The sequence below is a fragment of the Sinorhizobium meliloti genome, assembly GCF_017876815.1.
In the GTDB taxonomy this organism is placed as follows: domain Bacteria; phylum Pseudomonadota; class Alphaproteobacteria; order Rhizobiales; family Rhizobiaceae; genus Sinorhizobium; species Sinorhizobium meliloti.
The window spans coordinates 1,081,577-1,193,143 of sequence record NZ_JAGIOS010000003.1; the positions used below are offsets into that span (position 1 = coordinate 1,081,577).

The window sequence follows — 111,567 nt, forward strand, 5'->3', positions numbered from 1 at the left end:
TGTGGAGTACACGCAGGAAGACGCGATCAAGGTCATCGAGTCGGCAAAGTGAAAATCTCCCGGTGGCTGCCGCGTGGCCGTAGATGACCGCGCGGCAGTCTTGTTGAGCAGATGATGGCGAGCAGTATGGACGACGTAGCGAAGGCGATCATTGCGGTCGACGGCGCCAAAGTGAGCTTCGGCGCAGTCAAGGCGCTCGACGGCGTCACGCTTCGTGTCATGCCCGGCGAATGCGTTGGGCTCGTCGGACATAATGGGGCCGGCAAGTCCACAATCGTCAGCGTGATCAATGGCGGCCTCATGCCGCACCACGGAATCGTCACGAGTGACGGCGAGCGGCAGGAACGCTACGGCATCAATGCCGCCCGCGACCGAGGCGTGCGCTGCGTCTTTCAGGAGCTGTCCCTCTGCCCCAACCTCTCCATCGTTGAGAACACCCGTCTTGTACATCGCACTCTCGGCGGATTCGGCTGGCGTTTGCGGGCTGCGAAGATCATCGAGAAGAGCCTCGACGCGGTCTTCCCCGGCCATGGCATCGACAGCGGCCGGACCGTGGGAGATCTTTCGATCGCCGAACGGCAGATGGTCGAAATCGCTTTGGCCTTTTCCGATGCCGGCACTCCCGCGCGGCTGGTGATCCTGGACGAACCGACATCGTCGCTCGATGCAAGCCTCGCCCGTCAGATGCTCGACCATGTCCGCCGCTTCATCGCCGCGGGCGGATCCGTCATCTTCATCTCGCATATCCTGCACGAGATCCTCGAGACCGCCGACCGTATCGTCGTCATGAAGGACGGCCGCGTCGTCGCCGAACGTCCGGCGCACCGCTTCGACCATCACGGGCTCGTGGAGGCAATGGGGAGCGTAGCGAAGGCGGAAACGCGGCAGCGACCGGTGCGCGACCAATCCGCGGCACCAGTCATTCTGTCCCATCAGGCAGCGGGTATTCCATTCACGGCGCGCACCGGCGAGATCATCGGCCTCGCTGGCCTGGCTGGCCACGGACAGACCGAACTCCTCCTCGCGCTGCATGCCGCCCGGTCCGGCAACTGGCTGCCGCAGGGTAATCCGCTCGTCACCTTCGTCGCCGGCGACCGCCGCCTCAATGGGATTTTCGAACTGTGGAGCATCCTGCGTAACTTCTCCATCGCCTCGCTCGGTGACATGTCCCGCCGCGGTCTCGTCCTCGAAGCCGGCGAAAAGACGAGGGGAACGGCCTGGAAAGAACGGATCGAAATACGCACGCCCGATTTGAATAACCGCATCCTGTCGCTTTCCGGCGGCAACCAGCAGAAGGTGCTCTTCGCCCGTGCACTCGCCACGCGCGCACCAATCGTTCTGATGGACGATCCGATGCGCGGCGTGGACGTCGGGACCAAGCAGGAAGTCTATGCGATCATCCGCGAGGAGGCGGCGGCCGGCCGCACCTTCATCTGGTACTCGACGGAAATGGACGAGGTTTGCCTCTGCGACCGGGTCTATGTGTTCCGCGAGGGCCGCATCACGGCCGAACTCGGTGGCGATGCCATCGACGAAGCGAACATTATCTCCGCGTCCTTCGAGGGGACCGCATGACGTTCCGCCTGTCCTCCGACGCCATTCGCCTTGTCATTCCCGCTCTATCGCTGTCGCTGCTGCTGGCCGCGGTGTTCTGGCTGCAACCGCGCGCCATGAGCTATATCGGCCTTAACCTGCTGTTCAACCTTGCCGTGCCGATCGCGCTCGCGACGATCGCGCAGATGCTCGTGATGGCGGTGAACGATCTCGATCTCTCGATGGGCGCCTTCGTCAGCTTCGTCGCGTGCGTGACCGCGACTTTCCTGCGGGACGCGCCGGCAATCGGCATCCTGATCCTCGCCGGCGCGGTCGCAGCCTATGCGGCGATCGGCGTCGTCATCCATTTGCGCAACCTGCCGTCTATCGTCGTCACCCTCGGCATGAGCTTCGTCTGGGGCGGCCTTGCGGTGCTGTTGCTGCCGGCACCGGGCGGGCAGGCGCCCGACTGGGTGCGGTGGCTGATGACCGTCAAGCCGCCCCTGGCCCCGATGGCGATCGTCGCCAGCATCATAATCGCCGTCATTGCGCATTTCATCGTCAAGCGGTCCTCGCTCGGCGTTCTGATCCGTGGCGTCGGCGGCAACCAGCGCTCGGTGGAGCGCGCCGGCTGGTCGATCGTCGCTGCGCGCGCGACCGCCTATGCCCTCGCCGGCCTCTTTGCGGTTCTAGCCGGCATCGCCCTCGTCGGCTTGACCACTTCGGCCGATGCCAATATTGCGCTGCGCTACACGCTGCTGTCGATCGCCGGCGTCATCCTCGGGGGCGGTGAATTCACAGGCGGCCGCGTCTCTCCCATTGGCGCCGTCATCGGGGCGCTAACTCTGACGCTTGCCGGCTCGTTCCTCTCTTTCCTGCGCATCTCACCGGATTGGCAGATTGGGGCGCAGGGTGCGATTTTGATCATCGTGCTCGCGCTCCGCCTGATGCTGAACCGCCTCGAGAGGCGGGAGAAACGCCGATGAACGCACTTATTCGCCAGTTCGGCAAACCTTGGGTCTGGTCGTGGCTTGCCGCCTTTATCGTCTGGTTCCTGACGATCATGGTGACGGGCGGCGCCGGCACGCTCGGACTGTCGCAGGCAGCGCTCACCTTTGCGGCCTTCTCGGTGATCGTCGGCATCGGGCAGATGTTCGTCATCACCCTCGGCCCCGGAAACATCGACCTCTCGGTTCCCGCTACCATGACGCTCGCCGGCACGGTGGCACTGAAGCTGATGAATGTCGAAAACGGCATGGTCCTGCCCGGCCTTCTCCTTGCCGTCTTCATTGGCCTTGGCGTCGGCCTTTGCAACTATACGCTTATCAAGGCGCTGCGCATCCCGCCAATTATCGCAACGCTCTCCATGAGCTTCGTCGTCCAGTCCGGCGCGATCTGGACGAACCGCGGTCTTCGTATCAAGCCCCCGAGCGTGCTTGCGGAATTTACCACCACCAATACGCTTGGCGTCCCGAACGTGGCGATCGTCGCTGTCCTGATCTCCATCCTCGCCTGGATCCTGCTCGAGAAGACGATCTACGGCCGCTGGATCTCGGCCATCGGCCAGAGCATGCCGGCCGCGCGCATGGCAGGCATCCCGGTCGACGGCACGCGCTTCGTCACCTACCTGTTCTGTGCCGTGCTCGCTTCGATCAGCGGCTATCTGCTCGCCTGCTTCTCCGGCGGCGCGGCGCTCAACATGGGCGCGGAATATCTTCTGATGTCGATCGCCGTCGTCGTGATCGGCGGCACAGCGGTGGCCGGCGGCGATTCCAACGTGCCCGGCATCTGGGGCGCATCGCTCTTCATGTTCCTCGTGGTCTCCATGCTCAACACCTATGGGCTCGGCGCAGGCATTCGCCTCATCATGACCGGCCTCATCATCATCAGCGTCATCATGCTCGCCGGCGGTCGCCGGGGCATGCGATAAACGGAAAGACTGCCATGGCCGAGGCCTCCATCTACGAAATCCACGACCCGCGCTTCCGGCAGATGATCGTGACCAGCGCTGGGCTCGACGAGCTCTATTCCGGCTGCCGCTGGGCGGAAGGTCCCGTCTGGTTCAACGACGCGAACCAGCTCCTGTGGAGCGACATTCCCAATCAGCGCATTCTGCGATGGACGCCGGAGGGCGGCGTTTCCGTCTATCGGCAACCGTCGAATTTTACCAATGGACATACGCGCGACAGGCGGGGGCGGCTCATCTCCTGCGAGCACGGCACGCGCCGCGTCACGCGCACCGAGGTGGACGGTTCGATCACCGTGCTCGCCGATCGTTTCGAAGGCAGGCGGCTCAATTCGCCGAACGACGTGGTGGTGAAGTCGGATGGCACAATCTGGTTCACCGATCCCACCTACGGCATCATGTCCGACTACGAAGGCTATCACGCCGACCCGGAGCAGCCGACACGCAACGTGTACCGGCTCGATCCGGAGACCGGCGAGCTTTCGGCAGTCGTGACGGACTTCACCCAGCCGAACGGCCTCGCCTTCTCGCCCGACGAAAAGATCCTCTACGTGGCGGATTCATCGGCGAGCCATGACGACCGCCTCCCTCGGCACATACGCGCCTTCGACTTGACGGACGGCGGCCGGCTTGCGAACGGCCGCGTCTTCTGCGTCATCGACAAAGGAATTCCGGACGGCATCCGGACGGACGCGAACGGAAACCTCTGGTCGAGCGCCGGAGATGGCGTGCACTGTTTCGACACTGCCGGCAAGCTGATCGGCAAGATTCTCGTTCCGCAGACCGTCGCCAATCTCACATTCGGCGGTCCAAGGCGCAACCGCCTGTTCATTGCGGCAACCCGCTCGCTTTATTCAGTTTATGTCGCCGTGACGGGATCCCAGGTGCCTTAGAGCAATTCGAGGAAAAGTTTGTGACGATTTTCCTCGAAACGGCCAAAGGCCGTCAATCGTCTGACCGGAGGGTCGACCTCCTTTCAGCGATAGATTTCCGGCGGAGATAGTGAAGTTCGTCGTCGAGCACGTCTTCTGCAATCTCGATCACCAGGATTTCGGCCGGCCATCGGTGCCGCCCGCAGCGGACCTTCGAACGGTCCTTCATGTCGAAGGAGCTGTTTCCCCGCGAAAATGCGAACCGGTAATGCTCAACCAATCGGTTGACATTTTTCCGTTTCGGCAATACTAAACCATATGGTTGACGAAAAGCTGACTCTGACATTCGCTGCCCTTGCGGATCCCACCCGGAGGGGAATGCTTGCCGCTCTGACATCTGGTGAGAAGCCTATCAGCGAACTCGCCAGGCCCTATCAGATGACGCTCGCTGGCGCTGCAAAACATGTCGCGATCTTGGCGCGAGCCGGCCTCATCGAACGACGCAAGGTTGGCCGGCAGAATATCTGCCGGCTGAACGCCGGGAATTTGAAAGAGGCGAATGACTGGCTCGCCCAGTGGCAGCGGTTCTGGAACGTTCGCCTGGACGCGCTTGAACAGGCCCTAAAGGAGGAGCTGAATCAATGACTGCAGACAAGATCTCGCCCGACATGCTTCGCTTTGAACGAATCCTCGCGGCACCTGCCGCTACCGTTTGGCAGTACCTGGTTGATCCCGAGCTCCGCGCGCGCTGGTTCATGTCGGGTCCAACGGACCTGCAGGTTGGCGGCGCCTTCGGGCTGACCATGGATCACGACCGTCTCTCGGACGAGGTCGTTCCCACGCCGGACCGGTACAAACCGTATGTTGGCCATCGCTGGCACGAACGCATTACTCGCTATGAACCACCTCATCTCCTGGCCTTCACATGGGAAGACGGCAAGGCGGGGGAAGTCACGTTTGCGCTGACCGAGATAGACAGCGGAACAACACGCTTAGTCCTGACCCACACGGGTCTTCGTGGCTCTGAGGATGCGCTCAACTTCGGTGGTGGCTGGCACGCACATCTTGCGGTCCTTGAGAAACGGATCGCTGGAATAAGCATTCCTGACTTTTGGGCCCTTCATGCCGTGGCTGAGCGTGAAATGGAAATCGCGCTAGCTTCTGAGGCGTGACGAACTCCGGCTCCCGCTGAATACCACCGAAAGGAACCGGGCGATGAGGAACGTTTCACATATTCCACCTACATCCGCTGCAGCCCCGACGTTCCTTGGCAAGCCCTCGCGATCCAGGAGGTTACCAGGCAGTATTGGGCGGGCACTTGGCAAGAAAGCGATTGGTCGCGGGGCTCTCCATGGCGGCTGGTTGCTCCGGATGGGCGGCCAGCGGATTCCGGAGAGGTCATTGAGGCGGATCGACCGAATAGGCTTGTGATTTTCTGGCGCGACGAGCTTCATGAGGACCTCCGCCAGGAGGGGCATTCCGAGGTTAGCTACGTCATCGAAGATGATCGACACGTCGGTAAAGCTGACGGTCCTCCAATAATCCGAAGTGGAAAACTCCCGTTGCCATCGCTGCTATCTCGAAGGGATGGCCTCATCTCATTGCTAGCGTCAAATCTCTTCTGGAGACGGGCTACCCGTTGGAAGAAACAATGGCGGGGCGCGTAGACCTTTGATGTCGGATCACGATGTCGCGCCCGCCGCAGCTACGTAAGCTATCTCGGGTCGATGACCAGAAGGCGGCTTAGCGATCAGATAGCGAAGCAAAATTGCTCCACGTGTTTAGATGTCTGGCTCAAGCCTGCTTTTCGCCGCGCTGGCTTCGGTCGAGTGAGACTGTATCTGTGCAGCGTCGAGCGCGATCCTCACGGCGGTCAGATATGATTGCTCGTCGGCGAGCTCCGGCGTGTATTGGCGAACCGTATAAAGCCCCAAGAGCGCCAGGTAGATGGCTTTCGCAAGTTGTTCCGCCAACGGGTGCGGCGCGCCAAGAAGTTTGAACTCCTCCGTGAGGTGTTTGGTGCGCATCGCATCCACCTCCCGCACTGCGGCCCTTGGCAATGGGTCCTGTGCCGCCCACGCCCGAAGCGCGCACTCTGTTTTCGCAACGTCCAAAGCACCAGACGTCGATACGACGGCGAGTTCTGCCAACGCCTCCAAGCGTTCACGTGGTGTGTCGAAGTGACTAGTCTGTTCGATTAGATCGGCGGTGAAGTCACGCTTCCAAAACTCTATGATTGCCTCGAGAAGCTCACCTCTATTCTTGAAGCGCCAGTAGAACGGGCCTTTGCTCACGCCAAGAATCACGGCCAAACGTTCCACCCTGACCGCCTCAATGCCTCCGGCTGTCAGAGCAGTCAATCCGGCCGCGACCCAATCGGCCTTTGTTGGACCATCTTGTTTATCTGCCATTCGACCCGCCTCACGGTCCGCCCCGTCTGCCGAAGCTAGGCACTTCCAGAAAAGTGTATAACGGCTTTCCGTCCGGAAGTGCGTCGTTTCAAAGGGTTGGAGCGCCGGCTCTTTCCGCCGGACGGGCGGCCGCCCAAAATATGATGAGCCCTACCGGGCCGAAGATCGCCCATTGAATAAGGCCCCAAGGGTTTCCGAACCAGACAAAGGTGAAGAACAGGCAGATACCCGAAACCACCAGGAAATGACCTCCTATTATCCAGGCTACCGGCCAGCGCCAGTCGCTACGGAATGCCGCCACCAGCGTGGCCACGGCACCGCCCACTATCAGCGCCGCCATCTGGTACCACAAGATGTCGAGCACACCGGCCGAGGAGGGTGGCAGATTGGCCGAGTAGACGGGGTACATCACCTCGGGCGTCCCGCCAATGATGTGGTAAATGGCGGCAACGGCATTGACTGCGGATGCCACCAGAAGTGCGCTGCGGCCGGCGCTCCCATCTTGAGGGCGATTGACTAAGTCCGTTCTCATCGTGATGACCCATCCGTACTATACGGCGGCGTATACTACACCGTTGCAGATACGTCAATATACGGTAGCGTATAGAACATCGCGACAGAGACCGCCGGGCTTCCGCTCGTCCAACGCGGCTATCGGGACCGGCAAACGACCGCCCGGATATCACTGCTGGTCCCGTGACTTGGAGAAAACGAACCGCCGAAAGCCCCCGAGAAATTGGGGAGGACAATCTCCCTCCCGACTACTCGGTCATGCATGGAAAGAGGCCTGCCTGGACGCGCCAGGCTGACCCGCAGCGCCTACCAAAGTACCGAAGCGGCATTCCCGCCGCTACGGTCCTTCGGGAATTCCGCACTTAGCCGACCATGAGACAGATAGTTCTCCCCTCACCCTGAGGCGATTTGAACCGGAGCACTGAAATTACAAGACGAGATCAATAACCGCCGACGATCGGAAGAATCTCGCCGGTGATGTAGCTCGACATTTGCGGAGAGGCGAGGAAGACGTAGGCCGGAGCAATTTCCTCTGGCTGCGCTGCCCGCTTCATTGGCGTTTGGGAACCGAACTTCTCCACATCTTCAGCCTCTTTGTCCGATGGATTGAGAGGCGTCCAGACCGGGCCGGGGGCGACGGCGTTCACGCGGATACCTTTGGGCACGAGATGTCCCGAAAGTGCACGGGTGAAGGCATGAATTCCCCCCTTGGTCATGGAGTAGTCCAGAAGTTCCTTCGAGCCGGTAAGGCCCGTGACGGATCCAGTGTTGATGATTGCCGAGCCGTTCTTCAAATGCGGAATAGCGGCCTTTGCCATGTAGAAGTAGCCGTAGAGGTTCGTCTTCAGCGTTTCGTCGAAGTGCTCGTCGGTCAGGTCCTCGATGTCACGAGTGTGAACCTGGAAGGCGGCGTTGTTGATGAGGATGTCGAGGCGACCAAGCTGCATCACCGTTTTTTCCACTGCCTTTCGGCAGAAGCTCGCATCCTTGACGTCGCCTTTGATCACAAGGCACTTGCGTCCCTCCTTCTCAACAGCAGCCTTTGTGTCATCTGCGTCCTGAGATTCATCGAGATGCACGATGGCGACGTCCGCCCCTTCACGGGCAAAGAGGACTGCCACCGACCGACCGATGCCGGAGTCACCCCCCGTGATCAGCGCCACCTTGTCCTTCAGCTTGTCTGAGCCCTTGTAAAACGGTGCATCATACATTGGCGCGACGGGGAGATCAGCCTCTGAGCCTGGCTTGTCCTGATGCACCTTTGGGAATGGCGGCTCTGGATAACGTCGAGCGCCCGCCTGCATGGCTCCTGAGGTCTTCGGCTTTTCCTTCTTGTCGGCCCTTTCAACCTGTTTCTGGATATCGCGCTGCTTCTGCCCGGTTTCGGATTTCATTGGTACCTCCTTCGATTAAGGAGGTAGAACGTTGGCGAGGCCAAAAGGTTTGGGCGAGACCGGCTCAATCCATGCAATCCGCCGACTCCGATGAGGGCACTACCCGCTCCTCTCTCCCTGCCATCCTAAATCATCGTGGTCTAATGAGGGGCCAATGTGCTCTCGTCGATGTGTGCGGTGGCATATACCCGCCGGGCGACGATCGCGAGAAGAAGGAGCGTCACCGTTGCAACGACGCAACAGATGGCAAAGCCAAGTGAGAAGCCGCTTTTCGCTGTCTCCAGCCAGACAGCGGAAGTTGAACCTGGCATCGACCGAGCTGTCTCGACTGCGCCGGCAAGAGTCGCAGAAACGGCCTCGGCTTGCACGGGATTGAGGCTGCTCAGGTCGGCGCGGTTCATCGCCATACGATAGATCAGGGTCGCCAAACTGCCGAGCACCGCGATGCCCAATGCGCCTCCAAATTCAGCGCTCGTCTCCGATATGGCCGAAGCCGAGCCTGCCCGTTCGGGCGGTGCAGTCCCGACGATCAGGCCGGTCGTGGTAAGGACGACCGGAACGAAGCCGAAGCCGATAATCATGCTGGAGCCAAGGATCCCGATCAAGCTCTCGGCGTAGGCGGCGATAGCCATGGCGGCAGCTCCCGCTGCATTGATCAAAAGCCCGCCGAGCACTGTTCTGACGGGTCCGAAGCGGTTGGTGAAGCGGTAGGCCTGGAAAGACATGACAGCGAAGACTAGGGCCGATGGCGCAGACCAAAGAGCAGCTTCCAATGGTGACAGACCAAGCACAAGCTGCAGGAAGAGGTTCTGAAACAGAAAGACGCCGAAGACGAAGAAGACACCGGCGAGGTTTACCATCAGAGAGGCCGTGAACGCTGGTACCCGAAAGAGCGCGAGGTCGACCAACGGATCGCTGAGGCGCCGCTGGCGCCTCACAAACAGGAGGGCGACCAGAAGCCCCAGGCCGATGTAGACGATTTGGGCAAGCTGGAAGCCGTCGGCAGCCATATGCTTGAAACCGTAGATGATCGGCAGAACGGTGGCGAGCGAAAGCACGACACTCAATAAATCCAGTCGGCCGGCATCATTGTTCTTGTATTCCGGCAGCAGAAACGGGGCGACCGCCAGAAGCAGGAGCATGACTGGTATGTTGATCAGGAACACCGATCCCCAGTGGAAATACTGTAGCAGAATTCCGCCGATGAGGGGGCCAACGAGGCCGCCCAGCGCAAAGGCCGTGCCCCAGATGCTGATCGCCCTGTTCCGCTCCGCCTCATTTTTGAAGAGATTGACGATGAGCGACAGAGTGGAGGGAGCGATCGTCGCACCGGCGATGCCAAGCAGGGCCCGTGCCAGAATGAGTTGCCCCGGGGTATTTGAGAAAGCCGCGAAGGCGGATGCGACGCCGAAAGCAAAAGCGCCCATCAGCAACACCCGCCGGCGACCGATCCGGTCTCCCAGCGTTCCCATGGTCACGAGAAAGCCCGCGACCATGAAGCCATAGATGTCATTTATCCAGAGCAGTTGCGATGCGGACGGATCGAGGTCCGCAACGATCGCGGGCACCGCGAGGAACAGCACCGACAAGTCCATCGAGTAGATCAGGCATGCGATGGACAGGACCCACAGGCCAACCCACTCGCGGCGGCTTGCCTGCTCAGGCGTGTGAATGTTCTCTGCCATGGTCGTCCTCCCGGAAGCCGGCGGAGATTTCCCTGAATCGCATCAGTTGACAAGTATCAATTTCCAGGAAGACCGGCTTTGATCCCAAGGAACGCTTTCATGGATTCAAGCTCAGCCTAAACGAGACCGTCATTCCTCGTCACCGAAGTAATCACACGTGGGAATGATCATAAAGGCTGCTGACATTGATCGGAAAGCATTCGCGCTGTAGGTTCGGCACGCGAGCCAAAAGTGCGCGAGCAAGGAGGGACTATCATGCCTAAAGGTACTGTTAAATTTTTCAACGACGACAAGGGTTTTGGCTTCATCACGCCTGAGGATGGCGGAACGGACGTCTTCGTTCACGTGTCTGCCTTGCAACACGGCGGTTCGCTGAAAGAGGGTGACAAAGTCAGCTACGACGTCGGTCAAGATCGCAAGACCGGAAAATCGAAGGCGGAAAACGTATCCGTGCTTTGATCGATGGACGATCTCAATGAGCGTGCGTAAAAGCGCTTTTGAGAGCACGCCGAGTTCCTGTCGTTCAATGTGACAGATTCGACGGCAGAATTCCGGCAAGACCAGAGCGCCTCAGTGTTTCATTGAAACACTGAGGCGCTCTGTCCATGAGGCTACGCGTGTCACGGAAACCGCTACACACTTTTCCTGGAAGGGCTCTAAAGCCGGATCACTCCTTTGACCACGACGATCCCGGCCCCGGAGAGTTCCGGCAGGGGAGCAAGTCGGATACGCAGAATGCTCCGGCGGCCCATTTTGGTGCCTTGCTCGATTACCAGTTCGTTGTTCGTGAGGTTTCCCGTGGCGGCAAGATAGGCCGCCAGAGGGCCGGCTGCGGTCCCCGTTGCAGCATCCTCCCAGAGGCCGACGGAGGGATTGAAAAACCGAGCGTAAGCGGTATCCGGCGCATCAGCATCGAGGGCATAGATGTAGCAGCCCTCCGCAGGCGTCTTCTCAAGAACGGCGAGCAATTTGTCGGCGACCGGCAGCGCTCTGTCCACGGAATCCACATTCAGGACGCGCACCATAAGGTGCGTGGCTCCGGTATCGGCCGGACGTGCAGGCGGTTCGGGCAAAATGTCTCTGGGATCGAGGCCGAGGGCGTCAGCCAGAGGCGCGACGTCGTCCAGCGGATTCGACAAGCGCAAAGGCATCTGGCGCATGCGGCCGTGGATGCGACCGCCGACCGACTCGAGCTCAATCGGCAGAACATCTCTACCGATCTCCTGCTGAAAGGTTCGGGCCGCGGTCAGCGAACCGAGGTCGCCATTCTCTGCGAGCCAGAGCCACGCCCCAAGTGCATTGTGACCCGCACCGAACACCTCTGCACCGCTCGCAGTGAATGATCGCAGTTTCCAGTCCGCCCGTGTGCTCCGCATGAGGAATGTGGTTTCGGCTTGATTGAACTCGCCTGCGATCCGTCGCATCTGGTCATCCGTCAGGCCGTCCGCGTCCTGTACCACGGCCAGCGGATTCCCCGTCAGCGGCACATCCGCAAATACATCGATGAGACCTGCGATCAGTTCTACCATTTTGCACCTCGACTTTAATGAGTTAGATTTGGTGTATCGTAGCCTTCATCACTGTAGCCCATTCTTATTAAACGATAAAAATCCGAATCCTCAGCTCTAAGATGAATTGGATTCAGCATGCACCGCCCGCGTTTGCCTCCCCTGTCCGCGATTCGCGCTTTTGAAGCCGCCGCGCGCCTCGCGAGCTTCAAGGCCGCAGCCGAAGAGCTTTTGGTCACCCCCACGGCAATCAGCCATCAGATCAAACAGCTCGAAGCCTATATGAGCCTGCGCGTTCTGGACCGGACGCCCAGAGCCGTGACGCTGACGCCGCGGGGTAAGGCGCTTTACGAGGCGACGGCCGCCGGTTTTGGCGAAATCGAGCGGGTCGTCACACGACTGCTGGCTGAGACGGCGCCGACAACGGTCACCCTGACGTCAACGATAGCGTTTCTGAGTCACTGGCTGGTGCCGCGGATGGATGCGCTGCGCCAAACCATCCCGAATATCGACTTACGGTTGCACGCATCGAATAAGGTCGAGGAATTGCGCTCCAGGGGCATCGAGACCGCGATCCGTTACGGGCGTGGTCCATTCGCTGGCACAGCCAGTATTCAACTTCGCAGCGACGCGATGACGCCGGTTTGCAGCCCGAGCCTCGGTCTATCGCAACTTGGCGATCTGCGGCGCGTCACATTGATCCACATCGACGGGCGAAGCCGCCCGGCGCCGAAACCCGATTAGAATCGCTGGTGTGAACAGGCCGGCATCACCGACCTTGATACCAGTGCCGGCCCCCGATTTCCCGATAGCATGCTAGCCGTCCAGGCGGCCATTGCCGGCCAAGGCGTGGTCATCGCCAGTCGAGTGCTCGTAGCCGATGCACTTGCTGCTGGTTTGCTAGAGGCCCCATTCACGCAATCACTCGCCGGCGACGCCTATCATTTTGCCTGCGCCTTGGGGCTGGAACAGCGCACTGACATCGCAGCACTTCGGATGTGGTTTCAGAACTGCTTTTCCGCAGCTGAACCGGATCCCGCACACCGGTTACCGTGAGCCCAAGTCTCACGAGTGCAACGGCTATTTTGGCGCTGCGGCCGCAGTTTCGCCCTGAAGGCGTTTCCCGGCTCTAGCCGTGGAGCTGGGGTGGTCTCATTGGCTAAAGGTTGGGCTGCTTTACAGTTCTGACCCGCAGAAAGATCTTCAGGAGGCGGAGTGGTTCAATCAGGCCTCGCCGACAAGAACTTAAGCCCGCAGGTAACGAGGCTGGCAAATTGGCACAGTGCTTGGCTCCTGACGCTCAAGCGGGACCATGATGGCGCTATTGCGGCAATGAACAAGGCCATCGCGCCGCACCCTATAATGCCTTCACCCTCACTGATGCAGGAAGTATCTTCCTACATGCCGGTCAGCCCGAAAAGACGCTGGAGCTGACAGACAAGGCAGCTGCTCGGGACCCCGGGACTGTCTTGGTTTTTTAACTACGTGCGAGGTTTCATCTACATCGTCCTTGGCAAAAACAAAGAAGCCGTCGAGGTACTCAAGACCAGGGAATTTGCCGACGCTCCGGTGCAATTAGCCATCGCCTATATGCGTCTTGGGCGCGACGCCGAGGCCCAAGCTGCCGTGGCGAAGATGCTGAAGTCGGGTCCGATTGCGACGATCCAGTCCTGGCGGCAGGCTTGGAACTTCCGAGACAACGCTATTCTGGATTGGGCATCGGCCGACCTTGCGCGCGCCGGCCCTCCGTCTCACTAAGCAAGAGACGTGGCACATTAACAAACGATCTTCGCGGCCAAGTGACTGTTATTCCTCTCCTTGAAGGGAGCAGGACCCGCCGACCTTCAGTATGGGTGAGAGGAGTGCACCAGCCTAGGATCCGGGGGGACGATAACTAATCGACTTTGCCTTTCCAAGTGCTCCCATCGTATCCTCAACGCTGAGGAGGACAGTGGTTTCGATAGAGCTGAGCGCGCCTCCTGCGCCGATGGCAAGGGCGACAGCCGCCATCGATACGTTGTCAGGCGCCTCCCACAGATTCCAACCATCATGCTCACCAAAGGCGTACCAGAACCCATGGAGCTTTCCGCCTACGGATTCTATATACGCACGTGCCGCCTCACGGCGATCTTCGGGGTTTTCAATCATTCGCGCCCATGTCTCGGGCGTGTAGCTGAAGCGCGTGAGATACATGGCCATGGTTTGCCTCCTCTGTCACAACAACTCAGTTAACGCTCAGTCCCGAGAGAACGCGAGTCATTTCCAACGTTCGGGATCGGCCTGCGAATGGCTTCAACCTTGCCGCCTAGGATGGCCGCTTGCGTCTCATTGCGGACTGTCGCCATCGGCCAGCAATGCTGATCATGGACGGTGCCCCACATTGATCTGAACGATGATATAATGGATTACTCGCTGTCTTAGACCGTGTGGACGAAGTGGCTCAAGAATGGGCCTGCGAAACGACGACGGATTGCCCTGACTATTCATTCAAACCTTGCCATATGGCGAGACATCACCGGAATGCCGCCGTCGAGGAACGAAAAGGCACTGGTTGGGCGTGGATGGCCACATCGGGGTGAACCCATGGAACGACGCGACAAGGAACAGGAGAACCTTTCCCGGCTCGAACAGGCCGCGCAACAGACTGCTGATCCAAAAACTATGCAACAGAAGGCGAAAAGGCCCGAGGAAAAATTCCGCTTCAGTCTTCGCAAGAAAGACGTCTGGTGGACGGTTGGCTTGGCTGCCGCTGCCTTGCTGCTTTTTGGCATCCAAGTCCTGATTAATTGGCGCTTGGATTGGCTTGACGCGCCCTTGCGCCTCCGCGTGATGAACTATGTTAAGGGCGGCCTTCTCATCTTTATTATGCTTACCGTTGCGAATGTTATTGAAGTCTTTCTTATTGGCCGAATTCCCAATCGTGTCTCGCGTTTCAACCTGAAACGTATTTTTCGGTTGGTCGTCGTGGTTGCCATCGTCTTCGTGGCGATTTCGGTCTTATTTGTAAATTGGTACGCAGCGTTCGTTTCGCTCGGCCTGATTTCCCTGATTCTTGGCTTTGCGCTGCAAATGCCGATCTCCAGTTTCATCGCGTGGATCTATATCCTGGCCAGGGCGCCTTATCGCGTTGGCGATCGAATTCGCATCGGCGATGCCCATGGCGATGTCATTGACGTCAGCTATCTCGATACGACGCTGTGGGAATTCGGCGGCGAGTACCTTTGGACCGATCATCCGAGCGGACGCATCATCAAGTTTCCGAACTCAACCGTGTTTGACACGCCGGTCTTCAACTATTCCTGGCCGCTGTTTCCCTACGTCTGGAACGAAATCAAGTTCCAGCTCGCCTATGAGAGCGATCTGGAGTTTGTGGCGCGGACCATGAGAGAGGTCGTGGAAGAGCAGGTCGGCGACATCATGAGCCAGAAGGTGAAGATATATAAGCACATCCTATCGAATACGCCGGTGGACGAGCTCGAAGTGAAGGAGCATCCCGTGGTTCATTTTCGCGTCAGCGAAAACACCTGGCTCGAGGCCATCGTACGTTATCTTGTGCCGCCGAAGGAAGCGGGGCGCACCAAAACACGCTTGATCAAGGAAATGCTGGCGCGAATGAACGCAGAGCCCGATCGCGTGCTGTTTCCGAAGAGCAATTTGAGGTGAACTTCCCTACGCCAGGCTTGTAAGGGGGCCCCCCGCGTCGCGGCAGGCAAGTCCGGGATACCTCCAGCATCCTGACCCGCGATCTCCGACTAAATCCAGGCAGCGACGGCGGCTATCACGAGCGAGAGGACGCCCAGCAGCGCGCCACTGGAAAACTGCGGCAGCGGCCGTGTCGGCGGCTTCGGTCGCCTGCTGCTTGGCGCGTTCCACCGACGCCTTGTAACCTTCCTCGATCCACCGGAATATTCTGCGCCTTAGTATATCGTATGGGGCGCCTGGTTCGATATGCCTTCTGAGAAGTTTGCATCGTCGCCCAGATTGCACCAGACACCTGCCGAACACATTCTGCCCGATGGCGTCTCGCCGGATGTCTTCGCGCGTTTGTATTCGAGATGTCAGTATTTCGCAGGAACGTAAAGCTCCGGAGGCAGGACCTTCCGCTCGTAGTTGGGATTGAAAATGCGCTCCGGCAAGGTGATATCCTCGTGCGGCACATCCTCATAGGGGATTTGCTTCAAGAGATGGTCGATGCAGTTGAGCCGGGCCCGCTTCTTGTCGTTGGCCTCGACGATATGCCATGGCGCTTCGCGAATGTTGGTACGGGCGAAGGTCTCTTCCTTGGCCTTGGTGTACGCTTCCCAACGGACGCGCGATTGCAGGTCCATCGGCGAGAGCTTCCACTGTTTCAACGGGTCGTGGATGCGCGTCAGAAAGCGCAGCTGCTGTTCCTCGTCGGTGATCGAGAACCAGTACTTAACCAGCCGAACGCCGGAGCGCACCAGCATGCGTTCGAATTCCGGCACGTCGTCGAAGAACTGCTCGACCTCCTCCTCGGTCGCAAAGCCCATGACGCGTTCGACGCCGCAGCGATTGTACCAGGAGCGGTCGAAGAGGACGATTTCGCCGCCCGCCGGCAGATGTGGTACGTAACGCTGGAAATACCATTGGGTCTTTTCGCGATCGGACGGCGCCGGCAGCGCCACCGTTCTAACGATGCGCGGATTGAGTCGCTGGGTGATGCGCTTGATGACGCCGCCCTTTCCAGCCGCGTCGCGTCCCTCGAAGATCACAACGACCTTCTGCTTGTGGTAGACGACCCAGTCCTGCAGCTTGATAAGCTCCGCCTGCAAGGCCAGGAGCGCGCGGAAATAATCCATGCGGGGAAGCGCCGGAGGATGCGCTTTACGGTAAATCTCGCGGATTTTCTCGGATAAGGTCGGTTCTGAAAGCTCAAGCTCGTAATCCTCGTCGATTGTGTCAGCAAGCTCCGCTTCGAGCCAATCGATGCGTTCTACCTCGTCTTTCGAGTTACTCATGTTACGCCTCCGCAGTTCACGCCAACAATCTTGATCGCAAGATTGGCTTATTCAATGTCGGAGTGAAGGAAAATTCACATTCCTCGGGACGCATGCCGCCGGCGTAAGCAGGGTCGAGACTCACCGGCGACACAAGAGCGTTGTGATGGCAGCTCCCATTTGGGCATACTAACCGACGATCTCAATGGATCGGACGAGCGAGCGAGCATGATACTGTGAATGCCACTAAACTCCTGCTGATCTTGCCGCTATTGGCGGCTTTCGCATACATCTCGCTTGTTGGCTTGACGTATCTGTCACAGCGCGCGCTCCTTTACCCTGGGGCAAGCGCAACGCCGGCGCCCGAGCGCGCGAGCTGGGGCCAGAATGCGTCCATCCAGACACCCGATGGAGAAACACTTCATGGCCTCTATAGCCGGGGTGAGCCCGGCCAGCCTTCGGTGTTGTTCTTTCTCGGAAATGCCGACCGGGTTAGCAACTATGGCTTCTTCGCCCAGGCCCTCGCCGCACGCGGCATCGGCCTGCTCGCGCTTTCCTATCGCGGCTATCCGGGATCAAGTGGGACGCCGAACGAGCATGGCTTATTGATCGATGGCATTGCCGCCTTCGACTGGCTTGCGGCACGTTCCGGAAACGAGATCGTCGTGCTGGGCCAGTCGCTGGGAAGCGGTGTGGCGGTCGATACGGCTGGGCAACGGCCGGCAGTCGCGGTCATCCTCGTGTCTGCCTACCTGTCGGTCCTCTCGCTCGCTCAGACCTACTATCCATTCTTTCCGGTTGCCCTCCTCACCAAGGATCCCTTCCGCTCAGATCTGAAAATCGCAGGGGTGAGGCAACCGAAGCTGTTTATCCACGGCCGGCACGACACCATCATCCCATTGTCTTCGGGCGAAGCTCTGTATCAGATCGCTCCCGAGCCCAAGCAGATGCTCATCTACGATGCCGGCCACAACGATCTGTGGGATGCCCGCATGGTTGACGACATCATCCGCTTTGTGCAGTCGCAAAAAGGAGGCACCGCGATTCCACCGCCTCGAACGGACCGGAACTGACGAGCCGCTAAAGCTCAACGCGATCATGCGTTATTCCAGCACGATATGTGGCTCGATTGACCCATACCTGCCTTCCACAGTGCTGATCGGCGACTTTCGCGGCGTAGTCAGCCTCCTCCGCCTGCCCGGCGGGCAGTGATGATCCACGCGCGAGAGTCGAAAAACACGCCCTCCGGGGTCATATGCCCCTCCAGCAAATCGCGCAGCCGCTGCAGTGGTTTGTCAGGCGGTTCATTCGTGCTCGCGAGAGCGTCCTGAACAAGATAAAGGCTGGTTAGCGCATCGAACGCCGCATCGACATCTGATCCATAGAAGACCGGCTCTTGCACGTCCGCAAAGTCGATCGACGTAAAGCCTGCCGCGCTCAGAAGGTCGGTGGCAACCGGAGGGTCGCCAAGTGAAAACGGGTTGGCAGCACCTGCGGAAACCGCAATTGCCGGCGCCAGCGCTTGCCGGATAGCACGTGACCACTCGTTACGCTCCCGGCTCTGCCACACCATCCACACAAGGCGCGCGCCGGGGCGCATTGCCCGGCCGATATTGGCAAATGCCGCCGCCGGATCGGCAAAGAACATCACGCCAAACCGGCTGAGGCAAAGGTCGAAACTGCCCGTCGGGAATCCGTGAAATTGCGCGTCGCCCTGCTCGAACATCGCATTCCGCAGACCCTCGGCGGCACTCCGTCGCCTTGCCTCCTCAAGCATCTCCGCGGAAATATCCACACCGATCGCTTCCCCTTGCGGCGCGGCGCGGGCGGCCTCGCGCGTCGTTTGTCCTGCACCGCAGCCGATATCGAGCACCCGATCATCTGCGCCAAAGTCGGCAGCAACCCGTAGCTGGCGATTGTGTCGCGCCAATTCTGCGTCGTAAAAGTCGGCACGATCCGACGCCATAACACTCACCCTCTTTGTTCGAGCTGGTACGGGAGTTTGATTTTCCGTCCCCTGCACCGCGTTACTCTCGTCTTCCCGTGTAAACCGACGTCGTCATGTTTCTGGTGACGACGCCTGCGAACTCGGTTTCGGCTATTTTCTCCAGTCCGCTGAGTAACCTTTCCCGTTCGTCCGCTGGCAGTGCCGTGACATTCGAGTAGGTCGCATAGAGGCGTCGAACAGCGGGTGGGTCCAGTGTCAGAGTCCAGTCTATGAGCTCCGGCTCGTCGGCCGTGAAACCAGCCTCCGCCAACTCACCCAGTCGCGCACCGACATCGAGGCCGTATGGCGTTTTAGTCGTTCCACCACCGGATGGGCTCGTACGATGGCCTGAGAACAGGTGAGCCGTCGCCCGATGAAATGGATCAGGCCTGACACCGCCCCCGAAGACATTCCAAAAGAGAGCGACGGTGCCGCCGGCTCGCAGCAGTCGATGAATGCGCCGCAGAGCAGGAGCGGCATCAATCCAGTGGAACGCCGTCGCACTGACGACGAGATCGAAACTCTTCTCCGGAACTTTCAATTTTTCGAAGGGAGTCTCCACCACTTCGAGCTCTTCCTTGTCCAATCGACCGCGAAGAAACCTGGCTAGCCGTCTGTCGGGCTCTACTGCCAGAAGCCGGTGGGGCCGATCTTCAAGAAGGCGTTCGGTGGCCAGCCCAGTTCCGGCTCCAATCTCGAGGATGGAGATACCGCGGCGGAGTCCTGCGCGATTTCGTAACGCGTCCCAGACGAGCTCCGGATAGGCGGGCCGGGCCGTGTGGTAGTTCTGCGGGTCGAGCCCAAATGCTTCTTTGCCGAAGGAACGGGCAAGGACGTCACTGGCCATAGCCATCACCGAGTTGCTGACCGCCGAAGCTAACTGCGAAGACGAAGCGGATCAACAACGCCCGGCGGCGGGAAACCGACGCCATTCCCTCAACTGCGGTCCAACAAGGCAAGATTGGCCTCGATTGTCTCGTCCCCCGGTGATGCCGCACGAGCTTCGAGCAGCAATTTGCGGGCCTTTGCCTTCTCGCCTCGGAGATATTGCGAGTATCCCATGTTGTTGACGATGCGTGGCTGGCGCCCGGCCACCTTGAGCAATTGATTGTAGGCGCGGTCCGCCAGATCGAACCGGCCGAGGCGGTCATAGCAGGCCGCCAATCCCATCAGCGCCTCGGCGTTATCTTGCCGCAGCTCTACCGCCTTTCGAAAGTGCTTCTCGGCGAGCCCATAATTGCCGTTCATGAATTGAAGCTTGCCCTGATCGAGATCGGACTTGCTCACGTCTCCGGATGACGCGAGAGCGGATGTCGGGTCGAATTCGGCACCCGACAACACCTCCGACGTCTGACAGCTCGAAAGAATCACGGTGGCGACGATCGCCATGGCCAGTTCCGTGGGCCGGCGTCCTCCTCCCGAACGGCCCAGCACACTGCGGCCGGACGCGCCTGTTGTCATCTCCATTCGCTGATCGCCGCCCTCTTGCTACTGTGTCGTGGTGTCGTTCGGATAAGTCTCACCATTCCCCCCGTTTTGCTCCGCGTTCGGCTGCTGCGGCTTATACTGTTCCAGGTCGGCCGGCGTGGCCAAGCTGGTCTGCTTGACCCGTGGCGGCCACGGATCGACCATCTGCATCACGCTGTTTGCCGCGATTGCATCGCCTGCGGACAGAGCAATCGTTTCGCTGCGGACGAGCTCATGATTCTGGCAGCCGGAAAGCAGGATCGACGACGCAAAGAGAAGACCGGGAAAGCCTCTGGGCCTGCTGCTCCTCCGGATCATTGGAGCTCCAGAAAATGGCCGGAACTCGGTGCGCGGACGACACGCGCCTGCCTCGACGCTGACCGACCCCTGCCGTTGACCTCCACTTCATCGATATTGCCGAGAAAGAATTCAGCTTCGGTCGGGCGTTTTGTTCGATCCGACGGGCTGGCGACCTTCTTGAGCGGATCGATCGGTTTGACGAGATGAGGCGTGACGATGATCACCAGATCGGTCTCGCGGCGCTGGTAAGCCTTGGACGAAAACAACGCCCCGAGAATGGGAAGTTGCCCGAGGCCCGGCACGCGCTGGGTGATGAGATTGTTCTCGCTCTGCAGGAGGCCGGCGATCATGAAGCTCTGGCCGCTCTTGAGATCGACCGATGTCCGGGCACGGCGGACGGAGAAACCCGGGATCGCGATATTTCCCACCCGGTAGGAGGCGGTATTGTCGATCGCCGAAACTTCCGGCTCGATATCGAGGGCGATGAGGCCGTCGCTGAGCACGGTCGGCGTGAAATCCAGACCGACGCCGAACTTCTTGTAGCTGACGGTAATGGTCCCGTCCTGTTCCGAGATCGGGATGGGAAATTCGCCGCCGGCCAGAAAGCTTGAAGTCTCACCGGACCGCGCTATCAGGTTCGGTTCGGCCAGGCGCCGGGCCATGCCCCGGTCTTCGAGCGCATCGATCGCCACATCGACCGAGTAGCCCTCTCCGATGAGGCTGCCGATAAGGGAGCCGGCCGGCGTATTGGATGTCGCGCGCGGGGAGGAGTTGAACTCGACACTCCCGTTCGACCACGCATAAGCGGCACTGATCTGGGTTCCAAGCTCCTTGCCGACGTCGCGGTTGATCTCCACGAATCTGACATTCAGCTGTACCTGTTGGGACGACGTGATCTTAATGGAGTTGATGACCTCCTCGTCGCCGGCAAAGCGCGATGCGATCTGCTCAGCCTGGGTAGCTGCGACCGCGTCCGTGGCAGAGCCGGAAAGAACGATCCTTCCGTTCGCCGAGGTTACCTTTACGCTCGAGCCCGGCACCGACTGCCGGATCGTCGAGGAAAGCAATTTCGTATCGAGCGTCACCTCTATGTCGACAATGCCGACCGGATTCTTTTCCGCATCGAAAATGGTGACGCTCGTCGAGCCCAGTTCATTGCCGAGGATATAGAAGGAGCGGTCGGTCAGAGGGGTTACGGTCGCAATCTCCGGATCCCCGATGACGATCTCATCGAATCGCTGCACGGCTCTGATCGTTACCGTCTTGCCCTTCGCAACCTTGATCGATCGCGAAAAATTCGACGAGATTTCCACGGAATCGCCGTTTGCCGACGCCGGAGGACTGACGCCAATGCCGGTACACAGAGCCACAACGAAGCAGAAGAACGCAAAAAGGGAGCCTCTTGACCTTGTCATGGTTCCTGTGTTCCTCCACGACACTCGGCACAATGTCGCACTCTCGTGACGCTACGTGTTGGCCGTAACCGCTGGGAGTTTTTCGGGAACCTGCCGCGAGGTCAACCAAGAATCCCCCCAAGCCACAATAAACACCCAGGAATTTTAAATAAAACCGTCAATTTTTGGTGGCCTGCGCAGCCTGTTATTCTCAAGTACTGTATTGGGCCGGAAAGCCTCGACCCTCCGGTTTCCTATCTGAGGCGGCCGCTGCGCCGCTCACGGTTCGAGAGGTTTGCTACAAGGTCACCGAAGCGGTCTCCTTGGACCGCCACATGGCTGCGCAAACCCTCCCGCGCGCCATCCGTATTGCCGGAAAGAATGGCTTCGACGATCTCTCCATGTTCCCTGAACGAGACCTTCATGCGGTTACGAACTCTGAGCTGCAGGCGACGATAGGGGCGAAGGCGGCGATGCAAGGTCGTGCATTGCTCCTCGAGAAAGCCGCTATGGCTCGCCGTGTATATCGCACGATGGAATATCTCGTTTTCATAATAGTAGCGATCGGTCTCCTCGCTGAGGACCGCCTCCCGGCATTTCTCATGGGCAGCCAACAGAGCCGCACTGTCTTCCTCGGTATGCCGGCGAGCGGCAAGAGCACCCGCCATGCCTTCCAGTTCAGCCATCACCTCGAACATTTCGTAGACGCGCTGAGGTGCCGGGTCCACGACGACTGCGCCGCGCCGCGGTCTGATCTCGACAAGCCCGATCGCGCTCAATTGCATCAAGGCTTCGCGGATCGGGGTGCGGGATACGCCGAAGCGCATGGCGAGTTGCGTCTCGTCCAGGCGTTCACCCGGCTCGAACTCGCCCGTTACGATGCCGTTCTCGATATCGTCCCGCAGCTTGTAGAAAATGTTTTCGCTCATTCCTTATCCGACCAGTCCCGGTATGCAGCAACCATTTCTCTTGTATACAAAAATCTTGACACGGTACGCAAGATGGCTCCACTCTTATTACCAAGCCGGCGGGAGGCTGGCATGTCAGGGAGGAAGAAATGAGCAGTTTTCGACGGAAGTTGACGACTTCCGCTGTCGCGGCCATCTGCAGCTTGGTTGCTTCCACAGCGGGCGCCCAGACGGTGTTGAAGGCGTCGCACCAATTCCCGGGGGGCAAGGGCGACATTCGCGACGAGATGGTGCAACTGATCGCCCGCGAGGTCGCCGCCGCCAATGTCGGCCTCGAAATCCAGGTGTTCCCGGGGTCGTCTCTTTACAAGCCGAACGATCAGTGGAATGCGGTTACACGTGGCCTGCTCGATATGACTTCGTTCCCCTTGGACTATGCTTCCGGCCGCCACCCGGAATTCTCCGCGACGCTGATGCCCGGCCTCGTGGGAAACTTCGACCGCGCCATGCGGCTTAACGACTCCGAGTTCATGGGGGACATAAAGAAGGTCATCGAGAATGCCGGCGCCTTGGTGATCGCCGATGCGTGGCTCTCCGGTGCCTTCGGCTCCAAGAAGAATTGCATCACCTCCCCCGACACGATCAAGGGACAGGTGATCCGCGCCGCCGGGCCGGCCTTCGAGGAGATGCTCGTGGAAGCCGGCGCTTCGATCTCATCCATGCCTTCGTCGGAAATCTACACCGGCATGCAGACGGGCGTCCTGGATGCGGCGAACACCTCGTCGGCGAGTTTCGTCTCCTATCGCCTGTTCGAACAGGCCAAGTGCCTCACGGCGCCGGGAGAAAATGCCCTCTGGTTCATGTACGAACCGGTGCTGGTATCGAAGCGCGTCTTCGATGGCCTGACGGAAGAGCAGCAAAAGGCAATCCTCGCTGCCGGCGAGAAAGCGGAAGTCTATTTCAACGAAGAGGTCCGCAAGGGCGATCAGGTCATGATCGACACCTACAAGAAGGCAGGCGTCGAAGTCGTCGAGATGTCGAAGGAGGATTACGATGCCTGGCTCGAGCTCGCCAAGGCGTCGTCCTACAAGAACTTCGCCGCCAACGTTCCCGGCGGCGACAAGCTGATCGAAAAGGCGCTCGCCGTGAAGTAAGGCGGACCGGCAGAACGGCGCGCTCCGGCGCGCCATTCCCTTCCAGCGCAACTCGGGGATGATCTGATGCTCAAGGCCTATTCACGGGCTGTCGGCAATGCTTCGCGTGGCCTCGCGGCCGTTGCGACGGCCCTGCTCATTGCGGCGATGCTCGTCGTCTGCCAGATGATCATGCAGCGCTATGTATTTCGTCAGGCGACGATCTGGCAGACGGACTTCGTCGTGTTTTCCGCAACCGCAGCCATGTTTCTCGGCGCGCCCTACGTCTTGCTCAAGGGCGGCCATGTGGGCATCGACGTCGTCGAAATGGTGGTGGGCGAACGTACGCGATACGTTCTGCGCATCATTGCGGGCCTGCTCGGGCTCCTGTTCTGCGCCGTCATGCTGATTGCCACATGGATTCAGTTCCATGACGCGTGGGCGGGAAACTGGAAACACTCCAGCGTCTGGGCGCCGCCGCTTTGGGTGCCGCTCGCTGCCCTGCCCGTCAGCTTTGCCATGCTGTGCCTGCAATATGTCGCGCAGATTCTGACGCTCCTCACCGCCCCGGCAGTCCCGGCAGCCATGGGCCATGGCGCGGCCGAACCGGGTTCGGCCCCTGGCGCCGACCGTCATCCACAGGAGATCATTCAGTGAGCCCGACTGTCTCTGGACTGATGATCGTTGCGTGTCTTTTCGTGCTGCTGGCAACGGGAATGCCCATCGCCTTCGCCTTAGGTCTCGCCGCCTTCGCAGCGCTCTACATGCAAAGCGGCGCCGGCATTTTCTACGTGCTCGGCGACACGATGTTTTCCGGTATCGCCAATCTGGCCTATGTGTCGATCCCGATGTTCGTCCTCATGGGCGCGGCGGTCGCCTCTTCGCCGGCCGGATCTGATCTCTACACCTCGCTCGACCGGTGGCTGAACCGCATCCCGGGGGGGCTCATTCTGTCCAATATCGGAGCTTGCGCCATCTTTTCCGGCATGACTGGCTCTTCGCCCGCGACCTGCGCGGCGATCGGCAAAATGGGCATTCCGGAAATGATGCGGCGCGGCTATCCCGCTTCGGTCGCGAGCGGCTCCATCGCCGCCGGCGGCACGCTGGGCATTCTCATTCCCCCTTCGGTGACGCTGATCGTCTACGGAATAGCGACCGAGACCTCCATCGGGCGGTTGTTCATGGCGGGGATCCTGCCGGGTATTTTGCTGACGATCATGTTCATGACCTGGGCGGTCATCGATTGCAAACGCAAGGGCTACGAATTCGAGGCACGCCTCGTTCGCTACTCGATGAAGGAACGGCTGGCCGTCCTTCCGCGCATCCTGCCGTTCCTGCTGATCATCGCCGGCACGCTCTACGTACTCTATGGCGGTATCGCCACGCCTTCTGAAGCAGCCGGTGCGGGCGCGTTCCTGACATTGGCAGTCGTGATCGTCGCCTATCGCTTGTTCCGCTTTCGGCCCGTCGCCGGCATCTTCGGGTCGGCAATGAAGGAAAGCGTCATGATCATGATGATCATGGCTGCTGCCGAGCTCTTCGCCTTCGCGCTGTCGTCGCTGTTCATCACACAGACCGTCGCCGCAGCGATCGCGGACATGGAGGTCAACCGTTGGGTGCTGATGGCGGTCATCAACGTCTTTCTGTTGATCTGCGGCATGTTCCTGCCCCCCGTCGCCGTCATCGTGATGACCTCGCCGATGCTCTTCCCGATCGTCACCCAGGCGGGTTTCGACCCCTACTGGTTCGCGATCGTGCTGACGATCAACATGGAGGTCGGCCTGATCACGCCTCCGATCGGCCTCAACCTTTTTGTGATCAATGCCATCGCGCCGCAGATTCCGACGAAGGACATTCTCTGGGGCTCACTGCCTTACGTGCTCGTCATGTTCCTGACGATCATTCTCCTCTGCGTCTTTCCAGACGTTGCGACGTGGCTGCCGAACCAGATGCTGGGGACCGTCCAATGAACACGACGTCATTTTTCAGCGACATGCTGCAGAGCATTGCCGAGCGCGGCCGGCGATTCCTGTCGCTCGGTCCGGCCCGAAACGGCGATGTCAATCCGGTCGGCACCATGGAAGCGCTCTGCGACACGCTGCTGTCGAGCCGGGGCGAGGCGTCGGGCATGGCGCTGGCCAAGAACATTCTGGATCGCTGGCAAGGCTTCGATCAGGACAAGCGGCGCGATTTCATGTTGGCGCTGCTCTCTCGTTTCGGCCCTGATATCGAACGGCTGGAGCGGGCGATCGACGCCTATCGCGCCGATCCGACGCCGAAGGCGCTGCTCGAGATGAGCATGGCGGCAGAACCGCGCCGCCAGGAATTGATCCGCAGGCTCAACCTTGCGCCGAACGGCATCGCGACCCTCGTCCGCATGCGGGCGGACCTCCTCGAACTTAAAGCCCAAAACCCCGATCTGGAGGCGGTCGATACGGACTTCGCGCATCTCTTCGGATCCTGGTTCAATCGGGGCTTCCTCGTGCTGCGGCTGATCAGCTGGTCGACGCCGGCCGACATTCTGGAAAAGATCATTCGCTACGAGGCCGTCCATCATATCGGCGGCTGGGACGAGTTGCGCCGGCGGCTTGCGCCGGAGGACCGGCGCTGCTTCGCCTTCTTTCATCCGCAGCTGGTCGACGACCCGCTGATCTTCGTTGAAGTGGCGCTGACACGCGAAATGCCTCCCAACATCGCGGACCTGCTGAAGGAGGATCGTGCTCCGATCCGCGCTACTGACGCGACGACAGCCGTCTTCTATTCCATTTCGAACTGTCAGGAAGGCCTCAGGGGCATCTCCTTCGGCAACTTCCTGATCAAACAGGTGGTGGAGGATCTGCGGCGCGACCTCCCTCGCCTCGACACCTTCGTGACGCTGTCGCCGGTGCCGGGCTTTGCCGATTGGTTGTCGCGCGAACGCCAGACGGAAGCGTCCAACGCCCTGTCGGCCGCCGATCGCAGCAGGCTTGCGGCGCTCGACGAGCCTGATTGGGCCGATCAGCCGGAGATCGCGGCAGCCATCCAGCCAAGCCTTACGGCTGCGGCCGCCTGGTATTTCCTCAGGGCCCGCAATCTCCACGGCAAGACAGTTGATCCCGTTGCCCGGTTCCATCTCGGCAATGGCGCGCGGCTGGAACGCATCAATTTCCTAGGCGACCGGTCCGAACGGGCCATGCGCCAGGCCCACGGGCTGATGGTCAACTATCTTTACAAGCTCGACGACATCGAGACTAACCACGAGGCATTTGCAACCCGTGGCGAGGTCGTCGCCGCACCTGCGATCCGCCGGCTGATCCCGGCCGACAGAAGTTCACGTAGCCTCGTTCCGGGTCCGGACGTTTTTCCCCCGGGCGTCCGATCAGCTGACGCACCAGGAAGGAAAGGTGACAAGGAGTTCACTTCATGAGCAACCATCTGTTCGACGCCATACGCCGGGCAGCGCGCCCCGGCTCCGCCTTCATCCTGACGGCCGATGGGCGCGTCTGGACCTATGGCGACATGTTGGAGCATTCGGGACGCATCGCTTCCGTGCTCGACGCCCTGGGGGTGCGGCCGGGCGATCGGGTGGCGGTGCAGGTGGAGAAGAGCCCCGAGGCGCTGATGCTCTATCTCGCCTGTCTTCGCACGGGCGCCGTCTATCTTCCGCTCAACACGGCCTATACGCTTGCCGAGTTGGACTATTTCTTCGGCGATGCCGAGCCGCGGCTTATCGTCTGCGCCCCAGGCGCGAAGGAGGGGATTGCGAAGCATGCCGCCGATTGCGGCGCCGCGGTCGAAACGCTCGACGAGAAGGGTGGCGGCTCGCTGATCGACCTTGCCCGGGGCAAGGCGTCGGATTTCCCCGACGCCGATCGCGGTCCGGATGACCTCGCCGCCATCCTCTACACGTCCGGCACGACCGGCCGGTCCAAGGGCGCGATGCTGACGCATGACAACCTCCTGTCGAACGCCACCACGCTTCGCGAGTATTGGCGCTTCACGGCCGACGACAGGCTGATCCAAGCCCTCCCGATCTTCCACACGCATGGCCTCTTCGTTGCATCGAACGTCATTCTTCTGGCCGGCGCCTCGATGTTTTACCTGCCAAAATTCGACGCGAACGAAGTCCTGCGTCTGATGCCGCAATCAACCTCAATGATGGGCGTTCCGACCTTCTATGTGCGCCTAGTTCAGAATCCGGGGCTAACGCGCGAGGCAACCGCCGGGATGCGGCTTTTCGTGTCTGGCTCGGCTCCGCTGCTTGCCGAGACTCACAGGACTTTCGCGCAGATGACCGGACATGCCATTCTAGAGCGCTACGGCATGACCGAAACCAATATGAACACCTCGAACCCCTATGACGGCGAGCGCATCGCCGGAACCGTCGGCTTCCCCTTGCCGGGGGTTTCGCTTCGCGTCGCCGATCCGGAGAGCGGCAGGCCGCTCCCGAAAGGCGAAACGGGGATGATCGAGGTGAAGGGCCCGAACGTGTTCAAGGGCTATTGGCGCATGCCCGAAAAGACGCAGAGCGAGTTCCGCGCCGACGGTTTCTTCATAACCGGCGATCTCGGCAGGATCGACGAGCGCGGCTACGTCCATATCGTCGGGCGAGGAAAGGATCTCGTGATCTCCGGCGGTTACAACATTTATCCGAAGGAGGTCGAAACCGAGATCGATCAGATGCCGGGCGTCGTGGAAACGGCTGTGATTGGGCTGCCGCATCCGGATTTCGGCGAAGGCGTCACGGCTGTGGTCGTCCGGAAGCCCGGTGCGGCCATCGACGAACGCGCCATTCTCGATGGTCTGGAAGGTCGCCTCGCGCGCTACAAGCAACCGAAACGGGTGATCTTCGTGGACGACCTGCCGCGCAATACGATGGGCAAAGTCCAGAAGAACGTACTTCGCGAAACATATGCCCGTCTGTACGCAGGAGCCGAAGCGCGTGTGTAGGCGTCGCGCCCGTATGCCGGAGACATCGGCGCTTTATGAGATGGCTAGGATTTCGAGCTCCTGATCGCCGACACTCGCGACGTCCCCGACAGATTTGCCCATGAGAACCCTTGCCACCGGGGACACGTAGGAGATCGACCCGGCCTTTGGATCGGCTTCATCCTCTCCGACGATCCGGTATTTCTGCACCCGCCCGTCATCACGGCTGAAGGTGACGGTGCTTCCAAAGGCGACTACATCAAAAGAAGCCGGATCGGGGACAAGCTGAGCCGTTCGAACTCTTTCCGCGAAGTAGCGCAGCTCACGCAAGGGGCCGGCCGACTGCCGCCGCCGCTCGTTCACGTCCTCGATCGTGCTTGTGGCATCGAAGGCTTCGCGAGCCTGTTGGAGGTGCAATTCCAGAGCCTTCAATCCCGTTTCGGTGACAAGGTTCGGATGGGGTGAGATCGGCCGGTCAGGCAACAGTGTTTCCGAGGCCGTTTCGGCACTTTCTTCCTTGATGAAGGCAACGCTCATCGGCGAACTCCGTTTAGACGTGGCGCTCTCTTCGTACGGAGCGATCGCACGTTATTTTCTCGGAACTATATACGGCGATGATAGGAGCCGACAGTGTCGAGTTTCTGCTCATTCTCCCCCCCGACGGAATAGAAGCCTCTCCGTTCCGTTACTCCCGGGCCATTCAACGGGAGAAGCGGGATGTTAAGTTTCCTGAAGAAAGATCCGCAGGTCATTCAGTTTGTCTGCCATCCGGAAGACGATGGCGTCATCGCGCCGCCGCTACCGGCCAAATCGGTTCTGCCGGATTGGTTCCGCCGGCTGCCGGCGGTCGACAAAGGGCACCTGTCGGCAACCAACAACGGTCTGACCGTCAAACGCTGCATGCCCTTTCTCGATGCTATGACCACCGGCTGGATTCTGCCGATCGCCGCTACGGTGCGCCTTGACGTCAAGGATGACGGCCGCAGCGTCGATGCAGGCTGGGAGTTCGACCGGGTGATGGTCAGCAACCACGGCGCCCACCAGGTGGCGGGCAATCCGAAAGAGCCCTCCCCGCCCTGCAAGTTTCACAATTACTGGTCGATTCGCACGCCGCCGGGATGGAGTTGCCTGTTTCTGCCGCCGCTAAACCGCCCCGGACAGCACTTCGAATGTGTAGCGGGCATTGTCGATACGGACAGCTATAGCGCTCATATCCATTTTCCGTTCTTCGCGACGGCGCCGGATGGCCTTCACGTCGTCGAAAAGGGAACGCCGCTTGTACAGGTGATACCCTTCCGCCGTGCCGATGCGGCGGTCACGGCAGAAATCCGCGCCGAAACCCGCGCGGATGCTACCGAGCGCGAGGCAATCCATCGGAACACCCTCGCCGGAGAAGGCTGGTATCGCAAGTCGGCGCGCGCCGCGCGCTAGAGCACTTCCAGGAAGGTACGTGGCGATTTTCCGTCCACAAGTGCATAACTTCAAAGGGTTAGAGGGCTAGAGCGTTTCATGTCTCGATGAACAGGGAAACACTCTAAACGGTCCGATCAGACAAGAGAGCGGGGGCCGGAATGTCCGGCCCCCGCTCTCTTGTCGCACCTTCAACTTTTCCGCAATCTCAGCGCCCTGTGTGCCACAGCTTGCCTGGACGGTACGACCGGTCTGACCGGTTCGAGCTCGAATTGGACGAACGATTCGAGGAGGAGTTCGACGAACTGTTCGAGGATGAATTAGAGCTCGAATTCGAGGAACTGTTGGACGAAGAGTTGGAACTCGAATTGCTGGAGGAGTTGGAACTCGAATTGGATGAGCTGTTGCCGGCGACTATGATCTCGCCGTCGGTCCGGCCCGTCTGGGCGGTTTGCGTCGAAGTGCGATCCACGCCGGGAAATAAGGGGGCATATTCCCTTGCTTCGGCCGCAGAGCCCACGAATGCCGCCAGGCCGGCAGCGATTGCCTTGTTCGTCCAGTTCTTTGCCATCTCATCTACTCCTTGTGAAAACCGGACCGGTTCTTCGGTCCGCAGGAGTAACGGCCGGTGCGCGCCTCTATTCCATGATCGCAATTTTTGATGCACTTACCGTTGCGCACCTTGGAGTTCGCTGAGGGCTCTGGCCTCTTCCGCTGCCTCGAGCGGCGCCCCTGCATCGATCGCGGTCAGATAGGCGTCGAGCGTTTCCGTGGAAGATGCAGGAGCATAACCGCCGGTGGCTCCGGGTGCGATGACGGCGAACGTCACGCGCCACTCTGACCCGGCGCGGCAGGCAACCGAAACCACTGTTGAGCGATCGTCCGAGTCCAGCTCGAACTCGCGGCACAGCGCCTGCGCATTGTCACGGAATGTCGCAATCGCCCGGAAACGTTGGTCGGAACCTGGCAACCGCCGTTCCTCGCCTGCGGCGACCGTGGCGAGCGCCTCGTCAAGCGCAGGGCTGCCGATGGCGGCAACGCCCGAGCCACCCTCGATCGGCGCCTCGACACTTCCCCGCAGCCAATATCCGCCGAACCCCGCAACGACAGCCGCCAGAGAGGCGGCGACGGGAGCGAGCCATCGACTTCTGTGAGATTCGTTCGCAGCGCGGCGCGGGAAAGGCAGGATGCCCGCGCCCGATACCGAAGGTGGCGACGTCTTCTCCATCACCATTCTTTCGACCGCACGCTTGAGCTCGGAAGGTACCGGCTCATCGAGCAGCGGCTCCATAGCGGCCTTGGCCGCATGGCGCGTTTCGATGAAGAGTGCCACCCGCGCGACCAGCGCATCATCCGTTTCCATCGCTCGTTCTACTTCGGCAGCAGTCCCGGTATCGAGCTCGCCGTCGGCGAACCGCATCAGTATCTCATCCGAGAAGTCGGCTCTTGTCATTCGTTTGCGCCCTTCATTGACTGAGAACGTCCGGTCGCCTGTGTTATTCCGGCAGCCTCGGCCAAACTCCTGCGTGCCCTCGCCAGTCGGCTCATGACCGTACCGATTGGAATGCCCATCACATCGGCCGCTTCGCGATAGGATAGCTCCTCGACGCAGACCAGAAGAACCACCTCCCGCTGCTCGTCCGGCAATTCGGTGATCGCCTCCGCGACGGTCTTGAGGGTCAGCCGCGCTTCGGTTTCACGCTCGCCAGATGAACCGGCGATGTCATGACGCTCGGTGATATCGTCCTGCACGCCTGCGGTCTTCTGTCGGCGCACCTGGTCGATCCAGAGATTACGCAGGATACGGAATATCCAAGCATCAAAGCGCGTGCCCGGCTCGAAGCGCTCGGCACTGGCGAGTGCCCGCTCGCAGGCCGACTGCACGAGATCATCGGCAACATCACGCGAGCCGCAGAGCGAGATGGCGAAGCGGCGCAGATTGGGCAGGAACGCCATGAGGCGTTCGCCGACATCTTTCACCGCATTGCTCATCTCCCGAAACTCCGCAATTTGGCTAGAAGAGGGAATAGACCGACGACTCAGCCGTTCTGACACAATCTACAGGTAGCGGTCTCATCGTCCAATGAATGCGCTATCCTCCTATGAGCGTGACCTAGCCGATTGAGGTTTTCGGATGCTGACCAAGTTGAAACTGGCTCTGATCGCTCCCATTGCTGCAATCGCACTCGTATCCGGCGACATCCTGGCTCCTGGAAACATGATTGTGCGTGAAGTGATCGGAACCGGTCTCGCCTTGGCCGATGACGACGACGATGACGGTGGGAGTGGCGGCAACCGCGGATCGGGCGGTTCCGGCCGCTCCGGCTCCTACGGCGCCGGCGCCGGATGGAGTGGCGGCAAGAGCCTGTTTCCATTCCGAGAGTTCCTGCCACGTCGAAGCATCCCGCGGCGCTCTCGCGCAGCCGCACCCGCTGCGCCGATACGAGCGCCCGATGAGATCGTCGGGCTGGGTTTCAGTCCGACGGAACTCGGCGAGTTGACAGCCACGGGCTTCGAGGTCCTCGAACGAAACACGATGACGTCATTCAACGCCGAGGTGATCAAGCTTCGCATTCCCCGCGGGCTGACTCTGGAAGCCGCTCGGCAGCGGGCGCGCGCCGCGGCCCCTCAGGCGGTGATCGACTTCAACCATTATTTCCGGCCGGAGCAGCATCGCGATGCCCCGTGCGTCACGAGCGACTGCCTGGCACGGAACGTGATCGGCTGGCCCTCGGCTCAAACGGGGCCTAGCAATTGCTCGGCCGGCGTGCGGATCGGCCTTGTCGATACGGCGATCAATCCCGATCACATCGCATTCGAGGCTCGCAACTTAGAGATCGTCCGTCTCGTCGACGAAGAATTGCCGGAGTCGGGCAGACAGCACGGCACCGCTGTCGCGGCTTTGCTTGTCGGCTCAGCCAGTGGCCGTACGCCGGGCCTGATACCGGGTGGCAAGCTCATCGCCGTGGACGCATTTCATCGGGCGGGACGGCAAGACGACCGATCCGCCGCCTTCGATCTGGCGCGCGCACTCGACCTCCTTGCTGGGCGTCAGGTTCAGGTCATCAATCTCAGCCTTGCCGGGCCGCCCAATCTCCTGCTTGAACAGGCGGTCAAAAAGACGGGGGAGCGCGGGATCATCATGGTCGCCGCCGCGGGCAATGACGGTCCAAGAGCCGAGCCCGTCTATCCGGGTGCCTATGAAGAGGTCATTGCCGTCACCGCGACCGACAGGCGCAAACGGCCTTACCGGCGCGCCGGACGCGGAGAGCATATCGACTTCGCCGCCCCTGGCGTGGCGGTCTGGACAGCAGCCTCGGTCAGCGGCGCGCGTCCGAAGACGGGAACCTCTTTCGCCGCCCCTTTCGTGACCGCGGCGGTGGCGATGATGAAAGCATCTGAGCCGGAGCTCGCTGCGGAGATGCTCCGCGACAGGCTGACCGGACATGCCGAAGATCTCGGAGATCCGGGAAAGGATCCTGTCTTCGGCTGGGGCTTGTTGAACGCGCGAGCGATTTGCAAGGCGAAGTCCTGAGCTAAGCCGCTTCGTCCGGCGCAAGACGTGCATGGGAAGGGCCAAACCCACCGGCCGGCCACTCGCAACAACCGCACAATCGGCGCTGCGTGAAGACGCTGCAGCGTTGCGAGGTCGATGTGCCTAGCTTTCTTGCGGGCGCATTGAATTGTTCGTGATCCCGTGCGACTTTCGAAACGCATAATGGGAGCCTCTTCCGTGAGGTGCTCTACGCTCACTGGCGGCCGGGCGGGTGATTATCGACTGTCGGCCGCGTGCGGCCCAAAGCCGAATGTTTCCAAGCGAAAGGACCACGCGATGGCGAAGAATACGATTTGCCTATGGTACGATAAGGACGCCGAGGCTGCCGCTCGTTTCTACTGCGAGATCTTTCCTGACAGCAGGGTGAGTGCCGTGCACCGCGCACCCGGTGACTACCCCGCGGGCAAAGAGGGCGACGTGTTGACGGTCGACTTCAGCGTTGCGGGCATTCCCTGTATCGGCCTCAACGGGGGTCCCGCATTCAAGCACAACGAGGCCTTCTCGTTTCAGATCGCCACCGACGATCAGGAAGAAACCGACCGCTACTGGAACGCCATCGTCGGCAATGGCGGCAAGGAAAGCGCCTGCGGCTGGTGCAAGGACAAATGGGGGATTTCCTGGCAGATCACTCCGCGCGTGCTGACCGACGCGATGGCGGCCGGCGGCGACGAAGCAAAGCGGGCGTTCACGGCGATGATGGACATGAAAAAAATAGACGTCGCTGCAATCGAGGCGGCGCGGCGCGGTTGATGCTCCACCGAGACTGCGGCCCAGTTTGCGGCAAGAGCGTGTCCGCGTGTCCCTGTGCAGACGCTCGGACCGCCGGCTAGAAGGAGGTTCCTTGGGCCTTGTCTGTGCCAAGAAGCTGACGAAGTGAATTCTTCGACATCGGCCTGGACAAATGGAATCCCTGCAATTCGTCACAGCCCAGCTTGCGCAGGATCTCGCTCTGCTCCTCGGTTTCCACGCCTTCGGCGGTGATGCGCAGGCCTTTCGCACGTGCGATGCCGACGATGGACTGCACGACCGCCACACCACCACCGGGCCGGTCGAAGGCGTGGACGAAAGAGCGATCGATTTTGATCCGGTCGACCTCCAGGCGCTGCAACCGCCCAAATGAAGAGAATCCCGTACCGAAATCGTCAAGTGCGAACTTGACGCCGAACTCGCGTAGTGCCGTGATGTTTTTTTCGCAGACGCCGGCTTCGTCAAGGAGAGCAGTTTCGGTGATCTCGAGCTCCAGTCTCGACGGCTCGATCCCGAACTGGCGCAGCAGTGAGAGAACTTGAGCAGCATAATGGCGCTGTGCAAGCTCGACCGCCGAGACGTTGACTGCAATGTCGAGACCCGGAAATTCACGCGCGGTAGAACAGGCTTCCTTCAGCACGAACGCGCCGAGCCGATCGATGAGGCCGGCAGTCTCCGCAAGCGGAACGAAGGCATCCGGTGCTATAGGGCCTTTGCTCGGATGCCGCCAGCGAATGAGAGCTTCCAGCGAGCTTATCTCGTGCGACTGCGCAGAATATACGGGCTGATAGAAGACTTCGAGCTGATTGCCGGCGTCCAGCGCCGCACGCAGATCCTGTTCCAGGTCCCGTTTCGTTCTGATCAGGTCGTCCATATGAGGACCAAAGACTGCGTAGCGGTTCCGCCCGGCCGATTTGGCGTGGTAAAGCGCGATATCGGCCTTCCGCGTGATCTCGATGGGGTCGGCGTCATTTCCGGTCGCGACCGCCACACCTATCGAAAGCCCGATGAGAATGGGCTGTCCGTCTATCTCGAAAGGTCGGCGGATTGCAGCGATCAGCGCGTCACAGAGTTTCTCCACCTCGTCCTGGCGGGTACGCGCGACGATGATGGTAAACTCATCACCACCAATTCTGGAAATCGCGGCACCAGCAGCGGTTTCCTTAAGCCGCTTCGCGACCTCGACCATCAGCCGATCGCCAACGGGATGGCCGAGTGTGTCGTTCACTTGCTTGAAGCGGTCGAGATCGAGATACAGAAGAGCATTGGCTTGATCGATTGTCGACGTCGCGACGACCCGCGCCAGCAACCGGTTGAAAGACGCACGGTTGGCGAGCCCGGTCAACGGATCGTGACGCGCCAGATGGTCGAGCTCCGCCTGGCTTTCCTGCAGGCGTCTCGACCGCCTCCGCAGTACGACACTGAGCGCGCTCGTGAGGGCAAAAAGGAGGGCGCCGGCGACGAGAAGCACAGGCGCCGTGGCCTTCATCACATCGGCACCGGGTCTGAACGGGAGCCAGGAGAAATATCCTATCGTTTCTCGGGATGATGAAACGATCGGAGCATAGGACCGCTGTCGACCGAGTTCCGGCAAAACAGAAAAGCGCAGGTCCTCAAAGCCATAATCGTCACCGAGATGCGTCAGGAAATCGCCGTCGAGAAAACGGACCGCTAAGTGGAGATATTCCCTGCCGGGCTCCTGAACAATATCACCGGTGTCCGACACGATCGGCTTCACGCTGATAATCGCCGGGCGGCCCGCGATGCGTACGAGATCGCTCTCGCCGATGGACAGCACCTGCTCACTCGTTCCTCCCTCGTCGCCTGCTGCGAGCCGCTCTTGCAGCTTGGCGATGAGCGGCATTGCTTCGGGTCCTATGTTGCTGAAAGCTTCCTGCTCGTTGGTCTGGCCGGCAAGAAAGGCGTATAACGGCTTACGATCCGGACTGATCACGAATGCGCCGTCGTGTCGGAAATAGCTGTTCATCCAGCTACCCAGGTTAGAATCGACCCACCGCGGATCCCATTCCTGCGACACTTTTCTGACGGCGTCATCCCAAACGGTGGCACTCTCCTGATCATGGGCGATGCTACCTTGCATCTTGGAGATGACAAGCTCGACGAGGTGTTGCTGCCGCTTCACCGCCAAAGCGTCCGATTGCTGCGCCGACCAGCGGACGGCCAGGTATATGCCTCCCATCAAGGCCATTGCGATGGCCAAGGGCAGCATCCACCTGAAAACCGCGACTTTGCCAGCCACAAACCTCATCCGCACTCCTCCTGATAGGCTGCTCATCAATGAGCTGAACGTCTTAAAACGCCGTAAGTAAGCTCCGCACGTGCCGGCGTCATCTTATGATCTAGTCCGCTTTGACCGTGCTTTCCGTGTCCGTACGTTTGCTTCTCCGCATGGCGTATCCCGGTGCGATCTTTGGATGGGCGAGTTTCAAAGATCGAGGCAATTCGTCTGAAAGCGCCTCGCGGACGGCGTCGCCCATCCCGAATACCACGAAGTCTGCCTGCAGCGATTCAATAAGTTGGTCTCTTTCGGTTGTTCCCGGCCGGCCATCCTCTTTCCAAAGAACAATCCCGACGCGCGCCGCTGGCGCAATACGTTTCAGTCGACGTACGGTAAACTTGGCATGTCTCATGAAATCCTGGTCGAGAACGCTCAAGACGACCGCGTTGCGCCCCTCGAGCTGCAGTGCCTTTATGTTGCCCGCCTTGAGGACTTCGTGAGTGGCATGGGCCGCATCCGCGCCCTGAATCCAAAGGGTCTGGGCGAGCATTGATGCGGTAACGTCATCGAGATCACTGCGCCCTCCGACGCACAGGACGGACTTTCCGTCGCCGGGGGGAAGATCATATTCCTCTGCATCATCATTATCATCATCACTTTCCTGCGCTTCCGTGCTCGTTTCCTCCTCCCCTTCCTCTTCGCCGGCAATCTCCTCGAGATTGGCGATGAGGGTGTTCGCACTCTGGGCAATCTGAGCCGCCTGGGTATTCGTCAGGGCGCCCCGGGCGCGGTCCCGCTCTGCCAGGAGCAGTGCGGGGATAGCAACCGTGTCGTAGAACTCGACGAGATACTTCTCCTGCAGCATGTCTTCCGCATTGTCCGTCGCCTCATCCGGATCTCCGGCGAGCAGACGCTGATAGAGGCGCTCCTTCGGATCGAGCACGGGCTCATTGCCCAGCAGAATCTCCAGAAATTCGAACTGCGGGACGTGACGACCGAGAACGACAAGGCACACCGTCAGCGGCGTCGACAGCACCAATCCGACCGGCCCCCAGAGCCATGCCCAGAAGATCGCCGCGACGATGATCGCAAGCGGCGACAGTCCGGTGCGGGAACCGTAAAGCCAAGGCTCGACGACATTGTTGCTCAAGAGTTCAAGGACAATGAACAAGGCTGCCGTCCAAACGAGCAGACTCCATCCAGGTGCGGCGGCAAACGCGAGGAACAACGGCAGAGCCGCAGCGATCACAGGTCCGATATAGGGGACAAAGCGCAGTACGATGGCGAGCATCCCCCAGAGGACCGCATTGGGTATGCCGAGAAGCGAGAGGCCGATGGCCAGCGGAATGCCGTAGGTGATGTTCACGACCAACTGCATGAGCAGATACCGGCCGACACGAGCACCCGCGTCCTGAAGTGCCTCGGTCGTTCGATGCAGGTCACCGTAGCCGACCAGCCGAATGAAACGGTCGCGCAGCTCCTCCCTCTCGAGCAGCATGAAGATGACCACGACGATGACGAGGCCGGTCGTTGCCAACGGGCCAAGCAGAGGATTGATGATGTTCTTCAGTGTCTCGATCGGCCGCTGTGGAGAGAAAATCTCCACGAGCAGCGGCTTGGTCTCCGGCGTCGGTTCGGGTGAGGCGCGCACCTCGGGTTCGGGCCGGCTGATCTCCGTGCTGATCCTCTCTATGACGCGGCCAATGCGCTCAAGGATCTGGCTTTCCGATCCGGTCTCCTTCAGCGTCCTGACCTTCTCGACGATGTTGTACTGATAGGTCGGCAGGTTCTGAGCCACCTCGCTCACCTGCATCGCTATGACCACACCGAATGCGGACAGGAACAGAAAAGCTGTCGTCACCGTGCCGATGACGGCCACCGAACGGGGACAACCGACGCGACGCAGCCTCGAAACCAGCGGCGCGAGAGCAAAGGTGAGCAGAATGGCGATAGCCAGCGGCAGGAAGACGTCCCGGGCGAAATAGAGCACGGCAACCGCGGCGGCGGTCGCGACGAGCGTCGGTAGACGTGACGGCTGCGCCGCGGCTGCTGAGCCGCGCGCGAAGGCGATTTGCTGCAATCCGCCTGCGGTTGCAGCACGATCCTGGTCAATGCCACGCGAGAACTTCAGCACCGCACCCTCCACCACATCACCCAACGGTCGACCTGGTTGCGACCAGCAGGCAAGAAACTTGTTCGCAAGTAGGTAGGGCAGTGTTGGACGCCGCCCAGCAGATGCTCCGTTGCAAGGAACCGCAGCGGTTGCCTTTTCTCCAAGCCGCCCACCAGCATGGTAGCCGTAGCAGCGCGGGGGAACCAATCTCCGCCCGGCGTGTTTCTGGGACGGGGGATCAATCGCGGTCTTCTGAAGAGGTAACCACATGAAAAACATAATCATTGTCGCGGCAGCACTAATGAGTGCCGTGACCACGGCATCACTCGCGCAAACGACACCTTCATCGGAAGGAGAAACGCCAGCAGTAGCAACGCCCGATTCGCAGAACCCGACGGCACCGGTCGAAGGGGCAAACAGCTTCACCGAAGCGCAAGCCAAGGAACGGATCGAAGAGGCCGGATATACCGACGTCAGCGGATTGAAGCTCGATGACAAGGGAGTGTGGCAGGCAACTGCGATGAAGGAGGGCAAATCCGTTTCGGTCGCGCTCGACTACCAGGGCAACGTAACAGCGCAGTAACACCCCACAGGCTTCCTCCAAACGCAAAGGGAGAACGAATATGAGAACTGTAACAGGGCTCTTTGATGACTATGGCGATGCTCGCGAAGCCGTAAGCGATCTGGAAGCGGCAGGCGTACCTTCGGATGACATCAGCATTGTCGCGAACAACATTGGCGATCGATACTCCACCGATGGCTCGAACGCGGCGGAAGGCGCGGGTACCGGAGCCGGCCTAGGCGCTGCCGGGGGCGGCGTTGTCGGTCTTCTGACGGGGCTCGGTCTGATGGCCATCCCTGGGGTCGGCCCCGTAGTGGCTGCCGGGTGGCTTGCCTCCACTGCGGCCGGCGCTGCGGCGGGCGCAATCGCCGGTGGGGCAGCCGGAGGCCTGATCGGTGCACTGACGGAATCCGGGGTTGATGAAGAAGACGCCCATGTTTACGCCGAGGGCGTTCGCCGGGGGGGCACGTTGGTCACAGCAAGGGTCGAGGACAGTGTTGCACCACGAGCAGAAGCGATCCTGAAACAGCGGAAAATCGTGGACCCAGCGGCCCGCAGGAGCATCTATGCCCAGGAAGGATGGTCGCGATTTGACGAAAATGCCGACCCGTACACGCTCGATCAGGTCGATCGAGAGCGGGAGCGGTACCGCAGCATGATGCCGTAACGGCTGGCTTACGTCCCGCCGATGCGAGGGCGCGAGGACGGCCCGCCCTGCCGCCAGCGCTGAAGCATCGACTCAAATGGTGGCGCGCCCCATGTCCCCTTGGGGCGTGCTTATTTGATCTTCAGAAGTAGCATCTTGCCGGCCATGGTGATGCCGTGAGCCGACTCCTCTGGCGGAACATCCGTATTCAGCGCTTTCACGAGCCTGTGGTCGCGCAGCTCGTTGAGAGTTGCGGTCGTCAGGAACTTGATCTTCTGAGGCCGTTCCTTGAAGCGGTCCTGTTTTGCATAGGTGACTTGAGCATTCAGGTGCGTCCATCTCTTCCCCGCCTGAGGATGGACGTCGCCGTCCTTAGCGAGCTTCAGACCGCGGATCTGGGTTGGCGTCAATTCAATCATTACTTCGTCTTTCGTCCATCTTCAGTAAGGGAGCGGCGCAGCGACCCAGCGGCGTCGTGGAATGAAACTAGCCTCCGGCGCCGGTCGTCCCAGAGCACGAGCCTGACGCATTTGAGGCTGTCCCACAGGGTGATCCGACCGATGCCGGCAAGTTGCGGATGGTCACGCAGTACTTCCGGCAGACGGTAGTACGGAATCCGGCTGGACAGGTGGTGCACGTGATGGATGCCGATATTGCCAGTGAGCCACCGCAGCACCGGCGGAAGATCGTAATGCGAGGCGCCATGCAGCGCCGCCTGGGGAAACCGCCAATCCTCGCCCGCCGACCAGTGGGTCTCCTCGAACTGGTGCTGCACATAAAAGAGCCAAACGCCGGCTGCACCTGCGAGCAGCACGACCGGAAGATGGATCAGGAGAAACGTTCCCAAACCGACGGCCCAAACCATCAAGGCGGCCAGCGTGACGATCGCAAAATTCGTCGCCATGGTCGAAATCCATGGCAGAGCACCCGAGTTCATCATTCCGAACGGCAGGCGCTGCTTGAACAGAAAGAGCCAGGCCGGCCCGATCCCGAACATGACAAGCGGGTGCCGGTACAGCCGGTAGCCGAGGCGTTTGATCGGCGAAAGGGCACAGTATTCGGTAATCGTCAGCGTGGTGATGTCACCAACCCCGCGTTCGTCGAGATTACCTGCAGTCGCATGATGGGCGGCATGCGCACGCCTCCAATAATCGTAAGGGGTCAGGGTCAGGACCCCGAGCAGGCGGCCGGTCCAGTCATCGAGCCCACGACGGGAGAAAAACGAGCCGTGGCCGCAATCGTGCTGGATCATGAACAATCGGAGCAGAAAGGCGCTGGCAGGAAGGATTGCAATCAGCCCGGGCCAGAAGCCGTTGGCCAGCGAAAAGCAGGCCGCTGCCCAGAAGATGGCGAAAGGGACGAGAGTGACGAACAGTTCGAAGGCGCTACGCCCCAGGCGGGGCTGCCGGTATTTAGCCAGCGTCTTCAACCACGCTCCAGCATTGTCTTCAACGAGTGAAGCGGGTGGATAGACATGTGCGCTCATTATAACCGGTCCGTTTTTCGCTCGCCCCGCGATCCTCCGCCAGGGCAACAGCTGCGCCCGTGGATCGGGTGCAGGTGTTGAAGTGTTACGCCCTACGGGCCTTGCGGGCGGCGTAACGGCGATCACGCTCTGCCTTGCGGGCCGCCTCGTCCGCCACGACGCGCGAGACCCGATTGGCGATTTCTGCCTGGCGGGCTTCGGCTTCAGCCCTTTGCTCGGCCTCGGCGGCCGCGGCCGACGCAGCGGCTTCTGCCAGGATTCGCTCGTTCTCGGCGGTCTTCAGCGCTTCGCGCTCGGCACGGCGGGCATCCCTGGCACGGCTAGCCGCTTCACGAGCAGCCAGTTTTTCCCGCATTTCAGGGTCGGTCGGCTTGGGAGCGGATGCAAATTTTGTCAGGAGCTGACGCTTTGCATCTGCTGCGGCATTGCGTCGTTCGGCAAAGCCGTTGTCGCTCGGGTGTCTCAATCGTTATTCCTTCGAATCGTTTGGTCGCGTAGAATGGGAAAAGGCCAGACATTCGCCTGGCCTCTTCGAACCTCTTGCCGCGATGCCAGTACATCCGTGGTCATCAGCGGCGAAAAAGCATCAGGCAGCGCGCAGCTGGCCTGCGGACATCTTGCCCGACTTATTGTCGCGCTCGAGCTCAAAGCCGAGCTTCTGACCTTCGACAATCGAATTCATGCCGGCGCGTTCAACAGCAGAGATGTGAACGAACACATCGGCGCTGCCGTCGTCAGGCGCGATGAAACCGAAGCCCTTGGTGGAATTGAACCATTTAACTGTGCCAGTGGTCATAACGAACCCTTTCTTAGCAACATAGATCACCGCTGGGCGACGCACAGCGGGGTTTCGACTTTTGAGAGAGGGAAGTTCGTCAAGAGACGCGCAAAGCGCAGCAAAACAAATATCGGCAAACAAAGTATCGATGCCCTTTCATAGACGAGAGCGGCGGCCACGTCAACTTTTTGTTTCCAGAAAAGTCGAATACAACTAAGGATAGCAGATCCGAAGGGTTACGTTCGTTCCCTGCCGGGGCATGCGCGGTTAGAGCACTTCCAGGTGTAACGGTTTTCCGTCCGGAAATGCACAGCTTCAAAGATTAGAGCGTTCCTTGTTAGATGAACGCGGCGTGCGTACCGAAAGTCGGCAAACGAGCTGAGTATACCGCTACGCTTCGACGCTTTTTCAACTAACTAACGTCACAGTCTCCTATCCGGCGTAAAAAGGAAATTCAGGTATGTCAAAATATTCCTTGTATTTTTACCCAACGTTTTGCGCGAAGTTCGGACACTAATTTCACGTCACGCCCAGCTTCGAATAATATTTCTTGGCACCTCTATTAATCGCGCGCTGGCGATGCTATTTAGGAGTTGCAGCCGCCCTATACGCTGGCCGCAGAAAGAATCCCATGACATTCCGCCCGCTCCTCGACCGCGTCGTCATCCGACGCGCCGAAGGTAACACTCAATCCAAGGGCGGGATCATCATCCCCGACACCGCCAAGGAAAAGCCCCAAGAGGGCGAAGTGATCGCCGTCGGTCCCGGCTCCCGTGACGAAAGCGGAAAGCTTATCCCGCTCGACGTCAAGATCGGCGACACGATCCTGTTCGGTAAATGGTCCGGAACAGAGGTCAAGATCGATGGCGAAGACCTACTGATCATGAAGGAATCCGACATCATGGGCATCGTCGCGAACACCGTTCCGACCGCCGCCAATGCTGCCTGATCCGTCGGATTCCGACCCTTATCTCAAGCCCGAACTGGCCAAAAACAATGTCCGCCAAACAAATAGTCTTCTCCACTGACGCCCGCGATCGCCTGCTTCGCGGCGTGGAATTGCTCAACAATGCCGTCAAGGTGACACTCGGCCCAAAGGGCCGCAATGTCGTTATCGACAAGTCCTATGGCGCTCCACGCATTACCAAAGACGGCGTCTCTGTCGCCAAGGAAATCGAACTTGAAGACAAGTTCGAAAATATGGGTGCGCAGATGGTGCGCGCGGTAGCCTCGAAGACCAATGACCTTGCCGGCGACGGCACCACGACGGCGACCGTGCTCGCCGCGTCCATCTTTCGCGAAGGCGCCAAGCTGGTTTCGGTGGGCATGAACCCAATGGACCTAAAGCGCGGCATCGATCTTGGGGTTGCCGCTGTCCTCGCGGAAATCAAGGCGCGCGCGACGAAGGTCATCTCGTCGAGCGAGATCGCTCAGGTCGGCACGATCGCCGCCAATGGCGACGCCGGCGTCGGCGAGATGATCGCAAGGGCGATGGAGAAGGTTGGCAACGAGGGTGTCATTACCGTCGAAGAGGCCAGGACGGCCGATACCGAACTCGACGTCGTCGAGGGCATGCAGTTCGACCGCGGTTATCTCTCGCCGTATTTCGTGACCAATGCCGAGAAGATGCGCGTGGAACTGGAGGATCCCTACATCCTCATTCACGAGAAGAAGCTCGGCAGCCTGCAGGCTATGCTGCCTATCCTGGAGGCCGCGGTGCAGAGCGGGAAACCGTTGCTGATCATCTCCGAAGACGTCGAAGGCGAAGTGCTGGCGACGCTCGTCGTCAACAGGCTGCGAGGTGGCCTGAAGATCGCGGCAGTCAAGACGCCAGGTTTCGGCGACCGCCGCAAGGCCATGCTGGAAGACATTGCCGTTTTGACGGCCGGCCAGATGATCTCCGAGGATCTCGGCATCAAGCTTGAGAATGTCACGCTCGATATGCTTGGCCGCGCCAGGCGGGTGCTGATCGAGAAAGACACGACCACAATCATCGACGGCTCCGGCGACAAAGCCTCCATTCAGGCGCGCGTCAGCCAAATCAAGGCGCAGATCGAGGAGACGGCGTCCGACTACGACAAGGAAAAGCTGCAGGAGCGGTTGGCGAAACTCGCCGGCGGCGTCGCGGTCATCCGCGTCGGCGGCGCGACCGAGCTTGAAGTGAAGGAAAAGAAGGACCGCATCGACGATGCCCTGAACGCTACGCGCGCGGCGGTCGAAGAAGGCATCGTTCCCGGCGGCGGGGTGGCGCTGCTCCGAGCAAAATCGGCCCTTGTCGGTCTCACCGACGATAACGCCGACGTAACGGCAGGCATCTCGATCGTGCGCCGAGCCCTGGAAGCACCAATCCGCCAGATCGCCGACAATGCCGGTGTGGAAGGTTCGATCGTTGTCGGAAAGCTTGTCGACGGTAGGGATCACAACCAAGGGTTCGACGCACAGACGGAAACCTATGTCGATATGATCAAGGCCGGCATCGTCGATCCCGCCAAGGTCGTACGGACAGCATTGCGGGACGCTGGCTCGATCGCGTCACTTCTGATCACCGCCGAAGCCATGATCGCCGATATTCCCGAGAGAGGGTCTCCCCAAAGCACCGGAAACGGCGCCGTGGATAGTATGGGATACTGAGAGCAGCGCCTGAACCGTCCGGCCGGGTGGCCAGGCGGCGAAACTCGAACAACGACGGACGGGGAGACTTCCAGTGGCCATGCAGAACAGCAAGACGTCAATCACCCAGCAATTTGGCAGCTACAAGCCATCCAAGGCGATCCTCGTATGGGCGTGCGTCGCCACGGCAGCCGCGACGATGATCGTCGGCTTCAACTGGGGCGGGTGGGTGACCGGCGGCACGTCTCGCACAGCGGCAGCGGCCGCAGCCGACATTGCACGCGGCGAACTGGCATCCGCCATATGCGTCGAGCGGTTTAACGCCGCCCCGGACGCGGCCGCAAAACTGATCGAGTTCAAGGCAATCACTGACGGTTACAAGAAGCGTCAATTCGTGGAGGCCGGCGGTTGGGCGACGATGCCGGGCGAGACCGCACCCGACAGCCGCAGCGTTCAAGGTTGCGCCACCGCTCTCGCCATCTGAGGGCAAAGCATGAAAAGCGCTCCGGTGTTGGTTTGGAGCGCTCCCAATTATCAGATCAGGAGAACGTCAAATGATTCGTTTCGAGAGAAAGCCCGATCCGCAGCCCTCGCTGAAGGAAGCCGAAAACAAACGTACCAAGCAAATAAGCGAAGCCGCGAAGGAAGAGAACAAGAAATCGGGCACAACTGGAGCGCCGCGTCGCGCGCCTCAAGCGGCTGATGACGACCGGCTCATTTGAGAGCATATTGGACGCCTCGGCCGTTTCTCATTGGCCCGCCCCTACGGCGGGCCAGCTTCATCAAATTCAACGTCAAGAGGATCGCATCGATGGCTAAAGGACAAGTGAGAGGCAACCGCGAGGCGCGGAAGCCGAAAAAGGAAAAGGCGCCGGTGAAGGTAGAGACGAGCTTCACCAATCAGCTCAAGAATGCCGAGAAAAGCAGCCCACAGGGTGGCAAACACAAAGGCTGAGCCCAAGGGAACGGCGGTGGCGCTGGAAGACTTCGGAGCCGAGTGCAACGGCTATTTTGGCGCTGCGGCCGCGGTTTCGCCCGGTGGCAAGATCCTGAACATAAAGGTTGATACCTTTTCCCCTGGCTTAAACGGGCCCGGCACCTGATGGCTTACCGGCTTCAGGCTTTGAAGGAATGCTGCAATTGCGCCTGCGTCTTCTTTTGTGAGTTGCGCAAATGCGTGCCACGGCATGATCGGCGCCAGCATGCGGCCGTCGGGGCGCTGCCCGGTCTGAATGGCAGTCACAATCTGCTCCCTAGTCCAGCTGCCGATGCCGGTCTCCTTGTCGGGCGTGATGTTGCGACCGATGAAAACACCCTCCCCGGGAATTTCGAAGCCTACATCCGACCCGCCGAGAAAGCGTGAGCTGTCCGGCTTTCCGAAAAAATATCCCGGTGTGTGGCAGTCGTTGCAGCCGCCCATTGTGACGAGATATTCCCCTCGCGCAATTGCGGGATCGTCGGCAGCGGCCCCGAGAGGCTGTAGCCCAAAAGCAGAGGTGGCGAAACATGCGAACCCAATGCCCAACCGAAACATGCTTACCTCCCTGAGGCTCGCTGCTGAAGCAAACTGAATATCATAACGGCGTTGCCCTATATATTAGTCATTTTGAATTATCGGGAAGTCGACGAATCTTCCCTTTGGCTCATACTGACGGAGGTCGCACCAATCGGCGACCACCTCCTCGGAAAGTGTGGCCAGTAGGGCGCTCCTGAGCCAGCGCCTGCAGCGCCTTTGCGATAACAAATTACGATGTCGTAGCTAATGTTGCTGGCCAATAGGCGACAAGAGCGCCTGCTTCAATTGCTGGCGTACCTCATCAGGCTGCTCCAGCAGCGCAGTCGCGAGTGTTCTAAGCTCCCGCCTCAGCCCATAGAGCTGATCCAGCAGCGCAAGGATGATCGGCACAGCGTCATCGTTGACGTTCATGTCGCGCCGGAGTTCACAAACCAGGCGGATGCGAGCGACGTCGACGTCGTCAAATGAGGGCCCGCGCTCGCCTTGAGCCGGCACGATCCAGCCGCTGTGCACCCACTGGCGCAGCTGTTTGCGGGTTACAATGTCGAACTGTTCAAGGACTTGCCTCTCCGTCAATTTCATGTGGTCCTCCCTAGAGCCTCGCGCGGGTCATAAGCGTGGCTCCGCCGCCACGTTTCCATGAATCGCTCGAGATCGGGATCGGTCGCCGTCGGCAGAACGACCTTCAGCGTAACACGCTGATCCCCGGCGGGGCCGTGTTGCGACTTCACCCCTTTGCCCCTCAGACGCAGGATGTCGCCCGTATTTGAACCCTTAGGGATGGTCATCGATACGCGGCCGGAGATCGTCGGCACTTCGATCTTTGCACCAAGCACAGCTTCATAAAGCGTAATTGGCAGATCTATTTCGATGTCGTTGCCTTCACGGCGGAAGACCGAGTGAGAACGGACACTAATTTCGATTAAGGCATCTCCGGGTTCCCCGCCAGCAATCCCCGGCGTCCCCTTGCCCCTCAGCCGCAGCGTGCTGCCATCACGTGTCCCAGCAGGAATGGCTAAGTCGAGCGTGTTACCGTCGGGAAAGGTGATGCGGCGTCGGGCGCCGTTTACCGCGTCCAGGAACTCGAGTTCGAGGTGATAATGACGGTCCTGCCCACGCGCCTTGAAACGGCCCCCTGCCCCGCCCTGCCCGAAAAGATCCGCGAAGATGTCCGACACATCTTCGAATTCACCAGTTCCGCCCGCTGATCCATACCGCCGTGCGTGGTCTGCATCGGCGTAGTGCCTGTAAAAGTGCTGCTGCGGCCGTTCAGCCCCCGATGCATCGATCTCGCCCCGGTCGAACCGGGCCCGCTGCTCGGGATCGCTCAGCAAATGGTAGGCTGCGGAAAGCGCCTTGAATTTGGTTTCCACCTCCTTGTCGCCTGGATGGAGATCTGGGTGCAGCTCCTTTGCGCGCTTGCGGTAGGCTTTGCGGATCTCATCCGGTTTGCCGGTACGCGGAACGCCGAGTATCTGATAGGGATCATCAGTCACCGAACACCTCCACCAATTTAACGGGCACGTCGAATGCACGGCCGCGGCAAACTGCGCGTCAACATTTCTGTTTAATTTAGCCCGCAGGAAAAGGTGCGCAAGATTGAGACGACGGCAGCGTAGCGGGTCAAAGGGTTTGGCGGCCTGAGGAGTACGCCAGGCCCGAGAGCTCGCTGGTCTACTCTCCACTAAGGAGTTCGCTATACGGCCGAGCTGGTCGGCAACGACGAGCCAACCGACATCGCCGGGGATCCACTCGGCCGCGGCCCGTGACCTCGGGCATTGTCAGTGCGCTTGACCGCAGCGGCATCAACGTCGAGGGCTACGACATAGTTTATCCAAACCGACGCCTCGATCACCACGGCAATTCCGGCCGTGCACTCGTGGCGACGGATGTCCGTCTGGTGGGTAGATGCGGGATTGGTTCCCGCGGTCGACCGATACTTGCTCCCACGCTCAGGCTGCAGCGCGAGGTCTCGACGCCAAGACGCTGTGGCCGAGCCGACATGGGCGAAATCCGGCTGTGCCTGAGGAAGATCCGTTCGCTAAACTTCCTTTGAGATCTGCACGAGTACGGCTTCCAGTTCGCTGTCCAAAAACGGCTTCGTCAGCAAGGGGATGTTCGAATACCTTGTATCCAGGCCTTTGCTGCCATAGCCCGTGGCAAAAATGAAGGGCACGTTGCGCTCCGCCAAAATGTCCGCGACGGGATAACTGGGCTCCCCGTCCAGGTTGACGTCGATGATGGCGATGTCAAACTGCCCTTTCCGCGCGATATCGAGCGCCTCCTGCATCCGAGAGGCTGTAGCGGCGACCTCATGCCCGAGTTCGCATAGTGTATCTTCAATCAGCATGGCGATCATGGATTCGTCTTCGACCACGAGAACCCGAAGTCTGCGCTCTGTCATGCGTCAAGCCCGTAAAAGCATTGGACGTCATGTGAGTGGCGCTTCGATGTGAAAGCGCACGCCACTCGGTGCAAACACAAGGTCAACTTTGCCGCCCAGTTCGCGGGCCAAAGCACGTTCCAGCAGACGAGTGCCAAAACCGGTCCGCGCTGGGACCATGACAGATGGACCACCAATCTCCTCCCATTGTAAATGCAGGTGAGATACGCTCTCAAGATCGCTGACATGCCAGTTGACCTTGATCAGACCACCGTCGTTCGTGAGCGCCCCGTATTTTGCAGCGTTTGTGCAAAGCTCATGAAAAGCCATCGATAATGCCAACGCCATTTTCGGCCGCAACCGGAGCGGCGGACCAGAGGCCTGAACGCGCTGCTGGGGTTCCACGCAAATCGGATTGATCGTCGCGTGAAGAACCTCTCCAAGATCCGCACCCTGCCAGCTCTCCCGAGTAAGCACGTCGTGCGCCCTCGCCAATGCTACGAGCCGGCTTTGGAACCGGCCAAAATCTTCGCTTGCATTTACACCACGGAAGGTTTGCGCAGCCAGCGATTGAACCGTGGCGAGCGTGTTCTTCACGCGGTGGTTCAGTTCGTTGACCAGGAGCTTGCGGTGTTCTTCGCTGCGTCGCCTTTCAGTAATATCGCGCGCGATCTTCGACGCGCCGACGACGCGACCGAGGGCGTCTTTCAAAGGGGAAACCGTTAAGGAGACATCGATCAGGCTTCCGTCCTTTCGAATACGTACCGTCTCATAATGGTCGATGTGCTCGTCTCGCCGAATCCTTTCAAGGATGCCGGGTTCCTCGCCCTGGCGGTCGGGCGGAATGAGGATGTTTATAGGTTTTCCGATCACTTCCTCGGCGCTATAGCCGAACAGGCGTTCGGCACCTTTATTCCAAGTCTGGATAATGCCTTGCGTGTCCTTGCTTACGATCGCATCATCCGAGAATCTGACAATTGACGCGAGCCGTTCTGCATATTCCGCAGCTTTCTCGCGATCGGAGATGTCCACCAGCATATTGACCGCCCCAACAAGCTTGCCGGCGACATCGTGCAGCGGAGTGGGATAAGGTATGAACGGCACACGGGTACCATCCGGTCTTTCGGCCACGGCTTGTTCGCCACGGACCGGTCGATCTTCTTTGAGCGCCACGGCCATTGGACATTGGTCGTGCGGCAGGTAGGTGCCGTCCGGCCTATAGAGACGCCAGGTGACACACCATTTATCTCCGATCTGTGGGGTGCGGCCGGCCATTTCGACAGCCGCCTTATTGAAGAAGGTGATGCGACCTTCGGCATCTGTGGTGTAGACGGCGGCGGGCAGCGCCTCGAGCAAATCACGCATATGCTGTTCGCTTTCGCGGCGGCGGTCGTCCATGCGTTTGGCTTCGGTGACATCAAGCAGAACCCGCACGCCATAACGGAATCGACCGGTGCGATCGCGCACCGTCGAGCTGTAAACGTCGAGATAGATCACCGTACCGTCCGCCTTCACGGCGCGCTTGCGGATAGCATAGGTATCAGTCTCTCCGCTGACCTGCCGCGCGTAGCAACGGGCCTCCTCGTCGCGGTCATCCTCGTGCGTGTAGTCGAGGAACGTCATGTTCAGGAGTTGTTCGCGCGAGCGGCCCAGCATGGTGCAAAATGCATCATTCACCCGCAATAGGCGCCCATCCGCATCGGACTCGGCGATCCCGATCGTGGCCGCCTGATACGTGGCCGCCAAGCGTTCCTCAGTCTCGCGCCACGCGTTTTCGGTTTCGTGCAGGCTCGTTATATCGGTCGTGAAGCACCGCGTATTGACGAATTTCCCATCCTCGAAGCGACTGTTGGAGGTGATCAGCACATGCTTGATCGAGCCATCCCGTGCGCGCAAGCGGGCGGGATAGCGATCAAGCTTTTCGCCGCAGGAAAGACGGTCAAGAATATCGCCGATAACCGGTGCATCTGCGTGGAATTCAGCAATGTGCCGGCCTACATACTCGTCCGCCGGATACCCCAGGAGCTCCAGCTCTGCCTTATTTGCCCGCAGGATGATCCCCGCGGCGCTGACGATGTGCAGCCCGATGGCGCTGTTCTCGAAGAAGTCCTCCAGGTCCTTGCTCTTGCAGTTAACCTCCGCCTCGATCCGCTTTTGTTGCGAAATATCCTGAAAGCAATTGATCGCCCCTTGAATTACTCCCCGATGGTCTCTGAGCGGGCGAATGTTCACGAGCGCAAAAATGCGGGATCCGTCGGGTCTTTCGATGATCACTTCGGCGTTGCGCGTCGAGACACCGGTCTTGATCGCCTCAGCCATGGGGCATTCCTGGTGGTCCATGGGCGAGCCGTCCGAGAGGAAAAGACGCTGGGAACCACAAAATCGCTCTCGCGGTGCGCTAAGCGACGGCTGTCTACCCCAAAGTTCGGCAGCCTCCGCGTTGTAGCCCACGAGCCACCCCTCGTGATCACAGACATAAACGGCTCCCGGTATAGCATCAAGCGCAGTTGGAGCTGACGTAATCAGCGCTTCGTATTCGGTCAGTACGCGACCGGTGAGTGGAAATTCCTCGACATTCGACATGTAAACAGGGCTCTCGCGGCTCTTCAAGGGATCGATTGAATCTCAGCCGGAGTCATGGAGGGACAACTCTGCTCGACGCGCGACCCCCGGGTGCGCAATCTCGGTTAACGTGCATGAACGTACCAGACGCGGTTTTGTTCCCGCCATTTTTTGACTCGCGCATTTTCGGACCGGCAGCGTCATCCAAGGAGTACCGTTGATCGCACGCGCGCCGCAGGTTGGTCACGGCGTCCTTCTTGAAGGATATGGCGAGAAGCTGCCCAGCTCCTTCGCCGTTCGCTAATGAGGACGCGACCTAGAATCGTGAGACGCGGGATGCGGGAGGAAAATCGCACGCACTTCTCCTCATCCCGCTCTAGACCCCGGCGCTTTAGAGATCTACACTCAAGCTTCTGTGAACCTGAAATTGCATCGGGTCCAGCCCCCTCGCATCGCCCACCGCAATGAATTGCGGTTCGGGCCCGCGCTTCAGCCCTCAATATACGCAATCTCACCGTGCAAGCGGGAGGAGTATCCATGACCAATGCCCAATGCGCCTGCGGCGCTTTAAGACTGATGCTTAATGAACCGCCACAATTGACCGCGCTGTGTCACTGTTTGGCTTGCCAGCGAAGAACTGGTGCACCGTTCAGCGCTAATGCGTTCTACTCGATTGACTGTGTCGAAATATCTGGAGTGTCTACAGAATACATTCGTACGGCCGAGAGCGGTCGCAAGGTCCGAATGCATTTTTGCCCAACCTGCGGCTCGACCCTCTTTTGGAAAGCCGACGCTTCGCCGTCCTGGATCGGGGTAGCGGTAGGTTCATTTGCCGATCCGGCCTTCGCGCCACCTGCCATGTCAGTATTCGAACGGTCGAAACATAAGTGGGTGCAGCTTGAGGGAACGGTAGAGCATTTCCAAGACCTTCCAATCGGGCAATATTAGCAGCAATAGACGCGGTGAGGCAGCAGCCGGTGGGCGCGCACCGAACCTCGGCTTTTCACGCGTTGCAGACGCTGGGTGACTGCTGAATGCAGACGGCCCGCGCCGCTCGACCTGCTGCTCTCTACCCGCCGCCCGAAACGATCTGAAGACCAGCGGATGAGGTTTCTGATTCATCGGTAGTGCCAAGGTTTACGACGGTAAGCTCTGCCGAGCCGGTATCGCCTGTCGCGACGATAAATCCCCTGGAGGCGGCAATGGCGGCAATATATCCGTTGGGCGCGTCGGAAATTCTTTGCCGGCCGCTCGAGCGGTCACCGCAAGCTTGGCATAGCAGCGCGCAGCTCCAATGTCGAACGGCAATACGCGATCGCCAAACAGTTCGAGCACGCCGTCAAGCATTTCGGTCAGAGCCTTCTTGCGCCGACCGTCCGGCAGCGCACCGATGCCGAACAGCAGTTCGCTTTCTCCGAATCGCGGAAACTCTCTAACCCTTTGTTTCCGCAATCCCGGACGGAAACCCACTCCGCACTTCTCCTGGAATTGCTCTAGAGCGGGATGCATTTAGGCGGAATCGGAAAGGGGATTCCTTTTTCTGCGCAAATCAGATTCACCATTCAGGCCGGTGAAGGAGGCCGGCCTTTATGGCGAGACCTTTTTCGAATGATCTTCGGGAACGCGTTGTCGATGCGGTGACGGGCGAGGGCCTATCGTGCCGGGCAGCGGCCAAGCGCTTCGGCATCGGCATCAGCACCGCGATCGATTGGGTGCGGCGGTTTCGCGAGACGGGCAGCGCCGCACCCGGCCAGATGGGTGGGCACAAGCCCCGCAAGCTTTCCGGTCCGCACCGGGCTTGGCTGCTTTGCCGCTGCCGCGAGCGCGACTTCACGCTGCACGGACTTGTCGCCGAGTTGAGCGAGCGCGGCCTGAAGGTGGATTATCGCGCCGTCTGGACCTTCGTGCACGAAGAGGGGTTGAGTTATAAAAAAAGACGCTGGTCGCCAGCGAACGGGAGCGGCCCGACGTCGCCCGCCACCGGGCACGATGGCTGAAGCACTGCCCCGGAATTGATCCCGCCCGCCTCGTTTTCATCGATGAGACCTGGACGAAGACGAACATGGCGCCGCTGCGGGGCTGGGCGCCTCGCGGCGAACGACTGGTGGGCTACGCCCCCTTCGGCCATTGGAACACCATGACCTTTGTCGCCGCACTCAGGGCCGACCGCGTCAGCGCTCCCTTTATCCTCGATGGCCCGATCAATGGCGAACGCTTCCGCATCTATGTCCAGCAAGTTCTGGTGCCGGAACTCAAAGCCGGCGACATCGTCATCCTGGACAATCTCGGCTCCCATAAGGGTCAGGAGATCCGCGCCGCCATCCGTAAGGCCGGCGCCCGCCTGTTCTTTCTGCCGAAATATTCCCCCGATCTCAATCCGATCGAAAAGCTCTTCGCCAAAATCAAGCACTGGTTGCGTGAGGCACAGGCCAGATCACGCGATGCAATCCATGACGAACTGCGCCACATTCTCCAAGCCGTCACCCCACAGGAATGCGCAGTCTACTTCAAAGAGGCGGGATATGAACGGGCTTAAATACATACCGCTCTAGCAGGCTGTTGAAGAAGTCAGTCGCGTTCGCACACGAAACCGGAATCGTCTCCGTTATGGACGTAGATGTGTCCGACAAGGCGTCCAGCGGAGCCGAGAGCTGCCCATCCACGACCACAGACCGGGTCGCTCTCGTCTTGTCCTTCCCATGAGAACTCTGCACAGGCGGATCCATCGCGTGCGCCATAGCGAACATCGAGAAAGCCCTTGAGCGCGACAAATGCGATTTCGCCGTCCGCTGTGCCCTGGAATGTCAGATGCGCCTCTTCGACGAGATCGAGGACGTCGTTGTCCCAGTTGTCCATCTCGACGATGCGCCAACGACCGGCGAAGGCCTTGGCGAAGGGAGAAACTCTCGCCATCAGCCTGTCTCCGTCATGAGCTTCGGCAGCCGCACCAGATTATAGGCGGCGGCCGCGAAGGTGAAGGCCCATCCGACGCGGTCGCGCCCGCGGAACTTCGTCTTATCCTGCCCCGCGACGGTTTTGATCCAGCCGAACGCCTCTTCGATGCGCTTGCGGATACGCAAGCTGGCCTTATAGCCGCAATGTCGCGTCGTGCGCCCATCAATGGCCGAACGGCGACCGTTGATGTTCTGCGTCACGTGGGGTGTCACCTTTATCGATCGCAAATCTTTGACGGAGTCTTTTGTGTCATATGCTTTGTCGGCACCCAGCGTGATCGCTTGTGGCCGGTCGGAGAAGGGTTCGATCATGGCAAGCGCCGCGACACGTTCGGCATATCCGCTGGCCTCTGTAGGCAGGCATCGGCCAGTAGGCCATGGCGGTTCTCCATCAGCCCATGGCCCATAAAGCACAGCTGGCTTCCTTGCCTTTGCCTTTCTTATAAAGCTTTGCATCGGGGTCGGTCGTTGAAGCATGCGTCTCGTTGGAACGCCTTTCGCCGTGGAAGTCTGATCCCGCATTCCGACCGCCGCTATCTGATGGTGGTTCGCCATTATCGCCCCTTGGGCCGTCCTTCGGCTTGAAGCTCTTCATCGACGCCCAGGCCTCGACCAGTGTGCCATCGACAGAGAAATGGTCAGTTGACAGCAGCCGCTTTACCTTGGGCTGGGAAAGGATTGCACCCAGGAACTTCGCAGCGATGTCGCCATCAAGCAACCGGTCGCGGTTCTTCGAAAACACCGAGTGGTCCCAAGCCGGATCGTCAATGCCGAGGTCAACAAACCAGCGGAAAAGAAGGTCGTATTCCAGCCGCTCCATTAAAAGCCGTTCAGAACGGATCGAATAGAAGGCTTGCAAAAGCATGGCACGTAGAAGCTTCTCAGGCGCGATCGAAGGCCGTCCGATCGGCGAATAGAGTGCTGCAAAATCTCGTTCCAGCGAGACGAGTGCATCGTTCACGATCTGACGGATGGCACGTAGAGGATGATCTTTTCGAACACGATCCTCAAGATCGACATAGCTGAAGAGTTCGCCTGTCCTCACATCGCCGCCGCGCATCCATCAGCTCCAAATCGCAATACAGCGAGTGAATCATGACCAGAGCCCGGGCGCTAGGGCTTTTTCAACACCCTGCTAGACGGCTGGCACCAATCTCATACGATGGCCAGGCGCGATCTCGACGAGTTCGGAGGGCGGGGGCGCGGAAAAGACGTCCGGTGCGGTGCTGCCGTCAACTGCGAAGCTGCGACCGTCAGGAAGCGGCACATCGGCAAAGTGGTCTTTCGTCCCCGGGTTCAGGGCTGCATCCGGATCGGGAATGGCGGCGATGAGCCGACGCGTATAGGGATGGGCGGGCCTTTCGAAGATGTCCCGCCAGCCGCCCTCCTCCACGACCTGTCCGAAGAACATCACCAGCACCCGGTCGCTCATATGCTCCACCACGCTCAGGTCGTGGCTGATCATCAGGTAGCCGAGGCCGAGCTTTTCCTGCAGGTCCAGCAGCAGGTTGATGATCTGTGCGCGTATCGACACGTCGAGGGCGGATACCGGTTCGTCTAGCACGACGATTTCCGGTTCGAGGATGAGCGCGCGGGCAATGCCGATGCGCTGGCGTTGGCCGCCGGAGAACTCGTGCGGATAGCGGTTCGCCTGCTCGGGCGTCAGCCCCACATTGGCGAGCATGACCTCGATCCGGTCGGCGATCTCCGATGCCGCCGTGATGCCGTGCAGCCGCAGCGGCGCAGCCAGCGAGGTGCGTACCGACTGGCGCGGGTTCAGCGAGGCATAGGGGTCCTGGAAAACCATCTGCACCGCCTTGGCGCGCTGCATGCGTCCGGGCGCCCCCGGCCCGGTGAGCGGCTGACCGCGATAACGGATCGTGCCTTCGGTCGGCTCCTGAAGACCGAGAACCGAGAGCGCCGTCGTGGACTTGCCGCAACCGGATTCGCCGACGATCGACAGGCATTCGCCCTTGGAGAGCGAGAAGCCGATGCCGTTGACGGCATGCAGCATGCGCCGACCGGTTCCGAGCAGTCCTCCGCCGGAAACGGAGAAGCGGACATGCAGGTCGTCCACCTCCAGCAGGGGGTTGGTCATGGCTGGCCCCCCTCTTCCGCACCGCGCGGCGCGATGAAGCGGGTCTCGATGAGCTTCGAGCGGTCGGCAATGATGCTGTCGATGTCGACCAGCCGCTGGCGGCCGTGCAGACTGCGGCTGCCGAAGCGCGGCAGGGCGCCGAGGAGCCCGCGGGTATATTCGTGCCGGGGTGCCGCGAAGAGCGCCCGCGTCTCGTTCTCCTCGACGAGGCAGCCGGCATACATGACGCCGACCCGTTGGCAGATGCTGGCGATCACGCCGAGATCGTGGCTGATGAAGAGAACCGCCGTACCGCGCTCGGCGCAGAGTTCTTTAATCAGCCGTAAGACCTCGGCCTGCACGGTGACGTCGAGCGCCGTGGTCGGCTCGTCGGCGATCAGGAGGTCCGGATTGCAGGCGAGCGCCATGGCGATCATTACGCGCTGGCGCAAGCCCCCCGACATCTGGTGCGGATAGTTGCGCGCCCGCCGGTCGGGATTGGGCACGCGCACGCTGGCGAGCGCTTCGATTGCGAGTTTCTGCGCCTCGTCCCAGCTCTTTCCCTGATGCAGCACGAACATTTCGGCGATCTGCCGACCGATGGTCGAGAGCGGGTTCAGTGCCGTCATCGGCTCCTGAAAAATCATGGCGATGCGGTTGCCGCGCAGGCGCCGCATTTCGCGCTTCGGCAGTTCCAGCAGGTTCTGGCCCTTGAACAATATCTCGCCGCCGGAGACGGCGAGCGGCTTCTTGAGAAGGCCCATGACGGCGAGCGAAGTCACCGACTTGCCCGAGCCGGACTCGCCGACGAGGCCATAGGCCTCGCCCGGCATGATTTGGAACGAGACTCCTTTGAGGAGCGGGCGATTGACGGAGCGACCGACCGCGATGCCCAAGTGGAGATCCCTGATGTCCAGAAGCGGCTCGATCATGGGTTGCGCGTCCTCATATGCGGGTCGAGGCTGTCGCGCAGGCCGTCGCCGAGAAGGTTGAAGCCGAGCACCGAGAGGAAGATGGCAAGGCCGGGGAAGATGGCCACCCAGGGCGCGAGCTGGATGAGCTGGCGCGCATCCGTCAGCATCGAGCCCCAGCTCGGGAACGGCGGCTGGATGCCGAGGCCCAGAAAGGAGAGCGCGGCTTCCGAAAGCACCGCCGAGCCCATGCCGAGCGTCGCCATGACGAGGATCGGCCCCATCATGTTGGGCAGGATCTGCGTGAACATGATGCGAAGGTCCCCGTAGCCGAGCGTCTGCGCTGCCTGCACGTAGCCCAGCGACTTCAGGGAGAGTGTGGAAGAGCGGGCGATGCGGCAAGTCCAGCTCCAGTTGGTCAGGCCGAGCGCGATGAGCAGCGACGGCAGGCCGGGGCCTAGCACCGCCATCACGGCGAGCGCGAAGATCAGGGATGGAATGGCGAGCATGACGTTCGTGAATCCGTTCACCAGATCGTCCCACCAGCCGCCCCAATAGCCGGCCGTCATGCCGAGCGTGACGCCGATGATCGAGTTGATCACCTGCGAGACGATGCCGACCGTCAGCGATATCTGCGCGCCGTAGAGGATGCGGGTATAGACGTCCCGCCCCTGCCCGTCCGTGCCGAACCAGAAGATGGCGTCTGGCGGCAGTTCGGAGTTCATCAGGTCCGCGTCAAGCACGGGGTCAAAGGGCGCGATCCACGGCGCGAGGATACCGGCGAGGACCACCAGCGTCGTCAGCCCGGCACCGAGCCAGAAGTTGAAGCCGAGGCGCATTCCCGTCACTCCTGCTTGATGCGCGGATCGATCGCGGCATAGATCAGATCGACGGCCGTGTTGATGACGAGGAACCAGAGCACGATGACGAGGATCGTGCCCTGCACCACGGGAATGTCGCGGCTCGCGACGCTGTCCACCAGAAGCGAGCCGATACCGGGCCAGGCGAAGAGCTTCTCGATGACCACGGCCTGGCCGATCAGCGAACCGAATTGCAGGCCGACGGTCGTGACGATCAGCACCAGCGCGTTGCGCGCCACATGCCAGCGCACCACCTTGGCCTCGCTCATGCCCTTGGAATGGGCGGTGCGGATGAAGTCGGCGTTGAGGACATCGAGGACCCCGGCCCGCGTGGTGCGCGCGAGAAGCGCAAGCGGCGTGACCCCTAGCGTGACGGCGGGCAGAATCAGGTTCCGGAAGGACCCGTCGCCGTAGCCGAAGCTCGGCAACCAGTTCAGCTGCAGGGCGAAGAGATACATCATCAGGAGGCCCAGCCAGAACTGCGGCATGGAGAGGCCGGACACCGCCCCGATCATCGTCACCGTATCGAGCACCGAGCCGGGCCTCAGCGCCGCAACGAAGCCGAGCGGCACACTGATGACGAGGGCGAAGATCATGGCGGCGATCGCCAGTTGCAGCGAGGCCCACATGCGGTCGTTGATGAGGTCGATCACCGGCTGACGGGTGCGGAAACTGGTGCCGAGATCGAATTGCGCAAGGTCCGTGACATAGGTCACGAAGCGCTCCATCAACGGCTTGTTCAGCCCGAATTCCTCGTTGAGGCGGGCGATCATCTGCGGGTCGGCGGCGCGCCTGCCGTCGGCGAAGAGGCTTGCGGCGAAGGTTCCCGGTACGACGCTGAAGATGACGAATATAAGCAACGCAACGACCACGACCGTGGGTATGATCTGCAGGACGCGGCGCAGGGTGAAACGAAGCATGAGCGGTTCCGTTCTGGCCGCCCGTACGGGCGGCGACAATCGATGAGGGGCAGCCGCAGCTACCCCCTCCCCCTCAAGGTCTTACTGGCGCGATGACGGCGCCGTCTCGTCGATCCAGATTTCGTCATAGGGCTGGATCGCCAGTTCCGTCGCGTTCGGAACGAGGCCGTGGATCCACGGCTGGTAGGCCATCACCGCCTTGTTGTAGTTGAAGAACCAGACCGGAGCGTCGTCCTGCACGATGTTGTTGGCCTGGCGCAGGAGATCGTTCTGCTTGGCCGAGTCGCGTTCCTGCTGCGCCGCCTCGTAGAGCTTGTCGAATTCCGGGCTTGCATAGCTGGTGTAGTTGCAGGCCGATTGCGCCGTCTTCGAATAGTAGCAACGCAGTGCGTTCAGCGGGTCGGGGCCAGAAAGGTTCGACCAGATGAAGGCCTGGAAGTTGTTGGTCGTCACCGCCTCGCCGAGCGTGGAGCTTTCGACCGGCTTCGGCTTCACGGTGATGCCGACCTTCTTCAGCATCGGCAGGATGGCTTCGACGATCGGCACGCCCCAGCTTTCGTTCGGGCTCGCCGTCACCTCGAATTCGAAGCCGTCGGCATAGCCGGCCTCGGCGAGCAATGCCTTTGCCTTCTCCGGATCGTAGGCGTAGGGCGCCTTGTCCTTGTCGAAGGCGGGCGAGGAGATCGGCAGCCAGCCGGAGGCCGGGTAGGCCTTGTTCTTGACCAGGCGTTCGATGATCAGCGGCGCATTGATGGCATGGTTGATCGCCTGGCGCACCCGCTTGTCCTTGAAGGGCTCGAAGGCGGGGTTGAAGCCGATATTGCGGGTATAGACCTCGGCGACTTCCAGGAGGTGATCTTTCAGCCCCTCCTCGCCCTGATAGGCCTGGTATTGGGTAGGGCCGAGGATCGAAACGTCGATTTCCTTGTTGCGGAAGGCGACGTCGCGCGCGGCGTCCTCAGCCATCAGCACGATGTTGATGCGATCGAGATAGGGCCTGCCCTCCTCGTAGTACTTGTCGAATTTTTCCACGACGACCTGCGAACCGGGTACGTGCTCCTTGAAGACGAAGGCGCCGAGGCCGACCGGATTCTTGCCGAAGGTCGATTCGTCCTCGACATTCGACGGATAGATGACCGTCGTGTTCTGCATTAGCGGGAAGCCGGGATTGATCGTGCCGGTATAGGTGATCTCGAGCGTGTGGTCATCGATCTTCTTCAGCCCCGAAATCTCGTCGGCCTTGCCGGCGATATAATCCTCGGCGCCCTTGATGACGGCGATGAAGCTCGCGCCGGGGAAGGCGTTTTCCGGGTTGGCGATGCGCTTGTAGCTGTAGATGATGTCGTCGGCAGTCAGCGGCTTGCCGTTGTGGAACACGGCGTTTTTACGCAGGTGATAGGTGTGGACCATGCCGTCCTCGGAAACCTCCTCCGAGGTCGCCAGTTCCAGGACGGGCTTGTTCTGGTTCGAATCCCAGCTGTAGAGCGCACGGTGGATGGCCTGGGTGATGAATTCTTCCTGCGTGTTAGGGCTCGACTGCACGTCCAGCGTGGCGAAGCTCGAGCCGTAGGGCGCGGTGAAGACGAGCGTTCCGCCATGGCGCTCGCCCGCGGCAAGCGCCCCGGCAGCCACGCCGAGGCTGAGCATTGCGGCCAGTGTCAATCTCTTCAGCATTTCGTTCTCCCTCTCGCGCCGTTCTCGGCATCGTTTCGGTTCAGTCCGGCAGGCCGTCAGCGCGCATCATGCACGACGCGGCCCGCAAGCAGGGTCAGCACGCAGCTTGTGTCCGAAAGGATGGTTTCGGGCGGGGCGGCCAGAAGGTCGTTGTCGAAGACGGCGATGTCCGCCCACTGGCCCGGCACGAGCCGCCCTTTCACCCCCTCGGCTTTCTGCGAATAGGCGCCGTATTCCGTATAGGCCTGCAATGCCTCCTCGCGGCTCAGCCGTTCGGATGCTTCCATCACCGTGCCCTTGCCCGTCTGGCGCGTGAGCATCGCGTGCAGGTTCGGGAACGGATCGGGCGAGCAGACCGGCGAATCCGAGCCGGTCGACGGTTTCAGGCCCATGCACATCCAGGTGCCGATCGGGTAGGATAACCGGCCGCGCTCCTCCCCGAGCACGGATATGTAGCTGTCGCCAAAATCGTGGATGAAGGCCATCTGCGGCGCAGGCAGAATACCGGCCGCCTTCATGCGCGCATTCTGATCCGGGGTGGAAAAGCCGCAATGCTCGACGCGATGGCGGCGGTCGGGATCGGGATTTGCGGCAAGCGCCTTCTCGTAGGCCGTGATGAGCTGCTCGATCGCACCGTCGCCGATGGCGTGGCAGACCATCTGATAGCCGCGGTCGTGGCAGGCCTTGACGACCGCCTCGACCTCCGCATCCGGCAGCATCTGGACGCCGATATTGTCCGGCTCGCCCCTATAGGGCCTCGTCATCCAGGCGGTGCGCCCGCCCGCCGAGCCGTCGAGGAAGACCTTGACGCCGCCGACGCGCAGCATGTCGTCGCCGGCGCCGGAAAGAAGGCCCGCGCGCCAGCAATCCTCGACGATGGAAACGCCGGGATCGCCAAGCAGGGTCAGCCAGACGCGCACCGGCAGCCGGCCGGAAAGCTTGGCCATCTCATAGGCCTGGATTTCGGCAAAACCGGAGACCTGCCCCACGGCCGCATCCATGCAGCTCGTGATTCCGAAGGAGAGCAGATACCGCCCTGCCCGCTCGATTCCGTCGATCAGGTCCTCGGTCGTTGCCGACGGCATGGCGGCCTTGACGAGGTTCTGCGCGTTTTCCGCGAGGAAGCCGTTCAGCCGGCCCTCCGTGACGCCGATCACGCCACCTTCCGGCACGGCCGTCGCCTCAGTGATGCCGGCAAGCTCCAGAGCGCGGGAGTTGGCGATCGAAACATGGCCGCAGGCCCGTGTCAGTAGGACTGGGTGATCGGGGGCGACGCGATCGAGATCGTCGCGCGTCGGGTGCCGTCCGGTGTCGAGCTTGACCTGATCATAGCCGCGGGCGCGCACCCAGCCGCCCTTCGGCGTCGTGGCTGCGCGGTCGGAAATCCGGCCCATCAGGGCGGCGAGCGTCGGCGCGCTCGCGGGCGTAGCGTCGACCCAGCCCATGGCCATGCCGGTCGCGATGAGGTGCAGGTGGTTGTCGATGAGGCCGGGGGTGGCGAAGCGGCCTTCGAGATCGATGACCTCGGTGCGCGGCCCCTTCAGGCCCAAGATGTCCGTATCGCTGCCGGTTGCAAGAATCTTGCCTTGCCACACGGCGAGAGCCTCGCTGATGCCCTCCTCCCGGCCGCGCCAGATCCGGCCATTGATGAGGATAAGATCGGCTTTTATTCCGAACGCCATTCACAACTCCCCCTGTCGGCACCGGACGGGCCGGCACCTATTTCCTCCAGGCGCAAGGTGAAAGGTTGCAGTTGGCTTGGCCAATTCGCTTTTGGCACCAACCCATGCAGAAACGACATACCTATTTCGATTGAATGACTTATGATCGGCCGCAGCAGACGCGCAGCAAAGGGAAGCGGACATGGAGATCAAGTGGCTGGAGGATTTCGTGACGCTTGCCGACACGTCCAGCTTCTCGCGCGCGGCCGAGCTGCGCAACGTGACTCAACCTGCCTTCAGCCGCCGGATCAAGCAGTTGGAGAGTTGGCTGGGCGCAACGCTGATCAGCCGCGCGACCATGCCGGCCGAACTCACGCCTGCGGGGCGCAATTTCCTGCCGGTCGCACAGGAAGCGATCCGCACCTTCTATGCGGCGCGCGAAGTGCTGCGTCTCCCGCACGAGCCGGGCCTCATCCGCTTTGCCGCGCTGCATACGCTGACGGTCACCTTCTTCCCCCGCTGGCTGAAGACGCTGGAAGCGGCGGGTGGATCGTTCAGCACCTCGCTCATTCCGGACCGCGGCGGAATCGAAGCGAACCTCGACGCGCTCGTCGGCGATGAGGCGGATTTCTTCCTCACCTATGCGCATCCGGAAGTGCCGTTTCATCTCGATAGCGGGCAGTTTTCCTCGCTGACCGTAGCCCATGACCGACTGATTCCGCTGGTCGCGGCGGAGATCGTACTGTCCGGCGATCCGCAGCCCGGACTGAACCTCCTCGACCGCGCCATCGCGCAGCCGCGGCTCGCCATCCCCTATCTGAGCTACGGCTTCAATTCCTTCTTCGGGGTCGCCCTGTCGCGCCTGCTGCTGCGCCGCCCGCCCTTCCGGCGCCGTACGACGCACGAAAACACAATCAGCGCCGGCCTGATGAACATGGCGGTGACGGGTGCGGGCGTGTGCTGGCTGCCGGAGAGCCTGGCGCGCGAGGAAATCGACGCGCGCCGCCTCGTGCCTGCCTCTGCCGACGAGGGTTGGAACCTCGACCTCGAAATCCGCCTTTACCGCCACGCAGCGAGCCGCAACCGCAAGGTCGAGGAACTATGGGCGACGGCGCAGCGACTCCTGGAACCCGCACCGGCCTGATCAGACCTTCACTGGATCACGGGGACGGGTTCTCCATCAACCAGTCGGCAAGGCAGGGATAGATGCGGCCGTTGCGCCCCGGCATGGCGGGGGCCATGCAGAGCGCGTTCAGGACGGCCTCCTGCGTCATATCAGCGGCGGCGCGGAAGGCGATGTCGATGTGGCCGTCGGCGAGCCGCTCCTGCGTGGTGAACGCTGTGGCAGGCTCATGTTCCACCGGGTCGGCGGTGGTGAAACAGAGGGCGACATCGCCGCTGCCATGGCCCCAGAATGCGCCGAGCCGGGCAAGGCCCGCGCCGGCACGCCGCGCGACCCGCTGCAACTGGCGATCTGCCAAGGGAAGATCGGTCGCCATGACGACGATGACGGAGCCGCGCTCGGGACCGGCCGGCACGCGCGGATCGGGCCGGCGCCCGTCCGGCAGGACGAGGTCCCCCGCCGCGCCGAAATTGGCAAGGACCAGCGTGCCGAGCGTGAAGTCGCGCTTGCCGACTCGCATGCGCCGCGAGGCCGTGCCGATGCCGGCCTTGAAGCCGAAGGCGGTCATGCCGGAGCCGGCGCCGACCGCACCCTGTTCCACCGGCCCCGTGCGCGCGGCGTCCAGCGCCGCCTCGGCGTCGGCGGGCGTTACCGCCAGCGCCTGAATGTCGTTTATGCTGCCGTCATTGCACTCGCAGACCAGTGCATTGACGGTCGAGGTCTTTCGCCCGATCGCCGGGTTAGCGGAGATGGCGCGGCGGACCAGCGCTTCGGTGCAGGCGGCAACGCCAAAGGTGTTGGTGAGCATGATCGGCGTCTCGATCGTGCCGAGTTCGGCCACCTGCATCAGCCCCGCCGACTTGCCGAAGCCGTTGATTACCTCCACCGCCGCCCGCGGCTTCACGCGGAACACGTCGCCTGCATGCGGGAGGATCGCCGTGACCCCGGTGAAGAGGCCCTCGCCGCGCAGCGACCGGTGGCCGACCGAAACGCCCGCGACGTCCGTAATGGCATTGCCCGGCCCCGGTTCCAGCCTGCCCTGCGGGATCAGCCCCAGTTCCCGTGCGGTCTTCATATCGCCCCTCCCTACATCGCTTTTCCGTTTCAGTGAAACAGTCGACGGATCTAGACCGGAACGCCAGCCGCTTCCAGGTAGAGGGCCTGGAGTTTTCGGGTCATCGGACCGGGCTTGCCGTTGCCGACCACCCGGTCGCCGATGCGCACGACGGGCATGACGAGGCTCGAGGCGGAGGTCTGGAACGCCTCCGCGGCGGCCTGCGCCTCGTTGGGCGTGAAGGCGCGCTCCTCGATCGCGAGATCCTCGGCGGCACAGAGCAGTGCGAGGGCGCGCTGCGTGCAGCCGGGCAGCGTCGCGCGCGACGCGGCGCGGGTAAGGATGCGCCCGTCACCGGTGATGACATGGGCCGTGGAGGATGCGCCCTCCGTCACCAGTCCGTTCTCCACCAGCCAGACATCGTCGAAACCGCGGGCGCGGGCCGCCTGCTTCGCCATGACCTGACCGAGCAGCATGGCGGTCTTGATGTCGCGACGGTGCCAGCGCGGATCGTCGGCGAGATCGACCGAGATGCCGTCCTGCTGGGCCTTCGTGCCGGTCAGCGTCTTCGCCTGCGTGAAGCCGACGAACCGCGGCGCCAGTGCGTCGGAATAGAGAAAGTCGCGATCCGCCTCGCCGCGCGAGACCTGCAGATAGATTGTGCCGTCCCGCAAGGCGTTGCGGGCGATCAATTCCGCCTGGACGCCGGCAATCTCCTTGCGCGAGAGGCCGAGCGGAATGGCGAGTTCCCTCAGCGAGCGTTCGAGACGGTCAAGATGCAGGTCGTTGTCGATCATCCGCCCGCCGATAACCGCCGTCACTTCGTAGACGGCATCGCCGAACAGGAAGCCGCGATCGAAAAGCCCTATGCGGGCCTCCTCTTCCGGTACGAATTGACCGTAGACATAGACGATCCTGCCCATCTGTTCCCCTTGCTGCGCGCGTTGCCCTACAGCGCCGCGCCCTCTTTCAGACGCGCAAAGGTCGCTGCAAAATCGTCAATTTGCCGCATGTTTCTTCTTTCATCGGATCCGATGAAACGAGACATGCAGTCGGAACATAGGAACGACTCGCCGCGGCTGACCAATTCAATTCGGGCAGCATCCTATGCAAAATTTGCCTGAGATTTTGTTTTCAATCGGTTGATGCCGTCTCCCGGCGCAATCGACCAGGCGCCTCGTTACCGGCACTGCCTGCGCGGGCCGCCGCGGTAAGGCTGGTAACTGTTGTCTTCGGGGCGGTAGGAGCGGTAGCGGCTGAAGCAATAGGCAACATGCTCCTGCGTCAGTCTGATTGCCTCGCCATCATCGGCCGAGTATTCCATCTGCGTCGAGGGGTCATCGGCATCTTCCGCATCGATACCGGGCGTTTCAGGCCAAAGATCCTCCGACGGCCCCCACGCCGCATCCATGTAGGGTGAGTTGCAGGTCCGCCGTCCGCCACTGAAAGATCTGTAGCTGTTGTCGAACGGACGATAGCTGCGATAGCGTTTTGCACACCATTCGGCATGAGCGGCGGGCACTGTCGACGCCGTCGGCTGCTCCTGCGCGGGCGGCGGTTGAGTTGAAGCGGTGGCCATCCTGTCCAAAGGCTCCGGAGAGCGTTCCTTTTCGGCCTCATTGGCCATTGCGGGCGTCTCAGGCTCTTTCGAAGCGTTGAGGTCGGACGGTGCGGGGCGGGCGGGCAGCCGCTCGAATTGCTGGGCCGCCCTGTCGACTGCTCGCGGCTGCTTGGTCCATATCTCTGACTGATTCACGTCCAGCTGCGGCTGGCGCGCAGGCTTGCCGGTTAGGAACAAGACTGCGACGACCGCCCCGCTCAGGAACAACGCGAGAGACAGGACGAACCCGCCAAATACCGCCAACGCCGTTTTCACCTAAGCCTCCTTCGTCCTTCCACGAAGAAATGCAAGGGCACGGTCTCAAGTTCCGACAATGCCTCAGAATGCTTGAGTGCTTTCGGGATAGGGGGCTGCGGTGCCGGTGTTCCGGTCGAAGAAATCCTATGCCGCCTCGGGAATGCGCGCGATGACCTTGATCTCGAAATCGAACCCGGCAAGCCAGTTTACGCCCAGCGCGGTCCAGTTGGGATAAGGTGGAGTGCCGAAGATCTGATTCTTGACGGCCATGATGGTTTCGAACTGGTTCTCGGGGTCGGTATGGAACGTGGTCACATCGACTATATCGTCGAAGGTGCAGCCGGCCGCATTCAGCGTCGCCCGTAGATTGTCGAAAGCCAATTGGACCTGGCGCCCGAAATCCGGTTCCGGAGTACCATCGGAACGGCTGCCGACCTGCCCGGAGACGAACAGGAGGTCGCCGGAGCGGATCGCGGCTGAATATCCGTGAGCTTCGTACAGGGCATGCCGATTTGCGGGAAAGATTGCGTCGCGTCGCGTCATCTGTTCATTCCTTTTCAACGTTTCTGCCGGCACCGGCTGATTGTGACATCAGCCCGGGATCGCGCCACCAGCTCTACATACGCAGCGTATGTGAACCAGCATCCGCAGCGCCTGTCAACTCACATATACGCTACGTATGTGAAACGCGGCGTGCCGCCGGAGTTGTTCGGATGAACTTGGAATATCAAATCGACGGCCTGCCACCCTGCGCAGACACTCGCCGCAATGTCACGAGCATGGCCTGTATCCATCGCCTAAAACTGGGCAGGTGCTACGTATTGGCGGCACTGGGGAAGCGCCCACCTCAATCTGTCGATCGAGCGTCCAGCTCGAACACATGGTAGTGGATGTGCCCTTCGAACATCTCCAGCAGACCCTTCGTCAATTCACGGCTCTCGTAGCGCACCGGCGACTCCAGGGCTCGCGCCAAAGCCTCGCGGTCGTCATAGGTCGTGGAAAGGATCATCGCGAAGGCTGGTGCCCCCTCGTCCCGGTCGACGGCATGGAGCACCCGAACTTCCCTGACGCCCGGAAAGGCCTGCCACAGGGGCACCAGCCTCTCCTCGACATAGCCGCGGAATGCCTGCTCCCGGCCAGGATGGATAATCCCCTCGAACAGAGCCTGACGAACGATCATGATGTCTTCTCCCGCTTCAGTTGACGGTGTTCGGCGCTTTTTCGCCGGCAAAGTGGGCGGCGAGATTTGCAAGCACGAGCTTTCCCATGGCCATGCGCGTCTCGACCGTCGCGCTGCCCTGATGCGGCATGAGCACTGTATTCGGCGTGGTATGGAATTCGCTGCGGATTGCGGGTTCGTTGACGAAGACATCGAGCCCAGCACCCGCGATCGTTCCGGATCTCAACGCTTCGATCAGGGCGTCCTCGTCGACGACGTTGCCACGCGCGACGTTTACCACGATACCCTCGGGACCGAGCGCCTGAAGAAGGGACGCGTCGACGATGTTTTGCGTCGCCGCACTTGCCGCCACGCAGACGGCCAGAACGTCGCTGTCGCGGGCGAGATCGATCGGGCTCTGATGCGCGATCCAGTCGACGCCGGAAAGGGTGGACCGGTTCCAGTATCGCACCGACATGCCGAAGGCCTCCGCGCGCGACGCCAATGCCCGCCCGATCTGACCGAGGCCGAGTACGCCGATCCGCTTTCCCTTCGGGCTATGGCCGAGCGGCAATTGTCCGCCCGCGGCCCAGCGGCCTTCGCGCACCAGCCTGTCGCCATCGCCGATCCGCCGCAGGACGGCAAGCATGAGCGCGATACCGAGGTCAGCGACATCGTCCGAGAGCACGCCCGGTGTCGTCGTCACATCGATGTTGCGACCGCGCGCCCGGGCGAGATCCACCTTGTCCGTCCCTACCCCGTTGATCGCGATGATCCCCAGCGACGGAAGCTTTTCGATCCAGTCATTGGAGAGGCCCGCACCGCCACCCGTGGCAACCGCGCGGATCGATGGGAGCGCCGCTTCGAGCGCCGGCCGGTCGGCGGCCTCGTAAAGCCTGTGAACCGTGTAGTTCCGGTGCAGTTCGTCCATGACGAACGGCATCATCGGCTCCACGAGCAGTAGATCTGGTTTCACGTTTCGAAACTCCAATTACATGGATGTGGCCGTCAGGAGATCTGGCCGAGGAAGAAGCGCGTGCGCTCGTGTTGCGGGGCGCCGAAGAAGGCATCGGGCGGCGCGATCTCCAGGATCTCGCCGCGGTTCATGAAGACGACACGATCGGCGACGCTTCGTGCGAAACCCATCTCATGCGTGACGCAAAGCATGGTCATGCCTTCGTTGGCGAGATCCACCATCGTGTCTAGGACCTCCTTGACCATTTCCGGATCGAGGGCCGAGGTCGGCTCGTCGAAGAGCATGATCTTCGGGTTCATGCACAGTGCCCGCGCGATCGCGACGCGCTGCTGCTGCCCGCCCGAAAGCTGCGCCGGATATTTCACCGCCTGCTCGGGGATGCGCACCCGTTTCAGATATTTCATGGCCGTCTCTTCGGCCTCGGCCTTGGCGAGGCCGCGTACCTTCATCGGAGCCAGCGTGCAGTTCTCCAGCACCGTCATGTGCGGGAAAAGGTTGAACTGCTGGAAGACCATGCCGGTCTCCTGCCGGACCAGGTCGACATTCCTCCCACCGGCGGTCAGGTCGTGCCCGTCCACGACGATCCTGCCCGAATGAATGGTCTCGAGCTGGTTGATGCATCGGATCAGCGTCGACTTGCCGGAACCCGATGGTCCACAGATGACGATCCGTTCGCCGCGGCCGACCGCCAAGTCGATGTTCTTGAGCGCGTGAAAGCCGTCATACCACTTGTTGACGCCCTCCATGCGGACGGCTGGGTCCGAAGCCTCGCGCGAATCCGGGGGCGAGGCGTTTTCGCGTTCCGTGTTCATCGCGAGGGCTCCATTCTATTTCGCTTCAGTGACGAATTCCGGCAGCGGCGAACCGAGCCACTTCTCGTGGATGGCGTTGAGCTGTCCGTCCGCTTTGACCTTGTCGAGGAAGCCGTTGACGAACTTCAACATCTCGTTCGATCCCTTGCGAACGGCGATACCCTGAACCTGCTGGCTCAGCTGAAGCTTCTGATTGAACCGCCCAGGGGCGGCGGCTTCGATCTGGGCGGCGACGACATTGGAAACGCCGATCAGCTCGACCTGTCCGGAAAGGAGCGCTTGCACCGCACTGGCATCGTCGTCGAAGCGTTGAATGTTGGCGTCCTGCGGGGCAATCTTGGTGACCGCCGTGTCCTGCGTGCTGGCGCGGGCGACGCCGATCGTCTTGCCGGCCAGATCTTCAGGCTTTGTGACGGCCAGGTCCGCGGCGCCGAACACGCCGATCGAGATGCCTGCGTAAGGCTGCGAGAAATCGACGTTCTTGGCGCGCTCCTCGGTGATGCCCAGCGAGGCGACCAGCAGGTCCACCTGGTTGCTTTGCAGGTAGGGTATGCGGTTAGGCCCCGTCACCGGCACGATCGTCACTTCGACTCCGAGCTCCTTGGCAAGCAGCTTCGCAACATCGGCATCGTAACCATCCGGCTGGTTGTTCGCGTCCATGATCCCAAACGGCGGGAAATCGACCAGCATGCCGACCTTCACCGTACCGGCCGATTTGATTACCTCCACCGTCTGCGCTGCAACGGGCGACACCAGGCCCGCGACAAGCGCAGCGGCGCAGAGGACAGATATTGCCATGCGTCTCGAGATATTCATCAGCTCTTCCCTTCTCAGAAGCCGGCCCTCCCGCCGGTGGGGCCCGTCAACGTGCCGTTGCGCGGGAAAAACGGGTCTCCATTCGACGTGCGATCAGCGACAGCGGCCAGCAAAGCAGAAAATAGACGGTGGCAACGGTGCCGAAGACCAGGAACGGACTGAACGTCGCATTGTTGATGATCTGCCCTTGCCGGGTCAGCTCGGTAAAGCCGATGATCGATGCGAGCGATGTGCCCTTTATGAGTTGCACCAGGAAGCCGACGGTGGGCGCGACGGCGATACGGGCCGCCTGAGGCAGGATCACATGACGCATCGACCGAAAATAGCGCAGGCCGAGCGCAGTCGCCGCCTCGCGCTGTCCCTTCGGCACGGCCTCGATGCAGCCGCGCCAGATCTCGCCCAGGAAGGCGCTGGCGTGGAGCGCGAGCGCAATGGTCGCGGCAATCCAAGGATTGATCGCAAAGCCGAAGATGTTCATGCCGAGGAATACCAGAAAGAGCTGCATCAGCAGCGGGGTTCCCTGGAAGACGCGGATGAAGCCCGTCGCCGAGAGGCGCAGCGCTCGCGTATCGGCGACGCGCATCAATGCCACCAGTAGTCCGCCGACGCTGCCGCCGGCAAAAGCGATCGCGGATAGGGCGATCGTCCACTGTGCCGCAGCGACGATGACGAGAAACTCGTTCCAGCCGAAGGCTCTGATCATGACAGTGCTCCTAGCGGCCGAGGGGATATTTGAATGCCGCTTTCTCGACCGCGTAAAACAGCGCGGAGAAACCGACCGACAGGGCAAGATAGATCAGAGTGACTGCGATATAGACCTCGAAGCTCGCAAAGGTGGCGGATTGGAGGTCGTTGCCGGCAGCAGCCAGGTCATCCGCTGAGATGACCGACACGACGCTGGTATTCAGCATCAGGTATATGAACTGACTGGTGAGCGCGGGATAGACGGTGCGCAAGGCCGGCTTCATGACGACATAGCGGAAAATCTGGGGCCTCGACAGCCCAAGCGCCCAGCCGGCCTCTACCTGCCCCTTATGAATGGATTCGATCCCGGCGCGGATGATCTCCGTACCGTAGGCGCCGAAATTAACGACAAGCGCCAGCAGCGCCGCGCTGTTCGGCGAAAGCCTTAGACCAAGCGAAGGCATGCCGAAGAAGATGAAGAATATCTGCACCAGGAAAGGCGTGTTTCGGATGATCTCGATATAGCCATCGATCACGGCACGCAGGATCGCCGGTCCTGCCGTCTTTCCCCACGCGCAGAAGACTGAAACGACGAGGCCGATCAACATGGCTGCGCATGACAGGCGAACCGTCAGCCACGCGCCGACCAGCAACTGGTCGAAAGACGCGAGTACAGGCGCGAAGTTGAATTCGTACATGCCGGGACCTCCTCCCACACTACCGCCGCCGCATGCCGCGCTTCCCGCGATCTGCGTCAGTTAGATCGATCTAAAATGTTTCCCGACGTGCGTCAACCGCAAACGACGGCCGGGATCGGGCGCGATCAGGCGGGCCGGCCGCAGGACTGCCGAACGCTCAGCGTCGTATCGCTCACCACGCGCCGCGCCGGCAAATCCGGATTGGCGATGCGCTCGACAAGGAGCCGCGCCGCCATTTCGCCGATCGCGGTGGGGCCGGTCGAGACCGAGGTCAGTCTCGGCCGGATGGCCTCGGCGTCCGCCACGTCGTCGAAGCCGATCAGCGAGAGATCGCGTCCGATCGTGAGCCCGCAATCGTGAAGTCCTGCGGCAAGGCCGAGAGCGACGAGATGATTGAAGCAGATCACGGCAGTCGGCTGTGTAGCCTGTGCGAACAGAAGGTGGGTCGCGCCGGCGATTTCTCCGAGTTGTGCCGGCAAGTGGATCAGTATCTCAGGATCGAACGCCTTTGCCAGCATGGCGTCGCGGAAGCCGTCCACGCGCTCCCGATAGGCCGAATGGACCGGGCCGTGGGCGGCAAAGGCAATCTTCTCATGACCGAGCGAAGCGAGATAATCCACCGCCTGACGCATGCCGCCGGCGTAGTCCACGCCGACATAGTCCATATCGGCCGAGATGTGGCGCAATACCTGGACGACGGGCATACCCCACGCGGCTAACTGCTCGGACAGGTCAGGTTCGGTGCCCGCGGCGGGGCAAAGAACGACCCCGTCCACCCCGTGTTCACGCATGCGCTGGAGCAGCATCGACTGCCGCTCCACCCTCTCCCCGCTATTGGCGAGAATGACCACCTTGCCGGTGGCCCCGATAGCCTCCTCGATGCCTGAAAGGAGCTCCGCAAAGAATGGATTGGTGAGATTTGGCACGATTGCGCCGATGATCTGGCTGCGTTCGACGCGCAGGCGGGCTGCGCCGATGTTGTAGACATAGCCCAAATCCCGCATCGCCTGCTCGACCCGCGCGCGTGTCTCACTGCCGACCAGCGGGCTCTTGCGAAGAACAAGGGAGGCGGTCGCGCGGGAAACATTGGCATGCCGCGCAACATCCAGAAGCGTGACGCGAGGCTTCTTTCGTTCTTGGAAAGACATAGGATACCGATCGGGAAAAATGCGTGGAGAGGACTATAGTCGACGGGCGAACACTAGGGCAAATCGAGGGAAAGTGCGCAGCGGTTTTCCGCCCCGGGGCGTCGCCCGGGAACCCGCGGCTGACGACATGCTCAGCCAAAGTCTGAGGCGACACGGACAGAGACGGCCAGCGATTCATCCGGTTCGAGAATCTTGAGCCCGTGGGCTTCGGCCTTGCCGGGCAGATTGAACGCATCGACGGGGTGCGTCACCGGTTCGAAGCAGAAGAAGCCGGAGTCGGCAGCGGGCGAGAAGACGACGTATTGGCGCAGCGCCTCGCTCGCATTCACGTCCGCCGCGAGCCCGCGGCTCGGCCATTGGATGCGCGCCTTGCCGTCCCAGCCGTCGAACCAGTTGTTGATCCAGCGCGCCGGCAATGGCTGCGGCCTGTTGAAATCCATATCCGGATGTGCGGCTACGGCATCATGGGCCTTTGGCAGGTGATCGGATCGCTCGAGCCAGACGCCGCGGGCCGGCGCGTGCAGCGTCGTATCCGGCTCGCGCACGAACCAGGGATGAAAACCAGCGCCGTAGGGCAGACGGATCCTGGCGCGGTTGGCGAGGCTGAGGTCCATCACAAGTCCTGCGCCCTGCAGGCGGTAGGACATCGTTGCGTCGTAGCGGAAAGGTCCCGGTCCCTCGGCCGAAAGGGTGAGCGTGATCAGATCCGCGCTCACGGAGGTAACGTCCCAAGCGGCCGAAAAGCCGTTCCCGTGGATCGGGTATAGCTCCGTTTCCACGTTCCGCGGCAGGGCATGAAAGGTTCCGTCAAACGTGAACCCGCCGCCGGAAACCCGCCCGGAAAAAGGAACAAGCAGAATGTTCGAAAGCGCGAAGGGATGCGCGGTCGACGGATCGACCCTGCGGAAGATCGCTTGCCAGACGCCATCGTGCAGCACGTCGAATGCCGTCAGCCCGGCGCCAAGGTCGGGCCGCGCGATGAGGCGGGCCTCGCCGTTAGAGAGCTCGATCGCCGGCATCACCAGCCGCCGTCGATCGCGATGTTCTGGCCGGAAATCATGTCGGAGGCCGGCGAGACGAGGAAGTGGACCAGGTCGGCGACGTCCGAGGGCTGGATGCGCGCCTTCAGCGACTGGTTTTCGACGATCCAGTCATTGTATTGTTGCAGGCGGTCGGCAAAGATCCGCTCTTCCGCCTCCGAAACCACCGCGCCCGGCGACACCGCGTTGACGCGCACGCCGTGGGGGCCGAGTTCGCGCGCAAGCGCCTTCGTCAGCCCCAGCATCGCGCCTTTGGACGCTACATAGGGCACATAGCCGTCCCAGCGGCCGTTCAACGTGAGGGAGCAAAAGTTCACGATCTTGCCGTAGCGCTTCTGCTTCATCCCGGGCGTTACGGCTCGGGCAAGCGCGAAAGCCGCCGACGAGTTGACGCGGACCTGGTCTTCGTATTCCTCCAGCGAAAATTCCTCGAAAGGCTTGTTGATGATGAGCGCCGCATTGTTGATGAGAATGTCGATGCCGCCATGCTCGCTGGAAAGCGTAGCTGCGCGCTTTTCCGCCGAAGCTAGGTTATTCAGGTCTTCGCCGACATAGATCGCCATGGTTTCGTGAGCCGCGGCGAGGCTCGCCGCGAAGCCCTCCCCGGCTTCCGCGCCCGGGCGATCCAGCAGCAGCAAACCGGCGCCGGCGCGCCCCAGCCGCTCGGCCTGGGCGCGGCCGAGCGTGCCGAGCGCGCCGGTAATGAGGATGGTCTTTCCGGAAAGCTCTGTCATCGTTACCTCACAGAAGCGCGTGAACCTCGTCTATCGAAGTGTCCGCGGTCGGTTTATCGAACACGATCTCGCCGCGGGCCATTGCGACGATGCGGTCGCAGGATTGGAAGACGTGCTGCATGTTGTGGGAGATGAAGATTCCGGTCAGGCCCTGCGCCTTCAAGCCGCGCACGAAGCCGATCACCTTGTCGGTCTCCTTGACCGAAAGATGGTTTGTCGGCTCGTCCAGGATCAGCACCTTCGACTTGAAGTGCATGGCGCGCGCGATCGCAACGCCCTGCCGCTGGCCGCCCGAAAGCTCTCCGACCAGCGCATCCGGCGAGCGCAGATGCAGGTCGACATCGGCGATGGCCTGGATGCTTTCGACACGCATGCGCTTCTGGTCCATGATGCCGACGCCGAAGACCGACCATTTCATCGGCTCGCGGCCGATGAAGAGATTGCGGGCGATCGACATGGTCGGAACCATGGAATTGTACTGATAGATCGTCTCCAGCCCGTAGCGCATCGCATCCTTTGGGCTGCGAAGAGCTACCTTGCGGCCTTCGATCAGCACGTCGCCGGAATCCTGATGGTGGACGCCCGAGAGAATCTTGATGAGCGTCGACTTGCCGGCGCCGTTGTCGCCGACCAGGCCGACGGTCTCGCCGGGGTGGATCGTGAGATCGACATTCTTCAGCGCATGCACGCCGCTATACCATTTCTGAAGGTTGCGGCATTCGATGATCGGTGTGGTCATTTGTGCGCCTCCACCTTGATCTTGCGGGACATCTTGCCCATCCAGGCATTGGCGATGACGGCAAACATGGTCAGAACCCCGACCGCGAACTTGAACCAGTTGGCATCGACACGGGAAAGGACAAGGCCGTTGTCGATCGTGCGGATCAGAAGCGTGCCGATGATGGCGCCGAAGACCGTGCCGATCCCTCCTGCGAGCGCCGTACCGCCGATGACGGCCGCGGCGACCGCCTGCAATTCCAGCCCTTCGCCGATCGACGGCAGCGGCGAGCCGAGACGCAGCACCTGAAGCAGGCCTGCAAAGCCCGCCAGTACCGAGCAAAGCATGAAGCAGACGATCTTCACGCGCTTGACCGGAATGCCCATCGAGGCGGCGGCCTCGTTAAAGCCGCCGGTCGCCCGAATCCAGTTGCCGAAGTTGGTGAGCGACAGCAGCGCCGCCACGAGTGCGGCAATGACGACGAACCAGAGGAAGGACATGCGGAACGGCGAGCCCTGCCAGATGTAGTCCGTGAAGAGCCAGGTCGGCAGGTCGGGCGGCAGAAGCGGCGGGAAACCGCCTGATATGACGATGGTCAGCGAACGCGCGATGAAGAGCATCCCCAGAGTCGTGATGAAGCTCGGTATCGAGAATTGCAGCGTCACGTAACCATTGATGAAACCGATCGCCCCGCAGATCATGAGACCGAGCAGCACCGCGACGGTGAAGGGCACGCCGGAATTCAATAGCACCGCCATCGACATGGGCATCAGCGCAAAGACGGACCCGACCGACAGGTCGAATTCGCCGCAGATCATCAGGAGCGTCACGCCGATGGCGACGAGCGCCATTTCCGGCAGAAGGCCCATCACGCCACGCATGTTCTCGAAGGAAAGAAGAATGCCGTTCGACTTCGCCTGGAAGACGAGGACGAGGACGAACAGCAGTGCAAGGCCGGCTAGCTCGGGCTTGTCGAGATAGATTTTCAGAAACCGCTTCATGGGCTGTCACTCATGGTTCGGCGTCGTGCCTGCCGGATCACGGCGATCCCAGGTCGGGTGCCTGAGATCGTCAACGTGATCGAATCCGGAGAGCCGGAGCGGGATGCGGACGGAAAGCCGCGCATCCCGCTCCAGTCTCGAAGTCGCTCGGGCAAGACGCCTGTTTGCTTATCGGGAGCGCCGGATTAGCGCAGACCCTGCTTCGCCAGTTCGAGGATCGTCGGCACGTCCTTCGGAGTGACGATGCCCTGCCCCGTATCGACGTCGGAGGGTGTCAGGCCCGCGGTTTTCCAGAGATAGGCCTGCATGACCGGGATGAAGCCCTGCATGTAGGGTTGCTGGTCGACCCGCACCTGAACATAGCCGGCCTCCATCTGCTGCAGCACCTCGGGCACGAGGTCGAAACCGCCGAGCAGGACCTTGCCGGGCTCGATGCCGCGGTCCTTCAGAACCTTGGCGACACCGGCATGCCAGTAGCCGGTATCGAAATAGGCGGTCGTGTCCGGGTTGGCATTGAGATAGGCGCCGATACGGTCGGCGGTCAGCGCGAGGTCGGTCGCCGAATCGATGCGGGTGATGTTCACCTCGCGGTCGGAATGCTCGGCCTTGTACTCCTCCAGAAATTTCGTGACGCCGCCGGCGCGCTGCTCGGACCAGGTCTGGCCCGGCGCGTTGACGCCGACCAGCAGGTTGAGCGGGCCGTCCTTCGGGAAGTTTTCCGACTGGGCCTTGGCGAGCGAGTAACCGGCCGCGGTGAAGCCCTGGCCGATGAAGGCCTTACGGGCGTTGCCCTTGGCGCCTTCGCTGTCGTCGACATTGACGGCGAGCACCAGAATGCCGGCGTCGACGGCTTCCTTGATCACGTTGTCATAGGCATTGTTGTCGACGATCGCGACGAAGATCGCGTCCGGCCTCGAGGCGATCGCCGCCTGCAGATTGGCGACGGCCTGCTCAACCGCGCCTTCCGTCTGCGTGAGGATCAACTGGCACGAGGCCCCGACCTTTTCGCAGGCGTCGTCATAGCCCTTCTTGACCGCCTGCCAGAATGTGTTCGAGGCCGACGAGTGGCTGATGAAGGCGATGTTGAGACCTTCCGCGCTGGCGGCTGGAGCCATCAGCGTCAGCCCGAGGGCCGTTCCTGCTATCAATTTCCTGATCATGATGCGTTACCTCCCGTTGAACATCGATCATATTGCGGCGGCCGGTTACCCGGTGCCGTCGAAGAATTCCTCCCGCGATCGCGCGATCTCGGGCAGTGATTTCAAAATCTCGCGCAGATGCATGCGCAGCGCCTGCTCGGCCCCGCCGACATCACGTGCCGCGATCGCGTCTACGATGCGCTCGTGCTGTTCGATCAGACGGCCGATCTGCAGGTCGTCGACGCTCAGGAACCGGACGCGGTCCATCTGCGCCTTGACGCTTTCGATGACGCTCCAGGCATAGGCGCGGCCGGCGGCCGTTGCGAGCGTGTGGTGGAAGAGTTCGTCCAGTCGCAGGAATGCAGCGCGATCGTCATGCGGCACCTGCTTCTGGCGAGCGATCTGTTCGCGCAGTTCGTCGACGATCGCCGCCGGATGCTCGCCGGCGACCTGGCGCACGATGTCGGCCTCGATCGCCTCGCGCACGAAGCGCACGTCCATGACCGATGCCGTCGAAATTCGCGTCACATAGGTGCCGCGTTGGGGCAGCACCTGTACCAGCCCCTCCTCTGCCAGCTTGATGAAGGCTTCGCGAACCGGTTGGCGGCTGATCGATAGGCTTCTTGCTATCTCCGCTTCGGAGATACGCGCGCCGGGCACCAGCTCCGCCTGGATGATCTGCTCGCGCAGGATGCGATAGACCTGCGGACCGACAGCCTCGATCGCGGACAGAACGCGCTGCGGTTTGATGTTCTGCATTCGGCCCCCCCTCCAAGCTCCCGGCGGCTATTGGCCTACTACCATACAAGTCAGTCGAACTTCAATCCTCGATCTAGGAACTGCGCCGCGACACCTCGAATTTCCGGTCGAGATCGGGAGCGAGATCGACCCCGTGCCCCGCCCCCGGCGGGATGGTGATCATGCCGTTCGTCACAGTGGGCAACTGCGTCGTAAGGTCGGCGTACCAGGTCTTGTAATAGGCACGCACGCTTTCCTGGACGAGAGCGTTCGGCGCGTTGAGCGAAAGGTGCGTCGACGCGGCGAGCACCACCGGTCCGGTGCAATCATGCGGCGCGACCGGCAGGTGCCAGGCTTCCGCCATGGTGGAGATCTTCTTTGCCTCGGAAATCCCGCCGCACCAGGAGAGATCGAGCATTACGACCCCGGCCGCATCCGTTTCCATGAGGTCGCGGAAGGCCCATCGCGTCGCGAGCGTTTCCGACGCGCAGAGCGGCGCGCGGCTTGCCGCCGCGTAGCGCTTCAGACTGGAAAGCGAGTCCATCTTGATCGGGTCTTCGTGCCAGAAGGTGGCATAGGGTTCGAGTGCCCGGGCGATCTGGATGGCGGGCGTCAGTTGCCACATGGAGTGGAACTCGACCATGATGTCGATGCGGTCGCCGACGCGCTTGCGGATCTTCTCGAAGGGCTCCAGCGCCTTGCGCAGGTCCGGTCCGGAAATATACTGACCGCCGCTCTTCTCCGCGGCGATATCGAACGGCCAGATCTTCATGGCCGTGATGCCCTCCGACAGGAGGTCCTCGGCGAGTTCGTCCGCCCGTTCCAGAAATCCGTTCAGGTCGTCATAGTCGCGCCGCGGGCCGCCGATGCCGTAATTTGCCGTCTGCTGGCCCTTGGCGTCGCGCATATAGGTGTTGCCGGCGCAGGTGTTGTAGGTGCGGATCTCGCGGCGCGAGAAGCCGCCGAGAAGCTGGGCGATCGGCAGGTTCGTCGCCTTGCCGAAAAGGTCCCAGAGGCCGATGTCCACCGCCGAATTGCCGCGCATCTCGGCCCCGGTCGACCGGAAGCCGAGATAGCCTGTCAGATCCTTCGAGATGCGATCGATCTCCAGCGGGTCGCGCCCGACGAGTTTCGGGGCCACCACCTCATGGATGTAGGTCTCCACGGTCTGCGCCATGAAGAAGGTCTCGCCAAGTCCGACAAGCCCCTCGTCCGTGTGGATGCGGACCCAGAGAATATTGGGAAAGTCGCGGACGCGGACCGTTTCTAATTCCGTGATCTTCATGCTCAATAAACTCCTGCCGCCAAAAGCGCCTTTACCGTCAGATCGAAATGCTCGACCATCGCCTCCTCGCCTTTCGCCGGATCGCCGTTGGCGATGGCCTGCGCGATGGTCATGTGGCCGTCGATACTTTCCTGCCGCGTCTCATTGCTGCCGCGGCTCGCCCAGCCGATCGGCCAGGTATGGCGCGTCACGACATGGAAGGAGCCGACGATCAGCGCGAACATCGGGTTGCGGGACGCCGTGCCGATCGCTTCGTGAAAGGCGATATCGTGTTCCATCACCCTGACGGGCTGGTCGAAATCCCGCTGCATCGCTTCGGCAAGCGCGAGGATTTCGCCGGCCTCCTTGTCGGTGCGGCGCATGGCTGCCAGCACGACGGTGCGGCGCTCGACGGTCCGGCGGACATCGAAAATCTGCTGGATCGTCACCTGGTCGGTATGCACCGCATGGTCGGTCACCAGTGCCAGCACGTCCGCCTTGGGCGCGGCCACCCGCGGACGCCGGCCATTACCGATGTCGATCAGCGTCAGCGCGGCAAGCGAACGATAGGCCTCGCGCACGACGCTGCGGGAAACGCCCAGCTTTTCGGCGAAGGCCCCCTCGCTCGGCAGCGAGTCGCCGACCTGAAGACCGTTTTCGCGAATATGGGCCTTCACGGCGGTCATGACGCCGCCGAGCAGCCCCTCCGCGCCGGAACGTCCGGATGTGGACTCTTCCTCTGCCCTAAGCTCTATCAAATTGGACCTCCAACCTATCAGATAGGTTTGTGTTAACCTGTGCATAGATTTGCCTTCGGCTGTTGTCAATGCCGAATTGCAAGATCTCTTTGGGGGGTGCTACGGAAGCAACCGCTCGACTGAAGCGTCCTAACGGGCATCGCCTGCGGCATCCAACGCGAAATAGGACGAAAACCGCTGCGAAAGCTCGCCCAGATCGACCACCGCGCGCCGCAGATGCAGCCGCATGATCTCCTGGGCCTTGGTTGCGTCTCCTTCGCCCACCGCCTTGAGAACGCGCCGGTGGTCCTCGACCAGTTGGTCGAGTTGCCCCGCCTGTATCGACAGACGGCGGACCCGGTCCATATGCTTCTTGGCATCCGAGATGAAGGCCCAGACTCCGTCGCGGCCCGCCAGGCTGCAGTAAAGCGCGTGCATGCGTTCGTCGCACTCGAAAAACAGGTCGGGGTTGTCCTCGAGGATGGCGAGCTCCTGCTCCTCAATGGCCTGCCGGATGCCGAGTAGGACGCGGCGGTTCGATTGCTGCGCCGCCTCGGCAACGATCGCCAGCTCCAGCTGTTCGCGAACGAACTGGGCGGTCCTGACCGCGTCCATGCGGATCGGCGCCACCACGACGCCTGCCCGTGACCGGAGATCGACAAGTCCTTCTGCACTCAGCCGCGACAGGGCCTCGCGCACGGGCGTACGACTGACCCCGAGGAGGCCGGCCAGCGCATGCTCGCCGATCGGCTCGTTCGGCTTCAGTTCGAGTCCGATGATCTTGCGCGAAAGCGTGCGGTAGCAATGCTCCGCGGCCGAGATTTTTATGTCACGCGTCATAAACTGAGAGTCCTATGTATTTTTGCATGCAATCTGTCATTGCGGGCAGAATACGCTGACGGCGTTCCGTTTTCTACTCGCCATTGATGCTCACTTGACGCTATCCAATATCTTGCATACAAGAATGCAAACGAGATCTGGGAGTACACCGATGGCCGATCGCAAGCGGCGACGTCCCGCGACGTTGCATAACGGATTCATGACGCGGCCATGAGTGCCACGGTTTCCCTGCTCCTTGATGCGAAGGACATCGTCGGCGAGAGCATCCTTTGGTCCGGGGACGAGAAGGCGCTTTACTGGGTCGATATCGTCGGCAAACGCATCCATCGGCTCGAACCGGAAAACGGCCGTCATGACACGTGGCCGACGCCGGACTTCGTGACGTCGATCGGCATGCGGAAGGATGGCGGGTTCATCGTCGGCCTCAGCCGCAACGTCTGCCTGTGGACGCCCGACGGACCTTTCGAGGAGTTTGCCGTGCCGGAGCCGGATCTGCCGGAAAATCGGCTCAACGAGGGTCGCGTCGCACCGGACGGTTCCTTCTGGGTCGCGACGATGCAGAGCAATCTTGACGCAGGCGGCTCACCGAAGGACATGGACCGGCAATCGGGCGCGGTCTACCGCATCGATCCCACCGGTCACGTGTCGCAGCTCACGCCTAACGAATACGGCATTACCAACACCATGGGCTGGACGCGGGACAACCGCTTCTTCTTCGCCGACACGCTCGCGAACGAAATCTACGTGTTCGATTGCGATCTTGCCGCCCGGAGGATCGACAACCGGCGCACCATCGTGGCCGGCTTCGCACGCGGCCTGCCGGACGGCTCCTGCCTCGATGCGGACGACCGGCTCTGGAACTGCCGGGTAGCGGGAGGCGCGGCCGTCGCGGGATTCGACGGAGCCGGCCGCCTCATGCAACTGATCGAGCTGCCGGCAAGCTGGCCGACGAGCTGCACATTCGGCAGCACTGACCTTTCCACCCTCTACGTGACCTCGGCGCGTTTCACCATGACGAACGATCATCTCGATATGCATCCGCTGGAGGGCGGGCTCTTCGCGGTCGAGGGCGTGGGGCGCGGCGTCGAAGAGCCGAAATTCGGGCAGGCGTCCGACAAGTTCCCCTCTGTTTCGGAGACAGCGTGATGAGCGATTTCAACGGCAAGAGCATTGTCGTCACCGGCGGCAGCCTCGGCATGGGTCTCGCCTGTGCCCATCGCTTTGCTGCGGGTGGCGGCAAGGTGACGATCGTGGCGAACGACAAGGCTTCGGTCGACGAGGCCGTGGCTTCCATCGGGGACAATGCCGCCGGGTTCGTCGGCGACGTCCGCTCCAAGGGCGACATGGAAGCGGCGGTTCAGGCCGCGATGTCGCGCCATGGGGGCGTCGATATTCTTGCCTGCTGCGCCGGCATCCAGCGCTACGGCACCGTGGTCGACACACCGGATGAGGTCTGGGATGACGTTCTCGACATCAACCTGAAGGGCATCTTCCTCGCCTCCAAGTTCGCAATTCCCGAAATGCGCAAGCGCGGCGGCGGCGCGATCGTCGCCATTTCTTCCGTGCAGGCCTATGCTTCGCAGACGGGCGTCGCCGCCTATACGGCGAGCAAAGGCGCGATCAATGCACTCGTGCGCGCCATGGCGCTGGATCACGCCCGGGACAATATCACTGTCAATGCCGTCTGCCCCGCCTCCATCGATACCCCGATGCTGCGCTGGGCCGCCGATCTGTGGAAAGGCGAAGGCACCGCCGAGGCGACCCTCGAAGCCTGGGGCAAAGGACATCCGCTCGGACGCGTCGGCAAGTCCTCCGAAGTCGCCGAACTTGTCGCCTTCCTTGCCAGCGACAAGGCCCGCTTCATCACGGGCGCCGACATCAAGATCGACGGCGGCGTTCTTTCCAAGCTCGGCATCGTCATTCCAGATTGACCGGAAGGCCCGTCATGAAACCGCTTCCCGATTTCCGCTCGAAAGACTTCCTGATCGCGCATATGCGCGAGATCATGGATTTCTACCATCCGATCTGCCTCAACGAGGAAGACGGAGGCTATTACAACGAATACCGCGACGACGGTTTCATCACCGACCGGAAGACCCAGCATCTCGTCTCCACCACGCGCTTCATCTTCAACTATGCGACCGCCGCGGTGCTGTTCGAGCGCCCGGACTTCGCGGAAGCGGCCGCCCATGGCGTAAAATACCTCGACGAGGTTCATCGCGATCCGGTGCATGGCGGCTATTTCTGGCTGATGCACGGCCGCGATGCGGCGGACGCGACGAAGCATTGCTACGGCCACGCCTTCGTGCTGCTCGCCTATGCGACGGCAATGAAGGCCGGAATTCCCGGTATGGACGCCCGGGTTTCGCAGACCTGGGATCTTCTCGAAAGCCGCTTCTGGGAGCCGGACCGCGAACTCTACAAGGACGAAATCTGCCGCGACTGGGGGGCGACTTCGCCCTATCGGGGCCAGAACGCAAACATGCACATGACCGAGGCGATGCTCGCGGCCTATGAAGCGACCGGCGAGATCCGTTACCTGGACCGCGCCGAAACGCTCGCGCGGCGCATCTGCGTCGAGCTTGCCGCCAACACTCAAGACGTGGTCTGGGAGCATTACCGCCAGGACTGGTCGGTCGACTGGGACTACAACAAGGACGATCCGAAGCACCTCTTCCGGCCCTACGGCTACCAGCCGGGCCACATGACGGAATGGGCCAAGCTGCTCCTGATTCTCGAGCGCTATCGCCCTCAGGACTGGATCCTGCCGAAAGCCCTCCTTCTCTACGAGACGGCAATCGCGAGAAGCGCCGATCTCGAATTCGGCGGCATGCATTACAGCTACGGCCCCGACGGCAAGCTCTACGACCTCGACAAATATCATTGGGTCCATTGCGAAACGATTGCGGCCGCGGCCGCGCTTGCCGGGCGCACCGGCCGGGAGCGCTACTGGCAGGATTACGATAGGCTCTGGCGCTACAGCTGGCGGCACCTGATCGATCACGAATATGGCTGCTGGTTCCGCATTCTCTCGCCCGACGGTGTGAAGCAGAGCGACATCAAGAGCCCTTCAGGCAAGACCGACTACCATCCATTCGGTGCCTGCTACGAAATCCTGCGCGTGCTGGGGGAGGCGCAATAGGAGGGGGCCGTTTCCCGCCCGCGCCGACCGGGCGGGCGGTTGCCTGCCGCATTCCGCTCTAACCTCCGCACCAGACAGCCTGCATTGGAGCCTCCCATGAAGCGACCCAAGATCTCCGACATTCGCGCGACCACCGTCACCGTTCCGCTGGAAGCGCCGTTGCGTCATTCCAACGGCGCACATTGGGGGCGGTTCGTCCGTACCATCATCGAGGTGGAAACCGATGTCGGCATCGTCGGCCTCGGCGAAATGGGCGGAGGCGGAGAAAGCGCCGAGGCGGCGTTCCGGGCGTTGAAGCCCTATCTCGTCGGCCACGATCCCTTCGAGCTGGAAAATCTCCGCTTCATGATCTGCAACCCGACCGCCAGCCTCTACAACAACCGCACCCAGATGCATGCCGCCATCGAATTCGCCTGTCTCGACATCATGGGGAAATTTCTCGACGTGCCCGTCTGCGATCTCCTCGGCGGCAAGATGCGCGATGCGGTGCCTTTTGCCAGCTACATGTTTTTCCGCCTTCCCAACAAGGACACTGGCGAGGGCGAAACGCGCACGGCCGATCAGCTCATCGAGCAGACACTGGCGCTGAAAAAGAAGTGCGGATTCACCTCGCACAAGCTGAAGAGCGGCGTTTTCCCGCCAGATTACGAGCTGGAGGTCTTTCGCGCATGGGCGAAGGCCCTCGGCCCCGACAGCGTCCGCTACGACCCGAACGCGGCGTTCAGCGTCGAGGAGGCGATCCGCTTCGCCAAGGGCATCGAGGATCTCAACAACGATTATTACGAGGACCCCACCTGGGGGTTGAACGGCATGCGGCGGGTGCGCGAGAACACGACCATGCCGCTCGCCACCAATACCGTCGTGGTGAATTTCGAGCAGCTCGCCACCAATATCCTCAATCCCGCCGTGGACGTGATCCTGCTCGACACCACCTTCTGGGGCGGCATCCGCCCCAGCGTGAAGGCGGCGGGCGTCTGCGAGACCTTCCAGCTCGGCATTGCGGTACATTCGTCGGGCGAACTCGGCATCCAGCTCGCCACCATGCTGCACCTCGGCGCGGTTCTCCCGAACCTCGTCTTCCACGCGGATGCGCATTATCACCAGCTCACGGACGATATCATCGTCGGCGGCCCGATGCGCTACCAGAACGGCACCATCGAGGTGCCGACGGCGCCGGGTCTCGGGGTGGAGCTCGATCGCGACAAGCTCGGGCAGTACGCCGACCTCCATAAGACGCTCGGCGGCTATCCCTACGACCGGGATCCCTCCCGCCCCGGCTGGTTTTCCGTCGTCCCGAACACGCGATGGGCAGACCCCAAAAACGATCGTGTCGTCGGCTACTGAGTCGGCAGCCTCCCGGACGCAAGGCAGCTTCGATCTTTCTTAGATTGAACGATCCAGGTGACTGGCTCCGAGGATCCTTCATCGTCAGCAGGAAACTTGGCCGCCATGGCTGAGATTGGTGCCATGACGAATGCTCTTCCGCAAACCAATCGCTATAGGTGTGTTGATTTCTGCTCCGCTTCTCGAAGGGGTCACGGCGCAGGTGAAACGAGCAAAATACACGCACTTGGGTGAACGGTTGGCGCTAGACACTGAAGGCTTCATCCCGCTTTGTGACGGGGCTGGCCGTTGCTTGTAGCCGATCTTCTCGCCGTCGGTTCACCTCCGGGTTGACGTCTAGCCTTTGCAGGTGGGCCCCGCTCAAATCTCGAGTTAGTTGCGTCCTGCGCAAGATAACGAATCTTAGAGACCCTTCAGGCAGCAATGCCGCTTCCCGGAAACGCCGTGATACATAGCCTTCGAAAAACAAGGTCATTTCACGCATCGCTATCCAAAATCTCGTCACCCTGACAGTTGTTGGACAGCTAATGGGGCACATCCAGTTCCTGCGAGTGCATCTGCTCGTGATCATTCGAAAGGTATATGAATGGAGAGGCGTGATTTCCTCAGGGGCTTGGCCTTGCTTGCCGCCTGCCCGCTCTGCGTCAAAACGGCCTACGCCGCAGAGGGGGTGCACTGGCGCTATGAGGGCGAAGAGGGCCCTGAGCATTGGGGCTCTTTAGCCACGGAGAACAGTGCCTGTTCGGCCGGCTCGCAGCAATCGCCGATTGACATCCGCGGCGCGGTCAAGGCCGATATTCCGGAGCTCACGGCGGACTGGAAGAGTGGAGGCACGATTCTCAACAATGGCCATACGATCCAGGTGAATGCTGCAGGCGGCACGCTCCGGCGCGGCGAGAAATCCTATGATCTGGTGCAGTATCACTTCCATTCGCCGAGCGAGCATTTTGTCGAGGGCAAGAGCTTCCCGATGGAAGCGCATTTCGTCCACAAGAATGACGAGACCGGCACCCTCGGCGTGCTGGGCGTCTTCCTTGTACCCGGTGCGGCCAACTCGACCTTCGCAAGCCTGGCAGCGAAGTTCCCGCGGAACCCCGGCGAAGAATCGCCGCTCATCACCATTGACCCGAAAGGCCTCCTGCCATCCTCGCTTAGCTATTGGACGTATGAGGGATCGCTGACCACTCCTCCGTGCAGTGAGATCGTCGACTGGATGGTGGCGATGGAAGCGGTCGAGGTGGACCCGGGCGACATCAAGAAATTCACCGCACTGTATTCGATGAACGCACGACCCGCGCTTGCCGGCAATCGCCGCTACGTTCTAAGCTCCAGTTGATCAACGGTCACGGGCAAGCATGTATCTCGCTGTCGTAGGTCGGGTCCGGGCGCGGCTTATCGCCATGGCCGGCCTGACCGGTTGCAAATAGCGCTCACGTGACTACCTTCAACTGTGCAGCCTCCCCTGGGTGACAGGGAGAGACATGACCGGGAGCAAATCATGTGCCGAAACATAAAACCCCTGTTCAATTTCGATCCGCCGGCGACGGACGAGGAAGTCCGTGACGCGGCGCTGCAGTTCGTGCGCAAGCTGAGCGGAACGACCAAACCGTCCAAACGCAATGAGGCTGCGTTCGAGCGCGCGGTCGATTCGATCGCGGCATGCGCCCGCGAACTTCTGGACGCGCTGGAGACTTCGCAGCCTCCACGCAATCGTGAGGAAGTAGCGGCAAGAGCGCGCGAAAGATCGGCGATGCGTTTCGCTTGAAGCTATGATTGACCGCTTGCTTGCGCGGGGGCCGGAAGTCGCGTTTCCCGTCAAACGGATACGACGATTTTGCCGAACTGTTCGTTGGACTCCAGAAAACGGTGCGCCTCAACGATCTGGTCGAATGGGAACGTCCTGGCAATGATGGGTCTCAGAGGACCCGACACCAGACCCTCCAGGATGAATGCCTTGGCGGGCTCCAGTCGCTCCGGATCTGTGAGGAGTTCGTGGACCAGGTAACCACGTAGCGTCAGTGATTTGCTTAGCACGGCAAACAGCGGGAACGGAGTCTTCTCCGGGCTCAGCCCGCCATACTCGACAAGTATGCCGCCCGATGCCATCGCGGCCGCCAATGGCTCGAAGATCGGGCCCCCTACGGGATCGAACACGACGCGAATTCCCTGCTGCGCGGAAACTCGCTTCAGCTGCGCTTCCAAATCCTCCTCCATAGAGGCGATGACATGCGCCGCGCCGGCCTCGAGCAAAAGTTGCCGCTTGGCGGAGGTCCGGGTCACGGCTATTGGCATGGCTCCAACCATGTTGGCGATCTGGATTGCGGCAAGCCCGACACTGCTCGACGCCGCGGTGATAGCGACGAAATCTCCCCTGCGAAGCCCTCCGATATCGACCAGGCCGCCGTAAGCGGTGAGATACTGCATCCACACAGCGGCCGCCTCTTCAAAGCTCAGCGACGGCGGATGTCTGACGAGGAGTGCGGCAGGAAATATCGCAAGTTCCCCATATGCGGGCCACCGGGTCATCGATTTCGGCGGCAACAGGCTGACCGGATCGCCGGGAGCGAACCCTTGAACGCCCGGGCCGACCGTTTCCACAAAGCCTGCTGCCTCAAGGCCAAGGCCGGAAGGAAATGTCGCCGTCTCGATATAGGCGCCCGCGCGCAGCAAAGCCTCCGCCCGGTTCAGGCCCAGCGCCTTGACGCGAATGCGAACCTCATGGGGCCCGGGCTCCGGCACGTGCACATCTTCGATCCGCAGCACCTCCGGACCACCCAACTCGTAAAAGCGAACGACGCGCGTCATGGCAAGACTCCGAAACAAATGTATTGAATGAGCTATGACAGCAGTGGTTCAGCCGATAAATGGAGAGAAAGGCAGCACAGTAGAAACGGAGAGTTTTTAATATGGATCGCCTGACCAGCATGGCTGTATTCGTCAAAGCGGTCGATCTCGGCTCGTTCGCCGCCGCAGCGGAAGCCCTTGGACTATCCGGACCGATGGTCGGCAAGCATGTTCGATCCTTGGAGGATCGGCTCGGCGTGCAGCTTATCAACCGCACCACTCGGCGACACAGCCTGACGGAGTTCGGTCATGTCTATTACGAACGCTGCCGGGTAGTGCTCGCGGAAGCGCAAGCAGCGGATGCGCTTGCGTCCGATCAGCGTTCCGAACCCCGCGGCAAATTGCGTGTGACGATGCCGGTCCATCTCGGTCGGCACTGCGTCACCCCCGTGCTGCTGGAACTCGCCCGAAAATACCCGGCGCTAGAACTTGACCTCTCGTTCAACGACCGCATCATCGACCTTGCCGAAGACGGCTTTGATCTCTCCATACGCACGGGGCCCTTGGGGGACAGGGCCGGATTGATTGGCCGTCGTGTCGCACGCCAGCCGATGATCGTATGCGCCTCACCCTCCTACCTGGAATCCAATGGCCACCCCGAAACGCCGGAGGACCTGGCGCAGCACTCGGCAGTCATCTATCGCCGATCCGGGCCCGTCCCGCACTGGCTGTTTCCGAGACAGGGGCAATCCCCGGTGGGGGTGATGCCGTTCCACCGGTTCCGCCTCGACGACCTCGATGCGATCGCTGACGCCGCCATACGGGGAATGGGGCTTGCATGGCTTCCCTACTGGCTGGTGCGGGGGCGGATCGAGACGGGCACGCTCGTTCGGCTTCTGCCGGAGCATCCGCCGTTTCTTTATGAGTGCCATGCAGTGTGGCTGCAGACGCCGCACCTGCCGCGCAAAGTTCGCGTTGCCGTCGATGCCTTGGCGGCGCAATTGCCGAGTTTCATGACTCTGAAATAGAGTTGCTCGCCACGCTGCGTGGCAGGACATGACTGTCGAGAGCTGGAATGACGTTGCCGATGCGCTGAAGGCGGATTTTCAAGAATGGGCGCCGCGTATAATCAAGCCTCAGATCGGTCCGCTTTCACGTGGCGGTATACGCCACGTGTCAACCGGAGACGCAGGCCGTGGAGGCGCAGCCCCTCACCCGCGCAGGCCCGGCGCCTCTTGCCCGGTGCGCTCCACATATTCGCTGTAACCACCGCCGTATTGATTGATCCCCTCGGGCGTAAGCTCCAAAACGCGATTGGAAAGTGCCGACAGGAAACGGCGATCGTGCGAAACGAACAGCATCGTGCCCTGATAGGCCGAAAGCGCCTTGATCAGCATTTCCTTCGTATCGAGGTCGAGATGGTTGGTCGGCTCGTCGAGGACGAGGAAGTTCGGCGGGTCGAACAGCATTGCGGCCATCACCAGCCGCGCCTTCTCACCGCCGGAGAGCACCCGGCATCGCTTCTCGACGTCATCGCCGGAAAAGCCGAAGCAGCCGGCCAGCGCTCTAAGCGGCGCCTGTCCGGCCTTGGGGAAGCGGTCCTCCAGCCATTGCAGAATGGTGCTCTCGCCATCGAGCAGATCCATGGAATGCTGGGCGAAATAACCAAGCTTGACGCTGGCGCCGAGTGAGACGCTGCCCTTGTCCGGGTTGGTCGTGCCGGTGACCAGCTTCAGCAATGTCGATTTGCCGGCACCGTTGATGCCCATGATGCACCAGCGTTCGCGCCGGCGTACCATGAAATCGAGGCCGTCATATATCGTTCGGCTGCCATAGGTCTTGTGGACGCTCTTGAGGTTGACGACGTCTTCGCCGGAGCGCGGAGCCGGCAAGAACTCGAAGGCGACGGTCTGGCGACGGCGCGGCGGCTCGACGCGGTCAATCTTTTCGAGCTTCTTCACCCGGCTCTGAACCTGCGAGGCGTGAGAGGCACGGGCCTTGAAACGTTCAATGAACTTGATCTCCTTGGCGAGCATCGCCTGCTGGCGCTCGAACTGAGCTTGCTGTTGTCTTTCGTTCAGCGCACGCTGCTCTTCATAGAAGCCATAATCGCCGGAATAGGTCGTCAGCGCGCCGCCGTCGATCTCGATGATCTTGGTGACGATCCGGTTCATGAACTCGCGGTCGTGCGACGTCATCAGCAGAGCGCCGTCATAGCCTTTCAGGAAGTCCTCCAGCCAAATCAGGCTTTCGAGATCGAGATGGTTGCTCGGTTCGTCGAGCAGCATGACGTCCGGGCGCATCAGAAGGATGCGGGCGAGCGCCACGCGCATCTTCCAGCCGCCCGACAGCTTGGCGACGTCGCCGTCCATCATCTCCTGGCTGAAGCTGAGGCCGGCGAGCACCTCGCGGGCACGTCCCTCGAGCGCATAGCCATCGAGCTCTTCGTATCGCGCCTGCACCTCGCCGTAGCGTTCGACGATCGCATCCATTTCATCCATGCGATCCGGATCCGACATGGCCGTCTCGAGCTCGCGCAGCTCCGCCGCCACGGCGCTGACCGGGCCTGCCCCTTCCATCACCTCGGCGACGGCCGACCGACCGGCCATCTCGCCGACATCCTGATCGAAATAGCCGATCGTCATGCCCTTCTCGACCGAGACCTGTCCCTCGTCGGGCAGTTCCTGACCGGTAATCATCCGGAAGAGGGTCGTCTTTCCCGCTCCGTTCGGCCCGACGAGCCCGATCTTTTCGCCGCGGTTCAACGCTGCCGAGGCTTCGATATAGAGTATGCGGTGACTGTTGGACTTGCTGATGTTTTCGATGCGGATCATGCGGAAGACGGCCTATCTGGTTGCGGGCACCCCTATGCCACGGGTTGGCGTAGCTGTCACGCCGGCCGGACGCATCTTCTCCTCGGCGAGGCTATGCCACGCACGGCGGCTCCCAACTAGCCGACGCATGGTACACGCCGCTCGATATGCCCCCTCACCTCGCTGGCGTGAGCAACCTACAGGTCTAGGCCACCTGGTCTGAGCCCCCCGACCATCAGGCCGAATTAAGGTGTTAACCGAGACGAGCTATAAGCGCACCTGCGGATCAGACCTCGGCGCATCGGACGCGGGGTACTGACCGGACTTCAACCCCGATGGCCTGGGAAAACGATGCCTGCAACGACGACATATGCAACGACTGGTAACGCCTATATCGACGGGCTCCTCGGCGAGTGGAAATGGGCGATCAAGGATTTCACGTTCAGTTTCCCGACCAGCGCTTCATTTTACGGCGCCGGTTACGGCAATAGCGAGCCGCTGAAGGGCTTTGCGGTCTTGAACGCCGCACAGCAGGCCGCCACGCGAGCAGCCCTCGATCAGTTTTCCTCCGTCGCCAACGTCTCATTCACCGAGATCACGGAGAGTGCGACCAAGCACGCCGATCTCCGACTCGCCTCGTCCGACGCCCCGAGCACCGCCTGGGCCTATTTCCCCTCGACCGCGGGGGAAGGCGGCGACGCGTGGTTCAACAAATCATCCGGCCACTACAGCCGCCCGGTCAAGGGAAACTACGCCTATGTGACATTCCTTCACGAGACCGGCCACGCGCTTGGACTGGAACACGCCCATGAGGGTAACGTCATGCCCGTGAACCGCGACTCGATGGAATACACGGTCATGAGTTACCGTTCCTATGTCGGTGCCTCGACCACGACCGGCTATACCAACGAGACCTGGGGATATGCGCAATCGCTGATGATGTACGATATCGCTGCCTTGCAGCATATGTACGGCGCGGATTTCACCACCCACAGCGGAAACACGACATATCGCTGGAGCCCGACGTCAGGCGAGATGTTCACCAATGGTATCGGTCAGGGTGCCCCTGGCGGCAACAAGATCCTGCTTACGGTATGGGACGGCGGCGGAACGGACACCTACGATTTTTCCAACTACGCGACTGCACTGAAGGTCGATCTCCGCCCGGGCGAATGGACGACCACCTCGGCCGCGCAATTGGCGAAGCTGCACTACGACGGTTCGAAGGTGGCGATCGGCAATATCGCCAACGCCCTGCAGTATCAGGGCGACACGCGCTCGCTCATCGAGAACGCGAAGGGTGGCGCAGGCAACGACGCGATCACCGGCAATGCCGCTGCAAATGCTCTTTGGGGTAACGGCGGCAATGACAGGCTGATCGGCGGCGATGGGAACGACAATCTTGCTGGCGGTGCGGGCGCCGACCGGCTCGACGGCGGCAATGGCACGGATCTGGCCAATTATGCCAATGCCACGGCCGGCATCGTTGCCGATCTTTACTCGCCCGGCTCCAACACGGGGGAAGCGGCTGGCGATACATATGTATCAATCGAGCGGCTCTACGGTTCAGCCTTCAACGACACCCTGCGCGGAGACAATCGCGCAAACCTCCTGAACGGCCTTGCAGGTAACGACATGCTGAATGGGCGTGACGGCAACGACACCCTGATCGGCGGTAGCGGCGCCGATCGGCTGATTGGCGGCGGCGGCGCGGACACTTTTGTCTTCGAGACGACGGCGCAATCGGCGCCGGCCTTCAGGGACGTGATCGATGATTTCGCCTCCGGCGTCGATCGGATGGATTTGCGTTCAATCGACGCGAACAGCAATGCCGTCGGAGACCAGGCATTTCTATTTATCGGCAGCAATGCGTTCCACGGCAAAGCAGGTGAACTTAACTTCAGGAGTGGGATAGTGTCGGGTGACGTCAATGGCGACGGCCTTGCAGATTTCCAGATCAAGGTGATGAATCTTTCGGCTCTTTCCGGAAGCGATTTCCTGCTTTGAGGGGGTGGAAAAACCATGAGCGAATGGATCGATTTTGAGCGCTGGTCAGACTGCAAGAGCATGGAGCGGCCCGGGATCGTCTTCGAGGTCACCAACGGAGATCAGACGCTGCTCACTGATTGCGTCGTGCCGCTGCCGTTGCCGTCTGACTGGGTAGTTCATCCTCTGCGCTTTCGCGCCGTGCCGCAGCCTCGGCCTCGGCACTCTTCGCCGTTACCGAAGCCGGCAGGTCCGCAGGAGTAAACACAACACGGACCAGTTGCCGGTCGGCGGCCCGCTTGCGGAGTCGAAGCGCCATGGACGTGCTGCGCCGCAGCTATTAGACTCCTTCGGATCATACGCGGAAGCAATGGTTACCGCTGGCGGCCTGCTGGTCCCTCGCGCTATCCTCAGCATCCGCAAGGTCACGTCGACCATGATCCCAGGACTGACTGCGGCGGCCGTGTTACTCGCGTCGATCAGGTGAGTGAACAAGTCGCGGCTAGCTCAACCACGCTGCTGGAGGATTGATGAACACTCTTGCTCCCCGTCTCACGGACCTCGCTCACGGTGGCGGTTGCGGCTGCAAACTCGCGCCCTCCGTTCTACAGCAGCTTCTTGCCACTCAACCGGCTGCCCGACCTTTTGCCCAGCTCCTCGTCGGCAACGACATGGCCGATGATGCCGCCGTATGGCAGGTGGACGACAACACCTGCGTGATTGCCACCACCGATTTCTTCATGCCGATCGTCGACGATCCGCGAGACTTCGGGCGGATCGCCGCGACCAATGCTATTTCCGATGTTTATGCCATGGGTGGAAAGCCGATCCTGGCATTGGCGATCGTCGGAATGCCGATCAACAAGCTCGATTCGACAACGATCGCGAAGATTCTCGAGGGCGGCGCTTCGATCTGCGCCGAGGCGGGCATTCCCGTCGCCGGCGGCCATTCCATCGATTCCGTCGAGCCGATTTACGGCCTCGCCGTCATCGGCCTCTGTCACCCGAGCGAGGTTCGCCGCAATGGCGGCGTAAAAGCCGGAGACGCGCTCATCCTGACCAAGGGGATTGGCGTCGGCATCTATTCGGCAGCAATTAAGAAGAACGCGCTGCCGGCCGGCTGTTACGAGGAAATGATCGGCTCCACGACGCTGCTCAACCGCATCGGCGCGGACCTCGCCGCCGATCCCGATGTCCATGCGATGACCGATGTCACCGGTTTCGGAGTCCTCGGACACGGACTTGAGATGGCCCGTGCGTCTCAGCTTTCCCTCACCCTGAGCCTTCCCGCGATTCCCTTCTTGTCACAAGCTTACATGCTTGCCGAACAGGGTTTCATCACGGGTGCGTCGGGGCGCAACTGGGCAAGCTACGGCGCCGACGTCGTGCTTCCCGACGACCTCCCGGACTGGCAGCGACTGCTGCTTGCCGACCCGCAGACCTCGGGCGGTCTGCTGGTCGCATGTGCGCCGGAAAAGGCTGGCGCATTGGTCGAGAGTATCCGCCTCGCGGGTTACCCGCTTGCGGGCATTGTCGGAACCGCGGAAGCAGGCGCGGCTCAGATCAACGTGATTTCCTGATATCGATTGCTCGGGGAACAAGCGTTCCCGAACATCGTTGGTGGCGATGAAAAGGAGATCGCCATGAGCAACCTCGCACCGACCCGGCCTTCCGCACGTGTTCTGGCCGCTTTCTGCCTGCTGATCGCCCTCGCCCCCAATCCAGCATCGGCACAGAACGCGAATGAGAAAGCCGATTGCGCCGCGGCTGCCGGCAAGGCGGAGCCGGCAACGCCCCCCGACCGCGCCAGCGCTGACGGCACCGCGCCCGGCAACAGCGGGTCGACCGGCTGGACCGGAGGAACGGGCGGCGCGCATATCGGCACCAATCCCCAAGGGGGGACTGCGAGCTCGACAACCTGGCAGCCGCCGACGGCGCGCGGCATCGATCTCGCCGCGGCAGCCGAAACTCCGCCACCGAAAACCCAGGCACCGGGAGCCCAGACACCGACCGACTGCTGAGGTTACCGCCGTGGCGATCGTTAATTCTGTTTCCAAGCGTCGAGCATGGTAGTAATTTTGTCGGCGAGCGCATTTCACGCCGCTATCAGACGGGAGCTGAGGCCATGCTGAACCGCCGCCGATTTCTGACGAATGCTGCGACAGCAGCAATCGCGACTGCCTGGGTTTCAAGAGGCGGCACGCGAGCCCGTGCCGAGGAGGCCGGAAATGGTTCCCGCTGGCGTCGTTTCGAGATTATCACCAAAATCGACCTTCAGCCGGCTGAAGGCCCGGCGCAGCTCTGGCTGCCGGTAGTCCGGTCTGCCGGTGACTATCAGAAAGCGGACGCTCCGCGCTGGGTATCGAACAGCACCGACATCCGTATGGAGAAAGACCCCTCCTCCGGCGCCGACATTCTGCGCGTCATGTGGCAAGACGAGCCACGGCGCGCCATCGAGGTTACTCAACACGTGGCCACGCGCGATCGCCGCGTGGCAAGCAAGATCGCCGCAACGGAGGCGGAACTGCAGCATGAGTTGCGCGGCACTCCCAGCATGCCCGTAGACGGCATCGTCAAGACAACCGCCATGCGCATTGTCGAAGGCCGGGATCGAGCCGAAGATCGCGCTCGGGCGATCTACGATTGGGTGATCGACAATACGTTCCGCGATGCGAACATCGACGGCTGCGGCGTCGGCAACGCCAGGGACATGCTGGAAAGCGGCTATTTCGGCGGCAAGTGCGCAGACATATCAAGCTTGTTCGTGTCGCTCGCCCGAGCCGCCGGCCTGCCTGCCCGCGACGTCTTCGGCATCCGAGTGGCCGATTCCGCCGATTTCAAGAGCCTCGGCCGTTCCGGCGACATCACCAAAGCGCAGCACTGTCGCGCCGAAGTCTATCTCGACGCTCATGGCTGGGTTCCGGTCGATCCGGCTGATGTCCGCAAGGTTGTGCTCGAAGAAAACCTGCCGCTCGATAATCCCGCCGTCCGCGCTTTCCGCGAAAAAGCTTACGGCAACTGGGAAATGAACTGGGTGGGCTACAACACGGCGCGAGATCTCGTTCTGCCCGGAGGAGAGCTGCGACAGGGGTTCCTGATGTATCCTGCAGCAGTTACCTCGCGCGGCGAGCTGGACTGCCTCAATCCGCAGACCTTCGCCTATTCGATCACCTCCAGGGAAATAGCAGCCTGAGGGCCAGGCGACGTCCGAAAACGAAGCCGCAGGAAGATCGATCACTGCGGCTTGATCTCCTCGATCGTTAGCCGCAATCCATCGGCGTTGAACAAATCCCCCTCCCTGATCAGGGAACGATCCTCGTTGAGTTTGAAAACCAGCGAAGCGAGCCTCGACTTCGCCTCCCCGTCCTCCACTAGGCCTTCGCGGCCAGCCCGGTAGAAGACGGCGCCCGACCAGTCGACGCCGGCGCCGCGGAAAAGCCGCACCATGTCCGGCCAGCGCAATTCGTCCCCGACAACGTGAAGATAGGCTGAGCGCAGCAGATCGACACTGGTGTCGTTGATCCGGAGCAGCACGAACAGCATGGTGAACGAGCCGACGTCCCTGTAAATCGAGACCACCCAGTCGTCAAAATCGGTCCCATGCGTTTCGGCGGTCACGAAGGGTCTCCTGATGGCGGAAGAGAATGGGAGTCGAACCCACCCAAGACAGCCTCGCTGCCCCACCCGGATTTGAAGTCCGGACATGCCACCGGGCATGATTCTCTTCCAGGCGTCGAATTTGTTGCCATTTCACCGGAGACAATCTTTGCAAACGCGAGCGATTGCTGCCGCTTTGCTACCCTTTGCCATCACTCCTGTCCACTACAGCACGACTGATCATGTCGTCAATCTGCGCTGCGGCATGGGCCTGTATCCCGGGCATCACATGCGAGTACAGGTCGAGCGTAATGCCGATCTTCGAATGTGAAAGACGCTCACTCGCGATCTTTGGATGGACGCCGCCGGCCAGCAACTGCGTTGCATGGGTGTGGCGCAAGTCGTGGAAGCGCATCCGCGGGTGGGTCCACTGGGTCGCCACTCGAAAGTGACAGCTCCAATCTTGTCTACGCTCGGCGGCTTGCCTAAGACCTTTGTCGTTGATGAGCTGGTCTAAGGTCCGGCAAGCACATGTCGGGCGTGTAATTGGAGCTGCAGCTGGTCGGCCCGCTGCAGCTCTGTTTGTTCCTACACACCCGCCGCGATGTCTCTCTGCAATCTGAACTCTCGGCCACTCGCTTTGCGGGGCTGCCTCCGCATTTGTCACTCAACATCATCTGGCAACGGTAAGTCCGCCATCGCTCACCGCACAAAATACCTCTTCCTATAAACAAAAGACGGAACCGGGCTCTGATCTGCGCGTTCGGAGCAAACATCATCGTGCGAGGAGGCGGACATGAAACCGGCGACAATATTGCTTGCCGATGATGAAGCGCTGCTCCTTTTGGATTACGAGGCTGCCCTTGCCGAGGCGGGGTTCGTCGTTGTGGCGGTAGCCAGCGGAGGGAAGGCGATAGAGGTTTTGAGGTCCGCAGACTCCGAAATAGCAGGGGTGGTAACCGATATTCGGTTTTTTGGACTTCCCGACGGTTGGAGCGTCGCACGTGTTGCCCGTGAGATTGATCCTGATATGCCGGTCGTCTACGTCACCGGACATGGCGCTCTCGAGTGGCCCTCAAGGGGTGTCGCGAACAGCATCTTGCTCGAAAAGCCCTTCGCTCTCGCACAACTGGTGACGGCCGTATCCCAGCTGCTCAACGCACCCCGTGCTCCTCAGTGTGGCGCCTGATCCGCAGCCCCGGAGCTAGCACAGATTATTCCCAGTCAGTTCTGGCGCAAATGGACAATTCCTGGCTCTCTAGGCCGCCGCTCTGAGCATTTCGCGCAAGCTGTCCTTGTTCCTGACGCCCCTTTGACAAAGCTCTATTAGCCTAGCTGCCAGAACGGTCGCCTCAGGGCAATCATAGGTCATTCTTCTGGCTTTGATCTCCTCGTCGAACAGGCTCTGCAGCAATTTGATATCGCTCGGAGTGAGAATCCTAGGATCGATTGCATGGAACTGAGAGGTCATTGGCCGATCTCCTCTCTGGGGGCGTAATTGCGGAAACTCCGCAGGGCGCCCCGGGTAAATTCGGCAGTGCAACGAGCATTGTAGACCGAAGAATGGCGATTGCGAGTCGCGAAAATTCACGGCACGGCTGATAAGCAGTGATCCGATCAACATCTCGTGCGTTATTGGCTTCATGGCCAAAGCACCTTCAAAGAAGCCATCCTCAGAGCCGTCTGATCCCATGCCGGCGCGTGTCTATCCCTGCCTTGCGACGCTCGTCGATAAGCCGCCGACCGGGCAGGACTGGGCCTACGAGGTGAAGTGGGCCGGCTACCGGCTGGCCGTGCACATCGAGCCCGGCTAGGTGAGAATTCTCACGCGCGGCGGCTACGACTGGACCGACAGGCTCCCGTCGATTGCTGACGACGCGCGACGGCTCGCCGTGCAGACGGCCATAATCGACGGAGAGGCTGTCGTGCTCGATGAAAAGCATGCTCCAGCGAGCCTTGGGCCGTCTGCCGTCTATCCTCGAAGCGGGCGCCATCGTCTGCTATGCCTTCGACCTGCTCTATCTCAACGACGCGACGTTCGCCGGCTGCCGCTGCGGGAGCGCCGGAGACTGCTGCAACCGATCATCGCCAGACAGGAAGCGGCGGTTCGGTGTTCTGAGGAAGGCGATGCGGGGGCGAAGATTTCCTCCGTGCCGCGTGCGCGCACGGCCTCGAAGGCATGATCGCCAAGCATGTCGAGAAGGCCCATCGTTCCGGCCGGGGCGAGTGGTGGCGAAAGATCGCCTGCAAAAGTCGAAATAGCTTTGTGGTGATCGGCTTCGAGCCGTCGACTGTGCAGGCCATCTCGGTCGGCTTGTGCTCGCCGCCGGAAGGGCGGAGCTCTGGTTTATGTCGGCGGCTGATTACCGGCTGGTCGAACCAACTGTCGCGCGAGCTGCGTAACCTGCTCGAAGGAATGGTGACGAAAACGCCAGCGTTGGCCCTGAGGCGGATAGGCGCCGTCTTCGTGGAGCCGGTGCTCGTCGCAAAAGTCGAGTATCGGGCCTGGACCGATGACGGAAATTGCAAGCATGCGTCCTTTAAGGGGAGAAGGCCGCGAGAGGATGGCCCCCTCTTTTCGGGATGGGCTAGATCTTGTGACAACCTAGAGGGCGTTGCCAACCGTAAGCCGAAGGCGCAAGGTCCAACCTTCAGTAGAAATGTCACGGGCGCTGCTGCTTAAGGGCTAAAAGCCTTGGCCCCCTTTGAAGGAGCACGCAATGTCTTCCAACGTATCCATCATGTCACCTTCGGACCTGCAATTCATCAGGTCAGTTTTGGGCGAAGCCGGCTATAACGCCAAACTTCTCGTTGACGATCCTCGATCTTTTGAAACGGCCGAATTGCTCGTAACTAAGTTGTTCCTGGCGGGTGAAGACTCCCGACCGGGCCTGGCGGCGAAGCTAGAGTGTCAGTTGGGCAAGGCTGGCAGGTACAGACGGCCTCCCGGGTCGTCGCTGGCGCGGTATGCAATCCAAGGTCTTCCAAGCGAGCTACAATTTTCATAAGCACGACGATGCCCGGAACGATCGTAGCCCGGTTTGCAAGTTGTAGAACAGCCCAAGAATGCGCAACTCGCGGTTTCCAATTCACGAAGCGTTCCGCGCTTTATCGTGTCGTTGTTAGGACCGATTGGAAACCACATTTCGCTCCACCCCTTCGTAGAACCGCCGCACCGCTCATTCCTTTCCATCCAACTCAATCTTCAGCGTTCTGATGATGTCGGCCGCGTCCAGCATGACGTCTCTGGTCTCCGCGGGAGATAGGTCACGGGCGCGTGACGAGGCCAACTGGAGATCAATCACAACGTCTCGGGCGCGGTGGCTGGCAGCAATGCTAGCCTGCCTGCGCATATCACGGATCGTGTCAACCGAACGATCCAGCAGCCGGCTGATCTCATAGGGCGTAAGTCTTTCGACCTCGTTCGCGGCTCTGATCAGTTCGGCAATGAATGCGGTCGTGAGGCTCATGGTCTTCTGACGCCGGCCCCATGCGGAGCGTTTCGAGCGGCTGTTTTCTCCGCCATCTTCGCTCGGAATTTCTCTCCCAAGCGCGGTACAGCATCCACTCCGAGATTCATTACTCGGTCCAGGTCCTCCCGATACCAGAATTTCCGCGTGGCGCTTTCCAATACGCATGGCTCCGGATAGGCGGTTCCTACGGGCTCGAGGAAGTCCTCGACGTGCTTTTCGCTGACGCAGCCCGCCGCCATTTCTGCCGTCATCCGCGGCGGCCAACTACTCGGCGGTACAATGGCTGCGCGATGCTTTCTATTCGAGATAGCCATCAAAGCACCGGGGACTTCGGTCGATGGGCGCTTAAGTTGCGCATTGCCATATGCCCCGCCTTCCTTAGATTTCATCTGGGCGGCCGTGCCGGCCACGTGCGAGCTCGCCTTGATGAACCCTCGCTCCTTCCAATTTCTTCTGGCAGGGACGCAACCTCGCACATGCCTTTACGGATCAGACCTTCTAAGTATTGAAAGGGATGTTCAAGAGCCGGCGCGATAGAATTTGAAGTCCGGACGCCCCACCGGGGACGAGTCTCTTCCCTCATCTGCCTCAGGAACGTGCCCTTCGTAAAGATCGAGCCTGTGCGGGTTAACCCGGCGCACGTCGCCATGCCGGAGCGTCACTCCCTGACGATCGAAGAATTCCAGGATCTCGATCGCCACCTTTCTACCGTTGTTGACACGGTCGCGGAAGAGACCTGCGGAAAATTCACCCCGCTCGGCATTGGCCGCGACTTGCCTGATGATTGCGACCATTTCCGCTGTCGTCTGACGGGTGAAGAAATGGTCATGCCGAATCTGGTCGACGCGGCCGAGCCGTGCACAAAGTTTGAGGATGCGGCGTATCTCTCGCTCGTCTACGCCCAGCGTTTCGGCGAAATCGCGGACTCGAGGCGGACGGAATCTCTCCTCGCCTTCCAGATGCGGAAGGATTCGTGCATAGAGCTCCTCCTCCTTCTCGCTCAACCGGACCTCGTGACCCGGCAATCGGACGAAGGCGCCTTCGAGCACCAGGCGCCCGCCCGTCTGTTCGGTCCTAAGCGCAACCAGAAAGGCCGGCGGAGGAAGTCGTGGCGTGACCTGCAGCCGAAGGCGCTCGCGACCGATCCCCTGCAGATCGGGGTTCTCCACATGAAAGGCGCTCAATACGCGCTGGACCTCGTCGGAAAATGCGACTCGCTGGCGCTTCGACAGCGCATGGCGCACCGCCAGGCCCTCGATGAGTTCGGCCGAGGCAAACATGAGCGCGTTCTGCAGTTCCGGCTCGGACAGGGCCCGGTCGCGTGCAAAGACGTCAAGATCGACAAGAAATGGCGGAACATCCAGCAATGCCGCAAGCGCTTCGCCAGCATGGGACAGAGATGCGGCTTTCAAGAAGCTCAGCCGCTGGGGAGAGCGCCGCTTGCGCAGGGGCGCCCGCAGATCCAGGAGCCGTCCTCCACCGATCGTGCGCCGGGCTGAAACGTCGCGCAGTATGAACCGGTCGCCGACAGCAGCCGCGATCGGACGGTCGAGCACGAGTTGAACCCGCCGCCGCTCGCCCGGCAACAGCGGTCCCTCGAGCGGCACGATACGAACACCGGTCTCGGCGCTCGCGTGGTGAAAGCGGGCCGAAAACCATTCCCCGATCGGCTTCGTCTCACTTTCAAGCACAGAAAGATCCGCGTCGAGCCTGTCGCTCGGCGCGTGCAGATGGGGATCGACCACCATGTCGCCTCGGGTGATTGCGTTCTTCGAGATCCCCTCGCCCGCAAGGTTGAGTGCACAGCGTTGCCCGGCAAAGCCGCGCTCGGCCCTCTGGTTCTGAGCATGTATGGAACGTACGCGCGCAGCGCGACCCGCTGGCGAGACCGTCACCTGGTCGCCCACGCCGACGGACCCTGAAAGCACGGTTCCAGTGACCACGGTTCCGGCGCCCGAGAGCGTGAAGCTTCGATCGACGGCGAGCCGGAAACGGCCACCGGCAGTCGATGCCACGGTCGCACGCTCGGCAGCCGCCAGGCGTGCCTTCAACAATTCAATCCCCTGCCCCGCCGCCGCAGAGACGGGAAGTATCTCCGCATCGCGGAGGCTCGTCGACGAAAGCACCGCTCCTATTTCATCCGTCAGGCTCTCGAGGCGGTCAGGATCGGCAAGGTCTGCTTTTGTGATCGCGACCAGTCCGCGGCTGACGCCGAGCAGATCGAGGATCGCGAGATGTTCGAGCGTCTGGGGTTTGATGCCATCGTCTGCCGCAACGACCAGCATGGCATAGTCGATGCCGCCCGCGCCGGCGAGCATGGTATGAATGAAGCGCTCGTGACCGGGGACGTCGACAAATCCGGTAACTGCGTCCTTTGCAAACCGGGCATAGGCAAAGCCGAGATCGATGGTGATGCCGCGCGCCTTTTCTTCCTTGAGGCGATCGGTGTCGACACCGGTCAGTGCCTTGACGAGCGTCGTCTTGCCATGATCGATATGCCCGGCCGTGCCGACGATCATGGCGCCCGCCTTGAAAGCGGCTCTTGCGCCCGACGTTCCGCTTCCTGGATCTCCGCCGGCGAAAGGCTGTCACGAACCGGTCCCATGAAGGGCTTTGCCAGGGTGCTGCCGCCTTCCGTCGCCCGGATCAGCCAGACCAAGGCAGTCACACCATTGCGTATCGTGCCCGCCCCCATATGGCAGGCCGCTCCCAGCATGGCCTGGGCGTCTGCGTCGCCCCTCTCTGCAGCCTTCAGCCACCAGTAGACGGCCTTTTGCGCATCGCGTTCGACACCGAGTGCGTTGTGGTGGAGCATGCCGAGCCGCGTCATCGAGGACGCGATGCCGGCCTCGGCGGCACATTCCGCCCAGCGTCGCGCCTCGAGCGGGTCGGCCGTCATGATCTCGCCTTCCAGCAGCAGCCAGCTCAACATGTCCTGGGCCGGCGCGTCGCCCTTTTCAGCGGCGCGTCGATAATATTCGGCTGCGATGCCGTAGTCGGCATCGGTGCCGGCGAGCCCTTGCATGTGCAGGGCGGCATAGTTGCGTTGCCCGACGGGATCCCCGGCTTCGGCCGCCAGGCGCAGCCATTTGCACGCCAGTTCTCGATTCTCCGGCACCCCGAGCCCTTCTGCGAAGCAGGCGCCGATATTGTTCTGCGCCCGCGCGACGCCGGCACGCGCCAGAGGCTCCCAGATGCGCAGCGCCGACCCGTAGTCGCCGGCTTGGGCGCGTGCCAGGGCCTCGGCCATCGGATCGGCCACAGGCGCCGTCTGGGGCTTATTGCCTCGAAGGCGTTCAAGCCACCGCATCGCCGCTACCCTCGGACAGGGTTTTGAGGAATTCCGCCTCATCGGACAGACAGCGCAGGTCCAGAACCAGCGCACCATCCCGCAGGCGCCCCAGGATCGGGCGGGACAGAGACCGGAACAGAGCTGCGAGCGCTTCGAGTGCGCTCCCGCTCGACCCAACGATCCTCAGGCCGGCGCTCGGGATCGTGTCTACGGGAAGCGCCCCGGAGCCTATCTGGCTCGAACAGCTGCAGACCTCGACAGCGTAACCGCTCGGCGCCAGCATCGCGCCGACCTGCGGCGCGAGCCGCTCCGCCTGTGCCCGCACTTCCGCTTGCACGCGGGACAGCATGAAAAGTGTCGGCAGGCGCGAAGCCAGCCGATCCGGATCGCGATAGAGCTTCAAGGTAGCAGCCGTCGCCGCGATACGGATCTTGTCGACACGCAGCGCCCGCTTCAGCGGATTGCGGTTGATCTCGGCGATCAGGTCCCTGCGCCCGACGATGAAACCCGCCTGCGGACCGCCCAGCAGCTTGTCGCCGGAAAAGGTGACCAGATCGGCTCCTTCGGCGACTGCCTCTCGCACCGTCGGCTCCCTGCCGAGACCATAACGCGACAGGTCGACCAGGCTGCCCGAACCGAGATCGTTGAGAAGCACCACACCTCTTTCATGGGCGATTGCCGCAAGCTCGGCACCCGGGACCTCCGCGGTGAAGCCCTCGATCCTGTAATTCGACGTATGGACCTTGAGGATCAAAGCCGTCTCAGGCCCGATCGCCTTGACGTAGTCCTTCGCGTGGGTGCGGTTGGTCGTGCCCACTTCGACCAGATCGACGCCGGCGCGCTCCATGATGTCCGGCATGCGGAAAGCGCCGCCGATCTCGATCAATTCACCCCGCGAAACGATCGCCTGACGCCCGGCACCGACCGAGTTGAGAGCGATCAGGACAGCCGCGGCATTGTTGTTGACGACGGTGGCATCCTCCGCTCCCGTCAGCTCGCACAGCAGTTCCCGCAAATGGCTGTCGCGTTCGCCGCGCCCACCGGAATCGAGATCGAATTCAAGCGCGGCCGCTTCGCGCATTGCATCGACGGCGGCATCGACCGCCTCCTGCGCAAGCAGCGCCCGGCCGAGATTGGTATGAAGCACCGTCCCCGTCAGATTGAACAGCGGGCGAAGGTTCGAGCGGCTGCGGTCATCGAGCCGGCTCAGCAGAGCGGCAACAATGCCATCCTTGCCTGGCAGCGCCCCACCGCTCCGCACGGCAAGGCGGACTTCGCCCAGTACTTTGCGCAGTTCGTCCGTCACCACGGCGCGGCCATGCTGCTCCACAAGCGGCGACACGGCCGCCGCGTTCAGCATCTGGTCGACGGAGGGCAAGGCACGAAGATCGACAGGTCCCGACATTGGATCAATAGCCCATCAGGAACGGGTCAAAGCCCGCCCGCTTGTATTCCGTGTCCTTCATCAACAGGTCGAGCCCGAGGCTCGCAACATCATCGGCGACGACGTCGAGCGAAGGGTTCTTGTTCTGGTAGAGGATCTTCATCCAGCTGTTGCAGGTGTCGCAGACTTCCGCCTTGACCGTCGCCTCTTCGTCTCCCGTCTCGACGGCCTGGTAGCCGATGCCCTTCGTGGAACCGCAGGCGAGACATTTGACCCGAACCTCATTCCACATCGTGGCGCAGCAGGAACATGAGGCATAGCGCGCGCCCTCGGCACCATGAAAGCCGATGACCATGGATGCGACCGGCCTGCCGCCGCAGGCGGGACAGACCCCTACCCGGATCGGCACGAGCCTGCTGCCGTCGAGACCGGCAGCGAGGCGCGCCGCCTGGATTTGCATTGCGGCAGCAACGTAAAGGTGGTGAGCGAGGCTCTCGACGGGCAGGTCGTCAGCCATGACGTTGCCGATCATCCAGGTCAGCATTTCCTCATCCGCCGTCCGGACCTGTGCAAGCGCTTCTGCGGCGGCAGCCGGCTTCTCCAGGGCTTCAGCCTTCTCAAAAAATTGCTGCAACACTTCGCGGCAATCCGGCGACCCCCCCATCGCTGCGCGATCGATGGGGGGCATGGCATTCGCACGCGCACGCTCAACCCGATCGGCCGGGACCGGCTCCGGCGGCGGCAATGCGGATACGAGCTCGCTCTGGATTCGCGTGATCCCCGCCAGGAAATTGAGATAGGGAGCGAGGTGGCTGCCTTGGGCGAGTGCCTCGAAGCGACTGGCGCGATCGTTGAAGAGGCGTGCCAAATTCGGCTTCAGGACAAACGGTGCCTTGGGAACGCCGCCGATCACCGATGGATCGGGCTGTACAGGGGATACGGACATTTCACCTCGCGGGCCGACCGGCCACAGCTCGTTTCCGGTTATTCTGCAGGATCGATCCGGCCGCGTCCAGCCAGTTCCTTGAGCCACTTGCGATGGTGCCGCCACGCCCAGCCACCGGTGACCGAGCCCTTCGTCATCGCGCGGAACGTCCCGCGGGTCCAGAAGGCCGCATAGACATGAACGATGAAGACGCAGATGATCAGCACCGCCGCCACGGCATGGGCGAGCACCGCAAAGCGCTTCGTCTCGATCGACGTATAGCTGTAGAAGTACTGATCCCAGATGATGACGCCGGTTATGATCAACGCGACGATCAGCAAGGCCATTGCCCAGAAGATCACCTTCTGGCCGGCATTGTACTTGCCCATTTCCGGCAAGCGGTCCTCGTGCCCGCCGATCACGTCGCGAATGCCCGTGAACCAGCCCATGTCCGCTCTGGTGAAGAGGTTGGCCTTCCAGAGCTGGAAGAAGAAAATGTAGAAACTGAAGAAAAGCACCACGCCGATCCACGGGTGCAGCATGCGCGTGTTCTGCCCCCCACCGAACAGGCCGGTCAGGAAAAACAGGGACGGGTGGAACATTGCAAGGCCGGAAAGCGCCAGCAGGATCAGGCTGGAGGCCGTGATCCAATGATTAACGCGCTTGCCCGGCCCATAGCGGTCGACTGTGACCGGCGGTCCGCGATGGATGGCATCTTCCGGTTCAAGATCGCTGGCCTTTGTCATCAGGCGTCCTCCCTGCGGCTCCGGCGCTATCGACGAGCCTTTCCGCACTCTCTTCGTCTTCCGGCTGCACACGATTGGCCCGGCCGAAGACGCCGTGGAGAATTGCCCCGGCGGCCACGAGACCCATTGCGGCGAGACCTGTGTATTTGGTCACACCCTTCCATGCCTGGACCACGGCGGAAATCTTCGGATCGTCGGGCAGATCGGAGTAGATGTGCGGCTTGTCGTTGTGATGCAGCACATACATCACATGCGTGCCGCCTACGCCCGGCGGATCGTAAAGGCCTGCATTCGTATAACCGCGGGATTTGAGATCGGCGATGCGGTGTTCCGCATGCTTCTTCATATCCTCCTTCGTGCCGAACACGATCGCGTGGGTCGGACAGGCCTTGGCACAGGCCGGTCCCTGGCCGACGGCGACCCGATCGGAACAGAGGGTGCATTTGTAGGCGCGGTGATCGACTTTCGAGATGCGCGGAATGTTGAAGGGACAGCCCTTTATGCAATAGCCGCAGCCAATGCAGTTCTCGTGAACGAAATCCACGATGCCGTTCGAATACTGGACGATTGCGCCCGGCGCCGGGCAGGCTTTCAGGCACCCCGGATCGGCGCAGTGCATGCAGCCGTCCTTGCGGATGAGCCATTCGAGATTGTCGGTCTCGGGATTGACCCACTCGGTAAAGCGCATGAGCGTGAACATGTCCTCGGTGAGGTCATGGGGGTTGGTATAGTAGCCGACGTTTTCGCCGATCCCCGGATGCGTATCGTTCCACTCGACGCACGCAGACTGGCAGGCCTTGCAGCCGATGCACTTTGAGACGTCGATCAGCTTGGCGACGGGCGTGAGCTGCCGCTCGGGCGGCGGCAGCTCGGTGGTTGCCGAGCGGCGTACGAGATCCCGCTCGGTAAGGTTGCTTTCCATCGGCTGGACCGGCGGATTGCTGACGGCGGTGCGAGGACTGTCCATCATACTCTAGCCTCCTCGGGCGCCGTCGATGATTCGATATTGACCAGGAATGCTTTGTATTCCGGCGTTTCGATATTGGCGTCACCGACGAAAGGCGCGAGCGAGTTGGGGCCGAGGCCCTTTTTCGCCGAGCCGGTGAACCCCCAGTGAAGCGGAATGCCCACCACATGGACCGGCTTGCCGTCGCACATCAGCGGCCGGATGCGCTTGGTCACCACCGCCTTCGCCTTGACCGAACCACGCTTCGACCACACCCGGACCCAGCCGCCGTTTTCGATATTCTTCTCCTCTGCCAGTTCCTCGGAGATCTCGACGAAGAATTCCGGCTGAAGCGCGGAATTCACGCGGTTATGCTTGGTCCAGTAGTGGAAGTGTTCCGTCAGCCGGTAGGAAGTAGCCGCGTAAGGGAACTCGTCCGACAGCCCCATCTGCGCCACGTCCGTCTGAAAGACGCGGCTGACCGGGTTGCCCCGCATCTTCGGATTGAAGACGTTGGCGACGGGGGATTCGAAAGGCTCCATATGGGCCGGGAACGGCCCGTCCCGCATCAAACCGCGTGAAAACAGGCGTGCAGTCCCCTCCTGGTTCATGATGAACGGGCCGATTTCGTCCGGCTTTGCCGTAGGAGCAATATCGGGCACATCGTAGCCCGCCCACTTCGTGCCATCCCACTCGAGCAGCTTACGTGAGGGATCCCACGGCTTGCCCTGCAAATCGGCCGAAGCACGATTGTAGAGCGTGCGGCGATTAAGCGGCCAGGCGAATGACCAGCCGAGATAAGCGCCAGTGTCGTCCGGATCGTGGTTGTCGCGGCGGGCCATATTGTTGCCCTGCTCGTTGAAGTTGCCGGAATAGATCCAGCAACCGCACATGGTCGAACCGTCGTCCCTGAGTTGCGAGAAGTTCAGGATCTGCTTGCCGGCCGCGACCTGCACCTTCATCGGGTTGGCAGGATCCATGAGGTCCGTCAGTGCCCGACCGTTGATTTCCTTCGCCAGCTCCTCCGGCGTAGGTTCGTTCGGATCGGCATAGTCCCATGACAAGTTCAGGATCGGATCGGGGAACGCGCCACCCTCGTTGCGATACATCTCCTTCATCCTGAGGAATATCTGGGCGACGATGTAAGTGTCGTGCTTTGCTTCGCCGGGGGGTGTTCCACCTGCCCAGTGCCACTGCAACCATCGGCCCGAGTTTGTCAGCGAGCCCTCTTCCTCCGCAAAGCAGGTCGTGGGCAGCTGGAACACCTCGGTCTGGATGGATGCGGTATCGACAGGGTTGAAGTCGCCATGGTTTTCCCAGAACCGTGCGGTCTCTGTGTCGAGCGGGTCCATCGTGACGAGCCACTTCAGGTTCGACAGCGCCTTGGTGTTCTTGTCCCGGTTCGGGAAGGCAAGAAGTGGGTTGAAGCCCTGGCAGATGTAGCCATTGACCTTGCCGGCATACATCAGCTCGAACACGCGAAGCACATCATAGGCCGGCACGTCGAGCTTGGAGAGGTAATTGAAGGCCCAGTCGTTGTCGATCCGGGCGGCATCCCCCCACATGGCCTTCTGGAAGGAGACCATGAACTTCCTGTAGTTCTGCCAGTAACTTGTCTGCCCTGGACGCAATGGTTTGAACTGGCGTGTCGACATATAGGTCGTGAAATCCACGTCCTTTTCCGTCGGCATCGTCAGATACCCCGTGAGCAGATGCGACATTAGACCGAGGTCAGTCAGTCCCTGGATGTTGGAGTGGCCGCGAAGCGCGTTCATGCCGCCGCCGCGCACGCCGATATTGCCGAGGATGAGCTGCAGCATGGCCATGGCGCGGATGTTTTGCGAACCGCTGGAATGCTGGGTCCAGCCGAGCGCATACATCGACGTCATCGTCTTTGTCGGAGACGAGCATTCCGAGATCATCTCGGCAACCTTGAGGAACTTGTCCTTGGGCGTGCCGCAGATCCGTTCCACCATTTCCGGCGTATAGGGGGCGAGGTGCGCCTTCAGCAGATTCCAGACACAACGCGGGTGCTGGAGCGCCGGGTCAGTCACGACGAAGCCGTCGTCGCCGAGGACATAGTCCCACGTCGACTTGTCATAGTCGCGCTTTTCCGCGTCGTAGCCCGTGAAGAGGCCGTCCTGGTAGCCGAAGCCGTCCTTGACGAGATAGGAGGCGTTGGTGAACGCCTTCATATAGTCCCACTGCACCTTGTCGTTGTCGATGCAATACTTCATCACCCCGTTGAGGAAGGCGATGTCGGTTCCCTGACGGATGGGAGCGTAATAGTCGGATACGGACGCGGTGCGGGTATAGCGCGGATCGACCACGATCAGCTTCGCGCCCCGCGTGGCCTTCGCCTCGGTCACCCATTTGAAGCCGCAGGGATGCGCTTCGGCCGCATTGCCGCCCATGACGACTACGAGGTCGGTATTTTTGATGTCGGTCCAGGAGTTGGTCATCGCTCCACGGCCAAATGTTGGGCCCAAACTGGACACCGTAGGGCCGTGTCAGACGCGCGCCTGATTATCGAAACCGACTATTCCCAGAGCCTTGGCGAATTTGAAGGTCGCCCAAGCCGTTTCATTGGTGGTCGCCGACGCGGCGAGCATGCCGACCGTCGTCCAGCGATTGACCGGAACGCCTGCGGCATTCGCCGCGACGAAATTGGCGTCGCGGTCATCCTTCATCAACCGTGCGATGCGGTCGAAAGCATCCTCCCAGGAGATACGCTCGAACTTATCCGAGCCCGGCTTGCGGTGCATCGGATACTGGAGACGGGTCGGGGACTTCACGAAGTCCTTGAGCGCCGCCCCCTTGGGACAGAGCGTACCGCGGTTGGTCGGATGATCCGCATCGCCTTCGATGTGAATGATGTCGGCAGCCTCACCCTTGCGGAGGTCGCCCTTCGAATAGATGATGACGCCACAGGCGACGGAACAGTAGGGACAGGTGTTGCGCGTTTCGGTGGTCGTCGTCAGCTTGTGAGGCCGGACATGCGCGACGACCGCCGCCTCAGCCTCACCAAACCCCATCGCACCGAGTGACGTTGCCGCAGCCCCTGCTCCAGCCAGCTTCAAAAAGCTGCGCCGTGAGAGGTCTACATTCATGGGAACAGCCTCCATCTCGTGTCAGCAACAATGGAGTCTATGCCTCGACACCAGCAAGTCAAGGTGGAGTGATATCGTCAAAGAAAGCCGCCGCAGCGAGCGGAGGCGGGCATCCAGAGAGAGGACGCGCCTGTGTTGCGCGTCAGTTGCCGAATAATGTTCCCCGCGGGGAATTCGGAGAGTGTTCCCCGCGGGGAACATTGGAACCGTGGGACCAGTTCCGGTCCTAGCCGAGTGGTGGGTTGCCGCGCTCAGGAGTGGCGGAAGTTATCAGCACGATAGCTTCCATAAGGCCGTAAAATGTGTTTTTCTTCAATAACTTATAGCAGCCTCAGAAAACACTCGTCATGCCCGTCCGACCAGCATCACAAACCTTACCTTAAGTCGGCCGGCTCCCGCAAACTGTAATTTCTCGGCCACTAATGCCACGGCTTTTGGAGCTGTCAGCGTGACCATTGCGCATCGCCGCAGTCGGATCTGCCGCTGTCTCGCTGTTTAGCTCGAAAGCCGAAAGCCGAAAGCCGAAGGCATATGTCTGGCCCTGCTCTAGCTCGCCGAGCGACTTGAGAGACAAGCTACGATTGGAATGATCAAAGTAGGTTCACCGCCGGTTCGCCGCCACGGATACACGCACCCAGCCGTGCGGCCTGACCACCCATGACGCCCTGCCCTCCTCTGTCAGCGGTCCGAGCGACCAGCGTCCTTCGCAAAGGCATGGGGTTCTTCGGGGGCCGATTAGAGGCAATCCTTCACGGGAAGGCTTCTACAGCAAAAGCCGGCTGCCGGGCCAATCGGCGCCGAGCGTGACTCTCGTCTTGCGGCGTTGTCGAGATCTCCTCCAAAGTTCCCCGCGGGGAACAGTTGAAGCTTGGCATTCGGCCGCA

At 61.2% G+C, this 111,567-nt stretch carries 113 protein-coding genes, 1 tRNA gene and 5 pseudogenes (1 of these 119 running past the window's edge); 48 read left to right on the plus strand and 71 right to left on the minus strand.

The features are described from left to right. From JOH52_RS31695 to JOH52_RS36675, 8 genes are all read left to right on the plus strand, one after another. Positions 1–52 carry the end of an ABC transporter substrate-binding protein gene (locus JOH52_RS31695; RefSeq protein WP_010967108.1) on the plus strand. Its footprint begins 965 nt before the window's first position, so only the last 52 of its 1,017 coding nucleotides appear in the window; its start codon lies beyond the left edge, outside the window; its stop codon occupies positions 50–52. Between the two features lie 74 nt (positions 53–126). Continuing rightward, positions 127–1,575 (plus strand): sugar ABC transporter ATP-binding protein, encoded by a 1,449-nt coding sequence (locus tag JOH52_RS31700; protein ID WP_020479344.1) that lies wholly within the window; start codon positions 127–129, stop codon positions 1,573–1,575. Further along, positions 1,572–2,519, plus strand: coding sequence for an ABC transporter permease (locus JOH52_RS31705; protein WP_013845107.1), 948 nt, complete (start codon positions 1,572–1,574; stop codon positions 2,517–2,519). Before JOH52_RS31700 ends, JOH52_RS31705 begins: the two co-directional genes overlap by 4 nt. Then, complete coding sequence (locus JOH52_RS31710) at positions 2,516–3,463, plus strand: ABC transporter permease (protein WP_013845108.1); 948 nt, start codon at positions 2,516–2,518, stop codon at positions 3,461–3,463. Before JOH52_RS31705 ends, JOH52_RS31710 begins: the two co-directional genes overlap by 4 nt. 14 nt (positions 3,464–3,477) lie before the next feature. Beyond that, positions 3,478–4,392, plus strand: a complete 915-nt coding sequence (locus tag JOH52_RS31715) for an SMP-30/gluconolactonase/LRE family protein (RefSeq protein WP_013845109.1) — start codon at positions 3,478–3,480, stop codon at positions 4,390–4,392. A gap of 297 nt (positions 4,393–4,689) precedes the next feature. Next, entirely contained in the window at positions 4,690–5,016 is a 327-nt protein-coding gene (locus JOH52_RS31720; protein WP_003525245.1) for an ArsR/SmtB family transcription factor, read from the plus strand. Further along, on the plus strand, positions 5,013–5,543 hold the full coding sequence (locus tag JOH52_RS31725) for an SRPBCC family protein (RefSeq protein ID WP_013845110.1): 531 nt from the start codon (positions 5,013–5,015) through the stop codon (positions 5,541–5,543). Before JOH52_RS31720 ends, JOH52_RS31725 begins: the two co-directional genes overlap by 4 nt. Before the next feature lie 72 nt (positions 5,544–5,615). Continuing rightward, positions 5,616–6,038, plus strand: coding sequence for an SRPBCC domain-containing protein (locus JOH52_RS36675; RefSeq protein ID WP_080567598.1), 423 nt, complete (start codon positions 5,616–5,618; stop codon positions 6,036–6,038). Between the two features lie 114 nt (positions 6,039–6,152). Here the strand turns inward: JOH52_RS36675 and JOH52_RS31735 are convergent, their stop codons facing one another. From JOH52_RS31735 to JOH52_RS31750, 4 genes are all read right to left on the minus strand, one after another. Beyond that, on the minus strand, positions 6,153–6,782 hold the full coding sequence (locus JOH52_RS31735) for a TetR/AcrR family transcriptional regulator (RefSeq protein ID WP_014532072.1): 630 nt from the start codon (positions 6,780–6,782) through the stop codon (positions 6,153–6,155). 88 nt (positions 6,783–6,870) lie between these two features. Next, positions 6,871–7,314, minus strand: a complete 444-nt coding sequence (locus JOH52_RS31740; protein WP_014532073.1) for a hypothetical protein — start codon at positions 7,312–7,314, stop codon at positions 6,871–6,873. A gap of 421 nt (positions 7,315–7,735) precedes the next feature. After that, the gene (locus JOH52_RS31745) at positions 7,736–8,689 is read right to left on the minus strand and encodes an SDR family oxidoreductase (protein WP_014532074.1); all 954 of its coding nucleotides are present in this window, start codon (positions 8,687–8,689) and stop codon (positions 7,736–7,738) included. A 140-nt stretch (positions 8,690–8,829) separates the two neighbouring features. Next, positions 8,830–10,374, minus strand: coding sequence for an MFS transporter (locus JOH52_RS31750; RefSeq protein ID WP_014532075.1), 1,545 nt, complete (start codon positions 10,372–10,374; stop codon positions 8,830–8,832). Positions 10,375–10,629: 255 nt separating this feature from the next. On the opposite strand from JOH52_RS31750, the gene JOH52_RS31755 reads away from it, so the two are divergent. Further along, positions 10,630–10,833: a cold-shock protein gene (locus tag JOH52_RS31755; protein ID WP_010967097.1), complete on the plus strand. Its 204-nt coding sequence runs from the start codon at positions 10,630–10,632 to the stop codon at positions 10,831–10,833. 197 nt (positions 10,834–11,030) lie between these two features. Here JOH52_RS31755 and JOH52_RS31760 read toward each other — a convergent pair whose 3' ends face one another. After that, a complete protein-coding gene (locus tag JOH52_RS31760; RefSeq protein ID WP_014532077.1) occupies positions 11,031–11,903 on the minus strand; it encodes a PhzF family phenazine biosynthesis protein in 873 nt (290 codons plus the stop codon). Between the two features lie 117 nt (positions 11,904–12,020). Here JOH52_RS31760 and JOH52_RS31765 point away from each other — a divergent pair. Then, positions 12,021–12,938: pseudogene (locus JOH52_RS31765) on the plus strand (LysR substrate-binding domain-containing protein). A gap of 67 nt (positions 12,939–13,005) precedes the next feature. Then, positions 13,006–13,640, plus strand: a pseudogene (locus JOH52_RS36355) (tetratricopeptide repeat protein); the annotation flags it as partial. A gap of 114 nt (positions 13,641–13,754) precedes the next feature. Here JOH52_RS36355 and JOH52_RS31775 read toward each other — a convergent pair. Next, the gene (locus JOH52_RS31775; RefSeq protein ID WP_014528207.1) at positions 13,755–14,081 is read right to left on the minus strand and encodes a GYD domain-containing protein; all 327 of its coding nucleotides are present in this window, start codon (positions 14,079–14,081) and stop codon (positions 13,755–13,757) included. 384 nt (positions 14,082–14,465) lie between these two features. Between JOH52_RS31775 and JOH52_RS31780 the strand changes: the two genes are divergently transcribed. Next, a complete protein-coding gene (locus JOH52_RS31780) occupies positions 14,466–15,545 on the plus strand; it encodes a mechanosensitive ion channel domain-containing protein (RefSeq protein ID WP_014532082.1) in 1,080 nt (359 codons plus the stop codon). Positions 15,546–15,940: 395 nt separating this feature from the next. Here the strand turns inward: JOH52_RS31780 and ppk2 are convergent, their stop codons facing one another. Beyond that, a complete protein-coding gene (gene ppk2, locus JOH52_RS31785; protein ID WP_010967093.1) occupies positions 15,941–16,861 on the minus strand; it encodes a polyphosphate kinase 2 in 921 nt (306 codons plus the stop codon). Between the two features lie 215 nt (positions 16,862–17,076). Between ppk2 and JOH52_RS31790 the strand changes: the two genes are divergently transcribed. After that, positions 17,077–17,913: an alpha/beta hydrolase gene (locus tag JOH52_RS31790; RefSeq protein ID WP_014532083.1), complete on the plus strand. Its 837-nt coding sequence runs from the start codon at positions 17,077–17,079 to the stop codon at positions 17,911–17,913. A gap of 107 nt (positions 17,914–18,020) precedes the next feature. On the opposite strand, the gene JOH52_RS31795 is transcribed toward JOH52_RS31790, so the two are convergent. The 6 genes from JOH52_RS31795 to JOH52_RS31820 all read right to left on the minus strand — a co-directional run bounded on the left by JOH52_RS31795 (position 18,021) and on the right by JOH52_RS31820 (position 22,917). Further along, positions 18,021–18,806: a class I SAM-dependent methyltransferase gene (locus tag JOH52_RS31795; protein WP_014532084.1), complete on the minus strand. Its 786-nt coding sequence runs from the start codon at positions 18,804–18,806 to the stop codon at positions 18,021–18,023. A 61-nt stretch (positions 18,807–18,867) separates the two neighbouring features. After that, complete coding sequence (locus tag JOH52_RS31800; protein ID WP_017265825.1) at positions 18,868–19,680, minus strand: class I SAM-dependent methyltransferase; 813 nt, start codon at positions 19,678–19,680, stop codon at positions 18,868–18,870. An 83-nt stretch (positions 19,681–19,763) separates the two neighbouring features. Further along, the gene (locus JOH52_RS31805) at positions 19,764–20,294 is read right to left on the minus strand and encodes a tetratricopeptide repeat protein (protein ID WP_014532086.1); all 531 of its coding nucleotides are present in this window, start codon (positions 20,292–20,294) and stop codon (positions 19,764–19,766) included. Positions 20,295–20,315: 21 nt separating this feature from the next. Then, positions 20,316–20,612 carry a hypothetical protein gene (locus tag JOH52_RS31810; protein ID WP_010967088.1) on the minus strand — a complete coding sequence of 99 codons (297 nt, stop codon included), beginning with the start codon at positions 20,610–20,612 and terminating at the stop codon, positions 20,316–20,318. After that, the gene (locus JOH52_RS31815; protein WP_014532087.1) at positions 20,609–22,009 is read right to left on the minus strand and encodes a type II and III secretion system protein family protein; all 1,401 of its coding nucleotides are present in this window, start codon (positions 22,007–22,009) and stop codon (positions 20,609–20,611) included. The genes JOH52_RS31810 and JOH52_RS31815 overlap by 4 nt, the downstream gene beginning before the upstream one ends. Positions 22,010–22,242: 233 nt before the next feature. Then, a complete protein-coding gene (locus JOH52_RS31820; RefSeq protein WP_014532088.1) occupies positions 22,243–22,917 on the minus strand; it encodes a GntR family transcriptional regulator in 675 nt (224 codons plus the stop codon). 128 nt (positions 22,918–23,045) lie between these two features. Here JOH52_RS31820 and JOH52_RS31825 point away from each other — a divergent pair, with 128 nt between their 5' ends. The 5 genes from JOH52_RS31825 (at position 23,046) to JOH52_RS31845 (ending at position 28,958) form a co-directional block, all read left to right on the plus strand. Next, positions 23,046–24,050 carry a TRAP transporter substrate-binding protein gene (locus JOH52_RS31825; RefSeq protein WP_014532089.1) on the plus strand — a complete coding sequence of 335 codons (1,005 nt, stop codon included), beginning with the start codon at positions 23,046–23,048 and terminating at the stop codon, positions 24,048–24,050. A gap of 66 nt (positions 24,051–24,116) precedes the next feature. Next, positions 24,117–24,686, plus strand: coding sequence for a TRAP transporter small permease subunit (locus tag JOH52_RS31830; protein WP_010967083.1), 570 nt, complete (start codon positions 24,117–24,119; stop codon positions 24,684–24,686). After that, positions 24,683–25,999 (plus strand): TRAP transporter large permease, encoded by a 1,317-nt coding sequence (locus JOH52_RS31835; protein WP_014532090.1) that lies wholly within the window; start codon positions 24,683–24,685, stop codon positions 25,997–25,999. The genes JOH52_RS31830 and JOH52_RS31835 overlap by 4 nt, the downstream gene beginning before the upstream one ends. After that, entirely contained in the window at positions 25,996–27,435 is a 1,440-nt protein-coding gene (locus tag JOH52_RS31840; protein WP_014532091.1) for a malonyl-CoA decarboxylase, read from the plus strand. The genes JOH52_RS31835 and JOH52_RS31840 overlap by 4 nt, the downstream gene beginning before the upstream one ends. Then, positions 27,432–28,958, plus strand: a complete 1,527-nt coding sequence (locus JOH52_RS31845) for a malonate--CoA ligase (protein ID WP_014532092.1) — start codon at positions 27,432–27,434, stop codon at positions 28,956–28,958. The genes JOH52_RS31840 and JOH52_RS31845 overlap by 4 nt, the downstream gene beginning before the upstream one ends. Positions 28,959–28,991: 33 nt before the next feature. Here the strand turns inward: JOH52_RS31845 and greA are convergent, their stop codons facing one another. After that, entirely contained in the window at positions 28,992–29,474 is a 483-nt protein-coding gene (greA, locus tag JOH52_RS31850; protein ID WP_010967080.1) for a transcription elongation factor GreA, read from the minus strand. Positions 29,475–29,654: 180 nt separating this feature from the next. On the opposite strand from greA, the gene JOH52_RS31855 reads away from it, so the two are divergent. Both JOH52_RS31855 and JOH52_RS31860 read left to right on the plus strand, forming a co-directional pair. Then, positions 29,655–30,368, plus strand: coding sequence for a DUF6065 family protein (locus JOH52_RS31855; RefSeq protein WP_014532093.1), 714 nt, complete (start codon positions 29,655–29,657; stop codon positions 30,366–30,368). Between the two features lie 251 nt (positions 30,369–30,619). Then, complete coding sequence (locus JOH52_RS31860; RefSeq protein ID WP_015242659.1) at positions 30,620–31,009, plus strand: hypothetical protein; 390 nt, start codon at positions 30,620–30,622, stop codon at positions 31,007–31,009. Positions 31,010–31,014: 5 nt separating this feature from the next. Here the strand turns inward: JOH52_RS31860 and JOH52_RS31865 are convergent, their stop codons facing one another. Both JOH52_RS31865 and JOH52_RS31870 read right to left on the minus strand, forming a co-directional pair. After that, positions 31,015–31,800, minus strand: a complete 786-nt coding sequence (locus JOH52_RS31865; RefSeq protein ID WP_014532095.1) for an anti-sigma factor family protein — start codon at positions 31,798–31,800, stop codon at positions 31,015–31,017. Further along, positions 31,797–32,339 (minus strand): RNA polymerase sigma factor, encoded by a 543-nt coding sequence (locus JOH52_RS31870; RefSeq protein ID WP_014532096.1) that lies wholly within the window; start codon positions 32,337–32,339, stop codon positions 31,797–31,799. The genes JOH52_RS31865 and JOH52_RS31870 overlap by 4 nt, the downstream gene beginning before the upstream one ends. Before the next feature lie 142 nt (positions 32,340–32,481). Between JOH52_RS31870 and JOH52_RS31875 the strand changes: the two genes are divergently transcribed. Both JOH52_RS31875 and JOH52_RS31880 read left to right on the plus strand, forming a co-directional pair. After that, positions 32,482–33,882, plus strand: a complete 1,401-nt coding sequence (locus JOH52_RS31875; RefSeq protein WP_014532097.1) for a S8 family serine peptidase — start codon at positions 32,482–32,484, stop codon at positions 33,880–33,882. Positions 33,883–34,179: 297 nt separating this feature from the next. Continuing rightward, complete coding sequence (locus JOH52_RS31880; protein ID WP_017265827.1) at positions 34,180–34,653, plus strand: VOC family protein; 474 nt, start codon at positions 34,180–34,182, stop codon at positions 34,651–34,653. 76 nt (positions 34,654–34,729) lie between these two features. Here the strand turns inward: JOH52_RS31880 and JOH52_RS31885 are convergent, their stop codons facing one another. Together JOH52_RS31885 and JOH52_RS31890 are read right to left on the minus strand one after the other, a co-directional pair. Continuing rightward, positions 34,730–36,919 carry a putative bifunctional diguanylate cyclase/phosphodiesterase gene (locus JOH52_RS31885; protein ID WP_014532099.1) on the minus strand — a complete coding sequence of 730 codons (2,190 nt, stop codon included), beginning with the start codon at positions 36,917–36,919 and terminating at the stop codon, positions 34,730–34,732. A 91-nt stretch (positions 36,920–37,010) separates the two neighbouring features. Further along, the gene (locus tag JOH52_RS31890) at positions 37,011–39,023 is read right to left on the minus strand and encodes an AI-2E family transporter (protein ID WP_010967072.1); all 2,013 of its coding nucleotides are present in this window, start codon (positions 39,021–39,023) and stop codon (positions 37,011–37,013) included. A 247-nt stretch (positions 39,024–39,270) separates the two neighbouring features. Here JOH52_RS31890 and JOH52_RS31895 point away from each other — a divergent pair, with 247 nt between their 5' ends. Together JOH52_RS31895 and JOH52_RS31900 are read left to right on the plus strand one after the other, a co-directional pair. Continuing rightward, a complete protein-coding gene (locus JOH52_RS31895) occupies positions 39,271–39,585 on the plus strand; it encodes a PepSY domain-containing protein (protein ID WP_014532101.1) in 315 nt (104 codons plus the stop codon). A 40-nt stretch (positions 39,586–39,625) separates the two neighbouring features. Further along, positions 39,626–40,231 carry a general stress protein gene (locus JOH52_RS31900; RefSeq protein WP_010967070.1) on the plus strand — a complete coding sequence of 202 codons (606 nt, stop codon included), beginning with the start codon at positions 39,626–39,628 and terminating at the stop codon, positions 40,229–40,231. A gap of 110 nt (positions 40,232–40,341) precedes the next feature. Here the strand turns inward: JOH52_RS31900 and JOH52_RS31905 are convergent, their stop codons facing one another. From JOH52_RS31905 to JOH52_RS31920, 4 genes are all read right to left on the minus strand, one after another. Further along, positions 40,342–40,629 carry a hypothetical protein gene (locus JOH52_RS31905; RefSeq protein ID WP_003525305.1) on the minus strand — a complete coding sequence of 96 codons (288 nt, stop codon included), beginning with the start codon at positions 40,627–40,629 and terminating at the stop codon, positions 40,342–40,344. After that, positions 40,629–41,696 carry a fatty acid desaturase gene (locus tag JOH52_RS31910; protein WP_010967069.1) on the minus strand — a complete coding sequence of 356 codons (1,068 nt, stop codon included), beginning with the start codon at positions 41,694–41,696 and terminating at the stop codon, positions 40,629–40,631. The genes JOH52_RS31905 and JOH52_RS31910 overlap by 1 nt, the downstream gene beginning before the upstream one ends. A gap of 85 nt (positions 41,697–41,781) precedes the next feature. Further along, positions 41,782–42,162 carry a DUF6481 family protein gene (locus tag JOH52_RS31915; RefSeq protein ID WP_013845131.1) on the minus strand — a complete coding sequence of 127 codons (381 nt, stop codon included), beginning with the start codon at positions 42,160–42,162 and terminating at the stop codon, positions 41,782–41,784. A gap of 120 nt (positions 42,163–42,282) precedes the next feature. Next, positions 42,283–42,492 carry a cold-shock protein gene (locus tag JOH52_RS31920; protein WP_010967067.1) on the minus strand — a complete coding sequence of 70 codons (210 nt, stop codon included), beginning with the start codon at positions 42,490–42,492 and terminating at the stop codon, positions 42,283–42,285. A 613-nt stretch (positions 42,493–43,105) separates the two neighbouring features. Here JOH52_RS31920 and JOH52_RS31925 point away from each other — a divergent pair. From JOH52_RS31925 to JOH52_RS31945, 5 genes are all read left to right on the plus strand, one after another. After that, positions 43,106–43,423 (plus strand): co-chaperone GroES, encoded by a 318-nt coding sequence (locus JOH52_RS31925; protein WP_010967066.1) that lies wholly within the window; start codon positions 43,106–43,108, stop codon positions 43,421–43,423. Positions 43,424–43,470: 47 nt separating this feature from the next. Next, a complete protein-coding gene (groL, locus tag JOH52_RS31930; protein ID WP_010967065.1) occupies positions 43,471–45,105 on the plus strand; it encodes a chaperonin GroEL in 1,635 nt (544 codons plus the stop codon). Positions 45,106–45,184: 79 nt separating this feature from the next. After that, the gene (locus tag JOH52_RS31935) at positions 45,185–45,568 is read left to right on the plus strand and encodes a hypothetical protein (protein ID WP_010967064.1); all 384 of its coding nucleotides are present in this window, start codon (positions 45,185–45,187) and stop codon (positions 45,566–45,568) included. 70 nt (positions 45,569–45,638) lie between these two features. Then, positions 45,639–45,806, plus strand: coding sequence for a hypothetical protein (locus tag JOH52_RS31940; protein WP_010967063.1), 168 nt, complete (start codon positions 45,639–45,641; stop codon positions 45,804–45,806). Between the two features lie 89 nt (positions 45,807–45,895). Further along, a complete protein-coding gene (locus tag JOH52_RS31945; RefSeq protein ID WP_003525318.1) occupies positions 45,896–46,039 on the plus strand; it encodes a hypothetical protein in 144 nt (47 codons plus the stop codon). 51 nt (positions 46,040–46,090) lie between these two features. On the opposite strand, the gene JOH52_RS31950 is transcribed toward JOH52_RS31945, so the two are convergent. The 3 genes from JOH52_RS31950 to JOH52_RS31960 all read right to left on the minus strand — a co-directional run bounded on the left by JOH52_RS31950 (position 46,091) and on the right by JOH52_RS31960 (position 48,096). Then, on the minus strand, positions 46,091–46,618 hold the full coding sequence (locus JOH52_RS31950; protein ID WP_010967062.1) for a cytochrome c family protein: 528 nt from the start codon (positions 46,616–46,618) through the stop codon (positions 46,091–46,093). 225 nt (positions 46,619–46,843) lie between these two features. Next, positions 46,844–47,182, minus strand: a complete 339-nt coding sequence (locus tag JOH52_RS31955; RefSeq protein WP_014532105.1) for a chaperone modulator CbpM — start codon at positions 47,180–47,182, stop codon at positions 46,844–46,846. Further along, on the minus strand, positions 47,179–48,096 hold the full coding sequence (locus JOH52_RS31960) for a DnaJ C-terminal domain-containing protein (RefSeq protein ID WP_014532106.1): 918 nt from the start codon (positions 48,094–48,096) through the stop codon (positions 47,179–47,181). The genes JOH52_RS31955 and JOH52_RS31960 overlap by 4 nt, the downstream gene beginning before the upstream one ends. 198 nt (positions 48,097–48,294) lie before the next feature. On the opposite strand from JOH52_RS31960, the pseudogene JOH52_RS36680 reads away from it, so the two are divergent. Further along, positions 48,295–48,506 (plus strand): annotated as a pseudogene (locus JOH52_RS36680) (serine endoprotease DegQ); the annotation flags it as partial. Positions 48,507–48,641: 135 nt separating this feature from the next. On the opposite strand, the gene JOH52_RS31965 reads toward JOH52_RS36680, so the two are convergent. Continuing rightward, a complete protein-coding gene (locus JOH52_RS31965; RefSeq protein ID WP_010967059.1) occupies positions 48,642–49,004 on the minus strand; it encodes a response regulator in 363 nt (120 codons plus the stop codon). Positions 49,005–49,031: 27 nt separating this feature from the next. Further along, complete coding sequence (locus JOH52_RS31970; protein ID WP_014532108.1) at positions 49,032–51,566, minus strand: PAS domain-containing sensor histidine kinase; 2,535 nt, start codon at positions 51,564–51,566, stop codon at positions 49,032–49,034. 516 nt (positions 51,567–52,082) lie between these two features. Between JOH52_RS31970 and JOH52_RS31975 the strand changes: the two genes are divergently transcribed. Continuing rightward, positions 52,083–52,493 (plus strand): GFA family protein, encoded by a 411-nt coding sequence (locus tag JOH52_RS31975; RefSeq protein ID WP_013845134.1) that lies wholly within the window; start codon positions 52,083–52,085, stop codon positions 52,491–52,493. 189 nt (positions 52,494–52,682) lie between these two features. Here the strand turns inward: JOH52_RS31975 and JOH52_RS31980 are convergent, their stop codons facing one another. Next, on the minus strand, positions 52,683–53,015 hold the full coding sequence (locus JOH52_RS31980) for a PIN domain-containing protein (protein ID WP_014532109.1): 333 nt from the start codon (positions 53,013–53,015) through the stop codon (positions 52,683–52,685). Between the two features lie 119 nt (positions 53,016–53,134). Between JOH52_RS31980 and JOH52_RS31985 the strand changes: the two genes are divergently transcribed. Beyond that, positions 53,135–54,081, plus strand: a protein-coding gene (locus JOH52_RS31985) for an IS630-like element ISRm2011-2 family transposase (protein WP_086017820.1) whose coding sequence is annotated in 2 segments (ribosomal slippage) — positions 53,135–53,474 and positions 53,474–54,081 — 948 coding nt in all. Because the reading frame shifts where the segments join, the coding sequence is not laid out codon by codon here. 32 nt (positions 54,082–54,113) lie between these two features. Here the strand turns inward: JOH52_RS31985 and JOH52_RS31990 are convergent. The 8 genes and pseudogenes from JOH52_RS31990 to JOH52_RS32025 all read right to left on the minus strand — a co-directional run bounded on the left by JOH52_RS31990 (position 54,114) and on the right by JOH52_RS32025 (position 62,623). Further along, positions 54,114–54,458, minus strand: a complete 345-nt coding sequence (locus JOH52_RS31990; RefSeq protein WP_013845644.1) for a hypothetical protein — start codon at positions 54,456–54,458, stop codon at positions 54,114–54,116. Next, positions 54,458–55,559 (minus strand): annotated as a pseudogene (locus JOH52_RS31995) (IS5 family transposase). The gene JOH52_RS31990 and the pseudogene JOH52_RS31995 overlap by 1 nt, the downstream one beginning before the upstream one ends. Before the next feature lie 75 nt (positions 55,560–55,634). Next, positions 55,635–56,597, minus strand: coding sequence for an ATP-binding cassette domain-containing protein (locus JOH52_RS32000; RefSeq protein WP_014532111.1), 963 nt, complete (start codon positions 56,595–56,597; stop codon positions 55,635–55,637). Next, positions 56,594–57,508 carry an ABC transporter ATP-binding protein gene (locus JOH52_RS32005; RefSeq protein WP_013845136.1) on the minus strand — a complete coding sequence of 305 codons (915 nt, stop codon included), beginning with the start codon at positions 57,506–57,508 and terminating at the stop codon, positions 56,594–56,596. The genes JOH52_RS32000 and JOH52_RS32005 overlap by 4 nt, the downstream gene beginning before the upstream one ends. Next, a complete protein-coding gene (locus tag JOH52_RS32010) occupies positions 57,505–58,326 on the minus strand; it encodes an ABC transporter permease (RefSeq protein WP_003525330.1) in 822 nt (273 codons plus the stop codon). The genes JOH52_RS32005 and JOH52_RS32010 overlap by 4 nt, the downstream gene beginning before the upstream one ends. A 5-nt stretch (positions 58,327–58,331) precedes the next feature. Continuing rightward, positions 58,332–59,267: an ABC transporter permease gene (locus JOH52_RS32015; RefSeq protein WP_010967052.1), complete on the minus strand. Its 936-nt coding sequence runs from the start codon at positions 59,265–59,267 to the stop codon at positions 58,332–58,334. Positions 59,268–59,348: 81 nt separating this feature from the next. Next, on the minus strand, positions 59,349–60,941 hold the full coding sequence (locus JOH52_RS32020; protein ID WP_014532112.1) for an ABC transporter substrate-binding protein: 1,593 nt from the start codon (positions 60,939–60,941) through the stop codon (positions 59,349–59,351). 56 nt (positions 60,942–60,997) lie between these two features. Further along, positions 60,998–62,623, minus strand: a complete 1,626-nt coding sequence (locus JOH52_RS32025) for an amidohydrolase (RefSeq protein ID WP_014532113.1) — start codon at positions 62,621–62,623, stop codon at positions 60,998–61,000. 181 nt (positions 62,624–62,804) lie between these two features. On the opposite strand from JOH52_RS32025, the gene JOH52_RS32030 reads away from it, so the two are divergent. Then, entirely contained in the window at positions 62,805–63,746 is a 942-nt protein-coding gene (locus JOH52_RS32030) for a LysR family transcriptional regulator (RefSeq protein WP_010967049.1), read from the plus strand. A 16-nt stretch (positions 63,747–63,762) separates the two neighbouring features. Here JOH52_RS32030 and JOH52_RS32035 read toward each other — a convergent pair whose 3' ends face one another. The 20 genes from JOH52_RS32035 to JOH52_RS32130 form a co-directional block, all read right to left on the minus strand. After that, positions 63,763–64,800, minus strand: a complete 1,038-nt coding sequence (locus tag JOH52_RS32035; protein WP_013845140.1) for a DmpA family aminopeptidase — start codon at positions 64,798–64,800, stop codon at positions 63,763–63,765. Between the two features lie 50 nt (positions 64,801–64,850). After that, a complete protein-coding gene (locus JOH52_RS32040; protein WP_013845141.1) occupies positions 64,851–65,702 on the minus strand; it encodes a D-amino-acid transaminase in 852 nt (283 codons plus the stop codon). Positions 65,703–65,959: 257 nt separating this feature from the next. Beyond that, a complete protein-coding gene (locus JOH52_RS32045; protein ID WP_014532115.1) occupies positions 65,960–66,655 on the minus strand; it encodes a BA14K family protein in 696 nt (231 codons plus the stop codon). Between the two features lie 126 nt (positions 66,656–66,781). After that, complete coding sequence (locus tag JOH52_RS32050) at positions 66,782–67,180, minus strand: RidA family protein (RefSeq protein WP_003525348.1); 399 nt, start codon at positions 67,178–67,180, stop codon at positions 66,782–66,784. A 304-nt stretch (positions 67,181–67,484) separates the two neighbouring features. Then, positions 67,485–67,817 carry an EthD domain-containing protein gene (locus JOH52_RS32055; RefSeq protein WP_013845143.1) on the minus strand — a complete coding sequence of 111 codons (333 nt, stop codon included), beginning with the start codon at positions 67,815–67,817 and terminating at the stop codon, positions 67,485–67,487. A 16-nt stretch (positions 67,818–67,833) separates the two neighbouring features. Continuing rightward, positions 67,834–68,742, minus strand: a complete 909-nt coding sequence (locus tag JOH52_RS32060) for a 2-hydroxyacid dehydrogenase (RefSeq protein WP_017266144.1) — start codon at positions 68,740–68,742, stop codon at positions 67,834–67,836. Positions 68,743–68,804: 62 nt separating this feature from the next. Further along, complete coding sequence (locus JOH52_RS32065; RefSeq protein ID WP_013845145.1) at positions 68,805–69,584, minus strand: amino acid ABC transporter ATP-binding protein; 780 nt, start codon at positions 69,582–69,584, stop codon at positions 68,805–68,807. Positions 69,585–69,599: 15 nt separating this feature from the next. After that, positions 69,600–70,400, minus strand: a complete 801-nt coding sequence (locus JOH52_RS32070; protein ID WP_003525354.1) for a transporter substrate-binding domain-containing protein — start codon at positions 70,398–70,400, stop codon at positions 69,600–69,602. Positions 70,401–70,446: 46 nt separating this feature from the next. Further along, complete coding sequence (locus JOH52_RS32075; RefSeq protein ID WP_014532116.1) at positions 70,447–71,103, minus strand: amino acid ABC transporter permease; 657 nt, start codon at positions 71,101–71,103, stop codon at positions 70,447–70,449. A gap of 10 nt (positions 71,104–71,113) precedes the next feature. Then, positions 71,114–71,782 (minus strand): amino acid ABC transporter permease, encoded by a 669-nt coding sequence (locus JOH52_RS32080; protein ID WP_003525357.1) that lies wholly within the window; start codon positions 71,780–71,782, stop codon positions 71,114–71,116. A 125-nt stretch (positions 71,783–71,907) separates the two neighbouring features. Further along, positions 71,908–72,930, minus strand: a complete 1,023-nt coding sequence (locus JOH52_RS32085) for a LacI family DNA-binding transcriptional regulator (RefSeq protein WP_013845146.1) — start codon at positions 72,928–72,930, stop codon at positions 71,908–71,910. Between the two features lie 131 nt (positions 72,931–73,061). Beyond that, positions 73,062–73,949 (minus strand): aldose 1-epimerase, encoded by an 888-nt coding sequence (locus JOH52_RS32090; protein WP_017266143.1) that lies wholly within the window; start codon positions 73,947–73,949, stop codon positions 73,062–73,064. Next, positions 73,949–74,704 carry an SDR family oxidoreductase gene (locus JOH52_RS32095; RefSeq protein ID WP_014532118.1) on the minus strand — a complete coding sequence of 252 codons (756 nt, stop codon included), beginning with the start codon at positions 74,702–74,704 and terminating at the stop codon, positions 73,949–73,951. Before JOH52_RS32095 ends, JOH52_RS32090 begins: the two co-directional genes overlap by 1 nt. A 7-nt stretch (positions 74,705–74,711) precedes the next feature. Beyond that, on the minus strand, positions 74,712–75,443 hold the full coding sequence (locus JOH52_RS32100) for an ATP-binding cassette domain-containing protein (protein ID WP_014528188.1): 732 nt from the start codon (positions 75,441–75,443) through the stop codon (positions 74,712–74,714). Further along, the gene (locus JOH52_RS32105) at positions 75,440–76,423 is read right to left on the minus strand and encodes an ABC transporter permease (RefSeq protein WP_014532119.1); all 984 of its coding nucleotides are present in this window, start codon (positions 76,421–76,423) and stop codon (positions 75,440–75,442) included. Before JOH52_RS32105 ends, JOH52_RS32100 begins: the two co-directional genes overlap by 4 nt. A gap of 185 nt (positions 76,424–76,608) precedes the next feature. Continuing rightward, positions 76,609–77,583: a sugar ABC transporter substrate-binding protein gene (locus JOH52_RS32110; RefSeq protein WP_141333335.1), complete on the minus strand. Its 975-nt coding sequence runs from the start codon at positions 77,581–77,583 to the stop codon at positions 76,609–76,611. A gap of 45 nt (positions 77,584–77,628) precedes the next feature. Continuing rightward, positions 77,629–78,321, minus strand: coding sequence for a GntR family transcriptional regulator (locus tag JOH52_RS32115; RefSeq protein WP_014532122.1), 693 nt, complete (start codon positions 78,319–78,321; stop codon positions 77,629–77,631). 73 nt (positions 78,322–78,394) lie between these two features. Then, positions 78,395–79,585: a mandelate racemase/muconate lactonizing enzyme family protein gene (locus JOH52_RS32120; RefSeq protein WP_014532123.1), complete on the minus strand. Its 1,191-nt coding sequence runs from the start codon at positions 79,583–79,585 to the stop codon at positions 78,395–78,397. Between the two features lie 2 nt (positions 79,586–79,587). Then, a complete protein-coding gene (locus tag JOH52_RS32125) occupies positions 79,588–80,322 on the minus strand; it encodes a FadR/GntR family transcriptional regulator (protein WP_003525367.1) in 735 nt (244 codons plus the stop codon). 129 nt (positions 80,323–80,451) lie between these two features. Beyond that, the gene (locus JOH52_RS32130) at positions 80,452–81,141 is read right to left on the minus strand and encodes a GntR family transcriptional regulator (protein ID WP_010967029.1); all 690 of its coding nucleotides are present in this window, start codon (positions 81,139–81,141) and stop codon (positions 80,452–80,454) included. 210 nt (positions 81,142–81,351) lie between these two features. Between JOH52_RS32130 and JOH52_RS32135 the strand changes: the two genes are divergently transcribed. From JOH52_RS32135 to JOH52_RS32160, 6 genes are all read left to right on the plus strand, one after another. Further along, positions 81,352–82,287 carry an SMP-30/gluconolactonase/LRE family protein gene (locus JOH52_RS32135; RefSeq protein ID WP_014532124.1) on the plus strand — a complete coding sequence of 312 codons (936 nt, stop codon included), beginning with the start codon at positions 81,352–81,354 and terminating at the stop codon, positions 82,285–82,287. Continuing rightward, positions 82,287–83,072: an SDR family NAD(P)-dependent oxidoreductase gene (locus JOH52_RS32140; RefSeq protein ID WP_013845151.1), complete on the plus strand. Its 786-nt coding sequence runs from the start codon at positions 82,287–82,289 to the stop codon at positions 83,070–83,072. The genes JOH52_RS32135 and JOH52_RS32140 overlap by 1 nt, the downstream gene beginning before the upstream one ends. A 14-nt stretch (positions 83,073–83,086) precedes the next feature. Beyond that, positions 83,087–84,283, plus strand: coding sequence for an AGE family epimerase/isomerase (locus tag JOH52_RS32145; RefSeq protein ID WP_014532125.1), 1,197 nt, complete (start codon positions 83,087–83,089; stop codon positions 84,281–84,283). A 96-nt stretch (positions 84,284–84,379) separates the two neighbouring features. Beyond that, on the plus strand, positions 84,380–85,627 hold the full coding sequence (locus tag JOH52_RS32150) for an enolase C-terminal domain-like protein (protein ID WP_014532126.1): 1,248 nt from the start codon (positions 84,380–84,382) through the stop codon (positions 85,625–85,627). Positions 85,628–86,213: 586 nt separating this feature from the next. Next, entirely contained in the window at positions 86,214–86,963 is a 750-nt protein-coding gene (locus JOH52_RS32155) for a carbonic anhydrase (RefSeq protein WP_013845153.1), read from the plus strand. Positions 86,964–87,125: 162 nt separating this feature from the next. After that, entirely contained in the window at positions 87,126–87,392 is a 267-nt protein-coding gene (locus tag JOH52_RS32160; RefSeq protein WP_003525378.1) for a DUF2277 domain-containing protein, read from the plus strand. 50 nt (positions 87,393–87,442) lie between these two features. Here the strand turns inward: JOH52_RS32160 and JOH52_RS32165 are convergent, their stop codons facing one another. Beyond that, complete coding sequence (locus tag JOH52_RS32165; protein WP_003525379.1) at positions 87,443–88,432, minus strand: zinc-dependent alcohol dehydrogenase family protein; 990 nt, start codon at positions 88,430–88,432, stop codon at positions 87,443–87,445. A gap of 101 nt (positions 88,433–88,533) precedes the next feature. On the opposite strand from JOH52_RS32165, the gene JOH52_RS32170 reads away from it, so the two are divergent. Continuing rightward, the gene (locus tag JOH52_RS32170; RefSeq protein ID WP_014532127.1) at positions 88,534–89,439 is read left to right on the plus strand and encodes a LysR family transcriptional regulator; all 906 of its coding nucleotides are present in this window, start codon (positions 88,534–88,536) and stop codon (positions 89,437–89,439) included. 183 nt (positions 89,440–89,622) lie between these two features. On the opposite strand, the gene abc-f is transcribed toward JOH52_RS32170, so the two are convergent. After that, complete coding sequence (gene abc-f / locus JOH52_RS32175) at positions 89,623–91,245, minus strand: ribosomal protection-like ABC-F family protein (protein WP_003525382.1); 1,623 nt, start codon at positions 91,243–91,245, stop codon at positions 89,623–89,625. Positions 91,246–91,575: 330 nt separating this feature from the next. Here abc-f and JOH52_RS32180 point away from each other — a divergent pair, with 330 nt between their 5' ends. The 5 genes from JOH52_RS32180 to JOH52_RS32200 all read left to right on the plus strand — a co-directional run bounded on the left by JOH52_RS32180 (position 91,576) and on the right by JOH52_RS32200 (position 96,403). Continuing rightward, on the plus strand, positions 91,576–93,231 hold the full coding sequence (locus JOH52_RS32180) for a M10 family metallopeptidase (RefSeq protein WP_013845154.1): 1,656 nt from the start codon (positions 91,576–91,578) through the stop codon (positions 93,229–93,231). A gap of 15 nt (positions 93,232–93,246) precedes the next feature. Beyond that, positions 93,247–93,474, plus strand: a complete 228-nt coding sequence (locus JOH52_RS32185) for a hypothetical protein (RefSeq protein ID WP_013845155.1) — start codon at positions 93,247–93,249, stop codon at positions 93,472–93,474. A 266-nt stretch (positions 93,475–93,740) separates the two neighbouring features. After that, positions 93,741–94,790 (plus strand): selenide, water dikinase SelD, encoded by a 1,050-nt coding sequence (gene selD / locus JOH52_RS32190; RefSeq protein WP_003525386.1) that lies wholly within the window; start codon positions 93,741–93,743, stop codon positions 94,788–94,790. Positions 94,791–94,853: 63 nt separating this feature from the next. Then, positions 94,854–95,231: a hypothetical protein gene (locus JOH52_RS32195; protein WP_013845156.1), complete on the plus strand. Its 378-nt coding sequence runs from the start codon at positions 94,854–94,856 to the stop codon at positions 95,229–95,231. A 104-nt stretch (positions 95,232–95,335) separates the two neighbouring features. Then, positions 95,336–96,403 carry a transglutaminase-like domain-containing protein gene (locus tag JOH52_RS32200; protein ID WP_013845157.1) on the plus strand — a complete coding sequence of 356 codons (1,068 nt, stop codon included), beginning with the start codon at positions 95,336–95,338 and terminating at the stop codon, positions 96,401–96,403. A gap of 41 nt (positions 96,404–96,444) precedes the next feature. On the opposite strand, the gene JOH52_RS32205 is transcribed toward JOH52_RS32200, so the two are convergent. The 3 genes from JOH52_RS32205 to JOH52_RS32215 all read right to left on the minus strand — a co-directional run bounded on the left by JOH52_RS32205 (position 96,445) and on the right by JOH52_RS32215 (position 97,222). Then, positions 96,445–96,828 carry a hypothetical protein gene (locus JOH52_RS32205; RefSeq protein WP_014532129.1) on the minus strand — a complete coding sequence of 128 codons (384 nt, stop codon included), beginning with the start codon at positions 96,826–96,828 and terminating at the stop codon, positions 96,445–96,447. Between the two features lie 14 nt (positions 96,829–96,842). Continuing rightward, positions 96,843–96,938: transfer RNA gene (locus JOH52_RS32210), tRNA-Sec, on the minus strand. Between the two features lie 68 nt (positions 96,939–97,006). Continuing rightward, positions 97,007–97,222, minus strand: a complete 216-nt coding sequence (locus JOH52_RS32215) for a tyrosine-type recombinase/integrase (protein ID WP_014990364.1) — start codon at positions 97,220–97,222, stop codon at positions 97,007–97,009. A 381-nt stretch (positions 97,223–97,603) separates the two neighbouring features. Between JOH52_RS32215 and JOH52_RS32220 the strand changes: the two genes are divergently transcribed. Continuing rightward, a complete protein-coding gene (locus JOH52_RS32220; RefSeq protein WP_003525391.1) occupies positions 97,604–97,996 on the plus strand; it encodes a response regulator in 393 nt (130 codons plus the stop codon). A 69-nt stretch (positions 97,997–98,065) separates the two neighbouring features. Here JOH52_RS32220 and JOH52_RS32225 read toward each other — a convergent pair whose 3' ends face one another. Then, positions 98,066–98,278, minus strand: a complete 213-nt coding sequence (locus JOH52_RS32225) for a hypothetical protein (RefSeq protein ID WP_013845158.1) — start codon at positions 98,276–98,278, stop codon at positions 98,066–98,068. Between the two features lie 172 nt (positions 98,279–98,450). On the opposite strand from JOH52_RS32225, the pseudogene ligD reads away from it, so the two are divergent. After that, positions 98,451–99,490: pseudogene (gene ligD / locus JOH52_RS36685) on the plus strand (non-homologous end-joining DNA ligase). A 37-nt stretch (positions 99,491–99,527) separates the two neighbouring features. Then, a complete protein-coding gene (locus JOH52_RS35610; protein WP_003525393.1) occupies positions 99,528–99,815 on the plus strand; it encodes a hypothetical protein in 288 nt (95 codons plus the stop codon). 171 nt (positions 99,816–99,986) lie between these two features. Here JOH52_RS35610 and JOH52_RS32240 read toward each other — a convergent pair whose 3' ends face one another. The 9 genes from JOH52_RS32240 to fdnG form a co-directional block, all read right to left on the minus strand. Continuing rightward, on the minus strand, positions 99,987–100,277 hold the full coding sequence (locus JOH52_RS32240; protein WP_003525394.1) for a hypothetical protein: 291 nt from the start codon (positions 100,275–100,277) through the stop codon (positions 99,987–99,989). Beyond that, positions 100,274–100,519 carry a hypothetical protein gene (locus JOH52_RS36360; protein WP_017269005.1) on the minus strand — a complete coding sequence of 82 codons (246 nt, stop codon included), beginning with the start codon at positions 100,517–100,519 and terminating at the stop codon, positions 100,274–100,276. Before JOH52_RS36360 ends, JOH52_RS32240 begins: the two co-directional genes overlap by 4 nt. A gap of 279 nt (positions 100,520–100,798) precedes the next feature. After that, positions 100,799–102,799 (minus strand): selenocysteine-specific translation elongation factor, encoded by a 2,001-nt coding sequence (selB, locus tag JOH52_RS32245; RefSeq protein WP_014532136.1) that lies wholly within the window; start codon positions 102,797–102,799, stop codon positions 100,799–100,801. Continuing rightward, positions 102,796–103,590: a tetratricopeptide repeat protein gene (locus JOH52_RS32250; RefSeq protein WP_013845161.1), complete on the minus strand. Its 795-nt coding sequence runs from the start codon at positions 103,588–103,590 to the stop codon at positions 102,796–102,798. Before JOH52_RS32250 ends, selB begins: the two co-directional genes overlap by 4 nt. Beyond that, complete coding sequence (gene selA / locus JOH52_RS32255; RefSeq protein WP_010967004.1) at positions 103,577–104,977, minus strand: L-seryl-tRNA(Sec) selenium transferase; 1,401 nt, start codon at positions 104,975–104,977, stop codon at positions 103,577–103,579. Before selA ends, JOH52_RS32250 begins: the two co-directional genes overlap by 14 nt. Before the next feature lie 4 nt (positions 104,978–104,981). Next, entirely contained in the window at positions 104,982–105,902 is a 921-nt protein-coding gene (gene fdhE / locus JOH52_RS32260) for a formate dehydrogenase accessory protein FdhE (RefSeq protein WP_010967003.1), read from the minus strand. Between the two features lie 38 nt (positions 105,903–105,940). Further along, the gene (locus tag JOH52_RS32265) at positions 105,941–106,627 is read right to left on the minus strand and encodes a formate dehydrogenase subunit gamma (RefSeq protein WP_010967002.1); all 687 of its coding nucleotides are present in this window, start codon (positions 106,625–106,627) and stop codon (positions 105,941–105,943) included. Next, positions 106,605–107,597, minus strand: a complete 993-nt coding sequence (gene fdxH / locus JOH52_RS32270; protein ID WP_014532137.1) for a formate dehydrogenase subunit beta — start codon at positions 107,595–107,597, stop codon at positions 106,605–106,607. The genes JOH52_RS32265 and fdxH overlap by 23 nt, the downstream gene beginning before the upstream one ends. Continuing rightward, entirely contained in the window at positions 107,594–110,683 is a 3,090-nt protein-coding gene (fdnG, locus tag JOH52_RS32275) for a formate dehydrogenase-N subunit alpha (RefSeq protein WP_164826862.1), read from the minus strand. Before fdnG ends, fdxH begins: the two co-directional genes overlap by 4 nt. Positions 110,684–111,567: the final 884 nt, after the last annotated feature.

What these genes read in the sequence shown, in the direction of transcription:
- JOH52_RS31700 (WP_020479344.1), top strand. Translation starts at nt 127, where the DNA reads ATGGACGACGTAGCGAAGGCGATCATTGCGGTCGACGGCGCCAAAGTG.
- JOH52_RS31705 (WP_013845107.1), top strand. Translation starts at nt 1,572, where the DNA reads ATGACGTTCCGCCTGTCCTCCGACGCCATTCGCCTTGTCATTCCCGCT.
- JOH52_RS31710 (WP_013845108.1), top strand. Translation starts at nt 2,516, where the DNA reads ATGAACGCACTTATTCGCCAGTTCGGCAAACCTTGGGTCTGGTCGTGG.
- JOH52_RS31715 (WP_013845109.1), top strand. Translation starts at nt 3,478, where the DNA reads ATGGCCGAGGCCTCCATCTACGAAATCCACGACCCGCGCTTCCGGCAG.
- JOH52_RS31720 (WP_003525245.1), top strand. Translation starts at nt 4,690, where the DNA reads ATGGTTGACGAAAAGCTGACTCTGACATTCGCTGCCCTTGCGGATCCC.
- JOH52_RS31725 (WP_013845110.1), top strand. Translation starts at nt 5,013, where the DNA reads ATGACTGCAGACAAGATCTCGCCCGACATGCTTCGCTTTGAACGAATC.
- JOH52_RS31735 (WP_014532072.1), bottom strand. Translation starts at nt 6,782, where the DNA reads ATGGCAGATAAACAAGATGGTCCAACAAAGGCCGATTGGGTCGCGGCC.
- JOH52_RS31740 (WP_014532073.1), bottom strand. Translation starts at nt 7,314, where the DNA reads ATGAGAACGGACTTAGTCAATCGCCCTCAAGATGGGAGCGCCGGCCGC.
- JOH52_RS31745 (WP_014532074.1), bottom strand. Translation starts at nt 8,689, where the DNA reads ATGAAATCCGAAACCGGGCAGAAGCAGCGCGATATCCAGAAACAGGTT.
- JOH52_RS31750 (WP_014532075.1), bottom strand. Translation starts at nt 10,374, where the DNA reads ATGGCAGAGAACATTCACACGCCTGAGCAGGCAAGCCGCCGCGAGTGG.
- JOH52_RS31755 (WP_010967097.1), top strand. Translation starts at nt 10,630, where the DNA reads ATGCCTAAAGGTACTGTTAAATTTTTCAACGACGACAAGGGTTTTGGC.
- JOH52_RS31760 (WP_014532077.1), bottom strand. Translation starts at nt 11,903, where the DNA reads ATGGTAGAACTGATCGCAGGTCTCATCGATGTATTTGCGGATGTGCCG.
- JOH52_RS31775 (WP_014528207.1), bottom strand. Translation starts at nt 14,081, where the DNA reads ATGGCCATGTATCTCACGCGCTTCAGCTACACGCCCGAGACATGGGCG.
- JOH52_RS31780 (WP_014532082.1), top strand. Translation starts at nt 14,466, where the DNA reads ATGGAACGACGCGACAAGGAACAGGAGAACCTTTCCCGGCTCGAACAG.
- ppk2 (WP_010967093.1), bottom strand. Translation starts at nt 16,861, where the DNA reads ATGAGTAACTCGAAAGACGAGGTAGAACGCATCGATTGGCTCGAAGCG.
- JOH52_RS31795 (WP_014532084.1), bottom strand. Translation starts at nt 18,806, where the DNA reads ATGGCGTCGGATCGTGCCGACTTTTACGACGCAGAATTGGCGCGACAC.
- JOH52_RS31800 (WP_017265825.1), bottom strand. Translation starts at nt 19,680, where the DNA reads ATGGCTATGGCCAGTGACGTCCTTGCCCGTTCCTTCGGCAAAGAAGCA.
- JOH52_RS31805 (WP_014532086.1), bottom strand. Translation starts at nt 20,294, where the DNA reads ATGGAGATGACAACAGGCGCGTCCGGCCGCAGTGTGCTGGGCCGTTCG.
- JOH52_RS31810 (WP_010967088.1), bottom strand. Translation starts at nt 20,612, where the DNA reads ATGATCCGGAGGAGCAGCAGGCCCAGAGGCTTTCCCGGTCTTCTCTTT.
- JOH52_RS31815 (WP_014532087.1), bottom strand. Translation starts at nt 22,009, where the DNA reads ATGACAAGGTCAAGAGGCTCCCTTTTTGCGTTCTTCTGCTTCGTTGTG.
- JOH52_RS31820 (WP_014532088.1), bottom strand. Translation starts at nt 22,917, where the DNA reads ATGAGCGAAAACATTTTCTACAAGCTGCGGGACGATATCGAGAACGGC.
- JOH52_RS31825 (WP_014532089.1), top strand. Translation starts at nt 23,046, where the DNA reads ATGAGCAGTTTTCGACGGAAGTTGACGACTTCCGCTGTCGCGGCCATC.
- JOH52_RS31830 (WP_010967083.1), top strand. Translation starts at nt 24,117, where the DNA reads ATGCTCAAGGCCTATTCACGGGCTGTCGGCAATGCTTCGCGTGGCCTC.
- JOH52_RS31840 (WP_014532091.1), top strand. Translation starts at nt 25,996, where the DNA reads ATGAACACGACGTCATTTTTCAGCGACATGCTGCAGAGCATTGCCGAG.
- JOH52_RS31845 (WP_014532092.1), top strand. Translation starts at nt 27,432, where the DNA reads ATGAGCAACCATCTGTTCGACGCCATACGCCGGGCAGCGCGCCCCGGC.
- greA (WP_010967080.1), bottom strand. Translation starts at nt 29,474, where the DNA reads ATGAGCGTTGCCTTCATCAAGGAAGAAAGTGCCGAAACGGCCTCGGAA.
- JOH52_RS31855 (WP_014532093.1), top strand. Translation starts at nt 29,655, where the DNA reads ATGTTAAGTTTCCTGAAGAAAGATCCGCAGGTCATTCAGTTTGTCTGC.
- JOH52_RS31865 (WP_014532095.1), bottom strand. Translation starts at nt 31,800, where the DNA reads ATGACAAGAGCCGACTTCTCGGATGAGATACTGATGCGGTTCGCCGAC.
- JOH52_RS31870 (WP_014532096.1), bottom strand. Translation starts at nt 32,339, where the DNA reads ATGAGCAATGCGGTGAAAGATGTCGGCGAACGCCTCATGGCGTTCCTG.
- JOH52_RS31875 (WP_014532097.1), top strand. Translation starts at nt 32,482, where the DNA reads ATGCTGACCAAGTTGAAACTGGCTCTGATCGCTCCCATTGCTGCAATC.
- JOH52_RS31880 (WP_017265827.1), top strand. Translation starts at nt 34,180, where the DNA reads ATGGCGAAGAATACGATTTGCCTATGGTACGATAAGGACGCCGAGGCT.
- JOH52_RS31885 (WP_014532099.1), bottom strand. Translation starts at nt 36,919, where the DNA reads ATGAGGTTTGTGGCTGGCAAAGTCGCGGTTTTCAGGTGGATGCTGCCC.
- JOH52_RS31895 (WP_014532101.1), top strand. Translation starts at nt 39,271, where the DNA reads ATGAAAAACATAATCATTGTCGCGGCAGCACTAATGAGTGCCGTGACC.
- JOH52_RS31900 (WP_010967070.1), top strand. Translation starts at nt 39,626, where the DNA reads ATGAGAACTGTAACAGGGCTCTTTGATGACTATGGCGATGCTCGCGAA.
- JOH52_RS31905 (WP_003525305.1), bottom strand. Translation starts at nt 40,629, where the DNA reads ATGATTGAATTGACGCCAACCCAGATCCGCGGTCTGAAGCTCGCTAAG.
- JOH52_RS31910 (WP_010967069.1), bottom strand. Translation starts at nt 41,696, where the DNA reads ATGAGCGCACATGTCTATCCACCCGCTTCACTCGTTGAAGACAATGCT.
- JOH52_RS31920 (WP_010967067.1), bottom strand. Translation starts at nt 42,492, where the DNA reads ATGACCACTGGCACAGTTAAATGGTTCAATTCCACCAAGGGCTTCGGT.
- JOH52_RS31925 (WP_010967066.1), top strand. Translation starts at nt 43,106, where the DNA reads ATGACATTCCGCCCGCTCCTCGACCGCGTCGTCATCCGACGCGCCGAA.
- groL (WP_010967065.1), top strand. Translation starts at nt 43,471, where the DNA reads ATGTCCGCCAAACAAATAGTCTTCTCCACTGACGCCCGCGATCGCCTG.
- JOH52_RS31935 (WP_010967064.1), top strand. Translation starts at nt 45,185, where the DNA reads ATGCAGAACAGCAAGACGTCAATCACCCAGCAATTTGGCAGCTACAAG.
- JOH52_RS31940 (WP_010967063.1), top strand. Translation starts at nt 45,639, where the DNA reads ATGATTCGTTTCGAGAGAAAGCCCGATCCGCAGCCCTCGCTGAAGGAA.
- JOH52_RS31945 (WP_003525318.1), top strand. Translation starts at nt 45,896, where the DNA reads ATGGCTAAAGGACAAGTGAGAGGCAACCGCGAGGCGCGGAAGCCGAAA.
- JOH52_RS31950 (WP_010967062.1), bottom strand. Translation starts at nt 46,618, where the DNA reads ATGTTTCGGTTGGGCATTGGGTTCGCATGTTTCGCCACCTCTGCTTTT.
- JOH52_RS31955 (WP_014532105.1), bottom strand. Translation starts at nt 47,182, where the DNA reads ATGAAATTGACGGAGAGGCAAGTCCTTGAACAGTTCGACATTGTAACC.
- JOH52_RS31965 (WP_010967059.1), bottom strand. Translation starts at nt 49,004, where the DNA reads ATGACAGAGCGCAGACTTCGGGTTCTCGTGGTCGAAGACGAATCCATG.
- JOH52_RS31970 (WP_014532108.1), bottom strand. Translation starts at nt 51,566, where the DNA reads ATGTCGAATGTCGAGGAATTTCCACTCACCGGTCGCGTACTGACCGAA.
- JOH52_RS31975 (WP_013845134.1), top strand. Translation starts at nt 52,083, where the DNA reads ATGACCAATGCCCAATGCGCCTGCGGCGCTTTAAGACTGATGCTTAAT.
- JOH52_RS31990 (WP_013845644.1), bottom strand. Translation starts at nt 54,458, where the DNA reads ATGGCGAGAGTTTCTCCCTTCGCCAAGGCCTTCGCCGGTCGTTGGCGC.
- JOH52_RS32000 (WP_014532111.1), bottom strand. Translation starts at nt 56,597, where the DNA reads ATGACCAACCCCCTGCTGGAGGTGGACGACCTGCATGTCCGCTTCTCC.
- JOH52_RS32005 (WP_013845136.1), bottom strand. Translation starts at nt 57,508, where the DNA reads ATGATCGAGCCGCTTCTGGACATCAGGGATCTCCACTTGGGCATCGCG.
- JOH52_RS32010 (WP_003525330.1), bottom strand. Translation starts at nt 58,326, where the DNA reads ATGCGCCTCGGCTTCAACTTCTGGCTCGGTGCCGGGCTGACGACGCTG.
- JOH52_RS32015 (WP_010967052.1), bottom strand. Translation starts at nt 59,267, where the DNA reads ATGCTTCGTTTCACCCTGCGCCGCGTCCTGCAGATCATACCCACGGTC.
- JOH52_RS32020 (WP_014532112.1), bottom strand. Translation starts at nt 60,941, where the DNA reads ATGCTGAAGAGATTGACACTGGCCGCAATGCTCAGCCTCGGCGTGGCT.
- JOH52_RS32025 (WP_014532113.1), bottom strand. Translation starts at nt 62,623, where the DNA reads ATGGCGTTCGGAATAAAAGCCGATCTTATCCTCATCAATGGCCGGATC.
- JOH52_RS32030 (WP_010967049.1), top strand. Translation starts at nt 62,805, where the DNA reads ATGGAGATCAAGTGGCTGGAGGATTTCGTGACGCTTGCCGACACGTCC.
- JOH52_RS32035 (WP_013845140.1), bottom strand. Translation starts at nt 64,800, where the DNA reads ATGAAGACCGCACGGGAACTGGGGCTGATCCCGCAGGGCAGGCTGGAA.
- JOH52_RS32040 (WP_013845141.1), bottom strand. Translation starts at nt 65,702, where the DNA reads ATGGGCAGGATCGTCTATGTCTACGGTCAATTCGTACCGGAAGAGGAG.
- JOH52_RS32050 (WP_003525348.1), bottom strand. Translation starts at nt 67,180, where the DNA reads ATGACGCGACGCGACGCAATCTTTCCCGCAAATCGGCATGCCCTGTAC.
- JOH52_RS32055 (WP_013845143.1), bottom strand. Translation starts at nt 67,817, where the DNA reads ATGATCGTTCGTCAGGCTCTGTTCGAGGGGATTATCCATCCTGGCCGG.
- JOH52_RS32060 (WP_017266144.1), bottom strand. Translation starts at nt 68,742, where the DNA reads ATGATGCCGTTCGTCATGGACGAACTGCACCGGAACTACACGGTTCAC.
- JOH52_RS32065 (WP_013845145.1), bottom strand. Translation starts at nt 69,584, where the DNA reads ATGAACACGGAACGCGAAAACGCCTCGCCCCCGGATTCGCGCGAGGCT.
- JOH52_RS32070 (WP_003525354.1), bottom strand. Translation starts at nt 70,400, where the DNA reads ATGAATATCTCGAGACGCATGGCAATATCTGTCCTCTGCGCCGCTGCG.
- JOH52_RS32075 (WP_014532116.1), bottom strand. Translation starts at nt 71,103, where the DNA reads ATGATCAGAGCCTTCGGCTGGAACGAGTTTCTCGTCATCGTCGCTGCG.
- JOH52_RS32080 (WP_003525357.1), bottom strand. Translation starts at nt 71,782, where the DNA reads ATGTACGAATTCAACTTCGCGCCTGTACTCGCGTCTTTCGACCAGTTG.
- JOH52_RS32085 (WP_013845146.1), bottom strand. Translation starts at nt 72,930, where the DNA reads ATGTCTTTCCAAGAACGAAAGAAGCCTCGCGTCACGCTTCTGGATGTT.
- JOH52_RS32090 (WP_017266143.1), bottom strand. Translation starts at nt 73,949, where the DNA reads ATGCCGGCGATCGAGCTCTCTAACGGCGAGGCCCGCCTCATCGCGCGG.
- JOH52_RS32095 (WP_014532118.1), bottom strand. Translation starts at nt 74,704, where the DNA reads ATGACAGAGCTTTCCGGAAAGACCATCCTCATTACCGGCGCGCTCGGC.
- JOH52_RS32100 (WP_014528188.1), bottom strand. Translation starts at nt 75,443, where the DNA reads ATGACCACACCGATCATCGAATGCCGCAACCTTCAGAAATGGTATAGC.
- JOH52_RS32105 (WP_014532119.1), bottom strand. Translation starts at nt 76,423, where the DNA reads ATGAAGCGGTTTCTGAAAATCTATCTCGACAAGCCCGAGCTAGCCGGC.
- JOH52_RS32110 (WP_141333335.1), bottom strand. Translation starts at nt 77,583, where the DNA reads ATGATCAGGAAATTGATAGCAGGAACGGCCCTCGGGCTGACGCTGATG.
- JOH52_RS32115 (WP_014532122.1), bottom strand. Translation starts at nt 78,321, where the DNA reads ATGCAGAACATCAAACCGCAGCGCGTTCTGTCCGCGATCGAGGCTGTC.
- JOH52_RS32120 (WP_014532123.1), bottom strand. Translation starts at nt 79,585, where the DNA reads ATGAAGATCACGGAATTAGAAACGGTCCGCGTCCGCGACTTTCCCAAT.
- JOH52_RS32130 (WP_010967029.1), bottom strand. Translation starts at nt 81,141, where the DNA reads ATGACGCGTGACATAAAAATCTCGGCCGCGGAGCATTGCTACCGCACG.
- JOH52_RS32135 (WP_014532124.1), top strand. Translation starts at nt 81,352, where the DNA reads ATGAGTGCCACGGTTTCCCTGCTCCTTGATGCGAAGGACATCGTCGGC.
- JOH52_RS32140 (WP_013845151.1), top strand. Translation starts at nt 82,287, where the DNA reads ATGAGCGATTTCAACGGCAAGAGCATTGTCGTCACCGGCGGCAGCCTC.
- JOH52_RS32145 (WP_014532125.1), top strand. Translation starts at nt 83,087, where the DNA reads ATGAAACCGCTTCCCGATTTCCGCTCGAAAGACTTCCTGATCGCGCAT.
- JOH52_RS32150 (WP_014532126.1), top strand. Translation starts at nt 84,380, where the DNA reads ATGAAGCGACCCAAGATCTCCGACATTCGCGCGACCACCGTCACCGTT.
- JOH52_RS32155 (WP_013845153.1), top strand. Translation starts at nt 86,214, where the DNA reads ATGGAGAGGCGTGATTTCCTCAGGGGCTTGGCCTTGCTTGCCGCCTGC.
- JOH52_RS32160 (WP_003525378.1), top strand. Translation starts at nt 87,126, where the DNA reads ATGTGCCGAAACATAAAACCCCTGTTCAATTTCGATCCGCCGGCGACG.
- JOH52_RS32165 (WP_003525379.1), bottom strand. Translation starts at nt 88,432, where the DNA reads ATGACGCGCGTCGTTCGCTTTTACGAGTTGGGTGGTCCGGAGGTGCTG.
- JOH52_RS32170 (WP_014532127.1), top strand. Translation starts at nt 88,534, where the DNA reads ATGGATCGCCTGACCAGCATGGCTGTATTCGTCAAAGCGGTCGATCTC.
- abc-f (WP_003525382.1), bottom strand. Translation starts at nt 91,245, where the DNA reads ATGATCCGCATCGAAAACATCAGCAAGTCCAACAGTCACCGCATACTC.
- JOH52_RS32180 (WP_013845154.1), top strand. Translation starts at nt 91,576, where the DNA reads ATGCCTGCAACGACGACATATGCAACGACTGGTAACGCCTATATCGAC.
- JOH52_RS32185 (WP_013845155.1), top strand. Translation starts at nt 93,247, where the DNA reads ATGAGCGAATGGATCGATTTTGAGCGCTGGTCAGACTGCAAGAGCATG.
- selD (WP_003525386.1), top strand. Translation starts at nt 93,741, where the DNA reads ATGAACACTCTTGCTCCCCGTCTCACGGACCTCGCTCACGGTGGCGGT.
- JOH52_RS32195 (WP_013845156.1), top strand. Translation starts at nt 94,854, where the DNA reads ATGAGCAACCTCGCACCGACCCGGCCTTCCGCACGTGTTCTGGCCGCT.
- JOH52_RS32200 (WP_013845157.1), top strand. Translation starts at nt 95,336, where the DNA reads ATGCTGAACCGCCGCCGATTTCTGACGAATGCTGCGACAGCAGCAATC.
- JOH52_RS32215 (WP_014990364.1), bottom strand. Translation starts at nt 97,222, where the DNA reads ATGCGCTTCCACGACTTGCGCCACACCCATGCAACGCAGTTGCTGGCC.
- JOH52_RS32220 (WP_003525391.1), top strand. Translation starts at nt 97,604, where the DNA reads ATGAAACCGGCGACAATATTGCTTGCCGATGATGAAGCGCTGCTCCTT.
- JOH52_RS32225 (WP_013845158.1), bottom strand. Translation starts at nt 98,278, where the DNA reads ATGACCTCTCAGTTCCATGCAATCGATCCTAGGATTCTCACTCCGAGC.
- JOH52_RS35610 (WP_003525393.1), top strand. Translation starts at nt 99,528, where the DNA reads ATGTCTTCCAACGTATCCATCATGTCACCTTCGGACCTGCAATTCATC.
- JOH52_RS32240 (WP_003525394.1), bottom strand. Translation starts at nt 100,277, where the DNA reads ATGAGCCTCACGACCGCATTCATTGCCGAACTGATCAGAGCCGCGAAC.
- JOH52_RS36360 (WP_017269005.1), bottom strand. Translation starts at nt 100,519, where the DNA reads ATGGCGGCGGGCTGCGTCAGCGAAAAGCACGTCGAGGACTTCCTCGAG.
- selB (WP_014532136.1), bottom strand. Translation starts at nt 102,799, where the DNA reads ATGATCGTCGGCACGGCCGGGCATATCGATCATGGCAAGACGACGCTC.
- JOH52_RS32250 (WP_013845161.1), bottom strand. Translation starts at nt 103,590, where the DNA reads ATGCGGTGGCTTGAACGCCTTCGAGGCAATAAGCCCCAGACGGCGCCT.
- selA (WP_010967004.1), bottom strand. Translation starts at nt 104,977, where the DNA reads ATGTCGGGACCTGTCGATCTTCGTGCCTTGCCCTCCGTCGACCAGATG.
- fdhE (WP_010967003.1), bottom strand. Translation starts at nt 105,902, where the DNA reads ATGTCCGTATCCCCTGTACAGCCCGATCCATCGGTGATCGGCGGCGTT.
- JOH52_RS32265 (WP_010967002.1), bottom strand. Translation starts at nt 106,627, where the DNA reads ATGACAAAGGCCAGCGATCTTGAACCGGAAGATGCCATCCATCGCGGA.
- fdxH (WP_014532137.1), bottom strand. Translation starts at nt 107,597, where the DNA reads ATGATGGACAGTCCTCGCACCGCCGTCAGCAATCCGCCGGTCCAGCCG.